The following is a 102815-nucleotide window of genomic DNA, read 5'->3' on the forward strand; positions in this document are numbered from 1 at the left end:
TGAGCGAAGGTTTTCGCTTAACTGACTTTTAGTTTTCAAACGGCCTGTGGTGTTTCCTGAACTTCTGGAGATGCTGCAGGCCGTTTTGCTATGTGTTTCTGACGATATTTATCTGAATGAAAACAGTGAAGACACAGTGATAGTCGCTGTGCTGTATCGATGTGATACAGAATTTTAGGTATTGCAAAACATTTGGCGGTTCATGGTCAGGTTTTGGCCGTCGTTTGGTATACTTTGCTATTGGCCTTTATACAACTTAACGAAGGATGTGCGGTATGCAGTTGGCGCTGGAAAGTAACGTCTTTTTCTGGGCCATCGAATATATCGCGACCTTCTGCTGTGGCCTTTTGGGCGGACTCTGCGCGGTCAAGAAAAAATACGATTTCATTGCCATATTGATGACCGTCTGGCTCACCGGCCTCGGCGGCGGCATCATCCGTGACGTGCTGCTCGGTATATTCCCGCCTGTCGGCGTTTCAGACAAGGGGCTTATCATCACCTCGCTGCTTGCCAGCGTGACGGTGGCCATCATTTATCCCGAAGTCGACAGGCTCAAATGGATCATGGTCGCTCTCGACGCGCTGGCGCTCGGCCTCTACGCGGTCAACGGTACGCAAAAAGCATTGATTTACCACACATCGGGCATGACGGCGGTGTTCATGGGCCTGATTACGGCCATCGGTGGAGGCCTCATTCGAGATATCCTCATCAACGATGTCCCGTCGGTCATTCGCGACAGCCACTGGTACGCGGTTCCGGCGTTGATCGGCAGCGTCCTTACGGTCTTCGTTACGCGCGCCTATCAGGGCGGGCATATCCCGTTCAGTCTTGAAGTGACGTTCGATATCGCCATCGTCGCTTTCGTCGTCATTCTGCGTGTGCTGTCCGTACGCTTCGATTGGAAGGTCCCCGGCGCCATCAGACGGCACCACACCTACCTGCCATTGCCTGTCAAAAACGACGAAGACGAGAAAACCGATAATAGGTGAATGCTGTACAAATAATTGTCTCTTGAAGAATCTGTAACGAAACGCTAAAGTCCTGCGGCGTGCATCATGGCCTTGGCTTGTCTGCAGTTAGTTGTCTGACGGCCAACACCAACGATGCTCCGAGTCATCGGACAACTGGACACGCCTAATTATTACCAGTGTTCGGGAAAAAGAAAATTATCATCTATAGTGTTATTAGTCACATTTCTATGGTGACTAATAAAGGTTGAATGGCTGTTTTATCTGATTCAGCCGAGTTGGCTCATTCGACGTCTGAGGGAGTTAACTCATTGGATTTGTTCGTTTTTTAAGTAATGAATCGACTTGAAGGGAGCAACATGTCGATTGGCGATAGTACGAGGGATGATAAGCCTTCAACAAAGGGGCGTTCTCGCATCTCGTCTCTGACGACATTGCGGAAGTCATCACGGCTATTGATGGCAGTGGCACCGATATCCGTCATTGTCCTCCTCATTCTTACTGTGGTGCGGGCCCTGCTGTCGCCCCTACAGATTTTGGCCACAACGCAGATCGTGAATTCCGTGGGTACAGGTTTGCTCCCGAAGGTTGTCGATTCGGCGGTACTTTTCGCTGTGGTCCTACTGTCAATGTTCGTTGCCGAGAATGTCATTAAATATCTATCCGATTCAATTCGAGAAAAACTATCCTACTGTGCTAATTGCAGTATCGTCGATAAGCTCACTACGCTCGAAACGCAGCAGTTTGAGGATGCGGAGACCTTCGATCGCATACAGCGGGCCGGAGGAGATACCGGCGGACATATTTTCAATATATTTGATAGTGCACGTGATTTTCTGCAGTCGTTCCTCACTATTGTATCCGTATTCTCTTTACTGGTTTCATGGAACAAATGGGTGGCCTTTTTCCTTCTGCTGGCGCCTATTCTAGGTACCATCGGCACATTGATGGCCAGTTCCAAACAGTACAATATCGATTACCAGCGGGCAGGGGAAAACGCTTGTCGGACTATTATCGTTCGATTCTGACTTCGGATAATGCAGCCAAGGAAGTCCATCTGTTTGGTCTGGGTGGTTTGTTGTCAGGGCGTTATAAGACGCTTATCGGTGGTTTTCTCAAACAGGATCTCGCTATGTCACGTACCTATCTGTGGATTGCGCTTGGCTTGGGGATTCTTACGACTCTGGCCAATATCGCGGCGGTCGCCGTGGGCGCGATTCAGGCTATGCATACAGGCGATGTCGGGCAGCTGGCCGGTTATATCAGTGCGACAGGGTCATTCGGGCAATCGGTATTATACATTTTGGTTTCGGTCTCCAGCATTTATCAGAGTCTGCTTTACGCCGGCAATTGGGTTCATCTCATGGACACCGAGCCGGCTGTGATTCGCTCCGGCGGCAAGAAACTCGATGATGGAACGCCCGTGACCGTTTCTTTCCGAAACGTCAGATTTGCCTATCCTGGTTCCACCGATGGCAAAGAAATTCTTCATGGTGTCTCTTTTGATCTTCCCGCCGGTCAATGTTCGGCTCTTGTCGGACTCAATGGTGCAGGTAAATCAACGATCGCAAAACTGATTTTACGTGTCTATGAGCCCACTTCCGGGTCGATTCTCATTAACGGCAGGGATATCAGTGAGTATTCCCGTGCGTCATTGTACGAGAGGTGTTCCGCGATTTTCCAGGATTATATACGATACGAGCGGCCCTTACGTGAGAATGTGGGATTTGGCGATCCGGGTGGAATCGACGATGATGATGCCATTGAACATGCGCTTGATCTGGTAGGGATGAAGGGTCTGGGGCAGTCGCTGCCCGAGGGGCTGGATACTGTATTGGGAAGGCACTTCGAAGGCGGTTACCAACTTTCCATCGGGCAATGGCAGCGCGTCGCCCTGGCCCGAGCTTTGTTCAGGCGGCCGTCATTGCTTATTATGGATGAGCCGACCGCATCCGTGGACACCCTTTCCGAGAAGCACTTCTTCGACTCACTGGATCGGGCGGATAGCACGGAGGAAGGGTCGCGGCGCACCACCATCCTCATCGCCCATCGTTTCACCACCATCACCCACGCCAGTCATATAGTCGTCCTGCGTGACGGCGATATAGTCGGAGAGGGCGATCACGAGACATTATTGTCCGATTGCACGTATTACCGCAGTTTATATGAGGCCCAAGTGGTCAGTCAGCGGCACGAGGATCCCGCATCGATGCTGCGTCCGGAGAATATCGAAGGTACTTCTCGTTGTAGCCCTTGATTGTTCGCAGATTCTGTCATCGCATTGGCTGGAATTCCAGATATTCGAATTCCATGCGAACGACAAAAGTCGCGAAAAATGGTCTGAAAACGTGCTTTTCGTCGTGTGGGCGGGCGTTGATTTTGTGCTAGCATTCGAAAATCGCATTCAAAGATGGAGGAGGTAATCATGCAAGAAGATGAAAAGAGAATTACTCGTGATGTCGCCACTTCGACCACGTTGTCGGAGGACGGCAATAATGCTGCCGGTGAAAATGAATATGCGGCTAACAAACATTCCATGTTATTGGAAAGCAAGCAACCGCAGGATTCGGAAGTAGCCCCTGAAAATACTGTCACGATTACGAACGTGCCCGATGACCCTGAACGCTTGATTAACTCAGGTTCGTCTGGTGATTCAACAAAAGCAAATTCATCTGCTCAAGATGAGCAACACACGTCTGAACAGATACGAAGAAAGGCTGTGGGGCACCAGGCCGCAATCATCTGGGGCTTTCATAGTGCTGTGGCTCGTATTGCAGGTGATTGGTGTTGTTTTCGCCATGATTGGCCATATGCCGGAGAAGAAGACAGACGCCGTGGTCGGCACCGTCAGTGAGCCGATCGCCATCCTTGTCGTGCTGCTGGCGTGTCGGAAGCTCTATATCGACAAATCGCAAGGCTCAAGGTCAATCCGTTTCACGATACGCCTCTCATCCCGAAAACCGATGAACTGGCGGATGTGGCTCTGCTTGCTTATTGTGATGCTGGCTTTCTCGGCGGTCGGTGACCTGTTCGCCCAAGGTTTCCAAGGCGCGCTAGATCTGTTGGGATGGTCGCAACATAGCAATGGCGACGAGATCGACCAGATGGTGAGCAGCTCGATCTTCGGTCTGCTTTCGTTGGGTTTCGTCGGGCCTGTGACCGAGGAGCTGCTGATGCGTGGCATCGTGATGCCGAATCTGGAACACTATGGCAGGATTTTCGCCATCGTAACTTCAGCGTTGCTGTTCGGCTTCATCCATGGCGACATCAGCCAAGGATTCAATGCCGTACTGCTGGGCTTGGTGCTCGGTTGGATGGCCAGCGAGTATTCTGTCGCATGGTCGATGAGCGTGCATATCTTCTACAATCTCGTGATTTGCGAAGGAGTCGGCAGGCTGTTCGGCATGCTTGCCAAGCCCACGCAGACCGTGGCGCAGTGGACGTTTGATGGTGTCTTCTTCGTCGTCGCCATCGTGTTGGTGGTGGTGAACAAGGACAAGATCATGGCTTGGTACCGCCGCAACCGTAGCCCCAAGCACACCTACCGTGGCTGGCGCTCACCGCTGTTCATCTTCACCTTGGCGGCGTTCCTCTTCTTCGCGCTGACCAGGATTTCTTTCTGAGCCTCGGTTCCGATGTGGCGGAGTCGACGGTGCAAATAACAAAACTCCTCCGGTTCCCAAAGGATATTGAAATCCCGGAAACCGAAGGAGTCTTTACTGGCCCTATGGTCGATGCCTAAAGCGAAAAGCTCACATCTTGTTGATGGCGACTGCGAGATTCGACTTGCGGTTGGCGGCCTGGTTCTTATGAACCACGCCCGCGCTGGCGGCCTTGTCGAGCTTCTGGCCGGCGATCTGGTAAGCTGCCTCAGCGGCTGCCTTGTCTCCGGACTCGATGGCTTCACGGGTCTTGCGAATCGCAGTCTTCAGGCTGGACTTCACGGACACGTTGCGCTTGTGCGCCTTTTCATTGGTCAGCACGCGCTTCTTCTGCGACTTAATGTTTGCCACAATTTCTCCAAACAACGTTTTCTATAAGGACATACAAGACTTTAGAATAACACCTTATGCCGATATTTTGCGTTTATTTTACGAAATGACGTTATATGCATCGTCGTCACTCAATCGTTTTGTGCTGTGGCGTCCGTTCCTCCGACGATTTCACTGAAAAGCCTTTGCCCACCGCGGCCGATAGAATAAGGCTTAGTATAGGAAAACGGAATCAGAGAGATCCCGCTAAGAAATGTTTGTGTATAAGGAGTGGCATCAGTGACTGAGGCGAAGAACAAACCGGGATTCACCGATCAATCGCTGATTCGCAATTTCTGTATCATCGCGCATATCGACCACGGCAAGTCCACGGTGGCTGACCGCATCCTTCAGCTTTCCGGCATCGTGCCGCAACGTGAGATGCACGACCGGTTCCTAGACCGCATGGACATCGAGCAGGAACGTGGTATCACCATCAAATCGCAGGCTGTGCGCGTGCCGTGGACCTTCGACGGGCAGGAATACACGCTCGGCATGATCGACACCCCGGGCCACGTCGATTTCACCTATGAGGTTTCACGAGCCTTGGCGGCATGCGAAGGCGCGGTGCTGCTGGTCGATGCCACGCAGGGCATTGAGGCTCAGACGCTTTCCAATCTGTATATGGCCATCGAAGATGACCTGACTATCATTCCGGTTTTGAACAAGATTGACCTGCCCAGCGCCGAACCGGACAAACACGCCGAAGAGATTGCAAATCTGCTGGGCTGCAAGCCTTCCGATGTACTGCGCGTTTCCGGCAAGACCGGCGAAGGCATCAAGGATTTGCTCGACCAGATTGTTCTGGAGATTCCAGCGCCGCATGGAGACCCGAAGGCTCCAGCGCGTGCGCTGATTTTCGATTCCGTCTACGACACCTATCGTGGTATCGTCACTTATATTCGTATGGTCGACGGTGAGCTCAAAAGTCGTGAAAAAGTGCACATGATGGGCATCGGCATGACGCACGAACCCATCGAAATCGGTGTGATCAGCCCCGATATGACACCGACCAAAGCGCTTGGAGCCGGCGAGGTCGGTTACATCATCACCGGCGCGAAAGACGTCAGCCAGTCCAAGGTCGGCGACACTGTCACCTCGGCCGTGCGTCCGGCCAGCGAGCCGCTGCCTGGTTACCGCGACCCGCATCCGATGGTCTACGCCGGCATTTTTCCGATCGATAACGCCCAGTTCCCCGATCTGCGCGACGCGCTCGACAAACTCAAACTCAACGACGCCGCACTGACTTACGAACCGGAGACGTCGGTGGCGTTGGGCTTCGGCTTCCGTTGTGGTTTCCTTGGTCTGTTGCACATGGAGATTGTTGTAGAACGTCTGAGCCGTGAATTCGGACTCGACCTCATTTCCACCGCCCCGAACGTGACCTACAAGGTCACTACCGAGGATGGCACGGTGCATGAGGTCAACAACCCGAGCGAGTTCCCCGACGGCAAGATCAAGCAGATCGTCGAGCCGATGGTGGCGGCCGACATCATCACCCCCAAGGAGTTCATCGGCGCGGTGATGGACCTGTGCCAGGACCATCGCGGCGAGATGGGCACGATGGAATACCTGAGCGCGGAGCGCGTGGAGATGCACTATCGAATCCCGCTGGCCGAAATCGTGTTCAACTTCTTCGACCAGCTCAAGAGCCGCACGAAGGGCTACGCCTCGCTTGACTACCACGAGGACGGCGAGCAGTCGGCCGACCTAGTGAAGGTCGACATCCTCATCCAGGGGGAGAAGGTCGACGCGTTCAGCGCCATCGTCCACCGCGACAAGTCCTATAGCTATGGCGTGATGATGACCAAGAAACTCTCGAAGCTCATCCCGCGCCAGCAGTTCGAGATCCCGATCCAGGCGGCCATCGGCTCGCGCATCATCGCTCGCGAGAACATCCGCGCCCTGCGCAAGGACGTGCTCGCCAAGTGCTATGGCGGCGACATCACCCGTAAGCGCAAGCTGCTCGAGAAGCAGAAGGCCGGCAAGAAGCGCATGAAGATGCTCGGCCACGTCGAGGTTCCGCAGGAGGCGTTTGTCGCCGCCTTGTCGACAGGCGAGGCCGGTCCCAATAAGTCCATGGACATCGACACCAAAAACAAGATTCGTGCCGCCGAAAAAGCGGTGAAGTAAGGCTTCATAATGGAACTGAGCGAAGCAATTCGGGTACGGCATGCTGTCAGACGCTATACGGACAAGCCGATTCCGCAGGATATCGCCGACGAGCTTCAGAAGACCATCGACCAGTGCAATCGCGAAGGCAATCTGAGCATGCAGCTCAAGCTCAATGATCCTGCTGCGTTCGAAGGTTTCCTTACCGATTACGGTATCTACAAAGGTGCCCGTAATCTCGTCGCCATCGTGGCTGATAAAACGCCGGACTGGGAGGAACGTTGCGGCTATTACGGTGCCCACGTTCTGCTGCGGGCAACCCAGCTTGGTCTGGATACCGGCTGGGTGCGGCAGTTCGGCAGGCATCTTTCCAAACACGTCGTCCTGGAACGCGGCGAGCGCCCGAGATTTGCCATCGTCATGGGTTACGGCACCAATCACGGCCATCAGCATCGTTCCAAGCGTTACGACAAGGTCGCGCGCGTGCAAAAAGGTATAGAGACTCCAGAATGGTTTCGCAATGGAGTCGAGGCTTCATTGCTCGCACCCACGTCCCTGAACCAGCAAAAATTTGTTTTTACCCTTCAACCCGATGGTCGCACCGTCGAAGCCAAAGCCGGCCTGGGTCCTTGCACCCGCACCGACCTAGGAATTGCCAAATATCATTTCGAAATTGGTGCCGGCTCCGACGCCGATTTCGTTTGGGCGTAAACGCTACTTATTTCTCATGATATTCCAACTGTTTACGGATGAATACAACCCGATTTTGAGTGAAATGGGGGATGAATCCAACCGCCTTTTGGACGAAAAGTAGGATAAATCCAACCGTACTTTTCGAATGGTTGTACACTTATCCAACCATATTTGCTTTAGAAATGTACATTAATCCAACCGGTTAGTCGGAATTAATTTCAAGGTCGATGAAAATCAATGTTGATCGGCGTTGAGCCAGGCTATGGCCAGTTGGGTGCGGTTGGACAGAGACAGCTTGTCTAGGATGTCGGTGATGCGGTTGCGGACGGTGCCTTCGCTCAGGTAGAGCTGGGCGGCGATGTCGTGGTTATCGAGGCCTTGGGCGACCAAAGCGACGATGTCGCGCTCGCGGGCGCTTAATGTTGAAAATGCGGAATCGGACACTTTGATGGTGCCTTCCAAAGATGCGTACGATGAGGCGGCCATACGGGTGTCTCGTTCGCCTGCTGTGGCTGATGCGTTCGTCCTGGCGTTGCTACTGATGTCTTTTCTACTGGTTGGGGAAGAGGGTGGGGAGGAGAGTTTGCCGAGCACCTGTGCACCGAGAACGACCTGACCTGCCATCACCGCCTGAAGCGCTGGGCCGACGGAAGCTGCATCCTGCTTGATGAGGTAGCCCTTGGCTCCCAGGGCAATGGCCTGATCGATGTATTCCTTGTCGTCGAAGGTGGTGAGGAACAGGATACGAGCGGCCTTGTCTTTGGCGAGGATTCGGCGTGCGGCTTCCAAGCCGTCGACGCCCGGCATTTGGATGTCGATAAGCAGCACATCCGGTCGGTTTGCAGGATCGGCGAAATATTTCGTTACCGCTGTCTCGCCATCGTTTGCCGTCCACAGAACCTCGGTCGCATTCGTGGCCTCAAGAATCGTGATCAGCGACGAACAGACAATGGGATCGTCATCGACAATTGCCGTTTTCATACCGTTTCCTTTTTCTTCGTGTTGGTATTCGTTTTCGAACTTGTGTCCGCTTTCACCCATGGAGCTTTCGGCAGCGAGACGAACACGCGCCAGCCGTTGCGATACGGGCCGCAAAGCGAGGTGCCGTCCAGCGCGTGGACACGTTGTTCAATGTCCGCCAGCCCCATGCCGCGAAGGTCTGGATTCGTTTCATTGGTGGATTCGGAAATTGGTTGGTTTTCTGCCTTGTTGAACACGGCGAGCTGCCAGAACGCGGGATAATCGTACAGTGAAACCGAAGCATTGGTCGAATCCGAATGACGTATTATGTTTGTCAACGCCTCACGGATGACGGCGGTCAGGCAACGGGCCACCGGAGCCGGGGTATCTTCGATATCGCAATCCAACGTAACAGAAAAATCTGGCCTTGCACTATCCATGACATGTACAGCGTCTGCAATCTGCGCTTCGAAATCTGTGCCGTCGTCTTCAAGGTCATGGACCGAACGTCGCACCATGGTCATTGCTTCGTTGAGGCTTGTGTTGATTCCGGCGAGTTGTTTGGTTGCGGTGTCGTCGCCGGTTGCGCTGGCCACAGCGCTGGCCGCCTGCGTCTGCATCAGGGCACGGGTGAGCAGATGGCCGACATTGTCGTGAATCTCGCGGGCGATGCGCGTGCGTTCGCGCAGGGTCGCCACTCGGGTCGATTCCTCCTGTTGCTCGCGCAACGAATCGATTTGCATCGCGTTGCGGCGGCGGGTCGTTCTGATGGTGTCTTGGAGGGACAGCAAAGCATGATGTTCGGAATCCGAAACGAAGAAAACATATCCCAAAAGAGCCGTAAGACATGAAAGGAGGATTACTATGGCGGTGTCCAATACGGGATGGATTGCCGGGCGATTGTTGTTGCTGACCGGCAGAAGCCCGTTATGACAGTAAATCCAATATGAACATACCAGCGGAAGGATCCAGCACCATCGCATCAACTTATGCCAAGTCTTTTCAGATTCGCCGGTCGCAATGGGCATCGATTCGAATGCGACCAATGGCATGAACGCAAGAAATTCAGGAAATAACAATGATGGTATGCAGAACAGCAGCAGAGGAATCGGCGCGAAATCGAGTGTATTGCCACCAAAGTTGCGTTCGTCGTTGTGCAGCCATGGGCTCAGTGTCGAACAGCAGATAGCGGCAAGCAAGGCTGCGATGGCGGTGACGTCGAACGAACCATGCTGTCTCGCCGCTTCAAGCAGGGCGCAGCAAAGCAGCAATGCAGCTCTGGCCGCGTCCTCAAGATACCGTCTGTTCACGATTCGAGCGTATCACCCGGTCTCCGTGCAGAAAACTGGGTTCTGTGTCGACGCCAATCATGCTTTATTGTTGTCAGCCATATTGTTTCAATGGTTTCCGATGTCACGTATGGTGCGCTGCAAAAACTGCAATGAAAAAAATGATGACAAATGTAATTAGTGATATGGCAAGAAAATGACGACACTCACCATCACCTGCCCGATTTCCCGCGTCACAATGGAACCATCAACATACACAACGTTCGCAATAGATAGGAAGGTTCATCTATGAACGCGAAACAAGACCCGAGCGGAACCGACAACGTTCCTGCGGTCAAGATCAGCCATCTGGTCAAGCGATACGGCGACCATCTGGTGCTTGACGACTTTGACCTCGACGTGCCGCAAGGCAGGATATTCGGCCTGCTCGGCCCGAACGGCAGCGGCAAGACCACATTGATCAATTGCATTCTTTCGCTTCTGACGTATGATTCTGGCGATATCAGGATTTTCGGCGAACCGATGACGCCAAGTGCCTACGCGCTCAAGGCTCGGATCGGCTTGGTGCCGCAGGACGTCGCGGTGCTTGAGGAGCTGACGGTAGAGGAGAACATCGACTATTTCTGCTCGCTCTACGTGCCAAAGGAGGACGAGCGCAAGCCCCTGGTCGACGAAGCCATCGCGCTGGTCGGACTCGACGATTTCCGCACATACCGGCCGAAGAATCTGTCCGGAGGGTTGAAGCGCCGCCTCAACATCGCGTGCGGCATCGCGCACAAGCCCGACCTCATCTTCTTCGACGAACCGACCGTGGCCGTCGACCCGCAGAGCCGCAACGCCATTTTGGAGGGTATTGAGCGTCTTAACCGCGCCGGCGCCACCGTGGTCTACACGAGCCATTACATGGAGGAGGTCGAGCAGATCTGCGACCAGATACTCATCATGGACCACGGTCGCCACGTCGCGGAAGGCACGGTGCCTGAGCTCAAGGCGATGGTCTCCACCGGCGACCGCATCGTCATCGAGACGCTCGATCTGGCCGATGCCGCGCTGGCTGATCTGCGCGGGCTGCCGACGATCGTCGACGTCGATTACGACGGTACGACGCTGACCGTGCGCTGCAAGGCCGGCGAGCGCAACCTGGTCGATGTGTTGGACCTCCTGGAGCATTCCGGCGCCAACATCGGCCACGTCTCCTCGAACCCGCCGACCCTGAACGACGTGTTCCTTGAGATGACCGGCAAGGCGTTGAGGGACTAGGGGCGCGGCATGTTGACGACTTTCAAGGCATTCCTTAAGGCGGGGGTGCGCAATCCCAGCATCGTTTTCTGGGTGTTCGCCTTCCCTCTGATCATGCTGGCGATGCTCCAGCTCATGTTCAGCGACATCAACGATATGATCCGCGTCGACCCGCAGTCCATGGCCGTGGCCGAGGACTCCAACTGGAATGCGGCAAGTGGGGCCGCGCAGGTGGTCAAGGCGCTCGCGGGTGAGCGGGATGCGGATGGCAAGACAATCAAGAACAACGACCAGAAGCTCATCAGCATCAAGCAAGCTTCCGGGGTCACGGAGGCGAAACGCATGGTGGCCGACGGCAAGGCCAAAGGCTATCTCTATGTGGACGATTCGGGAGCGCTGCGTATGGCGCTCGCGGACACGACGGTGAATTCCGGCGACCAGGCCGTTTCGATGTCGGTGACCGCGCTGGATTACGCGTTGCAGCAATACAATGAGACGGGGCAAGTGGTCAGTGCCGTCGCGGCGAAGAACCAAGCCGCCATGACAAATCCGCAAGTTAGGTCGAGCATCGGCTCTTCGGACGGGTTCATGAAGCAAACCAGCGTCACGACCATCAAGCCGCACCGTTTCGCGCGCTACTATTTCGCGATGCTCGGCATGGCCTGCCTGCTCGGCGCGACCATATCCATCAACCTCATCACGCTTACCCAAGCCAATCTCACGGCCTTGGGAATCCGCGCGAGCGTCTCGCCCCTGCCGAAGATTCGGCAGACGGTCGCCACGCTTCTGGCTTCGTGGGTCATCTCGTTTGTCTGCATGCTGGTCGCCTTCTTCGCGATGCGCTACGTCATCGGCGTGGGCGTGGCTGGGCGTGAACCGGCGGCGGTGCTCGCGGTGGCGGCCTCGACCCTAATGGCCAGCGCCCTGGGCCTCGTCATCGGCGCCTTGCCGAAACTGACGACACGTGCCAAGCTTTCGCTCAACGTCGTGCTCACCTGCTTCCTGTCGATGTTCACCGGGCTCTATGGCACCGGTGCGATGGCGCTGGGGGACGCCCTGCAGCGCAAGGCGCCCATCCTCGCTCGACTCAACCCCGCCCGGCAGGTGAGCGATCTGTTCTACGACTTACTGTATTACGACAATTATCATCCATTCTTCACCGGCCTGGCCGTCATGGCCGCCACCACGGTCGTCTTCGTGCTGATCGTCGTGGCGATGCTGAGGAGGCAACGTTATGAACATCTGTAAAGCCGCGCTTACCGTGGCGAAACGGCATCGAACCTATATACTGTTCTATCTTGTGGCGCTCAGCCTGGCTATGACGGCCATACTGTTCCAAAGTGTTTCCGACACGCATGGCTCGACGCCGGAATATTCACCATCTGCGTCGAGAGTTGCGGTCATTGACAGGGACAGCGGAGCCGGCGGCATCGCGGCCGGGCTGCAAAACTACTTGGGCCAGACCAACACTGTCGTGCATGTCGATGACAACCGCCGCGCAATGCAGGACGCCATGGCCACTGATTCTGCGGACGCCATCTACGTGGTGCCGAAAGGCTATATGCGCGATTTCGTGGATGCTGCTTCTGCCGGCCATGCTCCGAAACAGCTCAGGGTGATTCTCAAAGGCCAGGACACCCAAGATCTCTCGGAGACGAAGGTTTCGACGTTCCTTTCGAACCTGCGTACTGCGTACCTTGCTGGAAATGTTGTACAAGACGCGACTTCTCGGGTTGACGGATCTGCCGTTATGCATAGCGCCGTCCGTGAGGTTGTGAGGGCGGGCCATTCGGTCAAATCAGACTCGCATGTTTCCGTTGTCTCTACGCACCGCACCTCAGGCAATGCTTCGGCGACGTTGGTGTTCGGCCGCTCGCTTTCGCTGGGTTCGTATCCGATTGTCACGTCCATGATCGTGGTCATCGCTATGGTGATCGGCGCCTTCTCCGTGGAATCGACCCGTCGTCGCATGGAAGTGTCCCCGGAGCACCCACGTGCCACCGGTCTCGGCCTGTTGGTGGCCTGTGCGGGCATCGGAGTGTTGGTGACTATCTATTATCTGTTCCTCTCGCTGGCGGTGACAGGCATCATGACCGGCTCGCTTGCAGGGTTGGCGTTGCGTCCGGTCCTGCTGGCGACGTGTTCAATGGCCATTTATGTGTTCTTCGGCATCTCGATCGGTTTCGTACTTGGCCGTCTGGCCATCTCCCCAAGTGCCGCCAACGGCATGGCCAATGTGGTGGGCCTTGCCATCGCGTTTACCTCCGGCGCTTGGTCGTTCGGTTCCTCGGTGATGACCGGTCCTGTGGCTCTCATCGGCAAATTGCTGTGCGGACGCTGGTACCTTGATGCCATCGATCGGGCCATGGGCTTGGGAACGTATGCGGGCGGTACATCAAGTCTTGGCGGCTGGGCAACCTCTACCGGAATGGTCGCGCTCTTCGCCATTGCTCTCGTATGCGTCGGCCTCGTCCTCGGTTCTCCGAAGCGACTTAAAGAGAGAAGCCGTACTTGAAATAAGGTTGGTTAAATGCCGATAAATCCGGCAGCGACTCAATAAGCCCCTTCTCGACCCATGTCTGGAAGGGGTTGCCGCTAGGGTAGAAGGCTATGTTCGAGGTTTACATTCATGTGCCGTTCTGTTATAGGCGCTGTGGGTACTGCGATTTCAACACCTACACGGCCGTCGATATGGGCGGGGGTGCGTCACGCGGTAACTACGCGAACCTTGCCATCGACGAGATGAGCCTGGTCAAGGAGTGGCAGGAACGGCACGGAATCAATGAACCGGCAGTTTCAACGGTGTTTTTCGGGGGAGGGACACCGACACTGCTTCCAGCACAAGACCTTGGACGAATGTTGCAAGCGGTCAAGGAAACGTGGGGTATAGAGAACAGTGCGGAAATCACAACCGAAGCTAATCCCGACACGGTAGACGAACGGTATCTGGAAACGTTGGCAGCAGCTGGCTTTACTCGTATCTCCTTTGGTATGCAGTCGGCTGTGCCGCATGTGTTGAAAACGCTTGACCGCACGCATACTCCAGCCAATGTGACCGCAGGAGTGAAAGCGGCGAACGAGGTAGGATTGCGTTCCAGCGTCGACCTTATTTACGGGGCTCCCGGCGAAAGCATGGACGACTGGCGCAAGTCCGTCGAAACCGCTATAGAACTTGAGGTGAATCATATCTCGGCGTATGCGTTGACCGTCGAACCCATCACGAAAATGGGACGGCAGATCAAGGCCGGAACCATCGCCAAACCCGACGATGACGATGAAGCGACCAAATACGAGATTGCCGACGAGCTTTTCAAACAGGCCGGTCTCGAATGGTACGAAATCTCCAACTGGGCACGGCCGGGTTATGAGAGTCGTCACAATCTGGGCTATTGGCGCAACGTCGATTGGGCAGGCATCGGGCCGGGAGCTCACTCGCACTATCGCACCTCGAACGTTGGCGCGTGGCAGGAACATGCGGCTTTCGGCGCTCGCGATATGAGCGAAGACGGATTCAGAAAGACGGACACCCCTCAGATCGAACATGATGTATCTGGGAATCAAGCCGAACTCGACGCCGAAAAAAGTATGCAATCCGACGCCAACCAGTTCGGTGTGCGGGCTTGGGATATCAAGCATCCGCGCAAATGGGCCGAAGAGTTGCATACGGTCAGTGTGCCTTGGGAAGGCAGCGAGGCCATCACTCACGAGGAAAATCTCGAGGAAACGGTGATGCTTGGATTGCGTTTGCGCGAAGGGCTCGATATCTCGAGAATTGAACAGGCGTCCGGATGTGCGGTCAATCGAGCAAGACTTCAAGCAATCGAGCAATCAGGTTTGATAGAAATTCACAACGACAACCGTATTGTCCCGACTTTGCGAGGACGTCTGCTCAACGACACTGTGATCGAACAGGTACTTGATATCTGCGGTTGGTAGCGAATAATTAGACGGATGCCTCTTTGACTATTCGTCAGCGCAACAAGCGATGTCCACGATGTGGAAGATTTTGCGTCAAAGTGGACGGCGACACATTCCTGACATGACATGACGATATTCTATGAAAGCCGCTTTGGCCGAGTATGTATTTGTAATGCAATTAAGGTCTCGCGGATGGCATCGGTTCACGGAAGCTAGAGGTGATTGTGGTGACGCTTAAAACCCCACTCGATTTGACGATTCATCGCCCGCAGGGAATGTACGACCCAGCGGCGGAACACGACGCGTGCGGTGTCGGTATGGTCACCACCTTGAACAAACGGGCGGAACGCAAAATCGTTGACGATGCCATCGAAGTGCTCGTCAACCTGAACCATCGCGGGGCTGTCGGCGCCGAGGAAAACACCGGTGATGGTGCCGGAATCCTGATGGCCATGCCCGATGAGTTCATGCGTTCCGTTATCGAGGCTGATTTGCCCGGTGCCGGTCATTATGCTGCCGGCATTGCGTTCCTTGACCGCGACTTGGCGGCCGCAAGCGAGCAGAAGCGTCAGATTGCCGATATCGTGGCGCAGGAAGGACTGGAAGTCCTCGCATGGCGTACGGTTCCGACAAACCCAGACGGACTGGGGCTGCAGGCGTTGGCCTCCATGCCGGCATTCGAGATGCTGGTCATGGCTTCGCCTAAGCAGGATAATCAGGATTCGTTGGGTGGGCTGGAGCTTGACCGCAAGGCGTTCCGTGTGCGCAAACGTGCCGAACACGAATCCGGTGTCTATTTCGCTTCGCTTTCGGCTCGAACGATTACTTACAAGGGCATGCTTACTACGATGCAGCTGACCAACTTCTTCCCGGACCTCAACGATCCGAAGATGAAGACAACTGTCGCCATCGTCCACTCGCGTTTCTCTACCAACACCTTCCCGAGCTGGCCTCTGGCCCAGCCGTTCCGTCTCATTGCGCACAACGGTGAGATTAACACTATCCAAGGCAACCGCAACTGGCTTTCCGCCCGTGAAGGCAAGCTCAGTAGCAAGCTGCTGGGGGAGTTCGAGCCGTTGCTGCCGATCGCCACACCGGGGTATTCCGATTCCGGCACCTTTGACGAGTGTTTGGAACTGCTACACCTGGCCGGGCGCAGCTTGCCACATGCGGTGCTGATGATGTTGCCGCCGGCCTGGGAGAAGGACGACACGCTCGATCCTGATGTGCGGGCTTTCTACGAATACAACAATTCTTTGATTGAGCCTTGGGATGGCCCCGCCGATATCATCTTCACTGATGGCACGCTGGTCGGTGCTCAGCTCGACCGCAACGGCTTCCGTCCCGGACGCTGGCAGATTACCGACGATGGCTATGTCGTGCTCGCCAGCGAGGCTGGAGTGCTACCGGAAACCGAACCGGAACGTATCGTCACCAAAGGCAGGCTCGAACCGGGCAAGATGTTCCTTATTGACACCGCAGAGGGTCGCCTCATACCTGATGCCGAGATCAAGCATCAGCTCGCCACCCAGCATCCGTATCGCGAGTGGATCAAGGGCAATGCCGTAAGCCTCAGTGATTTGCCGGCACGCGAGCATGTTCGTCATTCCAACGTTTCCGTTGTTCGTCGTCAACGCGCGTTTGGCTACACACAAGAGGATCTGAAAATTCTGTTGCGTCCGATGGCTAATACCGGCAAGGAACCGATCGGCGCCATGGGCAATGACACGCCACAGCCCGTGCTTTCCAAGAACAGCCGTATGCTCTTCGACTACTTCACCCAGAAGTTCGCGCAGGTCACCAACCCGCCGCTGGATTGGGAGCGTGAGGAAATCGTCACCTCGTTGGCCTCGGCGATCGGTCCGGAACCCAACCTGCTTGAGGATTTGGAGCTTTCCGCCAAGAAGATCGTCATTCCCAACCCCGTCATCGATTCCGATGAGATGGCCCAACTGAAGCGCCTTGATCGCGCCAAGGTGCTCGGCGGCTACTATAAGCCGTTTGTCGTTCACGGTCTCTATCAGGTCGCTGGCGGCGGCAAAGCGCTTGAGGCTCGACTTGATGAGATTTTCGACGAGGTCGACCATGCCATAGCCGAAGGCAAGAACTTCATTGTGCTTTCCGACCGCGATTCCAACCATACATGGGGACCGATTCCTTCGCTGCTCCTGACCAGCGCCGTACAGCATCATCTTCTGCGCACCCATACCCGCACCCAAGTCTCGATGGCCGTCGAGGCGGGCGATGTGCGCGAAATCCACCATGTCGCTTTGCTGATTGCCTATGGTGCAGCCTGTGTGAACCCGTATCTTGCTTTTGAATCCGTCGAGGACTTGGCACGAGGCGGATTCCTAGATGTCGATGCCAAAACCGGTGTCGAAAACCTGCGCAAGGCTCTGTCTGTCGGGGTTTTAAAGATTATGAGCAAGATGGGCGTCTCGACGATTATGAGCTACCGCGGAGCCCAACTCTTTGAGGCCGTCGGTCTCAATCAGGACGTCATCGATAAATACTTCACCGGCACCACCTCACGTGTCGGAGGTATCGGCCTCGATGAGATCGCTGAGGAAGTCGCTGTTCGCCACCGTGTCGCTTATCCGAACCAATGGACGGCGACCCCGCACCGCAGGTTGCGCATTGGTGGGCAATACAAGTGGAGGAGAACTGGCGAGGACCATCTCAACGATCCCGAATCCGTGTTCCTTCTTCAGCAGGCCACCCAGCGTGGCGATTATGGTCTGTTCAAGCGGTATTCGCAGCACGTCAACGACACATCCAATAGGCTGATGACGCTGCGTGGACTGATGAAGTTCACCGGCAACCGTAAGCCGATCGCGATTGAGGAAGTCGAACCGGAAAGCGAGATCGTCAAACGGTTTTCCACCGGTGCAATGAGCTACGGTTCCATTTCTCAGGAAGCGCATGAAACGCTAGCCATTGCAATGAATTCCATAGGCGCGCGTTCCAATTCCGGCGAGGGCGGAGAATCCGACGACCGCATCGCAGACCCGATGCGTTCCAGTCGTATCAAGCAGATTGCTTCTGCACGTTTCGGTGTCACGAGCGATTACCTCGTCCACGCCACCGATCTGCAGATCAAACTTGCGCAAGGTGCCAAGCCTGGCGAAGGCGGCCATCTGCCCGGAGCCAAGGTACCGCCGTGGATTGCCACGGTTCGCCACGCCACACCTGGCGTCGAACTGATTTCTCCGCCGCCTCACCACGACATCTACTCCATCGAGGATCTGAAACAGCTGATCTACGATGCGAAGATGGCCAACCCCAAGGCACGAATTCACGTCAAACTCGTCTCCGAATTCGGTGTGGGCACTGTGGCGGCAGGTGTGGCCAAATGCCATGCCGACGTGGTGCTGATTTCCGGTTCCGATGGCGGTACAGGCGCGGCTCCGCTCAACGCCATCAAACATGCCGGTACCCCTTGGGAGATCGGTCTTTCCGAGACCCAGCAGACGCTGATTCTAAATGGTCTGCGCTCTCGTGTCGTGGTTCAGTGTGACGGTGAGCTCAAGACTGGCCGCGATGTGGTCATCGCAGCGTTGCTTGGTGCTGAGGAATTCGGCTTCGCTACCACGGCGTTGATGGCCGAAGGCTGTGTCATGATGCGCGCTTGCCATCTCAACACTTGCCCGCAGGGCATCGCCACGCAGGATCCGGAGCTCCGCGCTCGTTACACCGGCAAACCCGAATATGTGGTGAACTTCTTCATGTTCATCGCCCGCGAGGTGCGTGAACTGTTGGCACAACTCGGTTTCCATAGCATCGAAGAAGCCGTCGGCCATGTCGAATGCCTTGATCAGGACGAAGCCGTCGAGCGCTGGAAATCTAATGGTGTTGATCTGACCAATGTTCTCGCACAATCTGGTCCGACACCCGGCACGATTTTGCATCAGACCATTCCGCAGAACCATGAGCTCGACAAGGCGCTTGACAACGAGCTCATTGGATTGGTCAAGCCCGCGCTTGACAACCGTGAACTGGTTCGTCTTGATGTGCCGATCCGCAATGTCAACCGCACCGTCGGCACGATGGTCGGCTACGAAATCACCAAGCGTTACGGTGCACAAGGCCTGCCCGACGACACCATCGATATGACCCTGCGCGGTTCCGGCGGCCAGTCCATCGGCGCATTCATCCCGCGCGGCGAGACTTTGCGCGTCTACGGTGAGGTCAATGATTACGCGGCCAAGGGACTCTCCGGCGGACGTATCATCGTGCGTCCGGAAGACGGCCAACTCAACTTTGATCCGCACACCAACGTCATCGCCGGCAACGTGACCGGTTTCGGCGCCACCAGCGGCGAGATGTATGTTGCCGGGCGTGCGGGCGAACGCTTTGCTGTTCGTAACGGGGGAGCCACGTTCGTCGTGGAAGGCGTGGGCGACCACGGCTGCGAATACATGACCGGAGGCACCGTCGTGGTGCTCGGCCCGACCGGACGCAACTTCGGCGCCGGTTTCTCTGGAGGCCACGCCTACGTGCTCGATCTGGATATGAATAAAGTCAATCCCGGAGCCGTCAAGTCTGATTCCCTGCTCTTCGAAGCGCTGGATGACACCGAGTCTCAGCACGTCCGTCAGATGGTCAAGAAGCATGCCGAAGAAACCGGTTCCGCTTTCGCACAAGCTCTACTTGATGATTGGGAAGTCGCGCGTTCACGCTTCACCCACGTCGTACCCAAGCAGTTCGTCGCAATGAGTGCGGCCATGGACGAGGCTCGAGCCAATAATGTCGATTTCAATGCCCCTGGAGCCTGGGACGATGTCTACGAGCATGTGATGGAAGGAGTGGACTGATGAGCGACCCCAAAGGATTTCTGAAAGTACGTACCCGCCACGAGGCGCAGGACCGTCCGGTCGCTGAACGTATCCACGATTGGAAAGATGTGCACGCCCAATCTGGCTTCCAGCCATGGACCAAGGAACAGGCCGCACGCTGCATGGACTGTGGTACGCCGTTCTGCATGACGGGCTGCCCGTTGGGTAACATCATCCCGGACTTCAATGATCTGGTCCGTCAGGGCCAGTGGGAAGAAGCCTACCGGCGACTTTCCATGACTAACAATTTCCCCGAAGTCACTGGCCTGATCTGCCCAGCACCCTGTGAGCAGGCTTGCGTTTTGGGTATTCATCAGCCTGCCACGATGATCAAGGCAGACGAACAGACCATTATCGACCAAGCTTGGAAACTCGATTATGTCAAGCCGATGCCGCCGCAACGCCTCACCGACATGACCATCGCCATCGTCGGCTCAGGCCCCGCAGGACTCGCCTGCGCGCAGCAGCTGACTCGAGCCGGCCACACCGTCGTCGTCTATGAGCGTGACGACGAAATCGGCGGCCTCATGCGTTACGGAATTCCGTCCTTCAAACTCGACAAGCACCTGATCGACCGGCGCATCGAGCAGATGGGAGCCGAAGGCACCGTCTTCCGCACCAATATGGAAATCGGCAAGGATGTGAGCTGGGACGAGTTGCGTTCGCGTTATGACGCCGTGGTCGTCGCCATTGGTTCCGGCGTGCCCCGCGATGTGAACGTGCCTGGCCGCGAACTTGACGGCATCCACTTCGCCATGGACTTCCTGCCGGATGCCAACCGTCGCTGTGAAGGCAAGGTGCCAATCAACAACATCGATGCCAACGGCAAAAAAGTCGTCATCATCGGTGGCGGCGACACCGGCTCGGACTGCCTGGGAACCGCCATCCGCCAGGGTGCCACGAGCATCACCGTCCTGCAGATCAATCCCAAAGAGCCAAGCGTCCGCCCAGACAGCCAGCCATGGCCGACCTACGCGCGTCTCTACCAGCCGACCACCTCGATGGAGGAAGGCGGCACCTACGAATACAACACGGATACCGTCGGCTTCACCGGGGTTGAGGAAGTTGCGGCAACCGAGCGTGTGACGCTGGACGACACCGGTTTGGCAAGCGGTTTTGTAGCCGACGAATCCGGCCACGTCACCGGTGTCAAGGTCATCGATGTCGGAAACACTCCGGACGGCAAACGTGGGCGTGTTCCCGGAACCGAACGAATTATCGACGCCGATTTGGTTCTGATCTCAACCGGTTTCCTCCATCCCAATACCGAGACCCTGCTTGATCAGTTGCCGGTAGAACTTGATCAACGCGGCAATGTGGCTCGCAACAAGCAATTCGAGACCAGCCAGGACGGCGTCTTCGTATGCGGCGATGCCGGTCGCGGCCAAAGCCTTGTGGTCTGGGCGATAGCCGAAGGTCGCAGTTGTGCTTCCGCCGTCGACCGCTTCCTCAACGGTACGACCGAATTGCCGGCCCCGATCGTTTCCACCCAAAAGCCGATGGCGCTTCCGAAGATCTGAAACTCCCATGGGCCCAAGAAGTCCCGGTCCAAACCGCTTGGCAGGGTTTGGACTAAAATCGGACCAGGAAAGAAATTCAAAGCCGAAAGGAACTGAGATGCCGAATCGCGCCGAACGTAGGGCCCAAGCCAAGCGCAACCGTCAAGGAGTGCCGCAACCCAACCAGCCGCAAAATCGTGGCCGTGGCGGTTTAATCGACGAGTATTCGCTGCAGGAGCGTAGCCGTCGTCTCGAAGAGAACGGCGGTACCGAATGGAAGCCCAAGGCCGAGAAGCTTGCGGCGCCGGCGGAGAACCTCGACCCGAACTACAGCGACCCGAAGGTCATGAAAGCCCCGCATTCGCTGCACCAGTGGTTCAGGATCGTCAGTTGGACACTGATTGTCCTTTCCGGCATTGCATTTGCGGTCCTGATGTGGGTTCCCAAGCATCCGTTGTGGTTGATTGTCACTGTTTCCGTCATTTTTGTGGTCGGTGTGCTGAGCCTCTTCTTCACGGCTGGTAATTATCGTCACAACCCGAACCTCGATTCCAACGGCACCGCCATTTGAGGGCACGTCGAGCGTGCAAGCATTATCCAACAGTGATAAGCGCATAAGGTTGATTGACACGTATGAAAATTGATTTGCTGACCCGCGAATATCCTCCGCATATCTACGGCGGTGCCGGCGTTCATGTCGAGGAACTGTCGAAAGTGCTTGCGGAACGTGCCGAAGTTACGGTGCGGGCTTTCGACGGGCCACGAAGACCTGATGAAATCCCGCAAGTACCTGGCGGCGGTTTGCATGTGGTCGGCTATGAGGTGCCCCGGGAATTATCACAAGATAATATGGCTTTGCAGACCTTTGGCGTGGACCTTCAGATGGCCAACGATGTCGATGGCGACATTGCCCATGCCCATACGTGGTATGCGTGTCTAGCTGGGAGATTGGCCCAACGGTTGCATGAAATTCCGCTGGTCGTCACCGCGCATAGCCTTGAACCCTTCCGTCCTTGGAAACGTGACCAGCTTGGCGGCGGCTATAACCTGAGTTCCTGGGCGGAACGAGATGCTTTCACTCATGCAGACCGTGTCATTGCGGTTTCAGAAGGCATGAAAGAGGATATTCATACCGCCTATCCATCCATCGATACGGAGAAAATTTCCGTCGTCCACAATGGCATCACCGTTTCCGATTTTGCCACTCCTAGCCCTGATGATCCGGGCTGGAGAGTCTTCGAGCGTTACCATATCGACCGCAGCAAGCCGACGCTGCTTTTCGTCGGCCGTGTGACAAGGCAGAAAGGTCTGCCATATCTTCTGCGGGCTCTTCATCTGATCGACAAGGACATTCAGGTCGTTCTCTGCGCCGGCGCCCCGGATACTGAGGAGCTTGGCGCCGAGGTGCGTTCCTCATTCGCGGAACTCAAAGCCGAACGCGGTAACATCATCTGGATTGGGGAAATGTTGCCGCGCCCGGAGCTCAATGCTCTTGAACACGGCTGCAACGCATTTGTCTGTCCGAGTATCTACGAGCCTCTCGGCATCGTCAATCTTGAGGCCATGGCGTGTGGCCTTCCGGTGGTCGCCAGTGCTACGGGCGGGATTCCCGAAGTCGTGGTCGACGGGGTCACTGGTTATCTGGTGCCGATAGAGCAGAAGCGTGACGGCAGCGGCACGCCGATACATCCTGATGATTTCGTGCACGACATGGCGGCGGCCATCGATCGTCTCATGTCTGATCCGGAGCGTGCCAAGGCAATGGGCCGGGCGGGCTTCAAGCGTGCACGTGACGAATTCAGCTGGGAACGCATCGCCGACGAGACGATGGACGTCTATCGTGAAGTGCTGCGTTGACGGATTTGTTTTGGTCATTCGGAGCAGAAATGTTAAGTTTGATATTGCAGAGGCCTTAGACTTACGCGTTTGACGCAAACCGACGGACTGACACAGATGAACAGGAAAGGTACGACATGTTCCAGTATGTGCTGTACGCATTGATTGTTGTCATTTTCATTGTGGCAACGACGCTGTGCCTTTCCGCGGCCTTCGGCAAGAAACGAACGTTGCATACCTTCAAAATCGTCGTCGGTTGTTGCCTTTATTTCTTTGCCGTCATTCTTTTGGTGGCCAGTTTCCTCACCTGAGCGTACCCGTGGTCTCATCACATTATGGAACGGAGGCATTTTCCTCGAAGGCTCCGGATTAGTCTGTGAGAACAAGCAAAATCGCGCAATAGACGCATGACCACGATGAGGGGAAAAGAATGAGTGAGGCCGTTTCAGCGCTGAAACTGAGCAATGTGGAATTTCGCAGGAACCGTCGTGTCATTCTGACCGACGTGAACCTTGATATCAAACAAGGCGAAAAATGGGTGCTCTTCGGCCCGAACGGCATCGGCAAGTCCAGTCTCGTGGCCATGATGGCGACCCGTGGCTTTCCTTCGGTCGGCACCGTTGATATTCTCGGCAACCGGCTTGGCAAGGTCAACGTCTTTTCCTATCGCAACCGCATCGGGCTGAGTTCCGCGGAACTGTCTCGTTCTTTCCCCAATGATGAAGACCCGCTCGATGTCGTTTTGACGGCTTTGACCGCGACCACCGGTCGTTGGCGTGAACAGTTCACAAAGGCCGATTACGACAAGGCCCGTGGGTTCATGGCCATGTTTGGCATCGAATACCTCGAAGGCAAACAGATGTTCAAGCTTTCGGAAGGTGAACGCACCCGCGTTTTGATTTGCCGTGCCCTGATGGGCGACCCCGATTTGCTTATTCTTGACGAACCCACCACGGGCCTCGATTTGGGTGGTCGTGAGCTTGCGTTGCGCGCGCTGAGCGATATCGGCCGGCATGACACTGACCGTACGGTGCTGCTGGTAACGCATAGGCTTGAGGAGATCCCGCAGGGCTTCGACCATGTCGCGATTATGGGGCGTATGGCCGGAAACGAAACCGATGCCCACGCTGACAACGTGGCCGGTGCCGACCCGCAGCCGGGCACGATCATCTATACCGGCGATCTCGAGCATGGCTTTACCGCCGAACGCCTGAGCCACATCTTCGGGCTGCCGCTTAAGGTGACCCATGATCAGGGCCGCTGGTCGGCCTATGCCATCGAAAATAATTAATTTCCGATAATATTTACTATAGAAAATAAATAAAGAGAAGAGAGGGACAGCTATGAAAGTTCTCCTATATAACATCCGTCCCGAGGGGCAGGACTATGTCGACGAATGGATGAAAAGCCATCCTGAGGACGAATTGGTGACGACGCCGGACGACCTCACGCTCGAGACCGTCGATATGGCCAAGGACCAGGACTATGACGCTGTCAGCCTCCAGCAGGTTCCCGATGTCGCCGATGAGCGGATTTATCAGAGACTGGTCGACTATGGTGTCCACCACATCGCGCTGCGTACCGTCGGTTTCGATATTCTCAATCTCGACTATGTGAGAAAGTATCATATTCTGGTCACCCACACCCCGGCGTATTCGCCGCGCGCCGTTGCCGAGAACACGCTTGCCTCCACCATGTATCTGCTGCGCCATTACGGCCAGATTCTCGGCAACGAACGCAAGGGCGATTTCATACGCGTTTCCGAGGAAATGAGCGACGAAATCTATCACAAGACCGTCGGCATCATCGGCGTCGGCCGCATCGGTTCCGCCGTGGCCGAGCTCTTCCATGCGTTGGGTGCCACCGTCATCGGCAATGATCTGATCACCAACGCTGCCAACGATGCGTTCCTCGAATACACCGATTTCGACACCGTGGTTCGTGAGGCTGATATTCTCACGCTGCACACCCCTCTTGAGCCGTATATGGTCGGCATGATCGGTGCCGAGCAGTTCAAGATGATGAAAGACACGGCGTTCATCGTCAACCAGGCGCGTGGGCCACTCATCGATACGCAGGCTTTGATTGCGGCACTCAAGAACCGCGAGATTGCGGGGGCGGCCATTGATGTCTTCGCCGAGGAGACTGGCCTGTTCATGAAGAGATTCGACAACGAATCGCAGCTGCCGCAGTTCTACCGTGAACTTTCGGCGATGGACAACGTCATCATCACCCCGCATTCCGCCTTCTACACCAAGACATCCGTGCGCAACATGGTCATGCACAGCATGACCGACGTCAAGCGCGTGACGGAAGGCAAGGAACCGGTCTACAAGGTGGACTGCTGAGATCTTCGCCAGTTTTGTCTGAGCAGTTGGCAGATATCGTTGTGTAGTCTGGCTCCAGGCATCAGTTAGATTTCAAAAAACGAATAAGGAATCCAAGTGCATTATCGAAAGATCGGTGTGCTTGGATTTTTTATTGCATCGGGTTCCATCGAGGCGACGTGAGAATATAAGGCAGGATGAAATTGGCGAGCTGTAGCCCGTCATAGTTTTGTATTATGTGACGATAGGGAGTAGGTATGTCGAGACGTGGGGCGCTGCAAGCAGGGGAGAAGGTCCAGTTTACGGACCGAAAAGGCAAGAAGATCACTGACCAGCTTGTCGTCGGCGGCTCCACCCAGACCGATCACGGCATCATCTTGCACGACGACGTCATCGGTTCCAGTGAAGGTGTCATCATCACTACCGTTACTTCCAAGCGCGAAGTGCAGGTAAGTGGAGATACGCCTGGCCACGACAAGCCGAAGCCTTGGAAGGCGGCTCGCGCCATAGGTGGCTGGGATTATGCGGTGATGCGGCCGAGGCTAGCGGATTATGTGCTTTCGATGCCGCGCGGGGCTCAGATCATGTACCCGAAGGATATCGCCCAGGTCATTCAGCTCGGCGATATCCGCAGTGGTCTCAATGTGCTGGAATCCGGCGCCGGCAGCGGTGCGATGAGCTTGAACCTGCTGGACGCTGTGGGGGAGTCCGGCCATTTGACCACTATCGAAATGCGTCCGGAATTCGCCAAAATAGCCGAGGCCAACGCGACGCTTTATTATGGCAAGCGCCCGCAATGGTGGGATTTGCTGACCGGCGATTTCGATTCTGTTGCCGGAAAATTAGCAGAAAAAATCCAATCTTTATCATCTTCTGATTCAAACGGTGGAGATGATTTGAATTCAAATTATGCGTCCCAACCCTTTGACCGAATCGTGCTCGACATGCTTGATCCATGGAATCGGCTGGAAGAGGCCTATCGTGTCATCGCGCCCGGTGGTGTGCTGATTGCTTATATCACCACGACCACGCAGATGTCACGGTTCTGCGAGGCGTTGCGTGAGGCCGGTTGCTGGACCGAACCGGAAGTGCAGGAAACCTTCGAACGCACATGGAAGGCACAGGGCCTCGCTGTGCGTCCCGATCATCAGATGATTGGTCACACGGGCTTCCTCGTCGTCACCCGCGCCATGGCCGATGGCTTTAGCGCTCTCCACAAGCGTGACCGCGCCACCAAAGACACCGTCACCGACATTGATTCCCTGACTCCTGAACAGCAGGCCGACCGCTTGGCAGACCTCGAACTCCGAGACATCAGCGACCGCAAACTGCGCAAGGTCCTCCGCGACCTCGGTGACCAATTGGATTATCTATAACATTATTTTTGTTGAGTACAATGACGATTTAAATAACTGGAGAATTCAGACAAGGAAGTTAGATATGGGAACTCAAGATGAGGATACAAGCCGAGACAGCAATGAGGAGAAACAACTTCAGTTCAAAAACAGAATACGAGAATTCTTGAACACTATTATTCAATCTCCGTGGGGTTCAATCACGAAGACGAGATTAGAATCCCTGATTGTTGATTTTTTGTTTGACCTTTGGAATTTGGGTTTCCCACTTCAAGAAGAGGGAGTTGTGGACAACAGCGCGTCAGAGACAGTACCTGAATATTTTGGTGCAGTGAGAGCATTTTATAAAAAAATTCGGGAAACACCGTGGGGAACGGCAAGCAAAACGCAACTTGAGTCTTTAATTTTCAATTTACTTATTGATGCCAAGGTCATTGAAGGTCAGGGAAAAGAAGAAAACGACTTCAATCGAGCGAATGCTTTGGGCACGACGCCAACTAGAATACAATCACTTTGGTATAAATATTATCAGTTACACGAAAAGAATGATTTGAATATTGCCACCATTCTTCTTTCCTCTGATATTTCTATATCGGAGAGCGTAGAGAAGGATAAATATGACCTTCAGATTAACAATCGATTTTTCTTGGAATATGTGAAAAATTGGTTGCGCGGTAAAGAACAAATGGTAACTCAAAAGTCATTAACTCCAGTTTTGACGGTAGGACCAATCGGGCTTGTAGAAATGTTCAAGGATTTGGCAGGAACGAAGAATGAGGATTTAGACAAAGAAGGTCTAAAGCGGCTGCAGGAAATTCTATCTTACATTAGTGAAAGTGAGCACAACAAAAATGTTGAGAAGGATAATCAAGAGCATGAAGAAAAAATACAAACTTTATTGAACCAAATTCCTGATGCAGAAAAAACCTTAACCGCTATGCATGTACCTGGGGCAGCTATTTTGGGAGGAATAGCGCAAGGAAGTTTGAAGATGCTGAAATCTCATTATCAAGATAAATCAAACTCAGATCAAGATAAATCAAACTCCGATATATAACCGCAATCTATAACGACACCTTAAATGGCTTAATGCCCTTTAAACAAGATTATTTGGTAAGATTTTGTTAGTCGTTTGTCAATCTTTGGAGGAATTATGTCTGCTCTCACATCGGTTTCCGGATTCCCACGCATCGGGCGTGACCGAGAATTGAAGAAGGTCATCGAAGACTACTGGAAGGGCAAGTCCAGCCTCGATGACGTACGCGCGACCGGTAAGCAGCTGCGCGCCGATCATTGGAAGCTGCAGGCCGACGCAGGCGTCGACCTTATTCCTAGCAACGATTTCAGCTATTACGATCAGATGCTCGACACAGCCATTCTGTTGAACGTTATTCCGGAACGTTACCGCCGTCTCTCCTTTGAAAATGCCGAAGACACGCTCTTTGCCATGGGCCGTGGCTATCAGGGCCCGGAAGGCGACGTCACCGCGCTGCCGATGAAGAAGTGGTTCACTACCAACTACCATTATCTCGTCCCCGAAGTCGACGCCTCCACCGAAATCAAGCTCAACTCCACCAAGCCGTTCGACGAATTCAACGAGGCCAAGGCTCAAGGCATCGTTACTAAGCCGGTGCTGATCGGTCCCTACACCTTCCTCAAGCTGGCGCGCAGCCCACAGGCCGAAGAGCTGGAACTTGACCGCGGCCTGGTTGACGCGGTCTCTGGAGTTTATGCGCAAATCTTGCGTAAGTTCGCCGAACTTGGCGCCCAATGGGTACAGTTCGATGAACCTTATTTGGTCCTTGACAAGGAAGTCGGAGACACCGAGCTCTTCAAGGCACTGTATTCCGCCATTCTGCCGGCACGTTCAACGGGCGACGGCAAGAGCATCAAAGTCCTGCTCAATACCTACTTCGGCAACATCGCCGACATCTATGAGACGGTGAATCTTTTCGAATTCGACGGCGTCGGTCTCGACCTCATCGAGGGACGTGAAGAGAACCTTGCAGCCATCGAAAAGTACGGGGTAGCCGAGAACACGACGATTTTCGCCGGCGTCATCAACGGACGCAACATCTGGCGCAACAACTACGCCCAGAGCCTTGGTCTTCTCGATGCTTTGAAGACCAAGACCAACAACGTCGCTGTTTCGACGGCTTCCTCACTGCTGCATGTGCCATTCAGCACCGAAGGCGAAACCGGACTGAAGCCGGAAGTGTTGAAGCACTTCGCCTTCGCCGTCGAAAAGCTCGGAGAGCTGGTCGACGTGGCCGAGCTGGCCGATGCCGATGATACGTTGCGCAGGGAATCGCAGACGTTGGCCGACAATCAGGCTCTGTTCGATGGCAGCCGCGTAGCTAAAGATCCTGCCGTATCTGAACGTCTTGCAGCACTGACCGACAAGGACTTCGTGCGCCAGCCGGCCCGTGCCGAGCGCCGCAAGCTGCAGCATGAGGAACTGAATCTGCCGGAATTGCCGACCACCACCATCGGTTCCTTCCCGCAAACCCGCGAGATCCGCTCCATGCGTGCCAAAGCACGCAAGGGCGAAATCGACCAGAAGACCTATGACGATTTCATCGCTGGCCAGATCGACCAGGTCATCGCCCATCAGGAGCAGATCGGCCTTGATGTGCTGGTCCACGGCGAATTCGAACGCAATGATATGGTCGAATACTTCGGCCAGCACCTGAACGGCTATCTCTTCACTAAGAATGCTTGGGTGCAGTCCTACGGCACCCGTTGCGTCAAGCCTCCAATCGTTTGGGGCGACGTCTCTCGCGCCGAGCCGATCACGGTTCGTTGGAGCAAGTATGCGCAGAGCCGCACCAAGCACGTCGTCAAGGGCATGCTCACCGGCCCGGTCACCATCCTCAACTGGTCCTGGCCTCGTGAGGACATCAGCAACGAACTGCAGACCCAGCAGCTGGCGCTGGCCATCCGCGACGAGGTGCTCGACCTTGAGGCCGCCGGCATCAAGGTCATCCAGATCGATGAGGCCGCACTGCGCGAAAAGCTGCCGCTGCGCCGTTCCGACTGGCACAAGAAGTACCTCGACTGGGCCATTCCCGCCTTCCGCCTGGTACATTCCGCTGTCAAGCCGACCACGCAGATCCACACCCACATGTGCTACTCCGAGTTCAACGACATCATCAAGGACATCGACAACATGGATGCCGACGTGATTTCGTTCGAGGCCTCTCGTGGCGATCTCGTTGTACTCGACGCTATTCATGACGCGCATTTCGAGACCGAGGTCGGTCCCGGCGTCTACGACATCCACTCGCCTCGTATCCCGTCCACCAAGGAACTGGTCGACCGTATCCACGCCATCCTGAAGAAGGCCGATGTCAGCCGCGTGTGGATCAACCCTGACTGCGGACTCAAAACCCGTGGCAACGAGGAGACCTGGCCGAGCCTCGAACACATGGTTGAAGCCGCCAAGACGGTTCGCGCCGAACTCGCGAACGGTTTGCTGGCCTCGCAAGACTAAGTAAGTATTGAAGTGTTACCAAGGTGTGGCCGACATCAGCAAAGCGATGCCGGCCACACGATTTGTCACAGGAGACAGCCATGCATTCGCCGATTTTCTCGCTTGAGGTATTCCCGCCCAAACCACATTCGCCGGTAGGCGCCATCTATGATGCACTTGACGGGCTTCAGGGGCTGAACCCCGATTTCATTTCTGTCACCTACCGCCACGGCACCCATGCCGATCGGGTCAAAACAGCCAGAATAGCCCACGCCATCAATTACGATTATCATATCCCGGTTGTGGCTCACCTCACCGCCCTTTACAGCAGCAGGGCGACAGTGGATGAGGCCTTGGACCTCTTCCGCAAGGCCGGGGTTTTCGGTGTGCTGGCGTTGAGAGGCGATTACGTCGAAGGCAACGAACCATGCGGGGATTTCGAACACGCCAGCGATCTGGCTGCCTATATTCGCGAGCATGACCCAGACATGCAGATTATGGGCGCCTGCTACCCGGAATGCCATCTTGAGGCGTCATGTCTGGAAGTTGATGTCGACAATCTCAAAAAGAAGGTCGATGCCGGCGTCACTCATCTCATCACCCAGCTGTTCTACGACAACGAGGATTTCTACCGCTTTCTCGACCTCGCACGTTCCAAAGGCATTGATGTGCCGATTGAGGCTGGGATCATGCCTTTGCGCACTGTCAGTTCGATCAACAACATGACCAAGCGCAACGGTTCCAAGGTTCCAGCAGGGGTGCAGCGCATCGTCGACAAGTGGGGAGACGATCTGCCTTGCCTGCAGCAGGCCGGAATCAATTACGCTTCCGAGCAAATCACCGACCTAGTGGCACACGGCGTCGACGGCATCCACCTTTACACCATGAATCGTGCCGCACTTGCCCGCCGCATCTGGGCCAACGTCGAGCCATTGTTCACGATCAAGGAATAGGTTTGCACCAGCGACCAATTCATGGTGAGCGTGCGAGCAAAAACGTGACCCGGTTGTAGATTGGGAATATGGAAGCTTCCAAGGAATTCGAAATCACGACCCATGACCTGATTCATGCAGGGGTGCAGAATCTCGGGGACGCTCGCGACCGGTTCGCGCGTCTGGCCCAGCTTGGTTTCGGCGGCGATTGCTTGCAGATTGTTCTCGACTCCCTGCAAAAGGCATGCGACCCGGATGTGGCGCTGCATCATTTGACGGAACTCTATACCCCTGGCTCGGACCCGGAGCGTTCGGACAGCCGCAATGAGACACTCGAGGCGCTTCTTCACCGGCCCGAGGCGTTTTCGAGACTCATCGCTGTGCTTGGTGCTTCGGACGCGCTTGGAGGGCTGATGCGCTCCAATCCTGATCTCGTCCTCGCAGCCGGTTGTGATCCCTGCCAGAGCCTCGGCTTTACCCGCGACCAGCGTATCCAACATATCAAAACTGCCGTCAATGCCGCAATTTCAGCATCATCAGGTTCGTCTGATTCCTCCTTAAGCGACGGTACTGAGGCGTTGCGTAGGAATTATTACCTTCAGTTATCTGCCATCATGGCCGAGGACGCCTCCGCAGCCGATCCCGTCAAAATCCAACCGAGAATCAGCGTGATGCTCTCCGATTTGGCCGATGCTGCCATCACTTCGGCGCTGGATATCGCCAAGGAGAATGTTGACCAGAGCGAGTATTGCGGGTTCACCGTCATTGGCATGGGCAAGCTCGGCGCACAGGAACTGAACTATGTCTCCGACTGCGATCTGGTGTATGTGGTCAAGGCCATCGAGCCAGAGGAAACCGAAAGAAAAATCGACAACGTGACGTTGACGCGGATCGGCACGAAAATCGGGATGACTTTGCAAAAAATCTGCCAGTCGGTGATGCCCGGGGTCGATATGCCGCCGCTTTGGCAGATCGATACGGCGTTGCGGCCGGAAGGCAAGGACGGCCCTTTGGTGCGTACGGTCGATTCATGCCGTGTCTATTACCAGAAATGGGCCAGCAACTGGGAGTTCCAGGCGTTGCTCAAGGCCCGTGTGGTTGCCGGTGACGAAACACTCGGCAAGGCCTATCTCGACCTGACGCGTCCTCTGGTATGGGCGGCATCGAAACGTGATAATTTCGTCTATGACTGCCAGAAAATGCGCAAACGCGTCGAAGACAATATCGCGCCTGACTTGCGTGATCGTGAAATCAAGCTGGGCAAGGGCGGGTTGCGTGATGTCGAATTCACCGTGCAGATGCTGCAGCTGGTGCATGGCCGTTCAGACGAATCGTTGCGTGGCCGTTCCACGCTGGGTGCATTGCAAGCGCTTTCCGCAGGCGGTTACGTCGCCCGACCGCAGGCCGCAAGGCTTGACGAGGATTATCGGTTTGAACGCGTATTGGAACATCGTGCGCAGATGTGGGAGCTCAAACGTACCCATCTTTTTCCGGACTTGGGCAAAGCCAATGAAGGCGAACTCGATATCGTGCGTAACACCGACACCAGGGCGGTGGCTGAAAATCCAGAACTGCGCCGTATGGCTCGCGCATTCGGCCTGCTTCCCGACCAGCTGGTGGAGCGGTACGACAAAGTTCGCCTTGAAGTTCGCCGCCTCCATACCGATATCTACTATCGTCCGATGTTGCCAATCAACGCCCAGCTCGACGACGATCAGGTGACATTGAGCGACAAGGCCACGCGTGAGCGCTTCGAATCCATCGGTTTCGCCGACCCCGATGCCGCCATGCGCCATGTTCGGGCTTTGACCGAAGGCGTTTCCCGAGCCGCCAAAATCAACCGGATTCTGCTTCCCTCAATCCTGCAGTGGCTTGCACAAGGGCAAAATCCCGATATGGGCCTTCTTCAATGGCGCAAGCTCGAGGAACGTTTCGGCGGCGGCAGCCAATATCTCGGCTTCCTGCGTGATTCGCCGCAGGCGTTGGTCAGGCTCTGCCATATCCTCTCCAATTCCAGGCTGTTGGGTGATTCCCTCAATCAATCCATCGAATCGGTGACATGGTTGGGGGACGACGAGATGCTGACGCCGCGAACCCGAGAAAGCCTTGACATACGCGCGAAGGCAGCCGTCTCTCGTTATGCCGACAATATGAACGATTTCGCGACCTCGATTCGCTCGATGCGCCGCCACGAGATCGAACGGATCGGGTTGGGATGGACCTCGAATGTCTTTGACGACGGCGAGGGATTGAACGGCATGACCGATGTCTACGACGCCGCCATCGACGCAGCCTTGCAATGGGCCATCCGTCATCAATGTATTGAGATGGGTTTGGATGCTGCTCCAGCGGCGATCAGCGTCATCGCCATGGGCCGTTACGGCGGGCGCGAAGTCAATTTCTGCTCCGACGCCGACATCATCATGATGTATCGTCCAGTGCAGGCCGCAAGGGGCGAAGATAGTGACGATAGCACAAAAACGGCTGCCGAGTTCGCACGTAACGTGGTCAACGACCTTCGCAACATCCTGCAAGGACCGGCCAGTCTTGAGCCGAAGATCGACCTCGATTTCGGGCTGCGGCCGGAAGGCAAGAACGGCCCGCTGATCCGGTCCTACGAATCCTGCCGCGACTATTACACGAAGTGGTACAGCACTTGGGAACGCCAGGCGTTGCTGCGGGCTCGGTACGCCGCCGGCGACGCTCAATTGGCCAAGGATTTTCTGACCCAACTCGCCGATCCGCTGCGTTATATGGACAGGCCATTGACCGACGAGGAAATCGGTGAAATCCGCAAACTCAAGGCGCGGATGGAGGCGGAGCGCCTGCCCCATGGTGTCAAGCGTAACCAGCACCTGAAACTGGGTGCAGGCGGGCTTTCCGACGTCGAGTGGACGGTGCAATTGATGCAGCTTGAGCATGCGGGCGAGTACGAAAGCCTGCGTGTCAACTCAACGCTGTCGGCGCTGGACGAACTCGAACGTTTGGAATACATCGATGCCAATGATGCCGACGCGTTGCGAAAAGCGTGGAAGATGCTCACCGCAGCCCGCAACGGCAATTATCTGTGGGGCGCGAGGCTTTCGCAGGCCGACGTGCTCCCGTCCGATTTCTATGGTCTTGGGGGAGTCGCCACGTTCCTGGGCTACGACGCCAACCGCGGCCAATATTTCGGCAACGATCTGCAGGCAGTGATGCGCCGCTGCCGCGAGGTGATGGAACGGATTTTCTACGGTTTGTAGGCAATTGCCGGAGATTCTGGAGACGATTGACGAAATGGGTAGACGTTTGCTTTCAGTGTCGCCGCGTGCGGGTAAGTTATCAATGGTCACATCAAGTGGCCACCTTGGTTGAAGAAAGGTGGGCCGATGCCGATAACACAAAAACCTACGAAGAATCCCGCTGATGGGGGCGGGCGATCATCATTGGTCGGTTCCAGCGTGGTGACGTTGGACAGCATACCGATTTCCAAGATTCAATCATTGCTTGACAAAGCGCAATATATTGATTCTCACCGTAAAGAAGTGGCGAACACCTGCAATGGCCGGGTGTTGGCCACTTTGTTTTATGAGCCCAGCACGCGTACACGCCTGAGTTTCGAGACCGCGATGCTTCGGCTTGGTGGCAAAGTCATCGGTTTCGCCGGAGCCCAGTTGTCTTCGGCCACCAAAGGCGAGACCATTCACGACACCGTCAAGGTCGTTTCCCAATACGCCGATATCATTGCCATGCGGCATCCCAAGGAAGGTGCTGCGCTGGTAGCCGCCCATTCTTCGGATGTACCGGTCATCAACGCCGGTGACGGTGGGCATATGCACCCCACGCAGACGCTGGCCGATTTGTCGACCATCCAGGTGCGGTTTGGCCGTGTCACCGACTTGACCGTTGGCCTCTGCGGTGATTTGACGTTTGGCCGTACTGTCCATTCGCTGATTACCGCGCTGTGCAGATTCGGCAATGTCCGCTTCGTGCTGATCAGCCCCGACGAACTCAAGACCCCGCAATATGTGCTCGACTGCATCGACCAAAGCCCGACCTGCTCTTACGTCGAAGCCAAGGATTTGTCCGCCGTCATCGGCGACCTCGACGTGCTCTATATGACCCGAGTCCAGAAGGAGCGCTTCTTCAACGAGGACGATTACCTTCGCCTGCGCGACACCTACATTTTGGACGAGGGCAAGATGAAGCTCGCCAAGCCCACGATGGCTGTGCTGCACCCCTTGCCACGCGTCAACGAAATCGCCAAAGAGGTAGACGACGACCCACGAGCCGCCTACTTCGAACAGGTGCGTCGCGGCATGCTTATGCGCATGGCGCTGGAAAGCTCGGTGCTTGGCGACAAACTGCCCGGTTACGACGAAAATAAGGAGGTGTTGGCCTGATGGAAGTCACAAGCATCACTAACGGCATCATCATCGACCATGTGGACGCAGGCACTGCGCTCACCGTGCTGCACTATTTAAAGGTCGACCCGGTCACCACGAAGCTGGCGCTTATCATGAACACCAGCAGCCACGCGCTGGGTGCCAAAGACATCATCAAACTCGAGGATGTTAAAGACCTGAACCTCGATGCGCTCGGCTTCATTGCTCCGCGTGCTACCGTCAATATTGTGCGCGGCGGCAAAATTGTCGAAAAGGCCAAGCCGGAATTACCTCAGCACCTGGTCGGCATCATCTCCTGCAAGAATCCGCGCTGCGTGACCACTTCCGAGACCGGCTTGGAACAACGCTTCCATCTGGCTAACGCTGAACGTCGTGAATATCGTTGCGATTACTGCGACGAGGAAGCGGAACGGTAGCAATACTATCGTGTGCCCGAATTCCGTTGCGCTGATTGGGATTTGGGCAAAGGCTCCAACGCTTGGCTGCGCAAGTAATCAGCTGGGAAACAAAAGATATAACGAATAATCGGTTACTGATAGAACGGAATGCACATGCTGACCATTCATGACATAGCGGTGTGGGACACCGGCGAGCGTATCGACCTCGTCATCTCGGAAAGCGACGAGCAGCGATTACTTACCGAATCCGGTGCCATCGTTTCCGGGGATATTGACGGTTCGTCGTTGATAGTGGCGCCGGGTCTTACCGATCCGCATGTGCATTTCCGCGATCCTGGTCAGTTGGACAAGGAGACTATGGTCAGCGGTTCACAGGCCGCTGCCGCAGGTGGCTATACGCGTGTGCTCATTATGCCGAATACACTGCCAGCAGCGGACGGGCGTGACATCAATGTCCAAGAAGTTGAGGATGGCGGCGAGGAACTCAAAGAAGTAGGCGTCTACAACACGCTCGATTATCTGCAACGCTACGAGCAGTTGCACGACGTAAAACTTCCGGTTCGTTACGACATTTCCGTCTGTGCTTCACTGGGACGTGCTGGAAAACTGCCGACTCGACCGGCTGATTATGAACGATTCATGGATTCCGCCAGCCAATCAGCACGGAGTGATAATACCAATGCGAAGACAAGCAGGAGCGCAGATAATCCTCTTGTGGAGCATCCGCTGCGTGCAATCACTGACGACGGCTCAGCCATTACCGACGAGATACTTGATGCTGTTCTGGCTGATTCGAAAGCGACAGGACTGCCGGTTTTGGAACATTGCGAACATCACGATTCCGGTGCCATCAACGATGGTGTGATTAGTAGGAAACTCGGTATCGCAGGTATTTCGACGGAAACCGAACTGGCGATCGTCAATCGGGATATCGAAGCCGCGCGACGAACCGGGGTCCATATTCATTTTCAGCATGTTTCGACTGCCGGCGCATTCGATGCCGTCCGCAGAGCCAAAGTCGAAGGTCTACCCATCACCTGCGAGACAGCGCCGCACTATCTCGCGCTGTGTGATGAGGACATTGTGAAGTATGGTGCGATGGCCAAGATGAACCCGCCATTGCGAAGCGAGGTCGACAGACGTGCGACGGTTGCCGCGATCGCCGACGGAACCGTTGATATGATCGCCACCGACCACGCCCCGCATACTGCCGCTGAAAAACAGGCTGGTCTGGCCGATGCTCCCAACGGCATCATCGGATTGGAATGTGCATACGGCGTCTGCCGCAAGGTCTTGGTCGAAGGCGGGGCTATCAGCGACGAACGTCTGATCGAACTCATGGCTTTGGAACCGGAACGCTTGATGGGCCATACACCGACGGATGTGGCGATGTTGCTCAACACCTCATCAACGTGTGCGACGAAACGAACGCTGGACTTGAGCAAAGTCGAGCACCCGGAAAACGTAGATCTGACCCTGATCGATATCCGCAACGACTGGACTGTCGATTCGTCCGCATTCCATTCGAAGGGGCGCAACACCCCGTTCGATAGCTGGGATCTTACCGGCAGGCCGATGGCCACGATTATCGGTTCAAAGCTGGTATTTAGCCGATTGCCGGATTGTTTGGAGAACAGGCAAGACGGTTCGATGACGGTTTAAACGGAATTCGAACTGGTATACAAGTAAACATAACAGTGAAAGCAACTGTAATAATCAATAACAGAACAGTATAGAGAGTGCAGAAAACGAGGTATAACAATGGATCGACTGATTGAGGCCATCGAAGCTAAAGACAATCCCAGCATCGTCGGGCTAGATCCGACACAGGCGCTGGTGCCTGTGCAGGCCTGCACCATGGAGATTGAATTCAACGAAAAGGACCTCGAATCGTTCACTGAAGAATTGGGGAGGAGCAGCAATCCCGAAGACCAGCGGGTTCTAGCTTCAATAAACAACGCCGATGGCACAGACGCCAAAATGAAGGTTGCCAAGAACGTTTTGGAAAATGATTCGGGTGCGCAGATTGTTATGGGTTTTTATGAGTTCAATCGTGCGATCATCGACGCAGTGAAGGATATTGTGCCTGCTGTCAAGCCGCAGATTGCCATGTACGAGGCATACGGTTCCATTGGTTTTGATATCTATCGCTTGACCTGTGAATATGCGCAGAAACAAGGACTGTATGTGCTCGGTGACATCAAACGAGGCGATATTGGTTCAACGGCTGCGGCCTATGCCAAACATCTGAGCCAAATCAACTCACGCGAAGACGACTACAATGGCCGGCCATGGTATGAAGATGCCGTCACCGTCAACCCATACTTCGGCACTGACGGCATCACCCCGTTCACCCATGCAGCCAAGCAAAACGACAAAGACGTGTTTGCGCTGGTGCACACCTCGAATCCCTCAAGCAAAGAGATTCAGGAACTCGAACTCGCTGACGGCGACAAGTTGTACGAACATGTGGCCGACCTCGTGGAGGGCTGGGGCGCGGACTCCATCGGCAAGTATGGATATTCGCGGCTCGGTGCGGTTGTCGGTGCGACTCACCCCGAACAAGGCAGGGAACTGCGCGAGCGCATGCCACACACCTTCTTCCTTGTTCCCGGCTACGGCGCACAGGGTGGCACCGCCGCCGACGCCGCACAGATGTTCGACAAGAACGGACGCGGTGCCATCGTCAATTCCTCCCGCGGCATCATCGGTTCTTGGAAGAAGTCGGGGGAGTATCGCGAGGATATGACCAAGGAAGAAGCGCTTGACTTGGTCGGTCGCAGCGCACGGGCCGCAGCCATCGCGATGCGTGACGACTTGCGAAAAGCCCTGTACTGAAATGGCAACTTTCAAACTTATCGTTCAACAGTATTTTTCAGAAGGAGAGACATGAGCGCAACCGCTTTTATGCCCACCGTCACCACGGGAACCGTCGAACGGCAGGCAGTCCGGGCCGGACGAAAACCCGGAAGACGCACCGATGAAATAATCGCCGCTTCGAAGCTGTCCGAAGGCATCTACGAGCTGGTCATCCGCGACCCGTATGTTGCTCGAACCGCTCAGCCGGCGCAATTTGTGAATCTCTATCCCGCTGACGCCACGATGGCGCTGCCTCGTCCGTTCGGCGTTGCCAAGGTCGAGGGCGATGACGTGACACTGATCTACCAGGTTGTCGGGGCAGGAACGGCCGAGTTTTCGCTACTTCAAGCCGGCGATGTCATTGATGTACTCGGACCGTTGGGCAAGCCGTTCGATACCACCAAGCCTGCGAATTATGTGTTGGTGGGCGGCGGCCTTGGCGTGCCGCCGCTGCTGTATGCAGCACAGAAACTCAGCGAGCGCAACGATGGCAGTGAAGTCACTTCTGTTTTCGGTTATCGTGACGTGCGTTTTGCCGACGATTTGGTCGCGCCTTATGCCGACCATGCTCACAGCATCGTCAACGCTCAAGGCAACGTCGTCGATTTACTGAACGATATCGAAGGCGAACTCAATAATGCCAGTCAACCGCCGGTGATTCTTTCCTGCGGGCCGACCCCCATGATGAAAGCCGTCGCAGCTTGGGCCAGCAAGCGCGGTATCCCAGCACAACTGAGCCTTGAAGCCCGCATGGGCTGCGGGTATGGCGCGTGCGTGGCCTGCGTGGTCGATACCCCGAACGGAAGGCTGAAAGTCTGCAAGGACGGCCCCGTTTTCACCACCGAAGAACTGGGATGGGAGGTGTGAGCACGATGACGGATACGACGAACGAAAGAGCTGCTGCAATGAACGAACACGTGGAACGGGATGAACAGGCTAAACCGATGAATGTTCTCGAACCCCACGAATGGCGACACAAGACTATCGTCGCGGGAAGGGAATGGAAGAATCCGGTCGGCACGGCTTCAGGCACATTCCAGCTCGATGCCTGTGGCGACTACTACGACGTCAGCCAGATGGGTGCCATCTGTACCAAAGGCGTTTCGCCGATACCGTGGGAGGGGAATCCCTCGCCGCGTACCGCCGAAGGCCCATCCAGCATGGTCAACGCCGTCGGCCTGCAGAATCCCGGGGTCGACCACTATCTGGAAGACGAACTGCCGAGGCTCAAGAAGCTCGGCGCCATGGTAATCACCAACGTTGCAGGTCACAGTGATGAGGACTACGCCGAGGTTGTCGCCAAGCTCGCCGATTCTGAAGCCGATATGCTGGAAATCAACGTCAGCTGCCCGAATGTCAGCCACGGCGGGATGAGCGTCGGTACCGATCCGATGGTGTTGAGCCGGCTCATCACCCATCTGCGCAAACTGACCAGCAAGCCGATGATCGTCAAGCTTTCCCCGAATGTCACGGATATCGTCCAGATTGCCCACGCGGCCGTCGACGCCGGAGCGGATGCGCTGAGCCTTATCAACACGTTGGTCGGCATGCGTATCGACATCAACACTGGCCAGCCGATCATCGCCAACCGTACGGGCGGCGTCTCCGGACCAGCCATCTTCCCGATCGCCCTGAGTTTCGTCTGGCGCGTGCGTCAGGCCATCCCCGATATCCCGATTATCGGCATCGGCGGCATCGATTCGGGGGAGAAGGCGTTGGAATATCTCTACGCCGGTGCGAACGCCGTAGAGGTCGGAGCCGCCGCTCTCTTCGACCCGACTGCTCCGATGCGTGTCGCCCGTGAGCTCGACGATCTGCTCGACTCTCGCCCTGAACTTGCCGCGAAACTCGCCAAGGGCCAGACCTGGTGACGTTTGCACAGGCAGTAAGTATTTTATGATGTTTATGGATATGAAAGGTTAAATAATTATGGCCGAAAACAAAGCCAAAGCACAGACACAAAATTCCAAGAAGCCTGCTATGACCCCGATCGATGAGCGTTTCACGGAGTTCCTGCTTGAATCTGGTGCACTGAGATTCGGGGACTTCACGCTGAAATCGGGACGGCAATCACCTTATTTCATCAACGCCGGCGCGTTCAACGACGGCCGCAAGATCGCAACATTGGGCGCGTTCTACGCCGAAAAGATCACTTCAGCCATTGCCGATGGTACATTGCCAAAGGATATCGCCACGATTTTCGGCCCGGCCTACAAGGGTATCCCGCTTGCGGTTTCGACCTCCATTGCTTTGACCAGCATGCACGGCATGGAAGTCGGCTACACCTTTGATCGCAAGGAAAAGAAGGACCATGGCGATGGTGGCATTCTGGTCGGTACGCCGCTTGAGGACGGTATGAAAGTCCTGCTGGTCGACGATGTGATGACAGCCGGCACTGCCGTCCGTGAGGTCGTTCCGAAGCTCAAGTCGGCCGCGAATGTCGATATCGTAGGCCTCGTGCTTTCGGTCGACCGCATGGAAAAGACCAAGGATTCCGACGTTTCCGCCGTCAAGTCGGTTGAGAAGGAATTCGGTTTTCCTGTCCTTTCCATCGCCAACGTCCGCGAAATCTTTGCCGCCGCCTCCCGTATGGTCACCGTCGACGGCAAGTCGTTGCTTGGCGACGATATCAAAGAGCGAGCCGATAAATATTTGGCCAAGTACGGTGCATGATATAAAATCTTGATATTTTGGGCAATTATCCCTTTTGACGCTGATTTCTTATGTGAGGAGTAAAGTTTTAACCAGTATTACGTCAATAAGGGAGCCGTATGCAACAGGAATACACACAGCCGTTGGTGAGTCCGATCGAAAGCGATCGGAACATCTTCACATTACTTGACGACCGTGTTAAGCGTACACCGGGTGAGTCGCTGGTCGAGTATGTCGGAGACGACGGTGAGTGGCAGTCGTTCACGGCGACCCAGTTCCGTGACAAGGTCATCGGACTTGCCAAAGGTCTGATTGCCCGTGGTGTCAGGCCGGGGGATTCTGTTGCCATCATCGCGCATACTTCCTGGCAATGGACGGCTCTAGACATGGCCATCATGTCGATCGGTGCACTCACGGTTCCCGTGTACGAGACCAACTCGCCGGCGCAAGTGCAGATGATTTTCAACGATTCCAATGTCAAGATGGCTTTCGCTGAAGACGACGCGCAGCGTGACAAGATCGACACCGTACGTGATTCCTGTGCCGACCTCAAAGACGTTTATGTCATCGCTGCCGGTGCCATCGAAACCATCGAAAAGTTCGGTCAAAGTGTCACTGATGACGAATTTTGGCAACGTGAGAGGGCGGTAAAAGGCAATGATTTGGCAACTATCGTCTATACGTCAGGTTCCACGGGAACGCCAAAGGGCATCGAGCTGACCCATTCGAATTTCGTGTTCATTACCGTCTCCGGTGTGCAGTCCATGGGCGATATCCTCAACAAACCAGGTCGTAGGCTGTTGCTGTTTCTGCCGTTGGCACATGTTTTCGCTCGTTTCATGCAGCTGGTTTGCTTCGCGGGAACGGTCACGTTGGGTCTGTCGAGCAATCTCAAAACTATTCTCGTCGATTTCCGTACGTTCAAGCCGACGTTTATCCTTGCTGTTCCGCGTATCTTCGAGAAGATTTATAACGCAGCTTCGCAGAAGGCTGGATCGGGTTTCGCCGGACGTGTCTTCTCTCATGCCACGGAGACAGCGATTGCTTGGTCAAAGGCTCAGCAATCTGGTAAGCCGATTCCACGCGGGCTGGCCATGCGTCATGCCGTCTACAACAAGCTGGTCTATTCGACCATTATGCAGATTTTCGGCGGCAAGGTCGAATACGCTGTTTCCGGCGGTGCTCCGCTCAACGCGACCATCGCGCACTTCTTCAACGGCGTCGGTCTGCCGCTGCTTGAGGGCTACGGCATGACCGAGACCTGCGCGCCGGCCATGGTCAATCCCACGAAGGGCTATAAAATCGGCACTATAGGCATTCCGCTGCAAGGTGTTTCTGTTGGCGTCAGTGACACGGAGGAGCTTTGTGTCAAGAGCCGCGCAGTGTGCGCCGGCTATCACAACCATCCCGAAATGACCAAGGAGCAGATCGTCGACGGATGGCTGCATACCGGTGACCTCGGCTCCATCGATTCCGATGGTTTTGTGACGCTGACCGGACGCAAGAAAGACATCATCATCACTGCCGGTGGCAAAAATGTTTCGCCGGCCGAGGTGGAGACTTCAGTGATGACCTCGCCTGTGGTCAGCCAGTGCGTTATGGTCGGTGACCGCAAGCCGTTCATCGCAGCGATTATCTCACTGGATCTGCAAGAGACCAACGCTTGGCTCAAGTCCGAAGGCGCCGAACCAGTCAAGAATTTGAAAGAAGCCGGCGAGAATCCAATTGTCCGCGCCGAAGTCGAGCGTGCCGTTAACAAGGCCAATGAGCTGGTCTCTCGCGCCGAATCCATCCGCAAGTTCGAGATCGTTCCTGATGAATTCACCGAGACCAACGGTATGCTCACCCCAAGCCTCAAGGCCAAACGCCAGGTCATCACCGACTATTACAAAGACCTCATCGACAACGTGATTTACGCGCCGAAGAAGTGATCTAATTGCCGAGAACGCATTTGCTTTTATCTTTTTCGTCATGTCATAATAAGAAATGTCAGAAAATAACATCAATCATGGAGTTGAGATGACCGCCGCGAAGAAGCCTGTGACAAAGCCAAAAGGAAAAGTCCTTGGGAAACTTAAGACCGCCGCTGATATTGTTCAGGTTGTTGGGCAAATCATTTCTCCAGATCAAGTAAAACAGCTTGTGGAATGGCTGAAGGATCAGCAATTCTCTGACAAATTTATTGAGTTGACCAAGAAGATTCACCTTCCTGACAAGCATGATCCACTTTCAAAAGTCAAGAATCAATGTGATGCCGTGGAAGAATTGATTCAAACACGTTCTCCGATGCTTGCTGACGATGCGCCAATTTCCGCATGGCGAGTTGAGTTGGAAAGGATACGAACAGGCGTCCAGCTTGTTCAAGAAGCCGACGGCAACGATGCTAAGAAGACCAAGGCGCTTGAAAAGCGTGCTTCTAAGTTATACGACAGCGTGTTTATTGCTGTTATTGGTAAATAACGTAATTGTTTGGTCCATTTCGTTTGTTTATATTCGTTGATGTATAAAGAGAAGATCAATGACTTCAGAAAATTTGGTTCCTACGCCAGATAATGAGCAATCCATTCAGGTCATTCAAGATGATCAAGAGATTATGGTGCTGGGTGACGATTCGGCAGTCGATGCTTGGCTGAAAAGTGAAGGATTGGATAAAGAGCCTACACAGAAATTGAATAACCATGCCTTGCAGGCTTGTGGCAACGGTATTCAGGCTCTTGCTGAGGCTTCTCAACAAAGCGGGCGTTGGGTGAAACTCACCAAAGAATCCGCCGAACAGATGAAGAAATACGGTTCAACGGGAACCGGGGTACTGCGCAAGGAACATGGAGAAATTGCCTATCATCTGAAGTTCGAGGATTTGGCCAAGGTATCTTCGAAGGTCAATCCGGAAATGTTGGCGAATATTGGCGGAGTTATGACTCAGATGGCGCTCCAGCAGTCGATGGATGAGATTACTGACTGTCTCGATAGGATTAACGGTAAAATCGACGATTTGTTGCAGGATCAGAAGGACCAGACTCTTGCAAACCTGATGGGTGCGGCTCAGATGATTGATGAGACGAAGACCATACGCGACAAAGTAGGAATGCTAACAGATACTACATGGTCGAAAATTGCCGATAGCCCGCGAGATTTGGCGAGTGCTCAAAGCTATGCCTTGATTAAGATACGAAATCTTGTAAAAAATCTTCCAGCAAAAATTGATGCTGACGACGATAAAGACGCTATTGACAAACTGCTTCAGGATACTTCAGACTGGATAGATGTTATCGGTAAATCCATAACAGCACAGGATGAATTGTATATTCTGGAACTCGACCATGTAATGATTGACCAGCCGGAAGAAGTAGAACAATATCGTGAAGGAATAAACGAGGCTCGTTGCAAGCGTCTGCATAGTATCCAGATTGAGCTTTCTGGCTTGAGCAAGGATATACAGAATGTTGCTGGAGTTATACGGAATCAAAAAGTCAAACATCCTTTTGCTGTAAAAGACAGATTGGCTACTTTGCAGCAAACAAATCAAAAATTATCAAAGTTCGCTGAAGCTATTGGTGTCGACGCTGATTACATGGAAATCGAGATGGCGCCGCGCTGGAAAGAAGCTGCTGGCAAGCTTATCGTTGACACTACCGCTGAAATTGGTGAGGGCGCCAAACAGATCGGCAACGGTGCAATAGAACTAGGGAAAAACGCTGGCCAGAAAATCGGTGAGGGTGCCGAACTTGTCGGTGGTTATGCGGGGCAACTTGGTGAAAATATCAAAGAAGGCCAAAACAAATTAGTTGAAAAACTCGCCGATGAACGTGTGAATGAACCACAGAAACCTAAGCTGGGAAAAACTGAAGCAAAACCAAAATTGCATGATCTGTTGTCAAAACATAAGGATTCTAAAGAATAGTCCTCAAACCTAGGACTAGAAGAGCCGATCGCTTGAAGTAAAAGATGGGATAAGATAAATTTGTCTCGCATCCTGTTCGTCTAAAGCATCAAGATTCCGGTGTGAAAATATCCTCGATGGTGCAATCAAATAGTTCGGCGAGACGAAAGGCGAGCGGCAGGGATGGGTCGAAACGGCCCTTTTCGATGGAGATGATGGTTTGACGGCTTACGCCAACCGAGTCGGCAAGGGCGGCCTGCGAGAGTTGGTGTTGCTGGCGAAGTTGCGGTAGGTGGTTTCTCATGCCATGGCCTTCTTGCGGTAGACGAAGTAGGTGCATGCCATGGTGAGCAATCCGATGAGCATGATGCCGAGCAGTGCGAAGGCCGCGATGACACTGGGGATCGGCTTGTCGTAGAACGCCACCAGCATAATCAGTACTGTATCGGCAAGCACCATTCCGATAAGGCCTGCAGACATCGCTTGCGTGCGCCAGGCGTCTTCCACATTCTCTTCGGGATGGGGAATCGAGCCGGTGATGGTCGTTCTGTCGACGATGGTCACCCAGCAGAAGCCAATGCTGCAGCCGCCGATTAAGACCGCCATCAATATGACAAACGTCCAATCGTTGAGTTGCGTAGGTCTGCGGATGAGAACAGCGAAGATGCCGACCAAGACACCAATGACGATTCCCACGACAATCGATGTACCCCAAAGAGTGACTTTGCCGCCGCCGAAAATGGTTCTTGTGCCAAAGACGCTGGTTTTCGGTGAAGTCCGAGCGGGATTTGACATTGTGCTGTGAATTTTCGTTGATTCTTTATGCAGTGCGTCCGTCGGCTTCTGATTTTGGCTGTTCATAAAATCCTCTTTCGCTGTATCAATTGCTTTCTTGGAAATATTTTTTACTACGCGTTTTTGAAACCTAAATAGGCATATCGGCCTGCGGCTGTGAGGAACCCGACGATCAGACTTACCGCTACAGCGAGATAGGCTATCTTTACGTCGATGGGGTTGGCTGCGAACTTGAGGAGGAAAAGGACCACAAAATCGCTGATGATCATCGCATCGAAGCCCCAGCTTTTTGCGCTTTCAAACCATGAATGTTCGATGTTCTCTTCGCTGGTGATTTCAGGTCCGGCGTCCTTCACGGTACGTTTGTCGGCTAGGGCGTCCAAAACAAACATGCTAGCAAGGATTGCAATTCCGATGCCACTGATGATGCCCGCGACCAATCGGTCTTTGCCCAGGTTGGTGTTGAGCAGGAACACGGCTACACCAACAATCAGCCCAAGGACGCATCCGATGGCCAAGGAAGTGCCCCAAAGCGAGGCTTTTCCACATCCGAAAACAGTGCGGGTTCCGAATTTGCTGGTCTGTAAAGTGTCTGTTTTTGTCATTTTTGCGTCGTTGCCGGCATTTTCTGTAGGTTTATTGTCGGTTTCATCGAATGAAGCGAGATTTTTGATATTCGTCACGCCTCCCTTGTTTTTCCCTGACTGATTTGCTCATTACTATAGTAAAGCAAACTTTACTATGTAAAAGAAACTGTACATCGTTAGTCATGGATCGTCAATTTTGATGAAATATATTTCAAAATAAGTTGAAATAAAAATAGAAAAGATATATTCTATCTATATATTTCAAATCAATTTGAAATATATGAGTCATTGAATTGACGAAAAGAGGGGATATGGGTGTACAGACTACGTTGTCAGCGCTGTCCGATCCCGCACGACGCGAGATTCTCCAGCTCCTGCGGCAAAGTGTCATGAACGCTGGGGAACTCGCAGAAGCCACCGGATTGTCGGCTTCTAGACTTTCCTATCATCTGCGCAAGTTGCGGGAAGCCGAGCTGGTGATGGATAGCCGCGACGGCACGACCATCTGGTATGAGCCGAATCTGACCGTTCTCGACGACACCATTGTCTGGATGAAAGAGCTGCAACGCAGCAATGCCGTTTCTAAGGCTTCCCGATACAAAGCGAAGCCAATAGAGAAGGGAAACGTTATCCAAGGTTCACAAGAAGTGGCGACTGAGGCGGTGAGAGATGAGAAAGCACAGAGATAAGAAAATCAAAGCTCAAAAATCGAGTGAGGATAAATCCATGGATATCGAGCAACGTACCAGCTGGAAAGCAGTGATAGCCGGTGCGAAAAAGCAAAATATCGCGATGGTACTTCTCGGCTTATTACCGCTGATAATTGTTCTGCTCGCCTTGCCGTATTTGCCAGATATCGTTCCTGCACATTATAGCGCCAGTGGTGAGCTAGACCGTTGGGGCAGCAAATATGAAGAGCTCATTTTACCTCTGCTTATGTTGTTGGTATGTGTAGGTTGGCTGTTCGGCGAGATTCCTCTTGAGCGTTCAGCGCATAAAAAGTCGAATTCTGATATGAACCCGCAAACGACGATACGAGTGTGGGCCATCGGTGGATGCTGCATGTTCGCGGTGTCTACCATTGTGGCTATCTGGGAGATTGCAGACGGCTTCAGTAGGGGAGGAACGGCGTCCAGCATGCCGTTGAATCCGATCGTGAACGTTGCTACAGGTTTCGTCTTCATTGTTATTGGGAATGTCTTGCCAAGCACAAAGCCGAACGGATGGTCCGGTATGCGTATGCGTGGAGCTTTCAAAAGCCGCGAGTCCTGGCGTCGTTGCCAGCGTTTCGGCGGCCTGGAATTTATTATCGGCGGTGTTGCTCTGATACTTATTGGTATCGTCGCACATTCATCCCGTTTCGTTGAATTATTTGCGATCCTTGCTGTCGGTTTGGTCATAGTAGCAGTATTTGCCGTCTACAGTTCCTACGCCGGCAAGAAATACGGAGATGTTGGCGGGACAATCAACAAGAAATGATAATGAAGCATAATTAAGTAAAACCGGTCTTTCCGACCGGTCATATCTTAGAAACGGCTATGAAATATCCCTAATGGAATTGTTCGGAAGCTGTTTACTCAATCAGCTTGTAGCCGTGGCTGGCGATGACCGACTTGAGCTTGGCCAGATAGCTTTCGGCGGCGTTGGAGAGGTTGGAGCGCTCGTTGGTGATCCAACCGACCAGCATGGTCTCGTCTGTGTCGAGTGGGACGGTGACGATTTTCTCGTTGTTGAGGTCACCGTTGTCGATGCCCGTGCAGATGGTGTAGCCGTTGAGCCCAATGATGAAGTTCAGGATCGTAGCTCGGTCGGTGACGTTGATGAGCTTGGGGGAATCCTTGGGCCAAACCGCTTCCTCGGCGAAGTAGAAGCTGCCTTCCTCACCCTGCTCGTACTGGATGAACGGATACGGCTTAAGATCATCCATCGTGACCTTTTTCTTGGTCGCAAGAGGGTTGTTTCGCGAAATGAAAACATGCAACGGGGCACGGAAAAGCGGGTGGAATTCAAGGTGCTTGCCGCGCAGCAGCTTGCCGATGACGTCCTTGTTGAAATCGGAAAGGTAGAGGATGCCGATTTCCGAAAGCATATTGGCGACCTGATCGATGATGTCGCGCGTGCGGGTCTCGCGGATGGTGAATTCGTATTCGTCGGATTCGATGGAATTGATCATTTCCACAAACGCCTCAACGGCGAACATGTAGTGCTGGGTGGAGACGCTGCAAAGCTGCTTGCGAGGCTTGGCGTGCTTGTAACGTTCTTCCATAAGCTCGGCCTGGTCGAGCACCTGACGTGCGTAGGTGAGGAATTCCGCGCCGTCGACGGTCAGTGCGATACCCTGCGATGAGCGGGTGAAGATTTCGATGCCCATCTCGTGCTCGAGCTCCTTGACCGATGAGCTCAACGCGGGCTGGGAGACGTACAGCTCGTGGGAAGCCTCGTTCATCGAGCCGCACTCCACAATCTTGACGATATATTTCAGCTGCAGCAGTGTCATATCCAAAGTTTATAACAAACCGTGTATCGGGCAGATTAACTTATAACGATTTTTGATATTGGAATCCGTCTGAAGATTTCAATACACAATAGTTGCGATCATCGTAGCTACATTTAAATATTTACGCTCAGACGTTGCAGGTCGTTTCGGGCATCGATTGCATTCTTGAACCGAATCCCTTTAATGCCGACCGCTTTCGCACCGTCGACATTGGCCTGTGTGTCGTCAAAGAACACCGTTTGCGAGGCGTCGAGACCGAAACGGCTCAAGGCGAGATTGAAGATATCGGCATTCGGCTTGTGCATCTTTTCGACTCCGGATACCACCGTTCCTTGCAGCAGACGTTCGAGTTGCGGGAACTTCTCAAACGCGAAATGGAACGTTTCGCCTGACCAGTTCGTCAGACCCCATACGCCATAACCGGCCTTCCGCAGATCCGTCAGCAGAGTTTCCATGCCGTCAATTATTCGTGGCAGGGCATCACCGTAATGTTCGATGTAATAGTCGAACGTCTCGGCCAGATCGTCGCCATACTGCTTTCGATAATCCTTGATGACATCAGCGAAAGCCTCACCTGCGTCCATACGTGCTTCGGCCGCGAAGAAACCGTAGACATCGCTTTCATCCGCACAAAGCCTATCGACAACTTGCTGCGGAAAATGGCCTTGAAGGCAGGGGCGATAATTGAGCTCCAGCAGAACCCCACAGAAGTCGAACATCACATTGTGGATTTCGATGCTATTGCTATTGAAAGCGTCATTGTTCCCGTTGTCTGACATGGCTCTCTCTTGTCTGCTCCTGTTTTCGCTTCGTGCGATGGTGCTGTTTGCTATTGGAAGCCGATCGATTGGCCAAAACCAAATGATCGGCGTTGCCGAAAGCTAATCCCGCATCAATTCCTCGAATGCCTGAGGCAATGCCGCGATGACATCGGTTGCCACAATCGGATGCCCCGGCTTTCCACTTGGCATAATGGTGCTGTCCGCGTCGAAGATTTCCGGTGGCTCCCAGCCATGCTGGTCGGACTCGGAGGCCAGGCTTGCGGCGTAACCGTGAATATAGCTTGCGCTGGCGGCTACCATGATGTTGAGGCTTGGGTCGTGTTGCAACTGTTCCTCGCCTTGTTGTGCCAACATTCCGCCCATAACGCCTGCAAGCACGTCGCCGGCTCCGGCAGTCGCCAGCCATGCCGGTCCACTTCCGGAAATGAGGGTTGTGATCATCTTGTTCGTTCCGTCAGCGTTTTCGGGCCCTGATCCAGCATCTGCCGGCAGACCTGCTACGTTTGAATCGCCAACAACTATGGTCACAGCGCCTTTGAGCAGCACGGTTGCTCCGGTCAGTTCGTGAGCCCGCTTCGCCCAATGCCAGGGTTTTGCGGTAATGGATGCTGTATCCACGTCTTCGCCGCGGAGTCGCAGTAATGCCGCAAGTTCGGCGGTGTGCGGAGTGATGACGACATGTGCCGGTACGCGTTCCGGCAGTAGGTCGAGCGCCCCCGCGTCGACGCAGATCGGCGGCATGGTCCAAGGTTCACTGTCGTAATCGATATCAGGGTCGGCGTCGCCCCAGACGATTCCGGTGCGTTCAGACATGTATGACGTTTCCTCTGTTTTCGACCCATTCACAGGAATCTCGGTCTCGTCTGCAGCGCCAAAGGAATTATCATCGGGCAATGCGTAATGCTTGAGCAGCGCGGCGATGGCTTCTCGTTGGCCATCAGAACCGTTCACGCTGTGTCTGCCGGAATTCTCATTAGCGGCATCACCTGTAGCCTCCGCCGTAGGAACACCGGAACCGACGGCCCAAGCCTCAACGCGGCCTTTGCCGATCACGATCTCGGGGGTATTCCGCAGCACCATGTCGGACGCGTTCACAGGTCCCATATAACGGACCATGCCGATGTTGGAACGGACAGCGGCGTTGGAACTCAGCACGGCAGCTCCGGGATATTTTGCCGATCCCGTAATCAGACCGACAACGCCTCTGGAATACTTGGAATCAGTTGATTTCGGCAGGCGTATCATGCTGCCGACAGTGTCATCGATAGAGGAAACGACGGGATAAGCGTACGTGATATCGAAACCGAAATCGACCAGAACGATACGGCCGCAAGCGAACGCTGCTGGAGGCAGCATGGCGCAAGGCTTCATCGCACCGAACATCACCGTAATATCGGCAGGAATATAACTGCCGGGCAAGGTGCCGTCGTCCACGCCGACACCGGAAGGCGTATCGATGGCGACAACAAGCGGCTTCTGTTCCTGTCCGGGGCTTGCGACGGAGCGTGGCATCTCCATTTCCGTCCCGTCCTCGTTGGTCGGATGGAGGATATTTGCCATGGTTGCGGCAGGTCCCCGCAAGGCCCCCTTGACGCCGATGCCAGTCATGGCGTCAAGAACAACGGTTGCCTGCTGCGCCAGTTCGATGGCTGCTTGCAGGCGTTTTCCCGCTTCGCCGGCACTGAAACCGGACGAAACCCCGGGGATGTCCGCTTCCGGATTGATGATCAGCAGTCTACCGCCACTACGTGTGAACGCCAGCAGACCTTGCAAATGCAGGGATTTGCCTACGGCGATCGCCGTGACCTGGGCACCGGCCTGAGCCAATTGAGCGGCGGCGAACAGGCCATCGCCACCATTGTCTCCGGCTCCGGCCAGCAGCACGACTTTCGCCTCGGCGATGTCGATGTCATGCTCGTCAAGTAGTTCTGCGGTCACCCGTGCCGCAGCCGAGGCGGCCATGCGCATCAGAGGTACGCCCTGATCCAGCAGCGGACGTTCCATGCCTCGCACGGTCTCGACGCTGAAAGCGCGCCGTTGCAGCATCGACTTGCGCATCAGTTCCGTCATCGTTACCTCGTCCATCTTGGCCTCCTGTGTCCGTCAATGTCTGGTTCGATGTTACGCTAGCGCGGGCACATGAGACAGCATTGGACAGAATCCGCTATAAATAAGCCGGCTGGTGTACGCCATCGGTCCATTTATGGTGCAATGCAATAATTCCGCCACAAACAAACCGCTTATCGTCTGGTAGCGGCTTGTTTGTGGCGGAATCGCAGGAAGTTGCGTTTGGCGTGCAGCTATTCTTCGGCCACTAGGTCGAGGTAGTCGTCGCTCCACAGATCCTCGTCTCCGTCCGGCATCAGCAGCACCCGTTCGGGATTGAGCGCCTTGACCGCGCCTTCGTCGTGGGTGACCAGAATGATGGCGCCCTCATATTTGGCGATGGCCTTGAGAATCTCGTCGCGCGAGACCGGGTCGAGATTGTTGGTCGGTTCGTCAAGCAGCAGCACGTTGGCACGCGAAGTCACCAACGTCGCCAGCGCGAGCCTGGTCTGTTCGCCGCCGGATAGCACCTTTGCCGGTTTGAACGCGTCATCGCCGGAGAACAGGAAACTGCCCAAAATCGAACGGGCGTGGGTATCGTCCAGGTCGGGGGCAACATGCTGCAGATTCTCAAGCACGGTTGCGTCAAGTTCCAACGTATCGTGTTCCTGTGCGAAATAGCCGATCTTGCAACCGTGTCCGTAGACCACCTCGCCGGTATCGGGTTTGTCTTCACCTGCCAGAATACGTAGTGTCGTGGTCTTGCCGGCGCCGTTGTAGCCCAGAATGACCACGCGGGAACCCTTGTCGATGGCCAGATTGATGCCGCTGAAGACGATGTTGGAACCGAAAGCCTTGGAGATATCCTTGGCCATGATCGGTGTCTTGCCACAAGGCGCAGGTTCCGGGAAACGGATGTCGGCGACTTTCTCCTGCCGTTCGGCCTCGCTGGTCTCGCTCAACAGACGTTCCGCGCGACGCATCATGTTCTGTGCGGCGACGGCCTTGGTGGCCTTGGCGTGCAGGCGGATGCCCTGTTTCATAAGACGTGCGGCCTTCTTCTCAGCCACTTCGCGCTCGCGGCGGCGACGCTCCTCGTCCACCACGCGCTGTTTCAGGTAAGCCTTCCAGCCCAGCGAATACATGTCAATCTGCGCGGTCTGCGCGTCCAAATGCCAAATCTTGTTGACCACTTCGTCCAAGAGTTCCGTGGAGTGGGAGATGACGAGGAATCCGCCCTCGAAACGTTTCAGGTAGCCACGCAGCCATTCGATGGAATCGGCATCCAAATGGTTGGTCGGTTCGTCAAGAATCAATGTGTCGGCGTCGGAGAAAAGGATTCGAGCTAGTTCGATACGTCGTTTCTGTCCGCCGGAGAGTGTGCCGATTTGTTGCTGCATCACTTCATTGGGGAGACCAAGGCTCGCGGCCATGGAAATCGCCTCGGACTGTGCCGCGTAGCCGCCGGCCTTCTCAAACGCCTGCATGGCCTTGTCGTACTTGTCCATCGCCTTTTCCATGACCTTCGGATTCTCGTTGGTCATTTCCTTCTCGGCCTTGCGCATGCGTTTGATGATGCTGGCGATGTCGCGGGCGCTCATCATGCGATCGAGCGCAGTCTGCTCGGGGTCGTCGGCATGGGTGTCTTGTGGCAGGTACCCGAGCTTGCCGGAGATACGCACCTTGCCGGCTGTGGGAAGCAGATCGCCGGTGATAACGCGGGTGAGGGTGGTCTTGCCGGCGCCGTTGCGCCCGACCAAACCGATCTTGTCGCCCTTGCTCACATGAAAATCAGTGGGATTGAGCAGTGTCCGTGCCCCGATCTGAATTTCCAGCCCTTGCGCCTCGATTGCCATACCCTATTACCTGTCCTGTTTGCATTTACTAAATTACGGCGAAATATACCAACATGCCATCATAGCGGCACGTCTGCTTTTGTTGGAGTAATGACGTATATGGCGTAATTTCAGTCGGTCCGAGATATTGGTTTCCGCCAATAACAAATTTATAGAATGACACAGCTGCTTTATTGGTTGGTATTTGAGATTAAGTAATGATTCAGGCAATATGACAGAGTCGAACAATTGTTCGAACCGTCCACTATGATGGGTTATCCTACAGTGGAGCATTTGGTATCAAGCGGAGGTAAGCATTGGCAACAGCATCGACGGCGCGGAAAACCAGGAAAACCGACGATTCGTCGGCAAATGTAGTAGCGCAGAAACTGATGGACAGTGATTCGTTCCTGTCCCAGGAGATCGCGAAGGCACCGTTGCGCAAGACCGGCAATTCGCTGGTGGCGGATATTTCACATATTCCAAGCGATCTGAAGATCACGATTCAAGGCGCGCGTGAGCACAATCTCAAGAACGTCGATCTTGCCGTTCCTCGTAACCGTATGGTGGTGTTCACCGGGCTTTCCGGTTCCGGCAAGTCTTCGCTTGCGTTCGATACGTTATTTGCTGAAGGGCAGCGGCGTTACGTCGAGTCTCTGAGTGCCTATGCCCGCCAGTTCCTGGGGCAGATGGACAAGCCCGATGTTGATTTCATCGAAGGTTTAAGCCCGGCTGTTTCCATCGATCAGAAGACCACCAACCGCAACCCGCGTTCGACGGTGGGAACGATTACCGAGATTTACGACTATCTGCGTCTGCTGTTCTCGCGAACGGGCATTCCGCATTGCCCAATCTGCGGTGAGGTTGTCAGCGCGCAGACGCCGCAGCAGATGGTCGATACCCTGATGAAGAAGCCGCAAAAGACTCGATTCCAGATTCTGGCGCCGGTCGTTCGCGGTCGTAAGGGCGAGTTCGAGGATTTGCTTGAATTGCTGCGTGGCGACGGCTATTCGCGCGCGCTGATTGACGGCAAGATGTGCCAGCTTTCCGACGACATCAAGCTGACCAAGCAGAAAAAGCACACAATCGAAGTCGTGGTCGATCGTTTGGTCATCAAAGACGGCATTCGCCAGCGCCTCACCGATTCCATCGAAACCGCGCTGAAACTCGCCAAAGGCATTGTGGTCATTGATTACGTCGATTTGGACGAGAAGGACCCGAATCGTCGCGAACCATTCAGTGAGAAGCGTTCATGCCCGAACGGCCATCAACTCGAACTTGACGAGATCGAGCCGCGCACGTTCTCTTTCAATGCTCCATACGGCGCTTGCCCGGATTGTGATGGCATTGGCTACAAGCTGGAGATCGACCCGGAGCTGGTCATTCCAGACCCGAGCAAATCGCTCAACGAGAATGCCATCGAACCTTGGGGCATGACCAAGGGGACGGGCGAATACTATCGTCACGTCCTTGAAGGCCTTGGCGAGGAAATGGGCTTCAGTCTCGATACTCCTTGGAAAGACCTGCCTCAAAAGATTCAGCACGCCATCATGTACGGTCACGATTTCAAGGTCAAGGTCTCCTATCGAAACCGCTGGGGACGCTTGCGTGAATACAGCACCGGTTTCGAAGGCGTGGTGCGCACGCTCATGCGTCGCCATGACGAGACCGATTCAGATCAGATGAAGCTGTATTACGAGTCCTATATGCGTGAGGTGCCTTGCCAAACCTGTCAAGGCAAGCGTCTGCGTCCTGAGGTTCTGGCGGTCACGGTTGATGGCAAGTCCATCGCCGACGTCTGCGATATGCCGGTCGAACGCAGCCTTAAATGGGTGCGTTCGCTGAAACTTGAAGGTTCGGCCGCACTTATTGCCGGTGAAGTACTGAAGGAAATTCGTTCTCGCCTCGGGTTCATGAACGATGTCGGCTTGAACTATCTGACGCTGTCCCGTGCCGCCAAGACGCTTTCCGGCGGCGAAGCACAGCGTATTCGTCTCGCGACCCAGATCGGCAGTGGCTTGGTCGGCGTGATGTATGTGCTCGATGAGCCGTCCATCGGTTTGCATCAGCGTGACAACGAACGGCTTATCAAGACGCTGCATCACCTGCGTGATCTCGGCAACACGCTGATTGTGGTCGAGCATGATCAGGAGACCATCGAAAAAGCAGATTGGCTGGTTGATATTGGTCCTGGCGCCGGCGAAAAAGGTGGCGAGGTCGTCTATTCCGGTCCCGCAGCGCATGTTGTGGATGCTCCTCGTTCCATTACTGGTGATTACATCGCCGGTCGGAAAACAATCGAGGTGCCGAAGAAACGTCGCAAAACCGATAAAAACCGGCAACTCAAGGTTGTCGGGGCACGAGAAAACAACCTTAAGAACATCAACGTTTCGATTCCTCTCGGCGTCATGACCTGCATCACCGGTGTTTCCGGTTCGGGCAAGTCGACGCTCATCAATTCGATTCTCTACCCATCGTTGGCCGACAAACTTAACGGTGCCCGTATCGTGCCTGGTAAGCACACGAGGGTTGAAGGCATCGAGCAGTGCGACAAGGTCATCCACGTCGACCAGAACCCGATCGGCCGTACCCCGCGAAGCAACCCTGCTACGTATACGGGCGTGTGGGACAAGATTCGCCAGCTGTTTGCCAAGACGCCAGAGGCACAGGTTCGCGGCTACGGCCCCGGACGTTTCTCATTCAATGTCAAAGGTGGACGTTGCGAGGCATGTCACGGCGACGGTACCATCAAGATCGAGATGAACTTCCTGCCTGACGTCTACGTGGAATGCGAGGAATGTCACGGCAAGCGGTACAACCGCGAGACCCTTGAGGTAAAATACAACGGCAAGTCGGTCGCCGACGTGCTCAACATGCCGATTTCCGAAGCCGCAGATTTCTTCAAGGCATACACGGGCATCTCCCGTTATCTCGACACGTTGGTCGACGTCGGCCTCGGCTACATTCGTCTCGGGCAACCCGCGACCACGCTTTCCGGTGGCGAATCCCAGCGCGTGAAACTCGCCACCGAGTTGCAGCGTCGTTCTACCGGCCGTACGGTCTACATTCTCGATGAGCCGACCACGGGTCTGCATTTCGAGGATGTCCGTAAGCTGTTGCAGGTGCTGCAAGGCTTGGTCGACAAGGGTAACACGGTCATTGTCATCGAACACAATCTCGATGTGGTCAAGTCCGCGGACTGGATCATCGACCTCGGTCCTGAAGGCGGAGACGGCGGTGGAACGATCGTCACACAAGGCACGCCGGAGCATGTGGCCAAGTGCGAAAAGAGCTGGACGGGCAAGTATCTCGGTCCTATGCTCAAGTGAATTCGTTTGATAGCTGTGAAAGGTAGGCAATGGCAGTAGTGGCAGACAAGCAGGGTAACGGTGACAGCACCGGCTGGCGCAAGACGACGCGCAAGCTGGGGGACACCCGCGACCTGTTCCGCCCTGCCACTGGCGACATTCCCACTGATCCGGGCGTCTACAAATGGCGTGACGGAGACGGCAGGGTCATCTATGTCGGCAAGGCGAAGAACCTGCGCAACCGCCTTACCTTCTATTTTCAGCCCCTGAGCGAACTGCACCCCCGTACCCAAAACATGGTGCTGACCGCCCGCAGCCTCGAATGGACGGTGGTCGCCACTGAGCTCGAAGCGCTTACCCTCGAATACACATGGATCAAGGAATTTGATCCACGTTTCAACGTCGTTTTCCGTGACGATAAAACATATCCTTATCTAGCGGTTTCCTTGGGTGAAAAATACCCTAGGGTATGGGTGACGCGCAACCGCAAACGTCGGGACACACGGTATTTCGGTCCGTACGTCAAAGCGTGGGATCTGCGTCATAGTCTCGATAAGCTGCTCAAGGCGTTTCCGGTGCGCACCTGTACGAAGACTGTCTTCAACCGTGCCAAATTGACCAACCGGCCTTGCTTGCTGGCTTCCATCGGGAAATGTTCGGCACCGTGCGTCGGAAGAATCAGTGAGAAGGACCATCGCCGTATGTGCGAACGCCTGGTCGGTGTGCTCACCGGCCGCTATGGAACTTCGTTCATCGCAGGGCTGACCCGTGAGATGAAACAGGCCAGCAACGATATGGAATTCGAAAAGGCCGCACGTCTGCGTGACCAGATCTCCATGTTGAAAACCATGTCCGAACAGAATGCGGTCGTCTTCGATTCTGATGTGGACGCCGACGTGTTCGGTATGGAATCCGACGAATTGGAAGCCTCCATCCATGCGTTCTTCGTCCGTTCCGGTTCCATCCGGGGCGAACGTAACTGGAGCGTCAAACGGGTCGAAGACATCGAAGATGCCGACCTCATTGCTGACCTCATCACCCAGGTCTATTCCGACATGATGGAGGAGACGGAGAGTCAGGCCAACGTGCCGTTGAACCTTCCCAGCAATGGCGAAGAGTTGCTGGAACAGGACGCAGACTCAAAGGATTCGGCAGATAGCGTCAGCAATCCAGAGATGGTGGCTAGCAACTCCGGATCGGTCGAGGGAACGATCAACGGCAGCATCGACATCGTGGAGCGGAGAGACGCGCTGGGTGCAACCCAAAGCATCACCGCCACTGACAGCCTCTCGCGCGCCCAGGCGACGCATATCCGTCGTGAACGGCGGATGCAGACCGGCCGCAGCGATCTGCTGGCACCGATCTCGCCGGTTCCCAGAGAGGTATTGGTCCCGATCGAACCCGCGCGGCGCGATGAGCTTGAGGAATGGCTCAGCGGTCTGCGTGGTGCCGCCGTCACCATCCGTGTGCCCAGCCGCGGTGAGAAAAAGGCGTTGATGGATCGTGCCGACAGCAATGCGAAACAAGCGTTGCAGCGCAGCAAAATGAGCCGTATCAGCGACATCGGTGCCCGTACACAGGCCATGAACGACGTGGCTGAGGCGTTGGGGTTGGACGAATCCCCACTTCGTATCGAAGGCTATGATATTTCCAACACCATTGGCGGCATCTACCAGGTCGCATCCATGGTGGTCTTCGAGGATGCCATTGCCAAGAAGTCCGAATACCGTCGGTTTGCCATCCGTGGCAAGGACGGCAAGGGTGCGCTTGACGATCTGAGCGCCATGTACGAGACGCTTACCCGCAGATTCCGTCACGGCAACATTGCAGGTGACACGGGTGAAAGCATGGACAACGAAAAACGTATCGAACAGGCCGAGTCGTCTTCTCAAACTCTGACAAATCAGATTGAGCATGCAGATGGCAATGAACGGGTTCAAGAAAAAAATGAAACGGATGATGAAACCGATGGTCTGACCAGCGCTAATGCCGTCGTGCAGCAGGATACGCATCCACGTCATTTCGCGTACAAACCGAACCTGATCGTGGTCGACGGCGGCAAGCCCCAGGTCGAAATCGCTGCCAAAGCTCTCAAGGACTGCGGCGTCGACGATGTGGCAGTTTGTGGTCTGGCCAAAAGACTCGAAGAAGTCTGGATTCCGGGGGAGGACTACCCACTCATCCTCAAGCGTCAGTCCGAAGGCATGTATCTTCTTCAGCGGGTCCGCGACGAATCCCATCGCTTCGCCATCACTTACCACCGCAAATCCCGCCGTAAAGGAGCGCTTCGCTCAGCGCTTGACGATATTCCTGGTATCGGCGAAAGCTATCAGAAGAAGCTGTTGCGTGCGTTCGGCTCGGTAAAGGGCATCCGCAAGGCCAGTCTCGAAGATTTGCAAAACGTCAAAGGTATCGGAAAGGCCAAGGCCGAAGTCGTTTATAACGCCCTCCATAGTGGTTCCGATGATTCAAAATCTTCATCGACGGCCACATCCCGGACGGTTTGAGTACGTAAAATCAGAAAATACCTTATAAACATGTCAGAATAGTCAATCAAAACAACCAGATGAGCTTCAAGGAAAGGAATCGGGAAATCACCATGGCCAATGAGATACACCAGCGCTGTGCGGTCTTGGGCAAACCCATATCCCACTCGCTTTCGCCGTTGCTGCACAACGCGGCCTATCGGGCTCTCGGACTGGATGATTGGCAATACAGCCGCACTGAGGTCGGAGAAACCGACTTGGATGGTTTTCTTGAAGGTTTGGATTCCACCTGGGTGGGACTGAGCCTCACCATGCCGTTGAAACGCACCATACAGCCTTACGGGACCCCATCCGATGCCTGGTCTCGCAGACTCCTTGTCGCCAATACCGCGATATTCGATTGGGCAGATACATCCGAAAAACCGAATATCAGACTATACAACACCGACGTGGAGGGTATCGAGAAAGCCTTCTTGCATGCATGGCAGATTTTCGACAATGCAGCTCCCGTGCCGACAAGAGAAACCGGCAATGCCCTCGATCCGCAAGCCTTTCCAAACGGAGCGAACGCTGTTATTCTTGGCAATGGTAATACGGCCCTTTCGGCCTTGGCCGCCTGTACGGAAATCAACGTTCCCGGCAAAGGCCCGATAGCGCAGGTAACGGTGTGCGCCAGACACCAGCATGAAAACGATCCCATGAAGCAGCTTGCCCAGTCGGAATCCGGTTTCACGTACCAGCAGGTGTCATTATCAGAATCAGCGAAGTATTTGCTTGAAGCTGATATTGTCATCAATACGATTCCGTCCCATGGAGCCGATGACGTAGCCGCTCGATTAGAAGGAATCAGTATTGGTTCGTCGCCTGTCCTGCCCCGGAAAACCCTGTTGGACGTTGTCTATGATCCACGTCCCACCAAGTTGATGCAGGCATGGCGCAACAACGGCGGAACCGCAATCGGCGGGGAGGAAATGCTGCTTTACCAAGCGATAGCCCAGGTACGGTTGATGACGGTAGGGGCGCATATTATGAGAACAGCAGATTTTGAGCAGGCGATGAGAAGCGCCTTACAGGAGGCACTGTGATTTCGGAAAAGCAAGGACCTGACAACACCGGAAACAAGGTCGAGAAGACGGCCCCTGCAACCAATGCGAATGACTCCGAAAGCGTCGTGTCATCACAAACGGATAGCGATAGTCCCAAGCCTGCCAAGGAATTCGAGGTCATGCTCATCACCGGCATGAGCGGGGCCGGTCGTTCCCATGCTGCAGATTGCGTCGAAGATATGGGTTGGTATGTGGTCGACAATCTTCCTCCGAAGCTGTTGATTCCCCTTGTCGATATGATGACGTCTTCCGGGTCGAAGGTCCATAAGCTTGCAGCGGTCATCGACGTGCGTTCGCGCAGCTATTTCGATGATCTTTCCGCTGTTTTAAGCCATTTGGACGATCTGGGCGTGGGCACGCATGTTCTTTTCCTTGATGCCAGCGACAAGGTCTTGGTGCAACGTTACGAATCGGTTCGACGTCCGCACCCGCTCCAGCATGGCAACCGTCTTATCGACGGTATCCGTGAGGAACGTGATCTGCTTTCCAATCTCAAAGAACACGCGGACACCGTCATCGATACCTCGAACTTGAGCATTCATCAGCTTTCGACGAAGCTGTACGAAGCTCTGCTCGGCAGTGGTGCAAAAACGGTTTCCGTCCATATCTTCAGTTTTGGCTTCAAATACGGGATTCCCCTTGATGCCGATTTCGTCGCTGACGTGAGATTCCTGCCCAACCCGTATTGGGTGCCCAGCCTGCGTGAGCTCAACGGCAACGATCAGCCGGTGAGCGACTATGTACTTTCCAACCAAAGCGCGAAGGAGTTCCTTGACGCCTACGAGAAGGCCATCATGGTGGCCATCAAGGGTTACGCTCAGGAAGATAAGCATTATGTCACAATAGCTGTTGGCTGTACTGGCGGCCAGCATCGTTCCGTTGCCATCAGCAATGAGCTGGCGCAGCGGTTCCGCGCTCACGGGCTCAGTGTGACGGTATCCGCAAGGGAGTTGCACCGCCATGAGCGACGATAGTATTGAGGTTCCTTGTCGATTATTTCGCACAAGTGGCTGATTTGGTTGTGTGACTAAAAATACGAAAATAGGCAAGAGGAAGTAAAACGATGGATTCTTGTCCAAGTCATTCGCTATCACAGATAGCCGTGGCATGGCGTGAGATGACTCCGTTTAATGTTCCAATTACACTTACATGAAGAACGGGAAGTAGGAGGTTGGGCTTTGGCTCTTCTGAACGAGGTCAAAAGCGAGCTGGCGAGCGTGGAAACGGATTTGCCGGCCGCGAAGATGGCGCAAGCCGCGACGATGATGCGGTTTGGGGGAGGACTGCGTCCCGTCGACAACAAAGCAGTGATTCACGTACAATTCGATTCACTGGAAGCGACTGAATGGTTGCGTCAGACCATTTCACATTATTTTCAGCGCGAGGCGGAAGTCAGGAAAGTAAGTCGACAGACTCCTAACGGCATCGTGCAACGTTACGATCTACTCGTTCGACGTGGCGCTACAGCGCTTGCTTTGCAGACAGGCTTGCTTGACCGTCGTATGCATGTGGTTGAGGGACTTCCGGCTGAAGTCATCAGTGGCAATATTGCTCAGGTGAAAGCGGCTTGGCGCGGCGCGTTCCTTGCGCGCGGCATGATTTCCGATCCGGGCAAATCCAGCTATTTGGAAATCATCTGCCCTTCGCATGAAACAGTGACGGCATTGCAGGGCGCCGCCCGCAGGCTTGGTATTTCCGCTCAGGCCCGTAAGGTGCGCAGCTCCGAACGCATCACACTTCGTGACTCCGATTCCATCGAACGCATGCTGATGCTTATGGGAGCTCCTCGCTCGGCACGTGAATGGACAGGCAAGCGCACCGACGGTGAAGCCCGTGGCAAAGCCAATCGCCTGGCGAACTTCGATGACGCCAACATGCGCCGCAGCGCGAAAGCGGCTGCCGAGGCCACCCAGAAGGTCAAGCAGGCTTTCGAGATTCTAGGAGACGACATTCCGGAGAATCTTAAAGCCGCCGGTGATCTGAGGCTTCAGCATACCGACGCCAGCTTGGAAGAACTCGGTCGTCTCTCCAACCCACCGATTACGAAAGACGCCATCGCGGGGCGTATCCGTCGTTTGCTGCAGCTGGCGGCCAAGACCAAACGTGCACAGGAGCAGTAGCAGAGCGGTGACGACAGCCATTCGCCGTTGATTGTCAATTCGGTTGGATAGGCAACAGAAAAGTGTATTGACGTCGTTCGCTGACTGACAATCCGGCGGGATTATTGGGAAATATACATTGTTAACGTTCACAAATTAACGCTCGTTTTCGGAAAATTTCTCGGCCAAACGAGCTTTCTTGTTGGGCGAAGACTGTACCATTGCTAGTGACATAGGTCACAGCTTTGTACTGTTTCTTGACTAGATAACATGATTTTTCGCTCAGCTGTGGTTTTCAAGGAAAGGATACCAATGAGGACACTCAAGGATTTAGGGGATCTGAAAGGCAAGAAGGTTCTTGTCCGTGCTGATTTCAATGTGCCGCTGAAGGGCACCACCATCACCGACGACGGCCGTATCCGCGCCGCTCTGCCGACGATCAAGGAACTGCGTGCCGACGGCGCGAAGGTCATCCTGATGGCCCATCTCGGCCGCCCGAAGGGCAAGGTCGTCCCTGAACTTTCGCTGGCGCCGGTCGCCAAGCGTCTGGGCGAGCTGCTCGGCGTCGATGTGACGCTGGCCAACGACACCTATGGCCCGGATGCTCAGGCCAAGGTCGCCGCCATGAAGGACGGCGACGTCGTGCTGCTGCAGAACGTCCGTTACAACCCCGAAGAGACCAGCAAGGACGACGCTGAACGCGCAGCCTATGCCAAGAAGATCGCCGCTTTGGGCGATGTCTTCGTTTCCGACGGCTTCGGCGTCGTGCACCGTGCACAGGGCTCCGACTACGATGTTGCCGCCGATCTGCCGAGTGCAGCCGGCAAGCTCATCGAGAAGGAAGTCAAGGCGCTGTCCCGCGCCACCGAGAACCCGGAGCGTCCGTTCACCGTCGTGCTCGGCGGCTCGAAGGTCTCCGACAAGCTCGGAGTCATCGAGAACCTGCTGAAGAAGGCCGATCGCCTGCTTATCGGTGGCGGCATGGCCTACACGTTCCTCGCGGCCAAGGGTTACGAGGTTGGCACCTCCTTGCTCGAGAAGGATCAGATCGAGACCGTCAAGGGCTACATGGACGAGGCCAAGAAGAACGGCGTCGAGCTCATCCTCCCCGTCGATGTCGTGGTCAACAAGGGCTTCCCGGATGGCAACACCCCGGTCAACCCGCAAATCGTCGATGCTGACAAGATTCCTTCTGACATGATGGGCCTCGACATCGGTCCGAAGACCCAGAAGCTCTTCCACGACAAGATCGTCGACTCCAAGACGGTCGTGTGGAACGGCCCCGCAGGCGTCTTTGAGGTCGAGCAGTTCCAGGCCGGTACCAGGGCTGTTGCCCAGGGCATGGTCGACGCTACGGCCAAGGGTGCTTTCACGATCGTCGGTGGCGGCGATTCCGCTTCAGCGGTACGTAACCTCGGCTTCCCGGAGGATGGCTTCTCGCACATTTCCACCGGCGGTGGCGCCTCCCTCGAGTTCCTCGAAGGCAAGACTCTGCCTGGTCTCAAGGTGCTTGAGTAATCGGATTTGAAATCGTTGCCAGTTTGGTGCGTCAATGGTGAGTAGCCGAGATGCGCTACACTGATAACAGGAATGTTTGCGGACATGCCATTTGGTATGTCCGCATTCTTTTTGTGAAAAGTTGCTGTAATCCTCATTAGGGGAGTAGCCGCAGCGACTTGAAGCAGATAAACCGTAATTCCGTAGTTGGGAAGGAAAGCAATGTCCTCTGCACGTATTCCGTTGGTGGCCGGCAATTGGAAGATGAATTTCGATCATCTTGAAGCCACATATTTCGTGCAAAAACTTGCGTGGCTCCTGCGCGACGCCCATTTCGATTACAAGCGCGTCGAAGTCGCATTGATGCCTACTTTCACTTCGATCCGCAGCGTCCAGGTTTTGGTCGAAGCCGACAAGCTCAAGATCAACTATGGTGCGCAGACCGTTTCGGTGACCAACCAAGGGGCGTTCACCGGTGACGTCAACGCCGATATGCTTGCCCAGCTTGGTTGCAAGTACGTCATCGTCGGCCATTCCGAACGACGCAAGTACCATCCTGAGGATGACGCCAATATCGTCGATCAGGTACGTGCAGTGCTCACTGCCGGCATGCAGCCCATTCTTTGCGTCGGTGAGAGCATGGAGGAGCGTCGTAAGGGCGTTGAACTCGATTTTGCCGTCGGTCAGGTTCACGACGTCACCCGAGATCTTTCCGATGAGGAAGCGGCCAGGCTGATCGTCGCCTATGAACCGGTCTGGGCCATCGGTACCGGCCTGGTGGCGACTCCGACCAGCGCCCAGGACGCAGCCAGGGCCATTCGCAGCAATCTTTATGAAACATTCGGTTCCAAGGTCTCCGAAGCCGTCCGGATTCTATACGGCGGTTCGGTGAACTCGAAGAACGCCGTCGAACTCATCAGCCAGCCCGATGTCGACGGATTCCTAATCGGAGGTGCCTCGCTCGATGCGGACGAACTCGCGAAGATTTGTCGTCTTACGTTGAAAACGGTCACTTCTTCTCATTGATTAATAGTAAATTCGAAGGATATTTTCCTTACTTTGAGGTATACTCTTTAATTAGTATTCTGAACTGGAGGTTCAACTGTGTCGACAATGGCAATCGTCAAGCTGGTTCTGCAAATCATCCTTGTTATCTTCAGCGTTCTGTTGACGCTGCTGATCCTGATGCACAAGGGCAAGGGTGGCGGCCTTTCCGATATGTTCGGTGGTGGCCTCACCCAGAACGCAGGCACCTCTGGTGTCGCGGAAAAGAACCTGAACCGCTGGACGATTATCATCGCCCTGCTTTGGGTTGCGATTATCATCGCTTTGGGCCTGATGACCAAGTTCAATCTGATCAAGTAATTTTTACATTTGTATTGATGCGTTTCATGCTGGTTTATGAAACGCATTTTTTTATTGCGGGTTTTATGATTTTCCGGAATTCTTTTCATCAAGGAACAGATGTGACCGATGTTGATCTGTCGACCGGCGGCAAGCTGTTGGTGGTCGATTTGGATTTGACCGTGCTATGCGGCGACGAATACGGTGAGCGCTGGCTTTCGCAGCGTAGCGAGAAAGCCTTTGCGACCGCTCGGCAAGTTGGTAATGTGGTGATGGTGGCAACGGCCAGGCCCCCGATGACCGCCTTCGATCTGGCCCATCGTCTGGGCGCTTCAGCTTGTGCATATCATAACGGCGGCGTCGTCGATGTGGATTGCGAACATTCTTCTCTTCAGGAATTGGGTGACGATCAGAATACCGAGAATCGTAATATTGTGCGGTTTGGTGTCTCTGTCGAGCGTTGCGTAGAAGTCTGTCGGCGAATCTTGGCGCGGATTCCGAATCTTCGAATGGGCATCGAACTCAATGACACTCGCTATACCAATTTTGATTTGACCGATATCTGGCCTTCTCAAGAGTATCAATTGACCGATTTCAACGATATGCCGGAGGGAATGGCCCAGAAAATAATGATGTTCCCGACAGATGAACAGCGGGAATTGGTAAGGTCGTTGGTTCCGGATGACATGGCCTTGCTGATTTCCGAAGATGCCCTCTGGCTATTGATGAATCCCAGAGCCACAAAACGCAATGCGATGGATCTGGCCTGCCGGCACTTCGGTATATCGGTTTCGGATACTGTCGCATTCGGTGATGATCTGATTGATATGGATTTGCTGGAACATGCGGGTTGCGGGGTCGCTGTCGCCAACGCCAAGCCGGAAGTCAAAGACATTGCCAGTGACATCTGCCCGTCGAATAACGAAGACGGCGTGGCTCAGTGGATCGAAAGCCATTTGTAGCAGATTGACCGTTTTCAACGATATATGGCTTTTCGCGGAATATCCGAAATGGATAAAATCGGTAATAGAATATATGGGTTCGGCAAACGAATGAAGCGGAAATTCTCGTATTAATGTTCTGAAACTTCAGGATATTTTTCGAGGATTCGGCATTCTGAAGCTGGAGATGTTTGGATGAAAAGGGGAGTAGTTATATGGCCATGCAGCCTGAAGCATATACGGTTGTCAAAGGGGAGGGGCTGCCCGTCATCATCGCCCACGGTATGGGTGTGGACCATCGTTCGCTGATGATGCTTGATGACGCATTTCCAGAAGGTACGCAGCGTATCTATATGGATCTGCCGGGTTATGGGCAGACCTCGGCATTGCCGGGAGTCGGTGGATTACCAGAACTTGCCGAATGGTTCATGAACGCTGTTAACGAATTGGTCGGTGACAATAAACGTTTTGCGCTTTTGGGCAACTCCATGGGCGGGGCTTTGGTTAGAGACACGCTGTCGCGCGAACCCAGACGGGTCGCAGGTCTGGCATTGATTGCCCCGGTCGTGGACCCAGTGATGTCACATCGTCATTTGGCAGAGCATGTCGTCAGCAATGCGAATCCCGATCTTACTCACCACTTGCCGCAGGACAAGGTCATCGATTTCGTGACCATGGGTGTCAACCAATCCTTCGACGCCTGGCGACGCTATCAGCGTTATGTCCTCCCTGGAACCAAACTCTGCGACCGAGACGCCAACGCCAAGCTCGGCCAGCACTACTGGCTCGATGGCGATCCCGAGCAACGTATGGGAATCTATAGCGGCCCGACGCTCATCGTCACAGGCAAAGAAGACCAGGTAGTAGGCTACGAAGACCAGAAAGCTCTGCTCCCGCACTATCAAAATGGCGTCTACAAAGTCATCGATCCGGCCGGCCACAACATTCACATCGACCAGCCCGAAGCCGTGAAATCACTCCTCGCTGAGTGGGCAAAAAAGCTATTGAATTGATTAACCTTTTAATTTATTTGATATGAATAGAACCCGCGGATATGAAATCCGTGGGTTCTATTTGTTATGACTACCCTTTAAAGGGAATTAGCCAAAATCAGCCATTGACTCGGTCGATGCCGGCCTGGGTATCGGCAAGCACCGAATCCCAAGAGGCGATGAACTTGGCAACGCCATCGGCTTCGAGCTGGTCAGTGACATCCTTGATGTTGATGCCGAGGGCGGCGAGCTTGTCCATCACGGCCTGGCTCTCCTCATAGGTGCCTTCGATGCTCGGCTTGCCATCACCGTGATCGGCGAGGGCGTTGAGCGTCTTTTCCGGCATGGTGTTGACGACATCGGGAGCGACGAGCTCGTCGACGTACTTGCAGTCGGAGTAGGCGGCGTTCTTGGTGCCGGTGGAGGCCCACAGTGGACGCTGCGGCTTGGCGCCCTTGGCTGCCAGCGCAGGCCAGCGAGGATCGTTGGCGAACTTCTCTTGCCACATCTTATAGGCGAGGCGGGCATTGGCCACAGCGGCCTTGCCTTCCAGAGCCTTGGCCTCAGGCGAGCCGTTGGCTTCGAGCAGCTTGTCCACGGCGGTGTCGACGCGCGAGACGAAGAACGAGCCGACGGAAGCCATCTTGCTCAGGTCGTGGCCGTTCTTGGCGGCCTGTTCCATGCCGGCGATGTAAGCGTCCATGACCTGGTTGTAACGCTCGAGTGAGAAGATCAGCGTCACGTTGACGGAGATACCCTTGGCGAGCGTGGCGGTGATGGCAGGAAGACCTTCGAGGGTTGCTGGGATCTTGATCAGAGCGTTCGGACGGTCGACCATCTTCCAAAGCAGTTCGGCCTGCTTCTCGGTGTTCTCGGTGTCGTGCGCCAGACGAGGATCGACCTCGATGGAAACGCGGCCGTCAACGTAATCGGTCTTCTCGGCGACTTCGCGGAAGATATCGGTGGCGTTGCGTACATCGGTGGTGGTCAGTTCACGTACGGCGTCCTCGACGTTGATCTTGCCGAGTTCCTTGAGCTGTTCGTCGTAAGGTCCGACCTGGGCCAACGCCTTCTGGAAGATGGACGGGTTGGTGGTCACGCCAACGACGTTCTTGGTCTTGATGAGTTCCTGCAGATTGCCGGAGGTGATGCGGGTGCGATCGAGGTCGTCGAGCCAGATCGAAACACCAGAATCACTGGTACGCTGTGTTGCTTCTGTCATATTTTTCTCCTTGTTCCAATATCGGTATTGGAAAAATGTTTTTCATTTCAAGCGATACGGTTATTCGTGGTTCTTATGAACCGTCCGATAACCGTATCGCTCTTATATTGTCGAGGTCTGACCTCAGGCGCGAGCCTCTTCGATGGAGGCTTCAGCAGCTTCGACCACATGCTCGGCAGTGATGCCGAGGTCGATCATGTTCTGTGCGCCATCGCCCTGCAGGCCGAAACGCTCGATGGAGATCGGCTTGCCGTAGCTGCCGAGGTACTTGTACCAAGGCTGGGCGACGCCGGCTTCGATGGAAACACGGGCCTTAACGGACTTCGGAAGAACGGCTTCCTTGTAGTCGTCGTCCTGCTCCTCGAACCATTCCATGGACGGCATGGAGACGACGCGGGCCTTCACACCCTTGCCGGCGAGCGTCTTGGCGCCCTCGATAGCCCACTGGACCTCGGAACCGGTGGCCATGATGATGACATCAGGCTCGCCATCGGTGTCAACGAGGATGTAAGCGCCTTTGCGCACACCGTCACGCGCCTTTTCGGCGGTTTCGGCAAGCGTCGGCACACCTTGACGGGTAAGAATCATTGCGGTGGGCAGCGTGTTCTTCTTCTCGAAGAAGTAACGGTAGGCCTCGGCGGTCTCGAACTCGTCGGCAGGACGCACGACTTCCATATCAGGCATGGCGCGGAAGGCTGCGAGATGTTCGATCGGCTGGTGGGTCGGGCCGTCTTCGCCAAGCGCCACGGAATCATGGCTCCAGACGTAGAGGTTCGGAATCTTCATCAGCGCGGCAAGACGCACGGCCGGGCGTTCGTAATCCGAGAATTGGAAGAACGTGCCACCGAACGGACGGGTGTCGCTGCCAAGCAGGATGCCGTTGGTGATGGCGCCCATGGCGAACTCACGCACGCCGAAATGCAGCTGACGGCCGTACTTGCTGGCTTCAGGCCAGGTGCGGGTTTCATCGGCCTTGGGACCGAAGGTCTCAGCACCGTTGATGTCGGTCTTGTTGGAACCACCGAGGTCGGCGGAGCCACCCCAGAGTTCCGGCATGACCTTGGCAATGGCATTGAGAACTTGGCCGGAGGACTTACGGGTCGCAGCCTGATCACCGGCAGCGAAGCCTTTTTCGAGCTCATCGATGGCTTCATCGAAGCCTTCGGGCAGCTCGTGGGCCTTGATACGGTCATAGAGCTTGGACTGCTCGGGGTTGGCCTTGCGCCAGGCGGCGAGCTTCTCGTCCCATTCTTTGTGAGCCTCAAGGCCGCGATCGGCGACCTTACGGGCATGGGCAAGTGCCTCTTCATCGATGGGGAAGTCGACGTCGGGGTCAAAGCCGAGGACCTTCTTCAAACCGGCAACGGCTTCCGGACCCAGCTTGGAGCCGTGGGCGGATTCGTTGTTGGTCTTGCCCGGGGTCGGCCAAGCCATCAGGGTGTCCACCTTGATGAACTTCGGGCGATCGGTGACCTGTTCGGCCTTGTCGAGCGCCGCAGCGAGGGCCGCGGTGTCCTCCTTGTAGGAGCCGTCGGGCTGGACGAAGCTGACTTCGTCGGTGTACCAGCCGTAGGCCTCGTAACGCTTGAGGATGTCTTCAGAGAAGGTGAGCTTGGTGTCACCCTCGATCTGGATGTGGTTGGCATCGAAGATCACGGTCAGATTGCCGAGATGCTCGTTGCCGGCAAGCGAGGAGGCCTCGGAAGAGACGCCTTCCTCGACGTCGCCTTCACCGCAGATGACCCAGATCTTATGATCGAAGGGCGAGGTGCCTTCGGGTGCGTTCGGGTCGAGCAGACCGCGTTCGAAACGCTGACCGTAAGCAAAGCCAACAGCTGAGGCAAGACCTTGGCCGAGAGGGCCTGTGGTCATTTCGATGCCGGGGGTCAGTCCGACTTCAGGATGGCCTGGGGTACGTGTGTCAGCGCCGCCGCGGAAATACTTGAGATCGTCGATGGTCAAGCCGTAGCCGGAGAAGTAGAGCTGGACATACTGCGTCAGCGAGGCATGCCCGCCGGAAAGGATGAAACGATCACGACCATCCCAGTTGGGGTCGTTGGGATCGTGCTTGATGTAATGCTGATAAAGCGTGTAGGCGATTGGAGCCAGGGAAATGGGGGAGCCCGGGTGGCCGCTGCCAGCCCGCTCAACCGCATCCGCGGAGAGCACCTTCGCCATCTTGACGGCGCGCTCGTCCAAATCCGACCATGTGAAATCGGTCATAGGTTGTTACTTTCCTTCCAATATTCCGGATGCCGCAAACGCGGCTTATTCCGCGCCGCAGAGCACCCTCACATTGCACTTTCATGCTAACTTTAAGAGCCGACGAAAAGTGCGGTTTTGAACACGTTTGGTATGTTTTGTTATGTTAGCGTTCACGTTGGCAAAGTCATGCAATATGACCGAATTTTCTGAGAGTGGAACGATTAGCACTCTCCGACCAAGAGTGCTAATACTTTGGTATACTGATAGATACATTTGTGTGGATATGACCATGGAAGGAGGTCCGATGACACAGTCAAGACGCATGCTGGTCCTGAGGGCCGTGGTCGAGGATTATATTCGTTCGCAGGAACCCGTCGGCTCGACGGCTTTGACAAGGGCGCACGACTTGGGGGTAAGTTCCGCGACCATTCGAAATGACATGTCGGCTTTGGAGGAAGAGGGTTATCTGATTCAGCCGCATACCTCGGCCGGCCGTATCCCGACTGAACGCGGCTACCGTTATTTCGTCGATCGTCTTGCCTCTGTAGTCCCGCTTTCGGAAGCACAGCGTCGCGGCATTACAACATTTCTTTCCGGCTCGGTAAGTCTGCCGGATACCTTGCAGCGAGCCGCACGTCTTCTGGCCAATATCACCGGCCAGGTTGCGGTCGTCTCCTCGCCGGCGCTTTCAAAATCAAAACTTCGCCATATAGAGATCGTTCCGTTGAACGCGGCCACGATGTTGGCCGTCATCATCACCGATTCGGGCTCTGTGGCCCAACATACGTTTACGTTGAGGAAATTGCCGGACGCGGTTGCGCTGAGTAGATTCTCCGAGCTCGTCAACGCGCAATGCATGGACATGCCGTTGGTTCAGGCTGCACGTCGCATCCGTACCATCATCAAGGAACCCGAATACAGTTCGGTCCGTCCGCTGGGCGAAAGTCTTGCCAAAACCGTGGAGTCCATGGCGCATGACGAGGGCACCGGGCAGATGTATATGGCAGGAACTTCCCAGCTGGCGCACAAGCAGGCCCATGCCGACCTTGCGCCTTTGTTCGACGCGCTGGAGGAACAGGTCGTCATCATGCGTCTGATGAGCGATTTGAGCGAGGGAAACGAGGATGTCGGTGTGGCCATTGGTTCCGAGACAAGGACCCCGGGTCTTATCCACGCCTCCGTGGTCTCTTCCGGTTACGGTCGCAGCGAGACCGACAGGGACGGCGGCGATAGTCGTCAAGACACGGATGAGGTTGCGGAATCGGGTTCGCATCCAGTCGCTTTCGTGGGGTCAATCGGCCCCACCCATATGGATTATGAGACGACCATCACCGCAGTGCGAGCCGTCGCCAGATATCTGACCGACCTTATCGCAAGGGACGAGGCGGCTTAGTATTCCAAGGTATATGGCACAATAACTGGCAGAAAGCATCATTAACCTTATTCGGTATTAGTAATACATTCGAGGAATTTCAGTGGCAGAAGCAGATTATTACGAAGTGTTGGGCGTAGAACGCAGCGCAAGCGACGAGGAAATCAAGAAGGCCTATCGCAAGATGAGCCGTAAATATCATCCAGATATCGCCGGTCCCCAGTACGAGGACAAATTCAAGGAAGTCAACAACGCCTACGAGGTGCTTTCCGACCCCGACAAGCGTCGCATGTATGATTCCGGCGTCGATCCCAATGATCCCAACGCAGGTTCAGGTTTCTCCTCAGCCGGTTTTGGCGATATGGGGGATATTTTCGGCCAGTTCTTCGGCAATGCTTTCGGTGGCGGCGGCCAAGGACCGATTCCTCGCACACAACCCGGTCGGGATGCGCTTTCCAGTACTTCGATTAACCTGAAAACCGCCGTATTCGGCGGAACCGCACATGTTAAGATCAACACATTCGGTCTGTGTCCGAAGTGTGGCGGTCAAGGTACGGCAAATGGCGAGAAGCCTGTGACCTGTCCTGATTGCAACGGACAGGGGTCGAGGCAGCAAGTCCGTCGCACCATGCTCGGCCAGATGATGACGACCGCGCAATGTGAGCGTTGCGAAGGCCATGGCACTATCATCGAGCATCCGTGCCCGACCTGCCAGGGTAATGGCCGTATTCGCACGTCGCGCGATGTCGGTGTCACCATTCCCGCCGGTATCGAAGACAATACGCGTCTGCGTCTGGCCAATCAGGGTGAGGTCGGTGAAGGCGGCGGCGCCGCAGGCGACCTTTATATCGATATTCGTATCAAGCCGGACAAGCAATTTACCCGCGAAGGCGACGACCTGCATTGCTGGATTCAGATCCCGATGAGCTGGGCCGTGCTTGGCCACGACCTTGATATCGATACCTTCGATGGTAAGCAGACCATCAGCATTCCCGAGGGTTGCCAGCCTGAAGAGACCGTGTCGATCAAGGGCATCGGTGTGGCAAAGATCCGCAAGCCCGAGGAACGCGGCGACCTGATCGCCCATGTCAGCGTGCACATTCCCACCAAGCTCAACGACGGCGAACGTGACCTTATCCAGCAATTCGCGCAAAGCCACGATGCCGGTGCCTCAAATGTGAGTCAAAGCGCAAAGCCTGCTACCAACAGGAAGGGCTTCTTCGACAAGATCAAGGACGCCCTTCACTAAATGATTTGCGCCGAAGCTACGATTGAAATCAATGTAGCTTCGGCGGTTTTATTTGATGGAACTTTTTAAACCGGTGATTATCGATTATTCAGGGCACTTTTGCATCGGTTTCATGAGAGCAACGAGCGACACATCGCACGGTACTCGCTGACGTAGCCGCCTCCGAAGAACACACAGTGGCCGGCGATCGGATAGAGCTGCCAGATGGTGATTCGGTCGGGGAATCCCTTTTTGAGCGGATGCGCCGATTCATAGCCGTCGATGATTTCGTCAAGATACGGCATACCGAAAAGATTGAGCATGGCCAAATCTTCCTCGCGGTGACCGCCGTGGGCTGCAGGGTCGATCAGTACTGCTTCCGTCTGCCCGGAATCGTCGGTCCACATCACATTGCCGCTCCACAGGTCGCCGTGTACGCGGGCCGGTTTGTCCTCGGCGGCAGAGCCCAGCAGATCCGGCAAGGCGTCGATTACTTCCTGCGTCATTTCGAGATCGTTGTCATTCAATTCGCCTCGTTTGATGCCGAGCCTCACCATCGGGAGCAGACGCCCTTCACCAAGATAGTCCACAGGGTTCGTCCATTCGCCGGTATCCATCGGCACCGGGTCCTGCAAGGGGCCGAAATAGCAGGTTCCGTCGTAACCGGCCGGAGCGGAGCCGAAATATTGTGCTCCTGCATCATGCATATGTGCTAACGCTGCGCCGAAATCGTGTGCGGCTTTGGGTGTGGGGGAGCAGGAATTCACCCGTTCGATATCAAGCCACCCGTCGCCCCAGCCATAGACGTCGACCACGCGCGGTCCGCCCTGGGATTGCGCCTCGCCAAGCCATTTGAGCCCTTTGCCTTCGCATTCGAAGAACCCCTTTGGCGCGAACGCCCTGCTTTTACGATATTTTGCCATGATGTCACCCTTCGTTTCGCTTGAAGCAGCTATACCGGAATCCTGCAAGTAATCACGATGCGGATTTTCTTGGTTTGCCCTTCTAAAGTATTAACGTACCCGTCCCAATTGTGTGAGCGATGTGCGACAATCAAGGGCCGTGAGCCGCGAAGTTCCGAGATATTGGGTAATCTAAACAAGTTAGACACGAACCCTCGCAGGAATTCGGCTCCCTAAGCCGCTGAAACAGAATGATTATCTGGCGGGGATACGCATAAAGAGGGATTATGAATTTCTTCCAAGCCATTGTTCTGGGGCTGGTCCAGGCACTCACCGAGTATCTTCCCGTATCTTCGAGCGCACATATCCGCATTGTCGGCGAGCTGATGCTGCATTCGGATCCGGGTGCCGCCTTCACTGCCATCATCCAGCTCGGCACCGAGCTTGCGGTCATTCTCTATTTCCGCCACGATATCATCAATATTCTTTCGCACTGGTTCGGTTGCCTTTTCGGGCATCATGGCAAGGATTGGAAGTCCCGCCTTGGCAAAGGCGACCGTGACGCCACGTTTGGCTGGTACATCATCATCGGCACCATGCCTATCCTTGTCGCCGGTGTCCTGTTCCAGAAAACCATAGAAACCACACTGCGCAACCTGTGGATCACCGTTACCGTGCTCCTGCTTTTCGGCATCCTTTTGTGGATTGTCGACGCCAAATTCCCTGAACGTAAGACCGTTCGTGAGATGAACTGGAAGGACGCGCTGCTGTTCGGTGTCGGCCAGATGCTGGCGCTAATTCCCGGTGTTTCCCGTTCAGGCGGTACCATCACCTTCGGTCGTGCGATGGGCTATACGCGTGAGGACGCCGTGCGCGTCAGCTTCATCATGGCCATTCCCGCAGTCTTTGGCTCCGGTATTCTGGAGGCCGTCAAAGCCGTCGGCGATTACCGAAGCGAACCGAATTTCCCGGGATGGGGAGCTACATTGGCCGCGATGGTTGTCAGCTTCCTTGTCGGTTATTTCGTCATCATCGCGTTCCTGAAATTCGTTTCGACGTTCTCGTACAAGGCATTCGCCATCTATCGCATCATCGTTGCTGTGGTCGTTGCGATTCTCTTGATTGCCGGCGTATTGCAGGCTTCACCTGTTGCTGCAGAGGCTGTTTCTTCCCTGATTGCACCAACGGCTGCTCTGATTTAATCCGCCGATGGGCTTGAACGAGCCAATGCCAACAAATACAAAGTTGCCTGCCGAACATGGAATCGGCAGGCAACTTTGTATTTGAATAATCTGGCGGTTATCGGCCTACAAGTATTCGAATATCCGTTGAACGTGATATTTAGTTTTCGATATGTGAAAGGAATTCCTCGGCTTCCTGCGCAATCTGGTCACCTTGAGGAACGACCCCGTTGCTGAGTTTGTCGATTTGCTGGTCGAGGTCGTATTTGGCCTCAAGATGATGGATATAGTGCTTCAGATCGTCGTTGCAATTGGCGAGGACATCTGCCTGCGCTTTCCATGTCACGGCTTGCTTAGGCAATGTTCCGTCGTTGAGCTGGACGCCCAACATCTGTGAAAGCCGTTGCAGTATCTGCAATGTACCTTGCGGGCATTCGTCACCGGCCAAATACTGCGGGACGGAGACCCACATGGAATTGGTATTGAAGCCCTCCTGATCGGCCAGCAAGTCAAGTACTGTGGGGATGCCGACCGGCCCGTCGTAAGGGTTGTCGTTTTTACCGTGATTCTGCGAGTCTTTGACGCCACCTCCGCGGATGCTTGATTCGCCACGGCGCAACGCCGATTCCTCGACGGGCAGCGGACGGGTGTGCGGGCAGTCGGCGAACATCGATCCCAATGTCACGATTTCGCTGACATCCAGCTCGTCGGCGATACGTAGGGAATTACGGCAATAGTCGATCCAACGATAATTGGGTTCGGGGGCTATCTGTGCGTAGACGTGAATTTCGGGTGCAATGGTGATTTCATAGAAGGTGGTCTGTGGCCAGATGATGCGTGGCTGGCCGGTGACATGGCAGATCATGGGGCGTGCAGATTGCAAATCGTAATAGCTGTCGGTGCGAATATGCCTGATTTCTCGCGACTCATATGTTGCCACGAGATGGCGAATCACGTTTGTGGCTGCCTGACTGGCATCGTTCCAGCCTTCGAAGGCACAAACCATGATGGGTTTCGGTGTTTTCGCATCAGTTGTCATGAATCCTAATTTAGCTGTTGGAAACCTTGAAATTTGAGGGCTTATGCCATCGGTGAATGACTTTCATCTACAGGAGTAGAAATAGACAAAATCTAATGATGTATTGCAATGGTTATGAATAAGAGAAAATATTGATATTTCAGGGCGACACGCAGCTACTTGTAAAATGAGCGAAGAGCATATATAGTTATCTCTCGTGCTTCGGTGAAGGAATTCATTGAAAGCTTTGCGGACATAGCTTAGTTGGTAAAGCGCGACCTTGCCAAGGTCGAGAGCGCGGGTCCGAGTCCCGTTGTCCGCTCTAGGTCCGAGGAGTTGTACACGACCTTACGGTGGGTTAGCCAATCGGTTAGGCAGCGGCCTGCAAAGCCGTATAGACGAGTTCGACTCTCGTACCCACCTCGGAAGACGAACGAAAGTTCCTATTCCAAGCAACCTGGGCGGTTGGCGCAGAGGCTAGCGCACTTCCCTGACACGGAAGGGGTCACAAGTTCGAATCTTGTATCGCCCACGAGAACCGGAGGAGACTCCGGTTTTTGTTTCATAAGTGAACACAATCGGGTGATTAGCGCAGCGGTTAGCGCACTTCCCTCACACGGAAGGGGTCGCTGGTTCGATTCCAGCATCACCCACGGTTTTTCTCATTTTTTCACTTTTCTTCAACGCTTAATCAGCGTTTCTTTATACAATCAAAATAGATAAGATTTTCTATCAGTCGATAGACAGGAACGGAATATGGCAAGTAACTCGGTGAAGACGGCACTATTGGCGAATGTCGGCGTGGCCGTTGCCAAAGGACTTGCGGCAGTATTCACCGGCTCGTCCGCCATGATGAGTGAGGCGGTGCACTCCGTAGCAGATTGCGCCAACGAGCTGGTGCTGATGGTCGGAGGTAAGGCTGCTGCAAAATCAGATAAAGACCATCCCTTCGGCCTCTATCGTGCCAAGTATCTTGCCTCGTTCCTGGTCGCCACGTTGTTGTTCTTCGTGGGCGGATGGTTCTCGTCATCGCAGAGTTTTGAAAAACTTGTCAATCTTACCAACGGTTCGATGCCTCGGGGCGTTGAAGCCATCGAGTTGCTAGCCTCGTTGGCGGTTATCGTCGTTTCGGCCTGTTTGGAAGGTTACGGGCTGCATACCTCAATTCGTGAGGCCCATGAACGGATGAAAACCCTTAAAGTAGATAATCTCAATCTGTTCGCTTTTTGGCACAAGACCAAAAGCGCGGAACTGGCCTCGGTGATGATGGAAGACACCCTTGCCTTGGTCGGTCTCGTCTTCGCTGGTCTGGGCATCTCAATGGCGTTGGTGACCGGCGATGAGATCTGGGATGCGATCGGAGGCATGTGCGTCGGCGTCATCCTTATTGTGGGAGCCGTTGCGCTCGGCTTCAAGTCTGGTTCGCTTCTTATCGGCGAGGCTGTTGAGCCGGAGATGGTCAGCCGCATACGTAAGGCTGTCGAAGACACTCCTGGTGTCGACCGGCTGATCAACATGCAGGCCATGCACATGGCCGAAGACGACATCCTGCTGTGCCTGAAAGTGCAGACCTCCAAGCTCGACCGTGATTACGACGTCGAGACCATCAACAAAATCGAATCAGCCGTCCGTAAGGCTTTGCCATTCTATCGTTTCGAGATTTACGTGGAACCGGATCTGTATCGGAAACCCAAAGCAACGAAGGAACTCCAGAACAACAAGTAGTTTAGATTTCCTATGCATGAAACGAGTATTGGGGATTTGCCGTAAGTCAGTCTTCACTGGTATTTGCTGGTGAGATTAGCCTTGGGTTTGGATCGCGGCTCGGACCAACCTTTACTCGCCTTCACTGAATGAAATGGCTCAACCCGCCGAGAGTTGCGTCAATCCGGACCATCCTGTATATTCATTTTCTGTTGTCTTTTGCGGACATAGCTTAGTTGGTAAAGCGCGACCTTGCCAAGGTCGAGAGCGCGGGTCCGAGTCCCGTTGTCCGCTCTATTCCCTTCTCATCGTTCCAGAGCCAAAAATTTCAGTTTTCAATTTATCATAATCATTCAGAAAACTTTTATCATTCTTGATTGGGGTTGGCGGATATGCCTTGCTAGGGCGTAAGACACGGTCGTCTCAAATCTAACGATTTGAGCTTCGCGCTCGTACATCGCGCTCACCGAACCTACACAAAGCCCACAGGACTTTGTGCTTAACGGTTCGGCCAAGGAGCGTCCCGTGCAAGGTATATCCGCCAACCCCCGCACGGTAAGAATTCCCAAACATTCATTGCTTTTAGTCTCATGTCGCGCATAACTCATATCGTTATCACTGTTGATTTACAGTCCAGGCCTGCCCCTAGTAACGCGGGCCCTGAAAGCAAAGGACACCATAACCATGGCTGAACAAACCATCTCCATCAAACTCAACGGCAAAGCGAAGGAGGTGGAAGCCACGCAGACCGGCACCGATCTTTTCGCCGAAGACAAGAACATCATCGCGGTCCGCTTGAACGGCAAGCCTCGTGACCTTTACACCCCGCTTCATGACGGAGACACTGTCGAACCCATCGCTTTGGACAGCGAGGACGGGCTGGCGATCATGCGTCACTCCGCTACGCACGTCATGGCGCAGGCCGTGCAGGAGATTCGTCCGGATGCCAAGCTCGGCATCGGACCGGCCATCGAAAACGGCTTCTATTACGATTTCGACGTCGACAAGCCCTTCACGCCCGACGATTTAAAGGAAATTGACAAGCGCATGAAGCGCATCATCAAGTCCTCCCAGTCCTTCCGTCGCCGCGTGGTCAGCGAGGACGAGGCCCGAAAAGAAGAAGCCGACCAGCCCTACAAACTCGAGCTCATCGGTAAGAAGAAGGAAGACATCGATGAGACCGTCGGCACTGAAGTGCCGAATCAAGGCGAGATCACGATGTATGACAATATTGACCGCGATGGCAACATTATCTGGAAAGACCTCTGCCAAGGACCACACCTTCCCAACACCCGTTATATCAAGGCATCCAAGCTGGAGCGTACCGCTGCTGCCTACTGGCTCGGTGACGAGCACAATCCTTCGATGCAGCGCATCTATGGCACGGCTTGGGCCTCCAAAGAAGACCTGAAGGCTTATCAAGCTCGCATGGAAGAGGCTGCAAAGCGTGACCATCGCAAGCTCGGCGCCGAAATGGACCTCTTCTCCTTCCCCGAGGAGATCGGACCCGGCCTGCCCGTTTTCCACCCGAAGGGTGGCGCAGTCATCAATGCCATGGAGGATTACTCCCGCGAAATGCACCGTAAGGCCGGATACAGCTTCGTGCAGACCCCGCACATCACCAAGGGCGGCCTCTACGAGACCAGCGGCCACTTGCAGTGGTACAAGGACGGAATGTTCCCTCCGATGCACCTTGACGAGGAGGTGGATGAAGACGGCAACGTCACCAAGAAGGGTTTCGACTACTACCTGAAGCCGATGAACTGCCCGATGCACAACCTCATCTTCAAGTCCCGCCAGCGCTCCTACAAGGAACTGCCGCTGCGCCTCTTTGAGTTCGGCACCGTCTACCGCTATGAGAAGAGCGGCGAGGTCCATGGTCTGACCCGCGTGCGTGGTTTGACGCAGGACGACTCCCACATCTACTGCACCCGTGAGCAGATGAAGGACGAACTCAAGTCCATCCTGAACTTCGTGCTGAAGGTACTGCGAGATTTTGGTCTAAGCGACTTCTACCTTGAACTTTCCACCAAGGACGAGAAGAAGTTCGTCGGTTCCGATGAAATCTGGACAGAAGCCACCGAAACACTGCGTGAGGTCGCCGAGGAATCCGGCCTCGACCTTGTGGCCGATCCGGGTGGGGCTGCGTTCTATGGCCCGAAGATTTCCGTTCAGGCCCGTGACGCGATCGGCCGTACCTGGCAGATCTCGACCATTCAGCTTGACTTCAACCTGCCTGAGCGGTTCAAACTCGAATACATCGCCAAGGATGGTACCCACCAGCGTCCGGTAATGATTCACCGCGCCCTGTTCGGCTCGATCGAGCGCTTCTTCGCCATCCTTCTTGAGCATTATGCCGGCGCCTTCCCGGTTTGGCTTGCTCCTGTGCAGGTCACAGGCATCCCGGTGGCCGACGAGTTCGCGCCCCATCTTCAGAAGTTCATCGATTCTCTTACCCAGGAGACCGTGCGCTGCGAGATGGATACCTCCGACGATCGTTTCGGCAAGAAGATCCGCAACGCTTCCAAGTCCAAGGTGCCGTTCACGCTGATTGTCGGCGAGGATGATGTCAACAAGAACGCAGTGAGTTTCCGCTTCCGCGATGGCAGCCAACTCAACGGCGTCCCGGTTGATACGGCCAAGGCTGATATCCTTAAAGTCATCAAGTCCCGCGCCCAGGTCAACAACGCCGACGATTTCGCCGCGGCGACCAAGTAAGAGAAATATGCGAGGAAAAGCGTAAAGCATGCTTGAGAAACTACGACCACCGTTCAAACGTCTTATCGCCCCGATAGCCAAACTGTTGGTGGCGATGGGTTTCACGGCGAACGCAGTGACCATAGTAGGGGCTGTCGGCACGATTCTCGTGGCTATCGCCACGGGAATCACCGGCTGGCTTGTTCCGGGTTCCATACTTATGGCCATTCTTGCGGCGTTTGATTCGCTTGATGGTTCGGTCGCGGCGTTGACCACGGGCGGCACCAAATTCGGAGCCTTTCTTGACTCGACGCTCGACCGCATCGCTGACTGGGCCGTGCTGTTCGCGGTAGTGTTGTATTTCCTGCTGCATGGTGGTATGTCAATAGCCTCCGGCACCGTCGACATGGACGATGTGATCGGTTGGGTAGGCGTCGGTGCATCGATGTACGCAATGATGACTTCATTCGTGACTTCCTATGCCCGTGCTCGTGCCGAATCGGTAGGGTATGAGGCCAAAAACGGCATCGCCACCAGAAGCGACCGTCTGGTCATCATCCTCGTCGGCATGCTTCTGAGCGGCATCTTCAGCGACCCGCGATGGCTCGTGGCTTTTATCGTCATTCTCGCCGTGCTGGGGACGATCACTGTGTTCCAGCGTATTCTCGAAGTACGCCGGCAGATGAAGGCCGACGGGGCGATTTGATAGTGGTGCAAAGGCCTGGCTTGCATTGTCTTTTTGATATGCAAGACGGGCTTTTTGTATGGTGGGTGATTTCTCATTTTCTGATAGCACTGAATATTTTATGTAATACTTTATGATATAATACTATGAAGTCCACGAGGAATTCTCCTAACCTCCCGATTGAATGTTTGAAAGACCGATTACCAATATGTTCGATAATTTCCTGGTATTCTTAGCCAAACATCCGAGGATTATCCCAGAGCCGTTGTTGCGTGGCCTGTTTTTATTTGCTGCAAACGTTTGCTGGCTCTTCCATATCGGGGGAGTCAAGCAACTTGAACGAAATCTCCGCCATGTCCTTGAATCCGGAGACGGTACGGTGAGCGGGAAAGTGGTCCGCAAGGCCAGCCTTCGCGGCATGCGTTCCTATTTCACCTATTTTGCGGAAGCGATGACCGTTGGCGGTAAGTCTGACGAACAGCTTCTTGCACGAGGTAGGATTATCGGGCCGGGACTGGCTTTATGCAAGGAACTTGTGCATGATAATCCCGGCAGTGCGCCTATGGCCATCAGCCATCAGGGCAACTGGGACTATGAAGGCTTCCTCGCCGCCAACTTTCTAGCTCCGGTAACGGTGACCGCGGAACGGCTGAAAAACCAAAAACTGCTCAATACCTTCATCGAAATCCGAAAGCGCATGGATATCACCGTATTGCTCACCGGTCAGCCTCACCTTATCGAAAAACTCGAAGACGCGCTGGCCAAGCCGCATGTCTTGGTGCCTCTGCTTGCCGACAGAGACCTGAGCCGTCACGGAGAATTCGTACATGCCTTCGGCTCCACAATTCGCGTGGCGCGCGGCCCGGCGACGCTCGCACTGGATACCGGAAAACCGCTGTTCGTGGTCAATATGTTCCGTGAGAGACTTCACGGTGAAGCCCGACGCAAAGCGGGCATTCGTTATGGTTACGTCATCGACATCAGCGCACCTGTCGATATTGATCACTTGCGCCACTTACCGCGGGAAGAGGCCATACACGCCATCAGTCAGGCCTGGGTGGATGTGTGGAGCCGCGATATCTTGGCTCATCCTGAGGACTGGCACATGCTGCAGCCAATTTTCATCGAGGATTTGGATATGTCACGCCTTAAGGACGTTCCCGACGAAGTCATGGCAGAGCTCAAGCAAATTGGCAAAACCGATAAAACAATATGACGATAACAACCGACAAACACAGCCATGTGATTTTTGTCTCTATTGCGATCGAGGCAGAAACAAACACGAAATACCGAATCTATGGCAGAATGAAGAATCATGTCCTATGCAGATAACGATGGAACCAACGAGCGTCCGGACCCGCTTCATGGCAGGAAACTGAATGTCGGCATCGTCTCACCGTATTCGTTCGAGACACCGGGCGGCGTGCAGTTCCATATCCGAGATTTCGCCGAGGAGCTCATGAAACGCGGCCATCGTGTCGAAGTGCTGGCTCCGGGCCGCCGGACGCGGGACATGCCGCTTTGGGTAACGACCAATGATTCGTCTTTTTCCATTCCCTACAACGGTTCCGTCGCCCGACTGAGTTATTTCGGTTTTGTAGGGCCACGTACACGCCGTTGGGTCAAGCAAGGTCATTTCGATATCGTTCATTTGCATGAGCCGGAGACTCCGTCGCTGAGCCACAAACCGTTGACGATGATTCACCACCCGCCGTTTGTGGGTACGTTCCACGCGGCTTTCGACCCCTATCCTCTGGCATTACGCGTTTTCCAAGGTTACTTGCGACAGTATCTTTCGCCGCTTTCCGCCGGCATTTGCGTCTCCGATGCCGCCAAAAAAGTTGTCGATCATTATGGTCCGCGCGATATCGAATACGACGTCATCCCCAACGGAATCAACTGTAGGTTTTTCGCCAACGCACAGCCGAAGGCAACTTGGCAGGGCACACAGGAACGGCCGACCATCGGATTTTTGGGACGTATGGGAGAAGCCCGCAAGGGATTCAGCGTTTTTGCTCGGGCGGCAAACGACATTATCAAACACTATCCTTCCGCAAGGTTTCTGTGTGCTGGAACCGGGGAGCAGGATGCCTTGAAGATTCTCACCAAGGTCGATTCCACCGGGACGTTGGCCAAACGCTTCGAATTCCTCGGGAGGATAAGCGACAAGGACAAGGCCCGGTTCTACAAATCACTCGACGTCTATGTGGCCCCGCAAACAGGCGGTGAGAGTTTCGGCATCGTTCTGGTGGAAGCCATGGCCGCTTCCTGCGCTGTGGTCTCAAGCAACCTTGACGCATTCGCCGCTGTGGCACAGGACGGTGACGATGCGGCATTGTTTGACAATGGTGATGGAGATGACTGCGCCCGTCAGGTTATTTCGCTTTTGGACAATCCGGATCGCCATGAGCGTTTGCGGCAGGCGGGCTTCGAACGGTCCAAACGATACGATTGGCCCGTGGTGGCTGACCGGGTTTTGGAGGTCTACGCCCGAGTATTGTCGTGAAACCGCTTTAAAATTGTTACGTTTAACGTATTCGTATACCTGCTAGGAGCAATATGTCAGGGCATTCCAAGTGGGCGACCACTAAAAACAAGAAGGCCGCCATCGATTCGAAGCGCGGCAAGCTGTTCGCCAAACTCATCAAGAACATCGAAATCGCAGCACGTCTGGGCGGTGGTGATCCCGACGGCAATCCGACGCTGTATGACGCGATTGTCAAGGCCAAGAAGTCCTCGATGCCTGCCGACAACATCAAGCGCGCCATCAAGCGCGGATCCGGTGCCGAAGCCGGTGCCGCCAATTACGAAAGCATCAACTATGAGGGCTATGCGCCTGCAGGCGTCGGCCTCATCATCGAGTGCCTCACCGACAACCGCAACCGTGCCGCCGCCGAAGTGCGCTCCACGCTGACCAAAGGTAACGGTTCCTTGGCAACCTCTGGTTCTGTAAGCTTCAACTTCGAGCGCAAGGGCCAGATCGTGGTTCCTTCCGACGGACTTGATTACGACAAGCTTTTCGAGCTCGCCGCCGAAGCCGGTGCCGAGGACGTCAGGGATGAGGACGAGGTCTATGTCGTCATCACCGCTCCCGAGGACATGGTCGCCGTGCGCGAGGCCCTGCAGAAGGCCAGCATCGACTACGATTCCGCCGATCTGGTCATGATTCCCAAGACCGAGGTCGACCTGAACCTTGAAGATGCCCAGAAGGTCTCCAAGCTCATCGACAATCTCGATGACCTCGATGATGTGCAGAACATCTACAGCAACTGGACCGCAACCGATGAAGTGATGGCCCAGCTGGACGAGGAATAGGGAGTAATCTTACCGTGATTATCCTTGGCGTCGACCCCGGACTTACACGCTGCGGGGTCGGTGTTATTGAAGCCGACGCATCGCGCCGGCTTTCTTTTGTTCACGTTGATGTCGTGCGCAGCGACCCGCATATTTCGCAAGATCTGCGCCTCCTGGCCATCTACAACGGGCTTGTGGCCAAGATTGACCGATTTTCGCCTGACACCGTCTCCATCGAACGGGTGTTTGCACAGGAAAACCGCAATACGGTTTTGGGCACCGCGCAGGCTGCCGGTCTAGCGATGCTTGCCGCGGCGCAACGCGGCATTCCCGTGGCTTTGCATACACCGACCGAAGCCAAAATGGCCGTGACTGGCAATGGACGCGCCGAAAAGATCCAGGTGGAACGCATGGTCGCGCGCATCCTGAACCTCAACAAGATTCCGGAACCGGCCGACGCTGCTGATGCTCTTGCACAGGCGATATGCCATGCGCTGCGGCCCTCCGGAGCCCTTCAAGGCGGGGAGCGCGAGCAACATCTCACCTTGGCACAGCGTCAATGGACACAGGCCCAGCAGCATGCCAAGAAACGACACAGCGTCGATAGGGGCATGTAAGCTATCGAACAGATGTTCGAATTCTTCAAAGGTGCGGCTTTCAGTTTTCAAGTGAAGGCTAGATTCGCTCCGATTTCGGATTATCAATCGATACAAGCTTGGTCGAGTTGGATTAACTCATCTTTGCGGCGGGAGTGGGACATGATAGGAATGCTCAACGGCAGAGTGGAAAATGTCGGCAACGACTCCGCTCTCATCGATGTCAACGGCATAGGTTTCGAGGTGCGTATGCCGGCTGCCGAGCTTTCAGCTCTGCATTCCGGGCAGGAAGCCAAGGTTTTCACATCGCTCAATGTTTCGCAGGATGCCATTGCTCTTTATGGATTCCTTTCGCAATCTTCAAAACGCATGTTTTTACAGCTGCAGAAAGTCAGTGGTATCGGCCCACGGGTGGCATTGTCGTTGCTTTCCACTCTTCCTCCCGACAAACTCGCAAAAACCGTCATGGACGGTGATGCCGCAGCTTTGGCCAAAGCGCCAGGCCTCGGCAAAAAAGGCGCGCAGAAGATCATTCTCGAATTGCGTGGGTCCATCAACTTGGATGAGATCGAAAACGGCCGTGCTTCAGCCGAACCTGAATACGACACCGGCACCACTGAGGTCATCGAAGGACTGGTTTCTCTGGGATGGAGGGAAAGCGACGCGGCCCATGCCGTGATCAAGGTCTGCAAGGACAAGGAGATCAAGACACCATTGGATAATGCAGACATTTCCAAAGTCCTGAAACTCGCATTGACATCTTTGGATCGGGGGCGCTAAATCATCATGGTAGAGACCAACGGACCACAATCCAACAGGGGAGCCGACGAACAATCGTTGCGTATGATCTCCTCCGAGCCGATCGGCAACGAACCGGTAAGCGATGAAGAGCTCCGCCCACGAGCACTGGAAGGCTTCATCGGCCAGCCTCTGTTGAAGGCGCAATTGCAGCTGTTTCTGGACGCCGCAAGGAAGCGTGACGTCCCTCCGGACCATATCCTGCTTGCGGGCCCTCCGGGACTTGGCAAGACCACGCTGGCCATGATCGTCGCCAACGAACTGCAAGTGCCGATTCGTGTGACATCAGGACCGGCCATCCAACACGCGGGCGACTTGGCTTCGATTCTGAGTTCTTTGGATGAGGGCGAAGTACTTTTCATCGATGAGATTCATCGGCTGCCTCGTCCTGCCGAAGAGCTGTTGTACATTGCCATGGAGGATTTTCGTGTCGATGTGATGGTGGGCAAGGGGCCTGGAGCCTCATCCATTCCGCTGACCTTGCCTCGATTCACTGTCATCGGTGCCACCACACGCGAAGGTATGCTGCCCTCGCCGTTGCGTGCCCGTTTTGGATTCACCGCCCATCTGGACTTCTACCCGCATGAGGAGCTTGAACGGCTGATTGAACGAAGTGCCGGCGTACTCGGCATCAATCTGGCATCTGGCAGTGCCAGGCAACTTTCCCTGCGCAGCCGAGGTACACCGCGTATTGCCAACCGGCTGTTGCGCCGTGTACGGGACTGGGCCATTGTGCACGATCTCGATGAGATCGGTCCGGATGACGTTCAGGCGGCACTCGAGCTTTATCAGATCGATTCGGAAGGCCTTGATAGGCTAGATCTTGCTGTTCTTAATGCCATTGTCAAGAATTTCGATGGCGGACCCGTCGGTCTCAACAATCTTTCCGCGATGGTCGGCGAGGAATCTGAAACGGTGGAAACCGTCTGTGAGCCTTACCTGGTACGTGAAGGGTTTCTCGTACGCACCCCGAAAGGCCGTGTGGCGACCGAAAAAGCATGGCAGCATCTGGGGCTTGTTCCTAAAGATGATGTCAACAAGTTATTCTAAAATCCGATAGGTTGGATATATCAGGGAGTTGGCTGTTTAGACGGCCTTCGTCTTAAAAAAATCGTTCGATGGGAGTCCCAAGTGCCTGGTGGCAGCAATTCGCTCTTTATTATCATTCTTATCGTGGCAATGGTTGCCTTGATGTGGTGGCAATCCCGCAAATCCAAACAACAACAGCAAAAGATTCAGGATTTTCGAGCCTCTTTGCAGCCTGGTGAGTTGGTGCAGACCATTGGCGGGGTCATCGGCAAGGTTGTTTCCGTCGATACCAAGTACGAAGAGATCGTCATCGATTCCGAGGGATCGCAGCTTCGTTTCACCTTCCGTGCGATCAGCAAGAAGTACGAGCGTCCGGCCTTCATCGATGATGATGAGGTGGACGAAGACGGCAACCCGATCGTCAATGAAGATGAGGGCTCCTCAACCGGATCGGAAGATCCCGCCAACAGCACGACAGACCAGACGTTGAATAGCAATGATCAGGCTCAAAAGCCTTTTGACGATGAGGGCGCAGTCGATCAAAAAGAACAACAGTCGGATGACGACGCTTCCATGGATGACACTTCTGCAGAGGGTAGCAAGGCAGAGGAAGATAGTTCAAAAAACAAGTGATCCGTCTTTTATAGTTGTTGGGGCTATATTCCAGATATCGTCCCAAGATTTAGTAATCAATGGCCAATAGGCAGTAAGGCTTGCTCATGACACAATCGGATATCACCATCACAGAGCTCGGCAAAGTCGGTGCAGAGGATGCGCAATATGTGGCTTCGCTCATCCGCACCATTCCCGGTTTCCCGAAAGAGGGTGTGCTGTTCCGTGATTTCGTTCCGGTGCTTGCAGATGCCCGTGGGTTCTCCATCATGATGAAGGCTCTTGAATTGGCTTTGCCGGTTCCCGCGGATTCATTCGATTATGTCGCAGGTCTAGAGGCGCGCGGATTCCTCATCGGCCCTCCGCTGGCAGCCCAACTCGGCAAGCGTTTCCTGGCGGTACGCAAGGCAGGAAAACTGCCTCCCGAGACCATCGGTGAAAGCTACTCGCTTGAATACGGAGAAGCCAAAGTTGAAATAGAAAAAGATGCGGTTAAACCGGGCGACAGGGTGCTGATTGTAGACGATCTGATTGCAACGGGAGGCACGGCCAAGGCTGCTGCAGACCTTATCAACAAGGCAGGTGGTGAGGTCGTCGGTTTCAGTTTTGTCATGGAGCTCATTGGACTTACGGGACGAAGCGATCTGGGCGATATGCCCATAAGCTCGTTGGTCACCATGCCTGCGTGATGTAGGTTGTCTTTACTCCAATAGCACAGATTGGATGAGCGTCTATCAGTAAGAGGGAACTTAATGGATCTTTATGAATATCAGGCACGGCAGCTGCTCGAGGAGCAGGGAATCGATACGCCAAAAGGCGTCTTCGCCCAGAATTCCCATGAAGTTGCTGTTGCGGCTGACGAAATCGGCTATCCGTGTGTTGTCAAAGCCCAGGTTCGCACCGGTCATCGTGGCCAGGCGGGCGGAGTAAAGCTTGCAAAAACTCAAGACGATGCTATTCTTTCTTCAGAGCAGATTCTGCCGATGACGATTCGAGGCCACAAGGTCAACGGCGTTCTGGTTGCCGAGGCCAAGAATGTACTGCATGAGTATTACGTTTCGATTTCGCTTGATCGATCATCCCGTGATTTCGATGTATTGGCGACAGCCAACGGCGGTACCGAAGTCGAGGAAATCGCCCGTGAGCACCCGGAATCCGTAAAGCGTCTGCATATCAGTGCCCTTGAGAACTTTGATATGAAAGCAGCCCGTAAAATGGCGGAATCCATCGGTTTCTACCATGCGGATGTCGATCAGGCCGCTGAAGTGCTCTTGAAGATGTGGAAATGTTTCAAAGACAACGATGCCACATTGGTGGAAATCAATCCGCTGGCAAAAATCGGCGACCCTGATGATGAATCCTCAAAGAGGCTTTGTGCACTCGATGCAAAAATCTCGTTGGACGATAATGCCGCTTTCCGACATGATGGTTGGAAGCGTTTCGCCGATACCACGCATACCGATATGTTCGAGGAACGTGCCAAAGAGCATGGATTGCATTACGTACATTTGAAAGGCGAGGTCGGTGTCATCGGTAACGGTGCAGGGCTCGTGATGAGTTCGTTGGATGCGGTTTCCGGTGCAGGGGAAGTACAGGGAACCGGAGCCAAACCGGCCAACTTCCTCGACATCGGAGGAGGGGCATCTGCCGAAGTGATGTGCAATAGCCTTTCCATCGTTCTTTCCGACCCGCAGGTCGAATCGGTGTTCGTCAATGTTTATGGTGGCATCACCGCATGTGATGAGGTAGCACACGGAATCCTTGAAGCTCTTGAGAAGCTGAATGCCTCCAGGCCGATTGTTGTCCGGTTTGACGGAAATGCGGCGCAGCAGGGTCTCGAGATACTCCAGGAAGCACACAATCCCAACATCCATGTCAGTGGCACCATGGAAGGGGCGGCACAAGAAGCTGCAAAGCTTGCCATGCATGCCAAGGAGGCCACGAAATGACACTGTTTATTGAAGACGATGCCCCAGTCATCATCCAAGGCATGACCGGCCATCAGGGCATGACCCATACCGCTCGTATGCTCAATGCAGGTACCAACATCGTCGGAGGAGTCAATCCGCGAAAAGCCGGCCAGAACGTGACCTTCCATGTCAATATGTCTGACAGTGACGTGGATGTCCCTGTATATGCTACTTGCAACGAGGCCAAAAAGGCTACTGGTGCCAAGGCAAGCGTGATTTTCGTCCCTCCACGTTTTGCCAAGGACGCGATGCTGGAAGCCATCGAAGCCGGCATCGGCCTGATTGTCGTCATTACTGAAGGCATTCCCGTGGCAGACACCGCCTATTGCGTCGAGCTGGCGTTGCGCAAAGGCATCAGAATCATCGGTCCCAATTGCCCTGGTCTTCTGAAACTTCCCAAGACCGACGATCCTGCCGATAGAGGCATGAATCTCGGCATCATCCCTGACGGCATTGTCTCTTCGGGCCCACTTGGCTTGGTTTCCAAATCCGGTACGCTCACCTATCAGCTGATGGGAGAGCTTTCCGATATCGGCTTTACCGCTTGTGTCGGTGTCGGCGGCGACCCGATAGTGGGGACGACGCTGGTCGAAGCCTTGCAGCAATTCGAAGCAGATGAAAACACCAAGGCCGTAATCATGATCGGCGAAATCGGTGGCAACGCCGAACAAGACGCAGCGGCTTGGGCCAAGAATCATATGACAAAACCTGTTGTCGCCTACATTGCTGGGTTCACGGCTCCTGAAGGTAAACAGATGGGCCACGCCGGCGCCATCGTCTCCGGAGGCAAGGGTACTGCACAAGATAAAAAGGAAGCGCTCGAGGCCGCAGGCATTCCAGTGGGCAAGACTCCTGGACAGGCGGCACAGCTGATTGCCAAGATAGTGAACGGCGGTATTCGTACGGCATGAGCAAAAACCAGAGGCCATGGCTTAAAGGGATTCTGATAGCCCTCGGCGGATCCGTGATTTTCACGGTGTGTCTTGGGTTTTTCATGGCTTTGACCTTACTGATTGTCTCTATGGAAGAAGGCGGTGGAACTCTTTCCAATCAGTCGGTGCCATTGACCTTGGCGATTGTACTCTTAAGCCAGGGGGCGAGTTTCCGCGCTGGTGCCATCACTCTGAGCATCGTTCCGTTGCTTCTGACGGTTCTGCTGATCTGGTTGATAGCATGGCTGACCAAAGTGTTTTCCGGCAGTCCCAAAGCGTATGTGACCGGCCTTTTGCTATGGGTCACCATTATGTGGGCGTTCACCCAGAACGTCGCCGTAATCCTTCAAGATCCTGTCTGGCTGGTTATCGGCAAGACCGCAATGGTCTTTACCGTGGGCTTTCTATGCGGGTCTTTGCCGCAATCCTCATTGATGAAGCGTTGTGTTAAGTTCATCCGTACCAATATTTCGCAGCGGCTGGCCGTGACTTTGAAACTCGGATTCGTCAATACACTTGCGCTATTACTGGGCTATTTGGCTATCGGTCTCATCACCGTAATCGTTTGGGTCATCACCAACCAAAGCGCGATGATGCGTGTCTTCGACATCACCAACATGCAGACCGGTTCACGGATCGTGATCACGATCTGCACCTTGGCATGGCTGCCGAACCTTTGCCTCTGGGCAATTTCATGGTTGTTCGGCTCGGGATTCAGTGTCGGCGACCTCGCGTCGTTTACCTTATGGAATGATCATGCAGCGGGCCTTCCAGCAGTGCCGGTTTTCGCCATATTCCCACAGGCGGTTTCCAACGATATCCTTCGGATCTGCTTCATTTCGATCCCCTTCGTCTGCGGCTTCGCAATCAGCATCATCGAACTCTTCCTGCCGCGTTGCTTCGCTATCGGTGCCGGCAAACCGGAACAACCGGTCAGAATGGGCAAAATCATCGGCCAGTTTATCTATCCGGTCCTTTCCTTCTTCCTGACCAGCGCGTTGATGGCCTTGCTGGTGAACATTCTCTTCGGACTTTCTTCGGGTGCATTGGGGCAGCATCGCCTGGCCCACGTCGGAGTGGATTCGGTCGCCTCCTCGCGTGTGGTATGTTTGCCTAGCGCCCTAGGTTTTTCCGTCGCATGGCTTCTTTCCGTCGTGATAGTCGCGATGGTTTTCGCGATGCGATTGTTCTTCGGCTATCTGCGAGCCCAGGGAAAAATCAGCGACAACGGAACCGATATCAACGCTGGTGCCGATGACATCGAAGGCGAAAGTTCCCATTCTGACGCCCCATTTTCTTCGGTCCAATCATCGATTATGGGTTCAACACCGGAAGATGAGACGCAAACTTCATAATACCGCCACAACAAAGGGAGAAACAGATGACAGAAACCAATCGTAGAATTCGGCGCGCCCTGGTATCGGTATATGACAAAGCTGGTATCGAAGGGCTTGCCAACGCGTTCGTCAAGGCCGGCACCGAAGTTGTCTCCACCGGTTCCACGGCCAAACGGCTTGCCGAACTCGGCGTCGATGTCATCGAAGTGCAAACAGTCACCGGTTTCCCCGAAAGTCTGGGCGGCCGGGTCAAAACGCTCGACCCTCACATTCATGCGGGCATTCTGGCCGATATGACCAATCCAGAGCAGGTCGAAGAGCTGAAATCGCTTGATATCAAGCCTTTTGATATGGTCATCGTCAACCTTTATCCTTTTGCTGATACGGTACGTTCTGGGGCAAGCGTTGCCGACATCATCGAGAAAATCGATATCGGCGGGCCTTCCATGATACGAGGCGCGGCGAAAAACAGTGCCAGCGTGGCCGTCATCACCGACCCCGCCGATTACGCCTTGGCTGCACAGCGCGTGGCCGATGGCGCAGGATTCTCGGCGGAAGAACGCCGTTGGTTGGCTGCCAAGGCTTTTGCGACCACAGCTGCTTATGACGCAACCATCAGCGAGTGGACCGCCGGCCACTGGCCGGAGCCTGAGAGCATTGACGCCGTTTCAAAGACTTGCGTACAGGAAGGTGATAAGGCGCGGAAGGCACTTGAACGGCCTCAAGAAGGTTTCGAGACCGCGATGTTCCCTTCCTGCATCACCCGCACATGGAACTATGCACACGGACTGCGCTACGGTGAAAATCCTCATCAGCAAGCCAGCCTTTATGTCGATGCGCTTGATCAGACCGGATTTGCGCATGCCGAGCAGCTGGGTGGCAAACCCATGAGCTACAACAATTATGTCGACGCCGACGCCGCTTGGCGTGCGGTTTGGGATTTCGCGCCTCAGATTGCCGTTGCCGTCTGCAAACACAACAATCCCTGCGGACTGGCCATTGGGAACACCGTTGCTGAAGCCCATCTCAAGGCCCATGCCTGCGACCCCATGAGCGCCTATGGCGGTGTGATTGCAGCAAATTCGATGGTCACTTTTGAGATGGCTCAGAACGTCCGTCCGATTTTCACTGAAGTCATCGTGGCTCCCGACTATGAGCCGGAAGCTCTGAAACTGCTGAAGGCGCATAAGAAGAACCTGCGCATCCTCAAGGTGGCGCAACGCCCTCACACCGATATTCAATTCCGCCAGATAGACGGCGGTATCCTGGTGCAGTCCATCGACAGGATCGATGCCCCCGGAGACAACCCCGATCATTGGAAACTGGTTTCGGGACAGGCCGCTGATACGCAGACACTCGACGATCTCCAGTTCGCGTGGCGTGCGATTCGCTGCGTGAAATCCAATGCCATCCTTTTGGCGAAAGACCAAGCGACGGTAGGTATTGGCATGGGTCAGGTCAACCGTGTCGATTCCTGCCATCTTGCCGTTGAACGAGCCAACACCCTGGCCGACGGCGCAAGCCGTGCGCGAGGTTCGGTGGCCGCCTCCGACGCGTTCTTCCCGTTTGCCGATGGGGCAGAGGCATTGATCGACGCCGGAGTAAAGGCCATCGTCCAACCCGGAGGCTCGATTCGCGACAAGGAAGTGATCGAGGCAGCGCAGAAGCGCGGCATCACTATGTATCTGACAGGCACTCGTCACTTCTTCCACTGAGTTGAAAACGCGATTGTCACTCGGCTTAACCTTAGCCAGATAAACTAAATACCGATACACGGCTAAACTAGCTCACGTACCGGTATTTTTAAATGCAAAGGAATGACGATGGCCCACAAACATCCCTATGTCTCCGAAAAAAACGAAGGCAAACCGCTGTTCGAATGGGGAGTGCTTGTACTGGTCATCGTCTCGGCTGTATTGGCTGGCTTCGGATACACGATGGCCGCCACAGCAATATTCGCCGCGACGGCCATCATTACAGGACTTATCAGATTAATCTTGAAGGATCGAAGCCCTTGGAAAATCCGTTCAGTCGGTTTCGACGCCTTTATCGGCATCGCCTTGGGAATCGGATTGCTGGTTGTTTACTTCAGCATTCAACTGCTGATGTAAACAACGTTCGCTCATTCCTTATCTGTCTTGGTTTCCTTGATATCAAGGCTTTCGATAGTAGCATCATTGGCTTCGTCTACATCCGCAGAATTCGAGGCCTGGCCCGAATCACTGAGAGACGGCATCTGGAAATCATCGGAGTTCTCAGAAGAATCATTCTCGTCCTCATCCTTCTCCCAATCGGCTGTGATGTCCGATGTCTGAGCATCTCCCTTGTTCCTGCCGGAAATCAGTTGGGCGATGATCACGACGATGGCGACGACGGCGGCTGCGAGAATCGGGCAAATCAAGAACACCAAATACTGCTTCAGCGGGTCTACCGTAAGCCCGACTTTATTGGCGAAGAGGGCGATGCCCAGAGCACGTGCAGGGTTCAGCGAGGAGCCGGTAATCGGATAGGTAAACGTGACACCGAACGCGTAGGCGATGCCCATGATAGCCGCAGCGTTTTTAGTAGGCTTGCCATCATTATCGCTGGCTTGCAACGAAGCCGCTACAATGACGATTGTGGCGACGACTTCCACGATGACAGCAAAGAGAATGCCGAAACTCACGCCCGCCTGCTGAAGCTGGGCCGCGGAGATGGATCCCTGATCATAACCGTTGACGGCATTGGCGAACCACATCTTGGCAGGAGCGGCCTTGGACGTCGGCAACACCAGCTTGACTACGCCGCCGGCAGCGATGGCGCCGACAAACTGGGCGATGATATAGAAGACTCCGTTAATGATGCCGGTTCTGCTGACCAGCATCGAAGCCAAGGTGACTGCAGGATTGAATTGGCCACCTGAGAACCTACCGAAGATGAAGGTCATAGCAGCATAAGCGAGGCCGGTGGCTGCGGCGATCAGAATCGCACTGGGACCATAGAGCGATGGGCTCATTGCAGAAACGATATAGATAGCTACGAAAATAAGGAAGCTGCCAACGAGTTCGCTCAAAATACCAGAAATTGAAATAACACCTGCAGCTTTGCTGTTCGTGTGTTGTGCTTTTTGTTCCGTCATTAATTATTCCTTCTTATTAACAGATTGAAGCCATACAGCATAATATGATAGCAAGGGGGCAGTAAGTACTGTATAATTGTTTTGGTTTGTCTTTTCAGCATGTGCTATCACACGGAGGGGCAACTGATACAGTACGCGACGAAACGTTGAATCAAACAGTTTCGCAAGGCCACGTTGGGAGAACGATGCCACACGCATATTCACACGCCGAAAAGGCGCATCAAGATCATTACGATGAGGGGATTCGCCTTCAAAAACTATTGGCGCAGGCCGGTTTCGGCTCGAGGCGCAAGTGTGAGGAAATCATCACCGAAGGCCGGGTCGAGGTCGACGGGGAACTGGTGACCGAACTCGGCACCCGCGTCGACCCTTCCAGTCAGGAGATTCGCGTTGATGGGTCGAGAATCCGGCTTGACAACAGGCATATCACCTTGGCACTGAACAAGCCAAAGAAAGTGCTTTCGACGATGGACGATCCGAAGGGACGCTATACGCTCCGGGACATCGTCGGCGACAAATACGAGCGCATCTTCCACATGGGGCGCCTCGACTACGAAACCGAAGGTCTCATTCTGATGACCAATGACGGCGAACTCAGCCAGCATGTGATGCACCCGCGCTATGAGGTCAAGAAGACTTACATCGCTACGCTTGACGGGCGTATCAGCGGCAATATCTGCCGACGTTTGGTGACCCAAGGCGTCAATCTCGATGATGGGCTGATTCGGCTTGACCATTGCGCTATCATCGATTCCTCGCGCGACCAGACCATCGTCAAGGTCGTGCTTCATTCGGGCAAGAACCGCATCGTCCGTCGTATCTTCGGCGCCGTCGGATTCCCGGTACGAAGGCTTGTTCGTACGCAGATTGGACCCATCAAGCTCGGCGATTTGAAGCCGGGCTCGTACCGAGTCCTTTCCCAGACGGAAGTCCGTTCGCTTGCCAAGGAGGTGGGTCTATGATCCGAGTAGCCATTGATGGGCCCGCAGGCGTGGGCAAATCCTCGACTTCCAAGGCATTGGCCAAATATTTTGGTTATGCCTATCTCGACACCGGCGCCATGTATCGCGCCGCCGCTTGGTGGTGCCTCAAGCAGGGCGCTGATCTGGACGCCGAAACCGTGGATGAACAGGCCATCACCGAAATGGTGGGGGATTTGTTCACCGGAGACCACTTCGATATCGGCGTCGACCCTGACGATCCCAAGGTCCTGGTGGGCGGCGAAAACATCAGCGAAGCGATTCGTGATTCGAACGTCTCGTCCCATGTCTCCAAAGTCTCGAATATCGTGCCGGTGCGGCATCTGCTGATTGCCGCACAGCGGGCGTATATCAACCGTGAAGCATCCGCCGATTCATTCTCGAAAGGTGCCGGAATCGTCGCCGAAGGACGTGACATCACGACCGTTGTTGCTCCGAATGCCGAAGTGCGAGTGCTGTTGACCGCGCGTCCGGAAGTGCGCCAGGCACGTCGTAGCGGACAATCCGCTGCCGGAGCTGGTGTCGGCGCCGATAACGTCATCGCCCGTGACAAGGCCGATTCCAAAGCCACCAGCTTTTTACAGGCCGCTGACGGCGTGACGACTGTCGACAATTCAGATCTTACATTCGAAGAGACGTTGGACAAGCTCATTGAATTTGTTGATGCCGCCGTTGAAGAACAGTCTTACAAGCAGTATGCTGCCAACCTCGAAGGCTATGACCTCGACGATGAAGATGAAGCACTGCTTGCCGGCGAAACCGTAGACGGGGATACTGCAGCCAGGCAGAAGGCCGTTGGTGTGCTGGCAGTAGTCGGACGGCCGAACGTAGGCAAATCGACGTTGGTCAACCGCATTCTCGGTCGTCGCGCCGCCGTGGTGGAAGATACGCCTGGCGTCACCCGCGATCGTGTCAGCTACGACGCCGAATGGGCCGGAACGGACTTCAAGCTTGTGGACACCGGCGGTTGGGAAACCGACGTCGAAGGCATCGAATCCGCCATTGCTTCACAAGCTCAGGTGGCGGTTGGTCTTTCAGATGCTGTGATTCTGGTGGTTGATGGCCAGGTAGGTATTACGTCAACCGACGAACGCATCGTCAAAATGCTGCGCGAAAGCGGCAAGCCCGTGATCCTGGCCGTCAACAAGATTGACGACGGCTCCAACGAATACCTGGCCGCCGATTTCTGGAAACTCGGTTTGGGAGAGCCTTACGGTATTTCCGCTATGCACGGCCGGGGAGTGGGCGATTTGCTCGACGTGGCCGTGGATACCTTGAAAAAGGCCAAGAAGACCTCTGGATTCCTCACACCTACCAACCTGCGTCGCGTGGCGTTGATCGGCAAGCCGAACGTGGGCAAGTCCTCGTTGCTCAACGAGCTGGCACACGAGGATCGCAGTGTAGTCAACGATCTGGCAGGCACTACGCGAGATCCGGTCGACGAAATTATTCGCATCGGAGACGAAGACTGGCTCTTCATTGACACAGCTGGTATCAAGCGTCGTTTGCACAAGCTTTCCGGCGCCGAATACTATTCGTCGTTGCGTACGCAAGCGGCCATCGAGCGTTCCGAGCTTGCGCTGGTTCTGTTTGATGCCTCGCAGCCGATTTCCGACCAGGATCTCAAGGTGATGAGCCAGGCTGTGGATGCAGGACGTGCCATAGTGCTGGTGTTCAACAAGTGGGACTTGATGGACGATTTCGACCGTCAGCGCCTCGAACGCCTGTGGCAGACCGAATTCGACCAGGTCACTTGGGCGCAGCGTGTCAATCTCTCTGCCAAAACAGGCTGGCACACCAACCGTCTGCTTGCAGCGATGAATACCGCACTGGAATCGTGGGACAAGCGCATACCGACCGGCAAGCTCAACTCGTTCCTCGGCCGTATCCAGTCCGCCCATCCGCATCCGTTGCGTGGCGGAAAGCAGCCTCGCATTCTGTTTGCGACGCAGGCTTCGACGCGTCCACCTCGCTTTGTCATCTTCGCCACCGGCTTCCTCGAGCACGGCTATCGTCGCTATATCGAACGTCAGCTGCGCGAGGAATTCGGCTTCGAAGGTACCCCGATTCAGATTTCGGTGCACATCCGCGAGCGCAAGTCGAAGAAAAAGTGAGGATTATTTAGGTGAGGAATGTGGGTCGTGAGTTTGGTTTGAACTTATGACCCACATTTATTTTTTAAAATTAAGTCTTGAACAAACCGATAAATGGACTTTATGAGTGTCAGGGCTAATCGTATTTTAAAATAATAAGGCTCGGAATTCCTAGTATTTAAAACTTAGAATTCCGAGCCTTTCTCGTCGGGTCGGCGGGATTTGAACCCGCGACCCCTTGACCCCCAGTCAAGTGCGCTACCAAACTGCGCTACGACCCGAACAGTGCAAAGCACCGAGAAAGAATTCTAGCACAAAAAGGCATGGGCACTATTATCGGCGTGGCGTAAACGCATCTGCATCTTTGTTACCTTGACTACCGTGGATGCCAAGACGGCTGCAAACGGTATCAACTACGGGTTTCACCATTCAAGGTTGGAGATTTACAAGAGCATGAGGCCATCTGACCTCATGCCATGAAACAGAACCCTGGCTGCGGTATTCTTGTTAAAAAGAATATTTTCTAAGGAAATGACATGGAATATGTCGGTTTGATTATATTAATAGCAGTTGCTGTTTATTTCATGAGTTTATATTACAAAGCTAAAGAGGGAAGACTGCCAAAGAATAGTCAGGTCGGTATCAGAACAAGGGCGATAATGGCCTCAGAGGAGATCTGGCAGCAGATACACAAGAAATATGCGTGGTTTTTCCTTGTTGCCGCTTTTTTGTTTATAGTCGTTGGTATTGCCTTGTTTTTAAGCAGTAGCGCGTTGGTGACGAGCCAGCAGGTCAAATCTCTTTCTACTATTATTGAAATAATCGCAATCGTTATAATCATAGCCTTGAGTGGAATAGTGGCTTTTTGTGCTGATAAAGATGCCCGAAATTTGAAATAGGATTTGTTGATAGGCTATTCCTGCTTGTATTTGATTGTCCGGATTTTCCGATGTCGGCGTGCGCACGGTGTTTGATGGGCAGCGGAGCGAGAAATTGCCACCAGGCAGATAGCATAAATAAAATGATTATCAGAATGGTCGAAATAATTCCGATGATTTTAGACTGATGTTGCTCCGTTCATTTTTTGCCAGCTCATTTGATGTCCTTTGGGAATATGAGGATGAAGTCGTCGAACGTTTTCTGTTGCTGGCTCTCACTGGCGTCGTGGTGGAGTATATCTCCTCCGAGTGAGGCGGTGACGATACACACTATTGAACATCTTCCTCCGTTTGTGTGCGGCCTTTACTGAGAATTGGTACTTCGGTGTCAGTTGATGAGTCTTGGCTATAGCAGAGTTTGGGTTGTATGTTCTTTGCTTTGGAGGTTCAGTGGCAGCCGCCGCAAGCTCCAAAACTGGTCAATGATCGAGAGATTATTGGGGCCAATTTGCGGCGGCGGTGTCCAGCACCAGATGGACCATTTGCGTGGCCATATCCTCGGCCTGCTGCTCGGTCAGGCCGAGCCTTTTTTCGACGTCGGGTTTCTCGTTCGTGTCAACAGCGGCACCATGCGCGGAAACGCTGATATTTACCGACATATTGGATGCAGTTTCGGCGTTCCTGTTCATACTGACTCTGATGTTGTGTTGCCCGTCTGGATAGCTGATCGGTCTCGCGAATGAAATCTTATAGCCGCTGGCTTTGGTAGTGATGATGCCGGTCGTGTTGCTCATCTGTCCGGCGACGGTGTCGGCTTTGATGTCGGGGCCGTGGCCTTGCAGGGCCTTCTGCACGTCCCACCTATGGTCGAGGAACAGGCTGTCGGTCTGGGTGACGATGTCGGCATGCCGCCGGTAGGTGGAGATGAAGGACTCATGCTCGGGAGGTTCCATGCCCTTTTCGAAGTCGTGTGACACCCATACCATGTGCCCGACGAACAGGAGCGCCAGCGCGGCGATGACGGCCACGGTGGCGATGAAGGCGCGCTGCCAGAACGGTATGCGCCTGGTCTTGGTGTCGTCCATGGGCGTTCACTTTCTTTGTTTTTGAGGGTCGCGGTTGCGGCAGAACTGGTGTATGCGGTTGCGTTCCAAATCGGCTTTGGAGAGCTCCGTATAGTAGTTTCTGACGGCTTCCTGACAGTCTGGTATGGGTCTGGATGTAGCGGTTCAGGTTGATGGTGTCCATGTCGGCGTCCCAGGCCGTCGGCCCAAGCGGCTATCTCGTCGGAACGGTCGTCAGTCTCGCTGTTCAGCCATGGGAACCAGTCGAATACGGGCCAGAACCCTGAACCTTGGCTGCCCCTCCGCACCCGCCCGGTGTGGGTACGCATACGTCCATCACCAGTTGTCGGCGACGGTGTCGATGGTTTCCCATACGGCTTGTGTGGCGATAGCCTCCAGCCGGTGCCGGCTCATATGCAGTTTGTCGGTTGATTCGGGGTAGCTTTTGATGTCGAGTGTGGATGTCTTGCGGCTAACCGTAACCACTGAGTCAGGGTTGAAGGGGTCGGATATCGGTTTTTCCCCGATCCATACCAAGATGGTTTTACCGTGGGGGTCGAGTGATGCATCGTTGTCGTCGGGCTTTTCGAAATTGAAATAGAGTCCTTGTTTTTTTACGGTAATGTCGAAGCCGGGACCGGATAGGTCACGATCTATGTCGAGGGTGATGTTGGTCTTGCCGCTGCGTGTGATGGCTTGCTGGGCGTGGTCGGGGTCGGTGGCGAAGAGCGCCTGGGCTTGGGTGATGATGTCGGCGTGCGCTCGGTGTTTGACGGGCAGTGGGGCGAGATGCCACCAGGCGGCCAGGGCCAGCAGGCAGATGGCGAGCAGGACGGCAGTCACTGTGATGGCCCGGTTCCTGAGCGTCCTGTGCTGTGATTGTCCGGTTACCGTCATTTGATCTCCTGGCGCAGAGTGGAGAGAAAGTCCTCGCGGGCTTTGTCCTGTTGGTCTGTGGTGGCTTGGAAACGGTCTTTCAACAGGTGCGCTCCGGGTGAGGCGGTGGAGAGGTATGCGGCGTTGTCCTCGAGCCATTTGAGGCCTTTCTGCGGGTCGTTCGATCCGGTGGGGTCGTAGCCTGCGCAGAATCGTCGTGCCCTGTTGCGTTCGGTGTCGCCTCTGCCGATGGACGTGTAGTAGTCGTCGGCGGCTTTACGTGGGCTTTCCTTGGGGTTGGCTTTCATGGCGCGGTGGATGTTGACGGCGTCCATGTCGGCGTTCCAGTCGGCCCTGCCACCTGCTCCGCTGGCTATGTCTCCCGACCATGTGGCTATCTCGTCGGAACGGTCGTCAGCCTCGCTGTTCAGCCATGGGTATTTATCGAAGAGGGGGCCATGGAGTCTGAACTGTGGCTGGTCCTCCACGTCGGTGCCCGACAAGTGATAGATCAAGCCGCCGGGAGCGGTGTTGAGTATACATGCCAAGGACGCCATCTCATGGATGAAATCGATGCTGTCCCGATTCTTGCCATCGGTTTTATGCATATTGAACATTTGACTAATGAAATACTGAGCGCTCCCAGGTCCTTTTCCGTCCTTGTATCCCATGAGTCCGAGGAGAGCGACGAGCTGTTTGTTCGTGAGGGTACCGGCTGCCGTCGTCCACATGGCGCCTCCGTAGCTGGTCGATGCCAAGATGATGGCATAACTGTCCACGGCCTCCTTGTCCGTTAGGTGCGTCTTCTTGGCGTAGTCGCGGAAGCGGCTGGTGAATTCGGCAAGAGCCGCCGCGTCCTCATGGCTCAGGTGCATGGTTTTCTCGAAGAAAGCTGTGAGTTGTTCCTGATCCATGTCTCCATTGACGACTTCGTCCATGACGGTATCGGAGTTGTTTCCTGTTGGTGGTGTGGTGTCCTGGTAGAGATGTCTGGTGGTTTGGTCGAGGGTGTGGAGGCGTCGTATCTTGTCCTCGAGCCGGGCGGCCTGTTGTTCGCCTTGCTGCCGCA

At 54.7% G+C, this 102815-nt stretch carries 86 protein-coding genes and 6 tRNA genes (1 of these 92 cut by a window edge); 73 read left to right on the forward strand and 19 right to left on the reverse strand.

Going from position 1 to position 102815, the window contains the following annotated elements; all coding sequences use genetic code 11:
- The 6 genes from PT279_RS08295 to PT279_RS08320 all read left to right on the forward strand — a co-directional run.
- Nucleotides 1-3 carry the 3' portion of a branched-chain amino acid aminotransferase gene (locus PT279_RS08295; protein ID WP_277166951.1) on the forward strand. The gene continues 1125 nt to the left of window position 1, outside the view, so the window shows 3 of its 1128 coding nt (coding positions 1126-1128); the start codon falls outside the window, past its left edge; its stop codon occupies nucleotides 1-3.
- 272 nt (nucleotides 4-275) lie between these two features.
- On the forward strand, nucleotides 276-989 hold the full coding sequence (locus PT279_RS08300) for a TRIC cation channel family protein (RefSeq protein WP_277166952.1): 714 nt from the start codon (nucleotides 276-278) through the stop codon (nucleotides 987-989).
- A gap of 338 nt (nucleotides 990-1327) precedes the next feature.
- A complete protein-coding gene (locus PT279_RS08305; RefSeq protein ID WP_277166954.1) occupies nucleotides 1328-1996 on the forward strand; it encodes a hypothetical protein in 669 nt (222 codons plus the stop codon).
- A complete protein-coding gene (locus PT279_RS08310) occupies nucleotides 1969-3225 on the forward strand; it encodes an ABC transporter ATP-binding protein (protein ID WP_277166955.1) in 1257 nt (418 codons plus the stop codon). The genes PT279_RS08305 and PT279_RS08310 overlap by 28 nt, the downstream gene beginning before the upstream one ends.
- Nucleotides 3226-3393: 168 nt before the next feature.
- Nucleotides 3394-3822, forward strand: coding sequence for a hypothetical protein (locus tag PT279_RS08315; RefSeq protein WP_277166956.1), 429 nt, complete (start codon nucleotides 3394-3396; stop codon nucleotides 3820-3822).
- Nucleotides 3779-4591: a CPBP family intramembrane glutamic endopeptidase gene (locus PT279_RS08320; protein WP_277166957.1), complete on the forward strand. Its 813-nt coding sequence runs from the start codon at nucleotides 3779-3781 to the stop codon at nucleotides 4589-4591. Before PT279_RS08315 ends, PT279_RS08320 begins: the two co-directional genes overlap by 44 nt.
- A gap of 129 nt (nucleotides 4592-4720) precedes the next feature.
- Here the strand turns inward: PT279_RS08320 and rpsT are convergent, their stop codons facing one another.
- Entirely contained in the window at nucleotides 4721-4981 is a 261-nt protein-coding gene (rpsT, locus tag PT279_RS08325; protein WP_277157284.1) for a 30S ribosomal protein S20, read from the reverse strand.
- Nucleotides 4982-5239: 258 nt separating this feature from the next.
- Here rpsT and lepA point away from each other — a divergent pair, with 258 nt between their 5' ends.
- Together lepA and PT279_RS08335 are read left to right on the forward strand one after the other, a co-directional pair.
- The gene (gene lepA, locus PT279_RS08330; protein ID WP_277166959.1) at nucleotides 5240-7132 is read left to right on the forward strand and encodes a translation elongation factor 4; all 1893 of its coding nucleotides are present in this window, start codon (nucleotides 5240-5242) and stop codon (nucleotides 7130-7132) included.
- Nucleotides 7133-7141: 9 nt separating this feature from the next.
- Complete coding sequence (locus tag PT279_RS08335; protein ID WP_277166960.1) at nucleotides 7142-7822, forward strand: nitroreductase family protein; 681 nt, start codon at nucleotides 7142-7144, stop codon at nucleotides 7820-7822.
- A 216-nt stretch (nucleotides 7823-8038) separates the two neighbouring features.
- Here PT279_RS08335 and PT279_RS08340 read toward each other — a convergent pair whose 3' ends face one another.
- Both PT279_RS08340 and PT279_RS09290 read right to left on the reverse strand, forming a co-directional pair.
- On the reverse strand, nucleotides 8039-8785 hold the full coding sequence (locus tag PT279_RS08340; RefSeq protein ID WP_277166961.1) for a response regulator transcription factor: 747 nt from the start codon (nucleotides 8783-8785) through the stop codon (nucleotides 8039-8041).
- The gene (locus PT279_RS09290; RefSeq protein WP_277166962.1) at nucleotides 8782-10074 is read right to left on the reverse strand and encodes a histidine kinase; all 1293 of its coding nucleotides are present in this window, start codon (nucleotides 10072-10074) and stop codon (nucleotides 8782-8784) included. Before PT279_RS09290 ends, PT279_RS08340 begins: the two co-directional genes overlap by 4 nt.
- 267 nt (nucleotides 10075-10341) lie before the next feature.
- Here PT279_RS09290 and PT279_RS08350 point away from each other — a divergent pair, with 267 nt between their 5' ends.
- The 26 genes from PT279_RS08350 (at nucleotide 10342) to PT279_RS08475 (ending at nucleotide 45661) form a co-directional block, all read left to right on the forward strand.
- The gene (locus PT279_RS08350; protein ID WP_277166964.1) at nucleotides 10342-11313 is read left to right on the forward strand and encodes an ABC transporter ATP-binding protein; all 972 of its coding nucleotides are present in this window, start codon (nucleotides 10342-10344) and stop codon (nucleotides 11311-11313) included.
- A 9-nt stretch (nucleotides 11314-11322) separates the two neighbouring features.
- A complete protein-coding gene (locus PT279_RS08355; protein ID WP_277166965.1) occupies nucleotides 11323-12540 on the forward strand; it encodes an ABC transporter permease in 1218 nt (405 codons plus the stop codon).
- Nucleotides 12527-13807: an ABC transporter permease gene (locus tag PT279_RS08360; RefSeq protein ID WP_277166966.1), complete on the forward strand. Its 1281-nt coding sequence runs from the start codon at nucleotides 12527-12529 to the stop codon at nucleotides 13805-13807. The genes PT279_RS08355 and PT279_RS08360 overlap by 14 nt, the downstream gene beginning before the upstream one ends.
- Nucleotides 13808-13902: 95 nt before the next feature.
- On the forward strand, nucleotides 13903-15228 hold the full coding sequence (gene hemW, locus PT279_RS08365; RefSeq protein WP_277166967.1) for a radical SAM family heme chaperone HemW: 1326 nt from the start codon (nucleotides 13903-13905) through the stop codon (nucleotides 15226-15228).
- 209 nt (nucleotides 15229-15437) lie between these two features.
- Nucleotides 15438-20024, forward strand: coding sequence for a glutamate synthase large subunit (gltB, locus tag PT279_RS08370; RefSeq protein ID WP_277167069.1), 4587 nt, complete (start codon nucleotides 15438-15440; stop codon nucleotides 20022-20024).
- A complete protein-coding gene (locus PT279_RS08375; protein WP_277166968.1) occupies nucleotides 20024-21565 on the forward strand; it encodes a glutamate synthase subunit beta in 1542 nt (513 codons plus the stop codon). Before gltB ends, PT279_RS08375 begins: the two co-directional genes overlap by 1 nt.
- Before the next feature lie 97 nt (nucleotides 21566-21662).
- On the forward strand, nucleotides 21663-22115 hold the full coding sequence (locus PT279_RS08380) for a Yip1 family protein (RefSeq protein WP_277166969.1): 453 nt from the start codon (nucleotides 21663-21665) through the stop codon (nucleotides 22113-22115).
- Between the two features lie 62 nt (nucleotides 22116-22177).
- The gene (gene glgA / locus PT279_RS08385; protein WP_277167071.1) at nucleotides 22178-23401 is read left to right on the forward strand and encodes a glycogen synthase; all 1224 of its coding nucleotides are present in this window, start codon (nucleotides 22178-22180) and stop codon (nucleotides 23399-23401) included.
- A gap of 116 nt (nucleotides 23402-23517) precedes the next feature.
- A complete protein-coding gene (locus PT279_RS08390) occupies nucleotides 23518-23691 on the forward strand; it encodes a hypothetical protein (RefSeq protein ID WP_277166970.1) in 174 nt (57 codons plus the stop codon).
- Between the two features lie 119 nt (nucleotides 23692-23810).
- The gene (locus PT279_RS08395; protein ID WP_277166971.1) at nucleotides 23811-24671 is read left to right on the forward strand and encodes an ATP-binding cassette domain-containing protein; all 861 of its coding nucleotides are present in this window, start codon (nucleotides 23811-23813) and stop codon (nucleotides 24669-24671) included.
- 52 nt (nucleotides 24672-24723) lie between these two features.
- Nucleotides 24724-25728: an NAD(P)-dependent oxidoreductase gene (locus PT279_RS08400; RefSeq protein ID WP_277166972.1), complete on the forward strand. Its 1005-nt coding sequence runs from the start codon at nucleotides 24724-24726 to the stop codon at nucleotides 25726-25728.
- Nucleotides 25729-25964: 236 nt separating this feature from the next.
- The gene (locus PT279_RS08405; protein WP_277166973.1) at nucleotides 25965-27083 is read left to right on the forward strand and encodes a tRNA (adenine-N1)-methyltransferase; all 1119 of its coding nucleotides are present in this window, start codon (nucleotides 25965-25967) and stop codon (nucleotides 27081-27083) included.
- Between the two features lie 64 nt (nucleotides 27084-27147).
- Nucleotides 27148-28119, forward strand: coding sequence for a hypothetical protein (locus PT279_RS08410; RefSeq protein WP_277166974.1), 972 nt, complete (start codon nucleotides 27148-27150; stop codon nucleotides 28117-28119).
- 96 nt (nucleotides 28120-28215) lie between these two features.
- Entirely contained in the window at nucleotides 28216-30555 is a 2340-nt protein-coding gene (gene metE, locus PT279_RS08415) for a 5-methyltetrahydropteroyltriglutamate--homocysteine S-methyltransferase (RefSeq protein ID WP_277166975.1), read from the forward strand.
- Between the two features lie 80 nt (nucleotides 30556-30635).
- Complete coding sequence (gene metF, locus PT279_RS08420; protein ID WP_277166976.1) at nucleotides 30636-31487, forward strand: methylenetetrahydrofolate reductase [NAD(P)H]; 852 nt, start codon at nucleotides 30636-30638, stop codon at nucleotides 31485-31487.
- 68 nt (nucleotides 31488-31555) lie between these two features.
- Nucleotides 31556-34708, forward strand: coding sequence for a bifunctional [glutamine synthetase] adenylyltransferase/[glutamine synthetase]-adenylyl-L-tyrosine phosphorylase (locus PT279_RS08425; RefSeq protein WP_277166977.1), 3153 nt, complete (start codon nucleotides 31556-31558; stop codon nucleotides 34706-34708).
- A gap of 183 nt (nucleotides 34709-34891) precedes the next feature.
- Nucleotides 34892-35848 (forward strand): aspartate carbamoyltransferase, encoded by a 957-nt coding sequence (pyrB, locus tag PT279_RS08430; RefSeq protein WP_277167072.1) that lies wholly within the window; start codon nucleotides 34892-34894, stop codon nucleotides 35846-35848.
- Nucleotides 35848-36267, forward strand: coding sequence for an aspartate carbamoyltransferase regulatory subunit (locus PT279_RS08435; protein ID WP_277166978.1), 420 nt, complete (start codon nucleotides 35848-35850; stop codon nucleotides 36265-36267). The genes pyrB and PT279_RS08435 overlap by 1 nt, the downstream gene beginning before the upstream one ends.
- Before the next feature lie 135 nt (nucleotides 36268-36402).
- Nucleotides 36403-37911 (forward strand): dihydroorotase, encoded by a 1509-nt coding sequence (locus PT279_RS08440; protein WP_277166979.1) that lies wholly within the window; start codon nucleotides 36403-36405, stop codon nucleotides 37909-37911.
- A 99-nt stretch (nucleotides 37912-38010) separates the two neighbouring features.
- The gene (gene pyrF, locus PT279_RS08445; RefSeq protein WP_277166980.1) at nucleotides 38011-39087 is read left to right on the forward strand and encodes an orotidine-5'-phosphate decarboxylase; all 1077 of its coding nucleotides are present in this window, start codon (nucleotides 38011-38013) and stop codon (nucleotides 39085-39087) included.
- A 69-nt stretch (nucleotides 39088-39156) separates the two neighbouring features.
- Nucleotides 39157-39975 (forward strand): dihydroorotate dehydrogenase electron transfer subunit, encoded by an 819-nt coding sequence (locus PT279_RS08450; protein WP_277167073.1) that lies wholly within the window; start codon nucleotides 39157-39159, stop codon nucleotides 39973-39975.
- A 38-nt stretch (nucleotides 39976-40013) separates the two neighbouring features.
- Nucleotides 40014-40979, forward strand: coding sequence for a dihydroorotate dehydrogenase (locus PT279_RS08455; RefSeq protein ID WP_277166981.1), 966 nt, complete (start codon nucleotides 40014-40016; stop codon nucleotides 40977-40979).
- A gap of 109 nt (nucleotides 40980-41088) precedes the next feature.
- Nucleotides 41089-41781 carry an orotate phosphoribosyltransferase gene (gene pyrE, locus PT279_RS08460; RefSeq protein WP_277167074.1) on the forward strand — a complete coding sequence of 231 codons (693 nt, stop codon included), beginning with the start codon at nucleotides 41089-41091 and terminating at the stop codon, nucleotides 41779-41781.
- A 98-nt stretch (nucleotides 41782-41879) separates the two neighbouring features.
- Nucleotides 41880-43691, forward strand: a complete 1812-nt coding sequence (locus tag PT279_RS08465; RefSeq protein WP_277166983.1) for an AMP-dependent synthetase/ligase — start codon at nucleotides 41880-41882, stop codon at nucleotides 43689-43691.
- Nucleotides 43692-43779: 88 nt separating this feature from the next.
- Nucleotides 43780-44220 carry a hypothetical protein gene (locus PT279_RS08470; RefSeq protein ID WP_277166984.1) on the forward strand — a complete coding sequence of 147 codons (441 nt, stop codon included), beginning with the start codon at nucleotides 43780-43782 and terminating at the stop codon, nucleotides 44218-44220.
- A 58-nt stretch (nucleotides 44221-44278) separates the two neighbouring features.
- Entirely contained in the window at nucleotides 44279-45661 is a 1383-nt protein-coding gene (locus PT279_RS08475) for a hypothetical protein (RefSeq protein WP_277166985.1), read from the forward strand.
- A gap of 88 nt (nucleotides 45662-45749) precedes the next feature.
- Here PT279_RS08475 and PT279_RS08480 read toward each other — a convergent pair whose 3' ends face one another.
- From PT279_RS08480 to PT279_RS08490, 3 genes are read right to left on the reverse strand one after another with little or no spacing between them, the layout of a single operon-like run.
- A complete protein-coding gene (locus PT279_RS08480; RefSeq protein ID WP_277166986.1) occupies nucleotides 45750-45944 on the reverse strand; it encodes a helix-turn-helix transcriptional regulator in 195 nt (64 codons plus the stop codon).
- Complete coding sequence (locus PT279_RS08485) at nucleotides 45941-46501, reverse strand: hypothetical protein (protein WP_277166987.1); 561 nt, start codon at nucleotides 46499-46501, stop codon at nucleotides 45941-45943. The genes PT279_RS08480 and PT279_RS08485 overlap by 4 nt, the downstream gene beginning before the upstream one ends.
- A 47-nt stretch (nucleotides 46502-46548) precedes the next feature.
- Entirely contained in the window at nucleotides 46549-47118 is a 570-nt protein-coding gene (locus PT279_RS08490; protein ID WP_277166988.1) for a hypothetical protein, read from the reverse strand.
- 215 nt (nucleotides 47119-47333) lie between these two features.
- Here PT279_RS08490 and PT279_RS08495 point away from each other — a divergent pair, with 215 nt between their 5' ends.
- Complete coding sequence (locus PT279_RS08495; protein ID WP_277166989.1) at nucleotides 47334-47711, forward strand: metalloregulator ArsR/SmtB family transcription factor; 378 nt, start codon at nucleotides 47334-47336, stop codon at nucleotides 47709-47711.
- Nucleotides 47692-48501: a DUF1648 domain-containing protein gene (locus tag PT279_RS08500; RefSeq protein ID WP_277166990.1), complete on the forward strand. Its 810-nt coding sequence runs from the start codon at nucleotides 47692-47694 to the stop codon at nucleotides 48499-48501. Before PT279_RS08495 ends, PT279_RS08500 begins: the two co-directional genes overlap by 20 nt.
- Before the next feature lie 94 nt (nucleotides 48502-48595).
- Here PT279_RS08500 and PT279_RS08505 read toward each other — a convergent pair whose 3' ends face one another.
- The 4 genes from PT279_RS08505 to PT279_RS08520 form a co-directional block, all read right to left on the reverse strand.
- The gene (locus tag PT279_RS08505) at nucleotides 48596-49519 is read right to left on the reverse strand and encodes a LysR family transcriptional regulator (protein WP_277166991.1); all 924 of its coding nucleotides are present in this window, start codon (nucleotides 49517-49519) and stop codon (nucleotides 48596-48598) included.
- A 113-nt stretch (nucleotides 49520-49632) separates the two neighbouring features.
- Complete coding sequence (locus tag PT279_RS08510) at nucleotides 49633-50298, reverse strand: HAD family phosphatase (protein WP_277166993.1); 666 nt, start codon at nucleotides 50296-50298, stop codon at nucleotides 49633-49635.
- 102 nt (nucleotides 50299-50400) lie between these two features.
- A complete protein-coding gene (locus PT279_RS08515) occupies nucleotides 50401-52386 on the reverse strand; it encodes a bifunctional ADP-dependent NAD(P)H-hydrate dehydratase/NAD(P)H-hydrate epimerase (protein ID WP_277166995.1) in 1986 nt (661 codons plus the stop codon).
- Nucleotides 52387-52601: 215 nt separating this feature from the next.
- The gene (locus PT279_RS08520) at nucleotides 52602-54203 is read right to left on the reverse strand and encodes an ABC-F family ATP-binding cassette domain-containing protein (RefSeq protein WP_277166997.1); all 1602 of its coding nucleotides are present in this window, start codon (nucleotides 54201-54203) and stop codon (nucleotides 52602-52604) included.
- A 371-nt stretch (nucleotides 54204-54574) separates the two neighbouring features.
- Here PT279_RS08520 and uvrA point away from each other — a divergent pair, with 371 nt between their 5' ends.
- The 10 genes from uvrA (at nucleotide 54575) to PT279_RS08570 (ending at nucleotide 67976) form a co-directional block, all read left to right on the forward strand.
- Nucleotides 54575-57511 carry an excinuclease ABC subunit UvrA gene (gene uvrA, locus PT279_RS08525; RefSeq protein WP_277167075.1) on the forward strand — a complete coding sequence of 979 codons (2937 nt, stop codon included), beginning with the start codon at nucleotides 54575-54577 and terminating at the stop codon, nucleotides 57509-57511.
- Between the two features lie 29 nt (nucleotides 57512-57540).
- Entirely contained in the window at nucleotides 57541-59997 is a 2457-nt protein-coding gene (gene uvrC / locus PT279_RS08530; protein WP_277166998.1) for an excinuclease ABC subunit UvrC, read from the forward strand.
- 92 nt (nucleotides 59998-60089) lie between these two features.
- Nucleotides 60090-61061 (forward strand): shikimate dehydrogenase, encoded by a 972-nt coding sequence (locus tag PT279_RS08535; protein ID WP_277166999.1) that lies wholly within the window; start codon nucleotides 60090-60092, stop codon nucleotides 61059-61061.
- Nucleotides 61062-61147: 86 nt separating this feature from the next.
- Complete coding sequence (rapZ, locus tag PT279_RS08540; protein ID WP_277167076.1) at nucleotides 61148-62056, forward strand: RNase adapter RapZ; 909 nt, start codon at nucleotides 61148-61150, stop codon at nucleotides 62054-62056.
- A gap of 204 nt (nucleotides 62057-62260) precedes the next feature.
- A complete protein-coding gene (whiA, locus tag PT279_RS08545) occupies nucleotides 62261-63202 on the forward strand; it encodes a DNA-binding protein WhiA (RefSeq protein WP_277167000.1) in 942 nt (313 codons plus the stop codon).
- A 291-nt stretch (nucleotides 63203-63493) separates the two neighbouring features.
- Nucleotides 63494-64699, forward strand: a complete 1206-nt coding sequence (locus PT279_RS08550) for a phosphoglycerate kinase (protein ID WP_277167001.1) — start codon at nucleotides 63494-63496, stop codon at nucleotides 64697-64699.
- Between the two features lie 201 nt (nucleotides 64700-64900).
- Complete coding sequence (tpiA, locus tag PT279_RS08555) at nucleotides 64901-65704, forward strand: triose-phosphate isomerase (protein WP_277167002.1); 804 nt, start codon at nucleotides 64901-64903, stop codon at nucleotides 65702-65704.
- A gap of 87 nt (nucleotides 65705-65791) precedes the next feature.
- Entirely contained in the window at nucleotides 65792-66043 is a 252-nt protein-coding gene (gene secG / locus PT279_RS08560; protein WP_277144763.1) for a preprotein translocase subunit SecG, read from the forward strand.
- A gap of 26 nt (nucleotides 66044-66069) precedes the next feature.
- Nucleotides 66070-66984, forward strand: a complete 915-nt coding sequence (locus PT279_RS08565; RefSeq protein ID WP_277167003.1) for an HAD hydrolase family protein — start codon at nucleotides 66070-66072, stop codon at nucleotides 66982-66984.
- A 194-nt stretch (nucleotides 66985-67178) separates the two neighbouring features.
- Entirely contained in the window at nucleotides 67179-67976 is a 798-nt protein-coding gene (locus PT279_RS08570; protein WP_277167004.1) for an alpha/beta fold hydrolase, read from the forward strand.
- 97 nt (nucleotides 67977-68073) lie between these two features.
- Here PT279_RS08570 and tal read toward each other — a convergent pair whose 3' ends face one another.
- Together tal and tkt are read right to left on the reverse strand one after the other, a co-directional pair.
- On the reverse strand, nucleotides 68074-69177 hold the full coding sequence (gene tal, locus PT279_RS08575; RefSeq protein WP_277167005.1) for a transaldolase: 1104 nt from the start codon (nucleotides 69175-69177) through the stop codon (nucleotides 68074-68076).
- Between the two features lie 123 nt (nucleotides 69178-69300).
- Nucleotides 69301-71400, reverse strand: a complete 2100-nt coding sequence (gene tkt / locus PT279_RS08580; protein WP_277167006.1) for a transketolase — start codon at nucleotides 71398-71400, stop codon at nucleotides 69301-69303.
- Between the two features lie 286 nt (nucleotides 71401-71686).
- Here tkt and hrcA point away from each other — a divergent pair, with 286 nt between their 5' ends.
- Both hrcA and dnaJ read left to right on the forward strand, forming a co-directional pair.
- Nucleotides 71687-72775: a heat-inducible transcriptional repressor HrcA gene (gene hrcA, locus PT279_RS08585; protein ID WP_277167007.1), complete on the forward strand. Its 1089-nt coding sequence runs from the start codon at nucleotides 71687-71689 to the stop codon at nucleotides 72773-72775.
- Nucleotides 72776-72857: 82 nt separating this feature from the next.
- On the forward strand, nucleotides 72858-74003 hold the full coding sequence (gene dnaJ / locus PT279_RS08590) for a molecular chaperone DnaJ (RefSeq protein ID WP_277167008.1): 1146 nt from the start codon (nucleotides 72858-72860) through the stop codon (nucleotides 74001-74003).
- Between the two features lie 110 nt (nucleotides 74004-74113).
- On the opposite strand, the gene PT279_RS08595 is transcribed toward dnaJ, so the two are convergent.
- Entirely contained in the window at nucleotides 74114-74905 is a 792-nt protein-coding gene (locus PT279_RS08595; RefSeq protein WP_277167009.1) for a fructosamine kinase family protein, read from the reverse strand.
- A 266-nt stretch (nucleotides 74906-75171) separates the two neighbouring features.
- Between PT279_RS08595 and uppP the strand changes: the two genes are divergently transcribed.
- Nucleotides 75172-76086 (forward strand): undecaprenyl-diphosphatase UppP, encoded by a 915-nt coding sequence (gene uppP / locus PT279_RS08600; protein WP_277167010.1) that lies wholly within the window; start codon nucleotides 75172-75174, stop codon nucleotides 76084-76086.
- Between the two features lie 139 nt (nucleotides 76087-76225).
- On the opposite strand, the gene PT279_RS08605 is transcribed toward uppP, so the two are convergent.
- Entirely contained in the window at nucleotides 76226-77104 is an 879-nt protein-coding gene (locus PT279_RS08605) for a PAC2 family protein (protein ID WP_277167011.1), read from the reverse strand.
- 228 nt (nucleotides 77105-77332) lie between these two features.
- Between PT279_RS08605 and PT279_RS08610 the strand changes: the two genes are divergently transcribed.
- The 21 genes from PT279_RS08610 to PT279_RS08710 all read left to right on the forward strand — a co-directional run bounded on the left by PT279_RS08610 (nucleotide 77333) and on the right by PT279_RS08710 (nucleotide 94848).
- Nucleotides 77333-77405, forward strand: a tRNA-Gly gene (locus PT279_RS08610).
- A gap of 30 nt (nucleotides 77406-77435) precedes the next feature.
- A tRNA-Cys gene (locus PT279_RS08615) sits at nucleotides 77436-77506 on the forward strand.
- A 36-nt stretch (nucleotides 77507-77542) separates the two neighbouring features.
- Nucleotides 77543-77615, forward strand: a tRNA-Val gene (locus tag PT279_RS08620).
- 48 nt (nucleotides 77616-77663) lie between these two features.
- A tRNA-Val gene (locus tag PT279_RS08625) sits at nucleotides 77664-77736 on the forward strand.
- 103 nt (nucleotides 77737-77839) lie between these two features.
- Entirely contained in the window at nucleotides 77840-78808 is a 969-nt protein-coding gene (locus PT279_RS08630; RefSeq protein WP_277167012.1) for a cation diffusion facilitator family transporter, read from the forward strand.
- A 200-nt stretch (nucleotides 78809-79008) separates the two neighbouring features.
- Nucleotides 79009-79081, forward strand: a tRNA-Gly gene (locus tag PT279_RS08635).
- Between the two features lie 390 nt (nucleotides 79082-79471).
- Nucleotides 79472-81505 carry a threonine--tRNA ligase gene (gene thrS / locus PT279_RS08640; protein WP_277167013.1) on the forward strand — a complete coding sequence of 678 codons (2034 nt, stop codon included), beginning with the start codon at nucleotides 79472-79474 and terminating at the stop codon, nucleotides 81503-81505.
- Nucleotides 81506-81533: 28 nt separating this feature from the next.
- Nucleotides 81534-82190, forward strand: a complete 657-nt coding sequence (locus PT279_RS08645; protein WP_277167014.1) for a CDP-alcohol phosphatidyltransferase family protein — start codon at nucleotides 81534-81536, stop codon at nucleotides 82188-82190.
- Between the two features lie 187 nt (nucleotides 82191-82377).
- Nucleotides 82378-83385, forward strand: a complete 1008-nt coding sequence (locus tag PT279_RS08650; RefSeq protein WP_277167015.1) for a phosphatidylinositol mannoside acyltransferase — start codon at nucleotides 82378-82380, stop codon at nucleotides 83383-83385.
- A gap of 99 nt (nucleotides 83386-83484) precedes the next feature.
- A complete protein-coding gene (locus PT279_RS08655; RefSeq protein WP_277167016.1) occupies nucleotides 83485-84675 on the forward strand; it encodes a glycosyltransferase family 4 protein in 1191 nt (396 codons plus the stop codon).
- 53 nt (nucleotides 84676-84728) lie between these two features.
- Nucleotides 84729-85484 carry a YebC/PmpR family DNA-binding transcriptional regulator gene (locus PT279_RS08660; protein ID WP_277167018.1) on the forward strand — a complete coding sequence of 252 codons (756 nt, stop codon included), beginning with the start codon at nucleotides 84729-84731 and terminating at the stop codon, nucleotides 85482-85484.
- 14 nt (nucleotides 85485-85498) lie between these two features.
- Nucleotides 85499-86080: a crossover junction endodeoxyribonuclease RuvC gene (gene ruvC, locus PT279_RS08665; RefSeq protein WP_277167019.1), complete on the forward strand. Its 582-nt coding sequence runs from the start codon at nucleotides 85499-85501 to the stop codon at nucleotides 86078-86080.
- Nucleotides 86081-86221: 141 nt separating this feature from the next.
- Nucleotides 86222-86839, forward strand: a complete 618-nt coding sequence (ruvA, locus tag PT279_RS08670; RefSeq protein WP_277167020.1) for a Holliday junction branch migration protein RuvA — start codon at nucleotides 86222-86224, stop codon at nucleotides 86837-86839.
- A 6-nt stretch (nucleotides 86840-86845) separates the two neighbouring features.
- Nucleotides 86846-87907 (forward strand): Holliday junction branch migration DNA helicase RuvB, encoded by a 1062-nt coding sequence (ruvB, locus tag PT279_RS08675; protein ID WP_277167021.1) that lies wholly within the window; start codon nucleotides 86846-86848, stop codon nucleotides 87905-87907.
- Between the two features lie 81 nt (nucleotides 87908-87988).
- Nucleotides 87989-88519 carry a preprotein translocase subunit YajC gene (locus tag PT279_RS08680; protein WP_277167022.1) on the forward strand — a complete coding sequence of 177 codons (531 nt, stop codon included), beginning with the start codon at nucleotides 87989-87991 and terminating at the stop codon, nucleotides 88517-88519.
- A gap of 86 nt (nucleotides 88520-88605) precedes the next feature.
- Nucleotides 88606-89187, forward strand: coding sequence for an adenine phosphoribosyltransferase (locus tag PT279_RS08685; RefSeq protein WP_277167023.1), 582 nt, complete (start codon nucleotides 88606-88608; stop codon nucleotides 89185-89187).
- 63 nt (nucleotides 89188-89250) lie between these two features.
- Entirely contained in the window at nucleotides 89251-90447 is a 1197-nt protein-coding gene (gene sucC / locus PT279_RS08690) for an ADP-forming succinate--CoA ligase subunit beta (protein ID WP_277167024.1), read from the forward strand.
- The gene (gene sucD / locus PT279_RS08695) at nucleotides 90444-91379 is read left to right on the forward strand and encodes a succinate--CoA ligase subunit alpha (protein ID WP_277167025.1); all 936 of its coding nucleotides are present in this window, start codon (nucleotides 90444-90446) and stop codon (nucleotides 91377-91379) included. Before sucC ends, sucD begins: the two co-directional genes overlap by 4 nt.
- A gap of 83 nt (nucleotides 91380-91462) precedes the next feature.
- On the forward strand, nucleotides 91463-92755 hold the full coding sequence (locus tag PT279_RS08700; RefSeq protein ID WP_277167026.1) for a DUF6350 family protein: 1293 nt from the start codon (nucleotides 91463-91465) through the stop codon (nucleotides 92753-92755).
- 26 nt (nucleotides 92756-92781) lie between these two features.
- A complete protein-coding gene (gene purH, locus PT279_RS08705; protein WP_277167028.1) occupies nucleotides 92782-94452 on the forward strand; it encodes a bifunctional phosphoribosylaminoimidazolecarboxamide formyltransferase/IMP cyclohydrolase in 1671 nt (556 codons plus the stop codon).
- A 108-nt stretch (nucleotides 94453-94560) separates the two neighbouring features.
- The gene (locus PT279_RS08710) at nucleotides 94561-94848 is read left to right on the forward strand and encodes a DUF3017 domain-containing protein (protein WP_277167029.1); all 288 of its coding nucleotides are present in this window, start codon (nucleotides 94561-94563) and stop codon (nucleotides 94846-94848) included.
- An 11-nt stretch (nucleotides 94849-94859) separates the two neighbouring features.
- Here PT279_RS08710 and PT279_RS08715 read toward each other — a convergent pair whose 3' ends face one another.
- The gene (locus tag PT279_RS08715) at nucleotides 94860-95855 is read right to left on the reverse strand and encodes an aquaporin (RefSeq protein ID WP_277167030.1); all 996 of its coding nucleotides are present in this window, start codon (nucleotides 95853-95855) and stop codon (nucleotides 94860-94862) included.
- Between the two features lie 185 nt (nucleotides 95856-96040).
- Here PT279_RS08715 and PT279_RS08720 point away from each other — a divergent pair, with 185 nt between their 5' ends.
- Nucleotides 96041-96817 (forward strand): pseudouridine synthase, encoded by a 777-nt coding sequence (locus PT279_RS08720; RefSeq protein ID WP_277167031.1) that lies wholly within the window; start codon nucleotides 96041-96043, stop codon nucleotides 96815-96817.
- On the forward strand, nucleotides 96814-98949 hold the full coding sequence (gene der, locus PT279_RS08725) for a bifunctional cytidylate kinase/GTPase Der (protein WP_277167032.1): 2136 nt from the start codon (nucleotides 96814-96816) through the stop codon (nucleotides 98947-98949). The genes PT279_RS08720 and der overlap by 4 nt, the downstream gene beginning before the upstream one ends.
- 186 nt (nucleotides 98950-99135) lie before the next feature.
- Here the strand turns inward: der and PT279_RS08730 are convergent.
- A tRNA-Pro gene (locus PT279_RS08730) sits at nucleotides 99136-99209 on the reverse strand.
- 255 nt (nucleotides 99210-99464) lie between these two features.
- On the opposite strand from PT279_RS08730, the gene PT279_RS08735 reads away from it, so the two are divergent.
- On the forward strand, nucleotides 99465-99827 hold the full coding sequence (locus PT279_RS08735) for an SdpI family protein (protein WP_277167033.1): 363 nt from the start codon (nucleotides 99465-99467) through the stop codon (nucleotides 99825-99827).
- Nucleotides 99828-100300: 473 nt separating this feature from the next.
- On the opposite strand, the gene PT279_RS08740 is transcribed toward PT279_RS08735, so the two are convergent.
- The 3 genes from PT279_RS08740 to PT279_RS08750 all read right to left on the reverse strand — a co-directional run.
- Nucleotides 100301-100891: a hypothetical protein gene (locus tag PT279_RS08740; RefSeq protein WP_277167035.1), complete on the reverse strand. Its 591-nt coding sequence runs from the start codon at nucleotides 100889-100891 to the stop codon at nucleotides 100301-100303.
- 315 nt (nucleotides 100892-101206) lie between these two features.
- Nucleotides 101207-101767 (reverse strand): hypothetical protein, encoded by a 561-nt coding sequence (locus PT279_RS08745; protein WP_277167036.1) that lies wholly within the window; start codon nucleotides 101765-101767, stop codon nucleotides 101207-101209.
- A partial coding sequence (locus tag PT279_RS08750; RefSeq protein WP_277167037.1) for a hypothetical protein occupies nucleotides 101764-102815 on the reverse strand: 1052 nt, incomplete at its 5' end. The genes PT279_RS08750 and PT279_RS08745, both read right to left, overlap by 4 nt.

This window comes from Bifidobacterium sp. ESL0784 (assembly GCF_029433295.1).
Taxonomy (GTDB): Bacteria; Actinomycetota; Actinomycetes; order Actinomycetales; family Bifidobacteriaceae; genus Bifidobacterium.

Coding starts and splice junctions, on each gene's coding strand:
- metF (WP_277166976.1), top strand. CDS start 30,636: ATGCATTCGCCGATTTTCTCGCTTGAGGTATTCCCGCCCAAACCACAT.
- PT279_RS08440 (WP_277166979.1), top strand. CDS start 36,403: ATGCTGACCATTCATGACATAGCGGTGTGGGACACCGGCGAGCGTATC.
- PT279_RS08450 (WP_277167073.1), top strand. CDS start 39,157: ATGCCCACCGTCACCACGGGAACCGTCGAACGGCAGGCAGTCCGGGCC.
- PT279_RS08475 (WP_277166985.1), top strand. CDS start 44,279: ATGACTTCAGAAAATTTGGTTCCTACGCCAGATAATGAGCAATCCATT.
- tal (WP_277167005.1), bottom strand. CDS start 69,177: ATGACAGAAGCAACACAGCGTACCAGTGATTCTGGTGTTTCGATCTGG.
- PT279_RS08735 (WP_277167033.1), top strand. CDS start 99,465: ATGGAATATGTCGGTTTGATTATATTAATAGCAGTTGCTGTTTATTTC.
- uvrA (WP_277167075.1), top strand. CDS start 54,575: ATGGACAGTGATTCGTTCCTGTCCCAGGAGATCGCGAAGGCACCGTTG.
- PT279_RS08510 (WP_277166993.1), bottom strand. CDS start 50,298: ATGTCAGACAACGGGAACAATGACGCTTTCAATAGCAATAGCATCGAA.
- PT279_RS08485 (WP_277166987.1), bottom strand. CDS start 46,501: ATGAACAGCCAAAATCAGAAGCCGACGGACGCACTGCATAAAGAATCA.
- tpiA (WP_277167002.1), top strand. CDS start 64,901: ATGTCCTCTGCACGTATTCCGTTGGTGGCCGGCAATTGGAAGATGAAT.
- PT279_RS08655 (WP_277167016.1), top strand. CDS start 83,485: ATGTCCTATGCAGATAACGATGGAACCAACGAGCGTCCGGACCCGCTT.
- PT279_RS08535 (WP_277166999.1), top strand. CDS start 60,090: ATGGCCAATGAGATACACCAGCGCTGTGCGGTCTTGGGCAAACCCATA.
- PT279_RS08700 (WP_277167026.1), top strand. CDS start 91,463: ATGGCTTTGACCTTACTGATTGTCTCTATGGAAGAAGGCGGTGGAACT.
- PT279_RS08495 (WP_277166989.1), top strand. CDS start 47,334: ATGGGTGTACAGACTACGTTGTCAGCGCTGTCCGATCCCGCACGACGC.
- tkt (WP_277167006.1), bottom strand. CDS start 71,400: ATGACCGATTTCACATGGTCGGATTTGGACGAGCGCGCCGTCAAGATG.
- PT279_RS08595 (WP_277167009.1), bottom strand. CDS start 74,905: ATGGCAAAATATCGTAAAAGCAGGGCGTTCGCGCCAAAGGGGTTCTTC.
- PT279_RS08500 (WP_277166990.1), top strand. CDS start 47,692: ATGAGAAAGCACAGAGATAAGAAAATCAAAGCTCAAAAATCGAGTGAG.
- PT279_RS08350 (WP_277166964.1), top strand. CDS start 10,342: ATGAACGCGAAACAAGACCCGAGCGGAACCGACAACGTTCCTGCGGTC.
- PT279_RS08305 (WP_277166954.1), top strand. CDS start 1,328: ATGTCGATTGGCGATAGTACGAGGGATGATAAGCCTTCAACAAAGGGG.
- PT279_RS08645 (WP_277167014.1), top strand. CDS start 81,534: ATGCTTGAGAAACTACGACCACCGTTCAAACGTCTTATCGCCCCGATA.
- PT279_RS08375 (WP_277166968.1), top strand. CDS start 20,024: ATGAGCGACCCCAAAGGATTTCTGAAAGTACGTACCCGCCACGAGGCG.
- PT279_RS08400 (WP_277166972.1), top strand. CDS start 24,724: ATGAAAGTTCTCCTATATAACATCCGTCCCGAGGGGCAGGACTATGTC.
- PT279_RS08740 (WP_277167035.1), bottom strand. CDS start 100,891: ATGGACGACACCAAGACCAGGCGCATACCGTTCTGGCAGCGCGCCTTC.
- purH (WP_277167028.1), top strand. CDS start 92,782: ATGACAGAAACCAATCGTAGAATTCGGCGCGCCCTGGTATCGGTATAT.
- uvrC (WP_277166998.1), top strand. CDS start 57,541: ATGGCAGTAGTGGCAGACAAGCAGGGTAACGGTGACAGCACCGGCTGG.
- PT279_RS08395 (WP_277166971.1), top strand. CDS start 23,811: ATGAGTGAGGCCGTTTCAGCGCTGAAACTGAGCAATGTGGAATTTCGC.
- PT279_RS08565 (WP_277167003.1), top strand. CDS start 66,070: ATGCTGGTTTATGAAACGCATTTTTTTATTGCGGGTTTTATGATTTTC.
- PT279_RS08405 (WP_277166973.1), top strand. CDS start 25,965: ATGTCGAGACGTGGGGCGCTGCAAGCAGGGGAGAAGGTCCAGTTTACG.
- PT279_RS08320 (WP_277166957.1), top strand. CDS start 3,779: ATGCCGGAGAAGAAGACAGACGCCGTGGTCGGCACCGTCAGTGAGCCG.
- ruvB (WP_277167021.1), top strand. CDS start 86,846: ATGGTAGAGACCAACGGACCACAATCCAACAGGGGAGCCGACGAACAA.
- sucC (WP_277167024.1), top strand. CDS start 89,251: ATGGATCTTTATGAATATCAGGCACGGCAGCTGCTCGAGGAGCAGGGA.
- PT279_RS08315 (WP_277166956.1), top strand. CDS start 3,394: ATGCAAGAAGATGAAAAGAGAATTACTCGTGATGTCGCCACTTCGACC.
- hrcA (WP_277167007.1), top strand. CDS start 71,687: ATGACACAGTCAAGACGCATGCTGGTCCTGAGGGCCGTGGTCGAGGAT.
- PT279_RS08300 (WP_277166952.1), top strand. CDS start 276: ATGCAGTTGGCGCTGGAAAGTAACGTCTTTTTCTGGGCCATCGAATAT.
- PT279_RS08630 (WP_277167012.1), top strand. CDS start 77,840: ATGGCAAGTAACTCGGTGAAGACGGCACTATTGGCGAATGTCGGCGTG.
- sucD (WP_277167025.1), top strand. CDS start 90,444: ATGACACTGTTTATTGAAGACGATGCCCCAGTCATCATCCAAGGCATG.
- hemW (WP_277166967.1), top strand. CDS start 13,903: ATGTTCGAGGTTTACATTCATGTGCCGTTCTGTTATAGGCGCTGTGGG.
- PT279_RS08715 (WP_277167030.1), bottom strand. CDS start 95,855: ATGACGGAACAAAAAGCACAACACACGAACAGCAAAGCTGCAGGTGTT.
- PT279_RS08605 (WP_277167011.1), bottom strand. CDS start 77,104: ATGACAACTGATGCGAAAACACCGAAACCCATCATGGTTTGTGCCTTC.
- ruvA (WP_277167020.1), top strand. CDS start 86,222: ATGATAGGAATGCTCAACGGCAGAGTGGAAAATGTCGGCAACGACTCC.
- PT279_RS08745 (WP_277167036.1), bottom strand. CDS start 101,767: ATGACGGTAACCGGACAATCACAGCACAGGACGCTCAGGAACCGGGCC.
- PT279_RS08550 (WP_277167001.1), top strand. CDS start 63,494: ATGAGGACACTCAAGGATTTAGGGGATCTGAAAGGCAAGAAGGTTCTT.
- PT279_RS08660 (WP_277167018.1), top strand. CDS start 84,729: ATGTCAGGGCATTCCAAGTGGGCGACCACTAAAAACAAGAAGGCCGCC.
- PT279_RS08360 (WP_277166966.1), top strand. CDS start 12,527: ATGAACATCTGTAAAGCCGCGCTTACCGTGGCGAAACGGCATCGAACC.
- PT279_RS08685 (WP_277167023.1), top strand. CDS start 88,606: ATGACACAATCGGATATCACCATCACAGAGCTCGGCAAAGTCGGTGCA.
- PT279_RS08505 (WP_277166991.1), bottom strand. CDS start 49,519: ATGACACTGCTGCAGCTGAAATATATCGTCAAGATTGTGGAGTGCGGC.
- PT279_RS08465 (WP_277166983.1), top strand. CDS start 41,880: ATGCAACAGGAATACACACAGCCGTTGGTGAGTCCGATCGAAAGCGAT.
- der (WP_277167032.1), top strand. CDS start 96,814: ATGATCCGAGTAGCCATTGATGGGCCCGCAGGCGTGGGCAAATCCTCG.
- PT279_RS08435 (WP_277166978.1), top strand. CDS start 35,848: ATGGAAGTCACAAGCATCACTAACGGCATCATCATCGACCATGTGGAC.
- PT279_RS08335 (WP_277166960.1), top strand. CDS start 7,142: ATGGAACTGAGCGAAGCAATTCGGGTACGGCATGCTGTCAGACGCTAT.
- PT279_RS08470 (WP_277166984.1), top strand. CDS start 43,780: ATGACCGCCGCGAAGAAGCCTGTGACAAAGCCAAAAGGAAAAGTCCTT.
- PT279_RS08380 (WP_277166969.1), top strand. CDS start 21,663: ATGCCGAATCGCGCCGAACGTAGGGCCCAAGCCAAGCGCAACCGTCAA.
- PT279_RS08515 (WP_277166995.1), bottom strand. CDS start 52,386: ATGGACGAGGTAACGATGACGGAACTGATGCGCAAGTCGATGCTGCAA.
- PT279_RS08650 (WP_277167015.1), top strand. CDS start 82,378: ATGTTCGATAATTTCCTGGTATTCTTAGCCAAACATCCGAGGATTATC.
- secG (WP_277144763.1), top strand. CDS start 65,792: ATGGCAATCGTCAAGCTGGTTCTGCAAATCATCCTTGTTATCTTCAGC.
- PT279_RS08455 (WP_277166981.1), top strand. CDS start 40,014: ATGAACGAACACGTGGAACGGGATGAACAGGCTAAACCGATGAATGTT.
- PT279_RS08710 (WP_277167029.1), top strand. CDS start 94,561: ATGGCCCACAAACATCCCTATGTCTCCGAAAAAAACGAAGGCAAACCG.
- PT279_RS08410 (WP_277166974.1), top strand. CDS start 27,148: ATGGGAACTCAAGATGAGGATACAAGCCGAGACAGCAATGAGGAGAAA.
- metE (WP_277166975.1), top strand. CDS start 28,216: ATGTCTGCTCTCACATCGGTTTCCGGATTCCCACGCATCGGGCGTGAC.
- uppP (WP_277167010.1), top strand. CDS start 75,172: ATGAATTTCTTCCAAGCCATTGTTCTGGGGCTGGTCCAGGCACTCACC.
- thrS (WP_277167013.1), top strand. CDS start 79,472: ATGGCTGAACAAACCATCTCCATCAAACTCAACGGCAAAGCGAAGGAG.
- PT279_RS08355 (WP_277166965.1), top strand. CDS start 11,323: ATGTTGACGACTTTCAAGGCATTCCTTAAGGCGGGGGTGCGCAATCCC.
- PT279_RS08480 (WP_277166986.1), bottom strand. CDS start 45,944: ATGAGAAACCACCTACCGCAACTTCGCCAGCAACACCAACTCTCGCAG.
- PT279_RS08390 (WP_277166970.1), top strand. CDS start 23,518: ATGTTCCAGTATGTGCTGTACGCATTGATTGTTGTCATTTTCATTGTG.
- PT279_RS08340 (WP_277166961.1), bottom strand. CDS start 8,785: ATGAAAACGGCAATTGTCGATGACGATCCCATTGTCTGTTCGTCGCTG.
- pyrE (WP_277167074.1), top strand. CDS start 41,089: ATGACCCCGATCGATGAGCGTTTCACGGAGTTCCTGCTTGAATCTGGT.
- PT279_RS08570 (WP_277167004.1), top strand. CDS start 67,179: ATGGCCATGCAGCCTGAAGCATATACGGTTGTCAAAGGGGAGGGGCTG.
- PT279_RS08520 (WP_277166997.1), bottom strand. CDS start 54,203: ATGGCAATCGAGGCGCAAGGGCTGGAAATTCAGATCGGGGCACGGACA.
- glgA (WP_277167071.1), top strand. CDS start 22,178: ATGAAAATTGATTTGCTGACCCGCGAATATCCTCCGCATATCTACGGC.
- PT279_RS08720 (WP_277167031.1), top strand. CDS start 96,041: ATGCCACACGCATATTCACACGCCGAAAAGGCGCATCAAGATCATTAC.
- pyrF (WP_277166980.1), top strand. CDS start 38,011: ATGGATCGACTGATTGAGGCCATCGAAGCTAAAGACAATCCCAGCATC.
- PT279_RS08425 (WP_277166977.1), top strand. CDS start 31,556: ATGGAAGCTTCCAAGGAATTCGAAATCACGACCCATGACCTGATTCAT.